Genomic DNA, 115,343 nt, shown 5'->3' on the forward strand with positions numbered 1-115,343 from the left:
CGGCTTGTCCAGATCGGAGGCAATTTTGGCGAGAAATTTATTGAAAGCCACTCCTGCAGAGGCGGTTAGTCCGGTCTGTTCTTTTATCTGTTTTCTAATTCGGTGAGCAATCAGTGTACCTGACGGAATATTCTTATGATTTTCTGTTACGTCAAGATACGCTTCATCCAGGGAGAGGGGTTCAACGAGATCGGTATATTCAAAAAAGATCTGCCGGATCTGTTTGGAAACTTCTTTGTATACATCAAACCTCGGTTTCACAAAGATAGCGTGGGGACAAAGTTTAACAGCCCTGGCTGCCGGCATCGCAGAATGAACTCCGTACTTTCGTACTTCGTAACTGGCTGCAGCCACAACCCCTCTGCCTTGAGGCGAACCACCTACAATCAGAGGTTTATTCCTGTATTCCGGGAAATCCCTCTGTTCCACGGAGGCATAAAATGCATCCATGTCTACATGGATAATTTTCCGAATGTGATCTTCAAAATTTTTCATAAAAAAATTATAGTGATGTACAGGAATAAAAAGATAAAATTTGTACCTTTACACCTGTAATTAAAAGATAATTCAAAAACTTCGATTGATTCATGGAAGAATTGAATGGCGTTGTACTCTACTGGCTAATTTCTATTGGATTGCTTGTAGGATTTATAGTTGATATTGTGATGATCAGAGAAGGAATTGGCATGATTGGTAATGTAATTTGGGGAGCCATCGGGTCTGTGATTATCGGAGCTATAGTCATCTCTTTTGGGCTGTATGCCCCTCTTTTATATGCCGCAATCGGGTCTATAGCCTTTCTTTTTCTTTTCAATGTATTCAGTATCCATACGTCGGATCATGTGGATGCAAAAGCCGGTTAAAGCCGATCTCAGCAAATCTTCCAAATATTGATCACGACTCTTTATGGTTGATTTTTGATGAGAAATCAACCACACACTGTTATTCAATTATCAAACGGATGGCAGAAACCTATCAATCCGTTTCATTTACACCGCATATAACCCTTTCCGGAACTCCCAACTGGGAACGAAACAGGATCGAAAAAGCGATTGAAGAGATCGCTGATGAAACCCAGCCTTTAAAATTGAAAACAACCTCCCTGCGGTGTTCATCAAACCCTTATCAAAAGATGACTCACGGCATTCAAAAGACACCCCGGCTCAGCAGTCTTCATCAAAAAACAGATGCTGCTTTTAAAGGTGATTATACAAAGAAGGCTTATCCGCATATCTCTTACCTTTACAGTCGTTTAGAATGCAGTGCTATATCGCATGAGATCAAGCAGGCAGAAAAAGAGGCCCCTCAGGAAATTTTGGCAAACCGGCTTGCACTGATTCGTTGCAAAGGAACGCCTGAGGCATGGAAAACGCTAACTATATGGGAGCTAAATGATTAAACTTTTAATTTGAAAGTGGATAGCATTATCCCGACAATAAAATGAAAATCTACCAAAAACCATCTAAGGAGAAACATGAGTGATTATAAATTTTTTGATCAGGTTAACAAAGCTTTTGATAAAGCAGCAGCTTACACCCGTTTTGATAAGGGACTACTTGAACAGATGAAGAACTGCAATGATATTCTGCACATCACTTTTCCGCTTGAGAGAGATGACGGTTCGATTGAGGTGATCCACGGATGGCGGGTAGAACACAGCCATCATAAACTGCCGACCAAAGGCGGAATTCGTTATAGTATGACGGTGAATGAAGATGAAACGATGGCGCTTGCCTCTCTCATGACATATAAATGTGCCGTGGTTGATGTTCCCTTTGGAGGTGCAAAAGGAGGAATTAAAATTGATAAGTCGCAGTATTCGGAAGAGGAGCTTGAGCGAATTACCCGTCGATATACATTTCAGCTATTTAAAAAGAATTTTATTGGTCCGGGATCGGATGTACCTGCCCCCGATTATGGTACAAGTGCCCGTGAGATGGGGTGGGTATTGGATACATTTCGCCAAATCGATTCTGATATCAATGCGGAAGCATGCGTTACTGGTAAGCCAATGGGCCAGGGGGGAATTGGTGGACGGACAGAGGCTACCGGTCGTGGTGTATTTTTTGGCGTGCAGGAGGCATGCTCCTATGAAGAGGATATGAAAGAGCTTGGACTGGAACCAGGTATTGAAGGTAAAACATTTGTGGTTCAGGGACTTGGTAATGTAGGTTATCACGCTGCAAAATATCTTGTAGAAGCCGGAGCTGTAATGGTTGGAGTAGCCGAAATGGACGGATCCATATACAGCAAAAAAGGGATTGATCTAACCAAATTGATGGAATACAAAAAGGAAACCGGTGGCGTGAGTGGTTTTGAAGGAACCGAAACGCTTAAGGACAACAGTGCTGTATTGGAATCCGAATGCGATATTCTTGTACCGGCTGCACTCGAAAATCAGTTAAAAGAGAGTAATGCCCCAAATATAAAGGCAAAAATTATTGCTGAGGCGGCTAACGGCCCAACAACTTCCGAGGCTCATGAAATTATTAAAGAGAAGGGAGCACTTATCATACCAGATAATTATTTAAATGCCGGCGGTGTAACTGTTTCCTATTTCGAATGGTTAAAAAATATTCAGCATGTGCGGTTTGGTCGACTTGAAAGACGGTTTGAAGAGGACAGCTATCGTAAAATTCTCTCAGTAATTGAGACAATTTCTGAGCGCAAGTTTACCAGTAAAGAGCTTGAAGTTCTTGCTCACGGCGGAAGCGAAAAAGATCTGGTTGATTCTGGCTTGAAAGATACAATGGTCAACAGTTATAACCAGATCAACGAAATCAGGAAAAAACATGATGTTGATTTAAGAACGGCTGCTTTTATTAGTGCGATTAATAAGGTTGGCGAACTTTATGAGCAGATGGGAATTTTCCCCTGATAAAAAAAGAACCCTGTGTCTTTCACAACACAGGGTTTCATTTACATTTCTTTAACCAAAACATCTTATGTTGATTACTACGCTGATGCAGGAGTTATGTTGCACTTTAATAGGAAAAAAATAAACACTACAAATTTCTAAGATTTCGGTCTTATCCCACTTCTAATCTATTCTATCTGTGCTGATCCCACTGCTTTGGTTTATCGTTGGTCTTATTGCTTTAATAACAGGTGCTGAACTTCTTGTTAGATATATCTCTAAAATTGCTTTGAAATTGGGGATATCAAAGCTGATCATTGCTCTTACCGTTGTTGCATTTGGCACAAGTGCACCAGAACTGGCTGTAAGCGTACAGGCCACTGTAGACGGGCAGACAGACTTAATGCTTGGTAATATCATCGGCAGTAATATAAGTAATACACTGCTTATTCTGGGGTTATCAGCTCTTTTTATTCCGCTTAAAGTTCACAAAAGCCTGATCAAATCCGATGTCCCAATTATGATTGGGATTACGATATTACTCTATTTCCTCTCCTATAATGGTGCACTTGGCCTATGGGAATGCATTCTTCTGGTAACTTTATTGGTGACTTATCTGTTGTTTCTTGCCCGTAAAAAAGGTGACGTTTCAATCGCCGAAATAAAGTCGAAAAAGGAAGAAACGGGAAGTATGTTTCTGAATGTAGTTCTGACGATTTTGGGATTCGTACTGCTGATTACAGGAGCCAGGTGGCTTATTAGCAGTTCTCTTATATTTGCAGAGATGGCTGGAGTTAGTGAGCTTATTATCGGGTTAACAGTAGTGGCCATCGGGACGTCTCTTCCCGAAATTGTAATATCGCTTGTAGCAGCCTTTCGCGGCGAACGGGATATTGCGGTGGGAAATGTGGTCGGCAGCAATATTCTTAATATACTTGCTGTGCTTGGGTTTGCCGGTATTTTTTCCAGTGAGATAATTCCAATTCAACAATCCCTGCTTGAGTTTGATTTTATTGTTTTAATTGCAGCTTCAATCGCATGTCTTCCAATTTTCTACACCGGGCATAAAATCGTCAGATGGGAGGGAGGAATCTTTCTGATGTTCTATTTTGCCTATCTTTTTTACCTGTTCTTGTCGTCAACGGAGCATCAGTTTATAGAGGTGTTTATCAATTTTATGCTCTTTTTTGTACTGCCGTTAACCGTTCTTACAATTCTGTACCATACTATAATCGAATGGAACTGGCGGCGAAAGTATGTAAATTTATTCAAGTCAAAAGATCAGAAATAAGTGTTTTTGTATTGTTATTTAAACGAATTTTAGGGTACTATAAGACCGGTTTTAGCAAAAAATTATAGTTTATTGGCTCAATCAGTGATGTTATTTCTCAATCACTACCCAGCCCTCTTCATCCACCATTTTCTTGGCGTATTTCCATTTCACTTCCTTCACCTGGTTGGTGCTCATGTTCTGGACTTTCACATAATCGTTTCTGCCGGGCTCCTCCTCAACAGTCACAGGCTGTCGTTTTTCCCCGGGAGCTGAGGCTTGTTGGTTGCTTTTGCCTTCTCCGTTACCCTGTTCTACCATTCCTTTCAAGCCCATATTGGTCGAGTCGGCATGCTGTGTCTTGGCTTTGTCCATGTTGTACTTGCCGGCTTCTTTGCGAGCTTGCTTCAGTTTGTCCGGATCGGCCTGCATTTCGGGGATCGCCTTCCAGATGAGAGAAATCGTTTCCCGGTTGATTTCATCAAGCAGTGATTTAAACATCTCAAACGCTTCACGCTTGTACTCCAGTAAAGGATCTTTTTGACCAAATGAGCGAAGGCCAATCCCCTCTTTTACGGAATCGAGTTCGCGCAAGTGTTCCATCCATTTATTGTCAATCGTGGAAAGAATTGCCGTTTTTTCCAGCGAGCGTGCCACTTCTCGTCCTTTATTTTTTTCCGCTTTTTCAACATCTACAATAATTCTCATACGGCGAATACCGTCGGTAAAAATTATCTGGATTTTTGAGGGTTTCTTTTCGGCATCTGATTCCTGGATCTGTTGAATAACTTTATAAATGGGGGCTGCCACCAACTCTTCTTTTTTACGATACGCTTCATAGGCCTTTTCAATAATCAGATCTACCATGCCTTCTTCGCCCTGAATGGCCCATTCATCGAGATCTAATTCTACATCAACGGCAAGAAGTCGCAATACTTCATCGCGTAAAGTTTCAAACTCTCCATTGGGGTAGTATGACTGTACGAGCGTTTCCACGAGATCTTCCAACATGTCGAAAATATCGCTCTGAAGTTGATCCCCTAAGAGGGCGTGCTTCCGTCGCGCATAAATCACATTCCGCTGGTTATTTAATACATCATCATATTCGAGCTGTTTTTTTCGAATACTAAAGTTGTTCTGCTCAACTTTTTTCTGAGCTCTTTCCAGTGATTTTGTCACCCAGGGATGCTGAATAACCTCACCATCTTCAAAGTTCAGTTTCTCCATGATGTTGGCAATCCTGTCCGTACCGCCAAACAGTGTCATCAGATCATCTTCAAGCGAAACAAAAAACTGACTCTCGCCGGGATCACCCTGCCGGCCCGATCGCCCGCGAAGCTGAAGATCAATTCGCCGCGATTCGTGACGTTCCGTACCCAAAATGGCAAGACCGCCCTTCTCCTTCACGCCTTTACCAAGTTTAATGTCTGTACCACGCCCCGCCATGTTTGTAGCTACAGTAACTGCACCAATTTGTCCGGCGTGAGCTACAATTTCACTTTCCCGGGCGTGCTGTTTGGCGTTTAAAACGTTGTGCGGTATTTTTGCCCGTTTCAGCATTCGGCTAATCGTTTCAGATACATCCACGCTTGTAGTACCTACGAGCACCGGCTGTCCCTTTTCATGATATTCCCGAATTCGGTCGATGGTGGCAGCGTATTTTTCGCGACGGGTTCGGAAGATCAGGTCTTCTTTGTCATCTCGAATAATAGGCCGGTTGGTAGGGATTACAGTTACATCAAGAGAATAAATTTCATTGAATTCGCCCTCTTCCGTAGCGGCTGTACCGGTCATACCGGCGAGTTTGTGATACATTCTAAAGAAGTTCTGCAATGTAACAGTTGCATAGGTCTGTGTGGCAGACTCTACTTTTACTTCCTCTTTAGCTTCAATAGCCTGGTGGAGTCCGTCTGAATATCGCCGGCCGGAGAGAACACGACCTGTGTGCTCATCTACAATTTGAACCTTCCCGTCCTGAACAATGTATTCTGATTCCCGCTCAAAAAGGGTATATGCTTTCAGAAGCTGGTTAATGGTATGAATTCGATCTCCACGTTCGGCAAATAATCGGTGCAGCTCGTTAAATCGTTTTTCGCGTTCCTGTTTAACATCTGCCTTAGCTTCTTCAATTTTCTTTTCCTTGTAATTATCACTGAACTCATCATTGGAGCGAATCTCTTCAATTTTTTCCTGTTCAAGGGCTTCCATCTCCTCTTCAATTTCTGAGGTCTCCGTTCCCAAATCAGGAATTACAAAAAACTCATCTCCCTCTTCATCTTTAGTGATAAAATCCCGTCCTTTTTCCGTCATCTCTATGGATTTCTGCTTCATGTCAACAGCATAGAAGAGATACTCATCAACAATAGGGAGTTTTTTCGCATTATCAGCCAGGTAAAAACTTTCGGTTTGTTGAACCAGCCGCTGGTAGTGCGCCTCCTGCATCATTTTTCGGAACTTCTTGTTCTTGGGGAAACCGCGTTCCGCACGATAGAGTGCCAGTCCGGCATCTTCTTCGTTTCCTTCTTCGTACAGTTTTTCAGCCTCGTTTACAAGCGATGCCACCAGTTTCTTCTGGGCTTGTACAAGAGACTCAACCCGTGGTTTCATCTCCTCGTATTTTTGCTGTCCGTTTGATTGAGGAACAGGTCCTGAAATAATCAGCGGAGTTCGGGCCTCATCAATTAAAATGGAGTCCACCTCATCAATAATGGCGTAATGATGACCGCGCTGAACGAGCTGATCCTCTTCAACTACCATGTTATCCCGCAGATAGTCGAATCCAAATTCATTGTTAGTACCATAGGTGATATCCGCTTTATACGCATTTCGCCGTGCTTCAGTATTAGGACTGTATCGGTCAATGCAATCGACGGTCATACCATGAAAATTAAAAAGTGGTTCATTCCACTCAGCATCTCTTTCGGCGAGGTAGGTATTTACGGTTACAATGTGGACACCACGATCTGCAAGGGCATTTAAGTAAGCGGGTAAAATAGCGGCAAGTGTCTTACCTTCCCCCGTCTTCATCTCTGCAATACTGCTGTTGTGCATGGAGATTGCACCTACAAGCTGAACATCGTAGGGAATCATATCCCATTCTGTTTCATTACCACCAACTTTCCAGGATTTTCCTACAAAACGCCGGCAGGTATCTTTCAGAACTGCGTACGCTTCCGGCAGAATTTCTTCGAGTGTGTCTTCCAGGATCTCCAGCCACTCTTCTTCAAGCTCTTCAATGATATCGGAAAATTCCCGTCGTTCGGCAAGCGTGATCGACTCATCGTTCGAGTCCATCTTCTCCTTAATTTCGTTGATCTCATCAGTGACATCCTGCGTTCTGTCTTTGATGAGTTGTTTAAACTCCTCGGTTTTCTGTTTCAGTTCTTCATCCGAAAGAGCCTTTACCTGGTCTTCATAGCTTTTAATTTCATCAACAACGGGCCAGATCTTCTTCAGATCTCTTTCACTCTTTGTTCCGAAAATACTGGTGAGAAATTTTGAAATATATTCTATCATGTATGTAGGAAGTGTTTAAAATTCAGTTAGGCAAGTTACAGCTAATAATTCCAGTGTTCAACAAGCTTCGGGTTTGCAGATATTGTAACAATAATTGTGCCACAGTGCATAGTTTGATCCTTAACGTAAGAATAGCAGAAAGATTGAATCAAATTATTGAACAATTTCATGAAATAAGAGGTTCGGTTTTAATAATTTTCTTCTTATTTTTGGAGTCTATCAAAAAAACAGGACTTTGAATTTAACACCAAATTCTGGTTATGAAACGTACATACCAACCAAGTAAGAAAAAGAGAGCGAATAAACACGGATTCCGCAAACGCAATAAAAGCAAAAGCGGGAAAGATGTGATTAAACGCCGCCGAAAAAAAGGGCGACATAAGCTTACAACAAGTCATGAAAAAGGGCCCAAATAGGTCTGATGGTGACAAACCTGATCAATCTCTGCCAAGATCAAAAATTTTACGCGGCCGGCGTAACTTCCAACGTCTGTTTGAAAAATCAACCGTGCTGACTTCCGACTCAATTCAGTTTAGATACAGATTGTATAACAATCCTTCAGAAGGTTGTTTGGTCGGTTTTATAGCTCCCAAGAAAATCATTCCCGGTGCGGTTCAAAGAAATAAAGCAAAAAGGATCATGAGAGAAGTGTATCGAATCCACCAGGATTTTGTACAGGATCTTTTTTCGAGCAAGCAGTTTGGATTTCATGGTGCTTTTTTAGCCCGATCTGCCGAACTTACATTCAACCAGGTTCAAAAAGAGATGCTTCCCATATTAAAAGAGGTACGGGAGGTGTTGCTTAACTTTGAGCCCCGCCAGTTGAAATCAACAACTTCATCTGCAATGAACACCAACAGCGAAACTAAACAAGCTTAATACTTTGGATAGAAATACCGTAACTGGTCTTCTTTTAATTTTTGTAATTACGATTGCGTGGGCGTGGTTTACAATGCCCAGCGAAGAAGAACTCTCCCGCAGACAAGCTGAACAAGCAACTCAAGACAGTATTGCTGCTGCACAAGCAGAACAACAGAATGATTCATTGGTTGCAGCAAATGAAGATACAGCCAATCAGACACCCGAAACAGAATCTCCGTCAGAGAGCTCAGAACCCTCAGAGAGTCAGGCATCGCCAACAATCGGCGAGACCCAGACAAATCCGAATATGGGGGTATTTAGTGCGGCGAGTTTTGCAGATACAGTTTACACAATGGTTCAAACAGAGAAGTATGCTATTGAGATGACCAATCTTGGAGCTGGACCTTCACGTATAACATTGCAGAATCATGAAACGTGGGATCATCAGCAGGTTCAGATGGTTCGAAATACGGCACACTCTGCCTATTCTCTCGGATTTCTATCCACTCAGAATTTAAATATCGAAACCAACAATCTTGTATTTGAACCCCTTACAGAAGCAGAGAATATTGAAATAAGTGGAGATGAAAGTACGGAGGTTTCCTATCGGCTCAACCTGGAGGGGGACTCAGAAATCATCTTTAACTATACATTTTTTGGAAATCGTTATTCATACAACCTGGATATTCGATTGGTGAATATGCAGGATTATATCAGCGGTACAAATGTGGACTTTGGATGGACATCGGCACTCAATTTAACCGAGCATGACAGAGCACAGGATGCACAGGCTACGGCCGCTTATGTTTTTGCCGGTGGTGAGCTGGAGAAGTTCCAGGTTCCTGATGCGGAGCAAACAGAACAAAGAATTAATGGTACAATTGATTGGGTTTCAAGCCGCTCGCGATTCTTTGGTCAATATATCAAGCCGGTCACCAATTCCAATGCAGCTATTCTTCGAGGAGAAGAATTAGCCCAGGGAGGATTGCCGGAATATTATTATCGATATCAAGTTGCTGTACAGTCAAGTTACGTGCAAAGCCCGGAACTTTCTTATGAACTTTATGCGGGGCCTTTAAGATATGGAGATCTGAAAGCGTATGATGAACATGCATATGATGTTGTTGAGATCGGGTATGCCATTTTCAGGTGGTTTGCAGATCCATTAGTTCGTTATCTGATTATCCCGTTTTTTGCATTCGGTAGTTCAATTATCAACAATTACGGAATTTTGATTATCCTTTTTGGTGTGATTGTAAAGCTGTTGCTCTTTCCACTCACACAGAAAAGCTTTAAGAGTATGGCAGCTATGAAAGAGCTGCAACCCAAAATGAAGGAGATCCAGGAGAAGTATGAGGATGATCCACAGAAGCAGCAGAAAGAGACGATTGCCCTGTACCGAAAAGCGGGTGTGAATCCGTTAGGCGGTTGTTTACCCATGCTGTTGCAGTTTCCTATTTTGATTACGCTGTTCTATTTTTTCCAGAACTCCATGATTATCCGGCAGGAATCCTTCCTGTGGGCAAGCGATCTTTCTGCCCCTGATTATATTTTGAGTCTTCCCTTCAGTTTACCGGTTATTGGCGATCAAATTGCAGGTTTTGTACTTCTGATGTCTGTTGCCATGTTCTTTCAGACTAAGTTGTCAGGCGGGATGAGCGGCGGTGGGGCACCGAGCGGCGGTCCTAACATGAAGGGATTCATGTATATCATGCCGGTTATAATGCTTGTAGTATTTAATAACTTCGCGGCCGGACTTAGTTTGTACTACCTGGTTTACAACATACTTTCCATTGCCCAGCAAGCATACATCAATAAAGTGGTAAAAGGCGGTAGTGATGAATAGAGAACTCTAATGAAGTAACGTTTTTTACTTGATCCGAAGGAGCCCTTCGTACTTGTTTAGCGTTTAAAAAAGTGATCGTCCACAATAAGTCAGAGCGACTTTTAGCTTAAGTCAGATTAACAGGTTTTTAATATTTGTTTCTATATCTATTACCGTCCGCTTTAGCTGACGGGCAAGCGAACGGTCAGAAATCGAGTGGCTTTAGCCACATCTCTTCGTGAAGAATCCGAGTGAAGCCAAATTTGGCTAAAACTACGTAATCCTTGCTCTTATATTTTCCGTCAGCTAAAGCAGACGGTAATAGAGACCTCTTTCTCTTGTCTCTGATTTTCTTGGAACCACCCTTCCCTACATGTGTAGACGGCGGTCTACCGTTCCACAAATCGTTAAACACGTACGAAGACTTGTGCCAGTGTTTGATGCGCCAGCTATAAGATACCCGTCTGACCGCTTTCGTATCTGTTTAGCGAATGATTGTCAATCTAACCGTTGAGAGGACTTACTCCATTTTTTAATACAAAACGAACTGAATTCTTTCTCGGTGCTCTGCTCCGAGATGGTAGTCTGCCTGCTGCCCGTTAAACATATAGGATGGAGCAGGACCACCTGATCTGTTTCACAGCAAGCAGTGAAACAAGAAAAAATGTATTTTTATTTATATAAAGTGTTAAATATATGATTTTTAACAACATATATTCCATATGAAATAATTTTCGGGGTAACTTCTCAACCGTTGAATAGAGAACCTTGTAGAGTATGGAATACCGATATGCGATTGGAGATATTCGATCTCAGATATACGATCTTCTTCTGCGATCGAATATCGCATATCTCCAATCTGAGATCAAAAATTTCTGCTTTCAGCCGCTAAACAGATACTCCCCTTCGGATCACACAACCTGAAGCTCCAGCTCCTGTTTATTTCTAACAGGCAGTGACAATTCGCTCATCTCATAATGCCTGAACTTTTGTAAGTTGCACGCATGAAGAAAAGCGTAGCTTACAATCAATTCCCACAGGTTGTAGCCCAGGATAACCGATTCTGGCTTTTCAACCCCATTTTGAAAAAACGGTATGAAAACCGCCCAGAGGAGAGAGTGCGCCTGAGGTGGGTGGAGTATTTGCTGCTTCAAACCTCCTGGAAAAAAAACCGAATTGGTTTTGAAACTCCCGTCAGGCTACGCCAAAGTAAAAACACTCTTCGGGCCGATCTGGTTTTATATGCCGATAATATGAAACCAAATATACTTATAGAGTGTAAGTCTAATTCTGTGAAACTGAGTCATTCCTCTGCCGAGCAGGCAGCAAGATATAATAGCGAAGTAAATGCAGATTACCTGGTTCTTACCAATGGAGTTGAGGATTATTGGTTTGAAAAAACCGGTGAGAAGATTGGCCAAACCACCAATGTTTTGAATCAGATTACCTCTTTTACTGAAATTGAGAAAGATGTTGATTATTGGTACAGGCGAGGGTTTTGTTCATCTCAACCGAACAGTGAATTAAATAATTGGTTAATTCAGGCATTGAACTTTTTTTGGTCAGATGAAATGGGAGGAAAGCGGAAATATCTCGACTTTCAAACAACGGTATTGCCGGTACCGATGAATCAATTTTATAAACTGTTTGAGATAGATTCGGACCAGCGCCTTGCAATAACATTCATCGGTACCGATTCTTCGGATACACTTATAATTGGAGTTTTAAATGAGACAGGAATCAATAAAGGCATCTGCTGTGTGAATCTTGATCAGTTGCAAAGTAAACAACAAAATGCGGTAACAGTTATTAGCGGAGATGAGAAAAGATCCTTTTCAGCCGGGAGAAATCATGGATTGAATATTTCTGATTTTCAGCCTGACCAAATCAAAAATCTGCCAAAAACGATCATGAAATTTTTTGATTGAACTCAGCTTCTGCTAACTTTCTTTCAGATAGCCGTCTGACCGCTTGGAGCGGCCTGACGGCTGCATGACTTTTATACCATAAAATTATCCGATGTGTGATTTAAGCAGATATTTTGATCTTACCTTGAACACTCATCGGATGAATCACTAAATTAAAAAAACCTATGTCAAATCAAGTCCACCGAAGTAAGCTATTGTCACTTTTTGAAGACAGTGAAGAAGGAATTATTTACATCAAGGGGGCAGATCTGATGTATCGCTATTCCACAGATTATGAATTTCCATTTCGGCAAGAGAGTAATTTTTGGTACTTAACAGGGGTGAATGAACCCGGCTATCACGCGGTGTTGGATATCAAATCAGGCGATTATCATCTGTTTACACCGAAAAGAGACTCCCAATTTGCGGTGTGGCACGGGCGCATCAAACCGATGGAGGAGATACGGGATTTGTATGAGCCGGATCACCTGCATTATGATAATCAGCTTCTTTCAATTTTGAAGGATTTAGATCCATCTGTCATCTACTGTTTGGACGATGAGCAAGCCGAGTACCTGGAAGATCTTAACAGAGAGTTCAAGCTGGATGCCGATACGCTCGCCGATGCCATTACGTATTGTCGTTGCATCAAAACCGAAAGCGAACTCGACTTGATGCGAAAAGCGGCGGAGGTAAATAACATTGCGCACCGGGAAGTGATGAAAAATGTAAAACCGGGAATGTTTGAGTATGAAACCAAAGCGATTTTTGATTATCACCAACAGAAACATGGTTTGTTGCAGCCGGCCTATACAGGAATTCATGCAGGTGGGGTTAACAGTGCTATTTTGCACTATGTAGAGAATAATCAACAAATAAACGATGGGGATCTCTACCTGATTGATGCAGGGTTTGAATACAAAGGATACGCCTCTGATTTTACGAGAACCTATCCCATTAATGGAACATTTTCTTCGGATCAGGCTGCCATTTACCAAGTAGTTTTAGATGCTCTGAACAGCTCTATTGAGATGACGGAGCCCGGAGTAAAAATGGAGGAGCTTCACCTGAATGCCTGTCGAATTATTCTTCGTGGATTAAAGGATGCCGGCGTGGTGAAAGGTGATGTAGAGGAGATGATGGAGAACGATATTTTTGCTCTGTTTTTTCCGCACGGCCTTGGACATTTTCTCGGTTTGGATACCCACGATGTAGGCGGCTACCCAAAGGGAGTGGAGCGCATTGAACGGCCGGGAATTAAATATTTGCGGGTAAGGCGAGAGCTCATTCCGGGAATGGTGATTACGGTTGAGCCGGGAATCTATTTCATACCGGCTTTGCTTGAACCGGCGCTTGAGAATGAAGAAAAAGCGCAATTTTTGAATAAGGAGAAGGTTCAATCTCTGTTTGATTTTGGAGGAATTCGGATTGAAGATAACCTGATTATTACCGAAGACGGATATGAGAATTTGACGGATGTACCGAAGGAGATTTCGGAGATTGAGGAAATGATGAAGTAGCTTACAGAATACTTTAATGTGTCATCCTGAACTTGATTCAGGATCTCCGTTATTTGATCAGTTCGGAGATTCAGGATCTTCGGATTCAATGAGTTCGGAATCGAGTTCGGAATGACTTCAAACAAAATTTAATATGAAACAATACTTTCACATCAATATCGAACATAAAACCAGGGAGCGGAGAATTCTAAACGCTTTGTTGGCGCTCGTGACTGGAATTTTAACACTTACCTATCCAAACTTTCTTTACCTGATTGCAGGCGGATATCTCATCGCTCTTGCACTGGTATTTATGTATGCCAGAACACCTGCAATTATTGCTGCTATCCCTTTGATAACAGGGGTTCTGATTTTTGTTTTTCCGGAAGTCATTCCCATCACCTTTGCCGTTTTTCTTGGCTTTTTTGGGGTAATCCTTCTAATGGTATTCCAGTTTTCCATTATGGGATTTCTGACTCTTATCATCGCCATTTTAATCGTGATGAATCCCGATTCGGTGGCCTATTTTATTGCGGCATTTCTATTACTCTACGGTGCCACAAACCTGATAAAATACTTTCAGAATCCAAGAGATCGGTCCGGGTTGGTTCAATGATTTTTGATCCTCCATCCCGTCAGACCGCTGCCTTTGCGGTCAGACGGGTAAAGTTGTTGGATGGCTTATAACCTGTTGCACGATTTAATACGCTGCCAGGATACCCATCGGACGGTAAAAACAGCCATCTGATGGGGAAGTTGAATGTATTAGAAACCCGAGTTTGATTGTTAAATTCGGATCTTTGAGTTCCCCACCTTCTCAAGGGAGGGGATTTGACTACCAGGGGTGTGTGTCAGGAGAGTTCAGTTGTACATTTTACAGAAGCTCGTTCTGGGCAAGAAAACCCTGATTCAATCGCTGCACCGAGCCCCTCCTTCATCGAGAGGGGATTGTTACCAAATTCGGCTATTTTTTGGTAAGAGATCAGATGCTGTAAGACGCTAAACACATACCTCCAGGAAAGGAGGGGACTTTCACTCACTACATTCAATAACTTTTGAATTGAAATCAGCTTTGAAAGAGGGCTTTGCAAAACCGTGGTTATTGGTCAATCTGAACTCGATTCAGATTCTCCATTCGTCTTTATAGCCAGTATCTGGAGATCCTGAATCAAGTTCAGGATGACGGGCAGAGTTTTGCAAAGCCTTCTGAAAGTATATGGACTGTTAAGATTCATTCATTTTATTACATTGGGTACAGTAAGAAAACCAAGACATTCAACAGATGACGATTTCGGAGTACATCAACAACATCAATAAACGCTACAAAACGGGAATTTCAAGAGAGCATGCCTATCGCGGGGATTTGCAGAACCTGCTGGAAGGGATGCTGAAAAATGTTCTGGTGACCAATGAACCGGCCAGGATCGAGTGCGGGGCACCTGATTTTATTCTCACGCAGAAAGATATTCCCGTCGGGTACATCGAAGCGAAGGATATTGGGGAACCGCTGACCGGCAGCAAGCACAAAGAACAGTTCAACCGCTACAAAGAGTCGCTGCCCAATATTATTTTTACCGATTATCTCGATTTTCATTTCTACAGGGATGATGAGTTTGTGGTGTCGGTTCGGATCGCGGAAGTGGCCGGAGATTCAATCCGTGCGGTGCCGGAAAACGAAGACAAATTCCGGCAGATGATCAACGATTTTGCCACCCATTCTCTGCAAACGATCAAATCATCCTCCAAACTCTCCAAGATGATGGCAGCCAAAGCACGGCTTCTCTCAGAAATTATTGAAAACGCACTGAATGCGGACAAAGAGAGTACAGATCGTGTGCATGAACCCTCTAACACCACACTGCGGGAACAGCTTGCCGCTTTTCAAAATGTGCTGATTCACGATATTGACGAGAAAGAGTTTGCCGATATTTATGCCCAGACTATCGCCTACGGAATGTTTGCCGCGCGCCTGCACGACACCACGCTGGAAACCTTCTCCCGGTTTGAGGCCGCCCGGCTGATTCCCAAATCGAACCCGTTTCTGCGAAAGCTGTTCCAGTACATTGCCGGGTATGATCTGGACGAGCGGATCGACTGGATTGTAGATGCCCTGGCCGACATCTTCCGTGCCACCGATGTGGACGGCCTTCTGAGCAATTTCGGCAAATCGACCCAACAAACAGACCCGGTCATACACTTCTATGAAACCTTCCTGGCCGAGTTCGATCCCAAATTGCGTAAAAAACGTGGGGTTTGGTACACCCCCGATCCGGTGGTGAATTTTATTGTAAGAGCAGTGGATGATATTCTGAAGAATGAGTTTGGCTTGAAAGACGGCCTGGCCGATACCTCCAAAACCACCGTGAAGGTGAAAGTACCCACGCACGACAAGCGCCATAAAGATAATATGGTATTCGAAGAACGGGAAGTACATAAAGTACAATTGCTTGATCCTGTTGCCGGAACCGGGACGTTCCTGGCAGAAGTGATTAAACAGATCTACAAAAAATTTGAAGGGCAGCAGGGCATCTGGCCCGACTATGTGGAGAACCACCTGATTCCCCGACTGAACGGGTTTGAAATTTTGATGGCCAGCTACGCCATGGCCCACCTGAAGCTGGACCTGCTGCTGAAAGAGACCGGCTACGACCGCGAAAGCAGTCAGCGGTTCCGGGTTTATCTGACCAACTCCCTCGAAGAGCACCACCCCGATACCGGCACTCTCTTTGCCGGATGGCTGAGCGACGAAGCCAATGAAGCCAATCACATCAAACGCGATACGCCGGTGATGGTGGTTTTGGGGAATCCGCCGTATTCAGTCAGTAGCTCAGTAATAAATCAGAGTTGGATTGAAAAATTATAAGTATGATGTATAAAAAAGATTTGATAGAGAAGAATATTCAACCACTTTCAGATGATTATATGAAAGTTTATTAGATATGGGCAATATTTTATTAACAAAAATGGTGAAGGTGTTTTAGCTTACATTAAGTAATCAACAGCTTTATTCGATGGATTCATACATCGAGAAGATAAGAGAGAAGTTTACTTGAGGAGTTTGATGAGATTTATATACTTGATCTTGCATGGGAAGCTACAAGAAGAAAGAAATAACCAGATGATGGAAATACAGATGAAAATGTGTTTGATATCCAACAAGGTGTTTCAATTAATCTTTTCATTAAAGAATGTAGCAATGACAAGAAAATTAGCTGAAGTCTATCAAGGATTTATTTGGTAATAAGAGAATCATAAATATCAAAATTATTTGAACTAATAATCGATTTAGACACATAGAATGGAAAGATTAATTAAACGAGACCTGATTATATATTTTTCCTCAAAGATGTCAATATGAATACGAAACAATATAATGCAGGATTTGAATTAGATGAGCTATTCTATCAAAAATATGGAGCAGGTAACTGCAAACGACAAGAGATGATCTTATTTAGTAGAATTCGAAAAGAATGCTAAAATCAATGAAATATTTAGAAAATTGCTGAATGATTCTTTTAGCGAAAAAGTATGACATAAAAATTATAAGATAAGAAATTCTATCTTCATATAAGTGCTTGAGAAAATGCAGGAGTGAAAATTATTCACAGAAATTCAGCTATAAAGAATTACAATTATCGTCTATTTCGATAATAGATAATATTTATTACGATCGATAATTTATTGTGGCCATAGCTTCTTTACAACATTATGAGCATTTGCTTAAAATTGAAAATAGGGTTTGATCATGGTAAACAGCAATGCCACAGTATGATTGTTCAATCATAATTTGCTTTGATCACAAAGACAATTACTGATCATAATTCCATTTGTCTTCAACCACGGGGAAGCTGCTTATTTTTCCTGCTTTATTTATACCCTGAAGAATCCACCTCAGCAAACCCTCGATGGCACACCCGAACGCAAACCCAATCTCGATCCAAAAATCGTCAAGAAGATAGCGGAAGGCTTAGGACTGAAGTTTGTTCCAGAAAAAGAGATCTCCCCTGGAGGGGAGTACTCCGCGAATGCGGAGGGAGGGGTGTCAGGTAAGGACGATACACCCACCGACTCCGACTCATCGTCGGAGCCACCTCCCTCAAGGGAGGATCTATCTGCCACAAACAGGAAAACCGGCAAAGTGCAGATCAACGATGAGCAGTACTTCGGCAACGTCCCCTTAAAAGCCTGGGAGTTCTACATCGGCGGCTACCAGCCCGCCGAAAAATGGCTCAAAGACCGCCGCGACCGCACGCTGAGCATGGAAGAGATTCAGCACTACCAGAAGATTATTGTGGCCTTAATGGAGACGGAGAGGTTGATGAGGGAGATTGATGGGGTATTTGAATTACAAAACAATGAGGAATAATATGAATGATCCAAGAGGTTCAGTTTGGCAGAAGTGGGATTTGCATGTACATACACCAATATCTTATGAACAGAAATTCGGAAATGATTGGGACGAATATGTAAAGCAACTGAAATCAAAGGCTATTGAGCATGGAATAAATGTAATGGGAGTTACAGATTATTTTTCGATTGATGGTTACTGAGAAACTATGCAATGAGTTTGAACCAAAAGGACAGCCACTACTTGAATTAAAGAATGAAAAATTTCTTCATTTAATCCCAAATGTGGAGCTTAGATTGGAGAATTTTTGGAGATGAGGACGTATCAATTAATTTACATGTAATATTCAGCGAAAAGTTAACTCCTACTGCGATTCGTGATTCTTTTCTTGAAGAACTGGATGTTTCTTTTCAAGGTCATAGCATTTCATGTAAAAAAAATAATTTAATAAAGATAGGATATGCAGAGGTAAATAAAGGGGCTTATAATGCCAATATTAATATTGATGACTTAACTGAGGGTGCAGAACAAAAATATCTAAAAACTGCGTTAAGATTAATAACTCTCAACTTCCGAAATATTAAAGATGAGTTATATAATTTTAAAAAAAAGTTGCCAGGTTGGGGCATGAATAAAGATTCTTATGCTTTTTTAATAGCAGCAAAAGGGCACGGTAGCTTAGATAGTTTACAATGGGTTGATGAACTTACAAAAGATGAACAAGAATTAGGTAGAGCAGGAAATATTAGACAATCATTATTACATCATGCTGATGCTTGTTTTACTAATCATGATGGTGATCGTGAATTTTGTTTAGGGTTAAACAATGCTTGTCCCAGTGAAGAGTATCTTAATCGTTTTAATAGTTTTAAAGCTTGTGTATGGGGATCAGATGCTCACGAATATAAAAATTTATTTCATCCTTCAAATGGTACGACTAAAGATTATACATGGATTAAAGCAGATCCAACTTTTGAAGGGTTTAAACAAATTTTGTTCGAACCAAAATACAGAGCACATATTGGAGAAAATGCCCCACCACCACCACCAAAATCGATTGATAAATTAACTTTTAGTATTGATCGTAAGCTTTCCGTGAAAAAAGAAAGAAGAAGAAAACGAAGATTTTCGTCTAAGGAGAAATTTTGATCTAAAATTTAGTCCAAATCTTAATTGTTTAATTGGTGGAAGAGGAACAGGTAAGAGTACAATTCTAAATCTGATAAAATTAAAAACTTCAGAAGAGATAAAGGAACTTTACGATGAATCAGAAATAATTGATGAAAATGGAAGTCCTGTTCAATTAAAGGATGCTGTTACAATTGAAGGAACCTCAAGTCATGAAATTGAATTTCTAAGTCAAAATGAAATAGAACAATTTGCTTTGAATACACTTGCATTCACAAAAGTTGTATATGAGAGGTTAAAGCAGATTGGGGACAGATATGCGCTCAAAGATAAAGGTTCTGAACTGTATGATTTTTTGGATGAATTAAATAGTGCAATTAACAGGCAAGTAAGAAAAATAAGTTTATTGCAAGAGAAGAAGAGGCTGGAGAATCTTCGTGGTGACAAAAATAAGGAAATAAGCATTCTTAAAGATGAGGACTATTTGGAGCTACAACAAGCAATCAATGGTTGCAGTAAGGAATTAACTAAGCTTAAAAACTCAAGGAAAAAGCTTGAAAATATGCTTAAAGATATTCAAGAGCTTATCCAAAAGTATAAATTAGAAGATGAAGTGGAAACGGATGAATTTTCCGAGGTAATCATTGATATTATTAGTACTCTTCAGAAATATTATGACGATCATTGTGAAAGGATAAAAGGACAGAGTGAAAGAGAAAAGGAATTAGAAAGAGACTTAAAATCTGCAAAAGATGATTTGAAAGACTATCTAACAGATTTAGGGTATGAAGAACAAAACATTAGTAATATTTCGAGTGCACAAGCTGAATCAAATGAATTGAGTGCAGAAATAGAAAAGATTGATCAAGAGATTAATATTATTGACGAAAGGAATTCATTAGTTTCAATTGATGATAATTTAAGAGAAGAATTCGAAGGATTATTGATTCCTCGAATTGAGGAATTGAATGAAATGCTTAAAGCCATAAGTGAAACAACTCAGGAAGTAGAAGAAATTGCTTTGTCATATGAGTTTGATATAGATCGAGCGTTTGAGGATTTCTGCAAAAAATTCAACAAAGAACAACTTCCAACATTTGAATCTGGAACCTCACTATCAGACAAAGATGTAATAGCACTTTTCAGAAATATAATTTCAGAAGATTTTACTATAAAATCAGATGATGAAATTCTTAAATGAGCTAAATGACAAGCGTGATAATATCAAAACAAATAAAGTGATTTTCGATTATTTCAATCTAAATCAGGATGAGCATTTGAAGTTACTTAAGATCGTATCATCATCTACATAGAACAAATGTAGAAAAATATTTGAAGATCAAGGTAAGCTACTGATGGTAGAGATATTAAAAGTAGTTCATTCGGACAAAGGTGTACTGCTGCAATGGTTATTCTTTTATCAATGGGAAATAATCCAATAATAATAGATGAACCAGAAGCACACCTCGATAGTGGTTTAATAGCTAAAATATTTGGTTACCCTTATAAAAGAAAGAAAACAGCATAGGCAGATAATTTTTGCTACTCACAATGCAAATTTTGTGATTAATGGGGATTCTGAACTTATTCATATTTTAACAATGAATGATGATAATTTGACTGAAATTACTCCCACCACTATTGAAAATATTTCTCATCGTTCAAATTTATACAATCTCGAAGGTGGTGAAGAAGCATTTAAGCAACGTGAGAAGAAATATAATTTCCAATAGATCTATTTGTTTGTGACCCTGAAATCCACCCGAACCTCTTCATCGGCAACGAAACCGATTACGATTTCAAGGTCAAAAACCAAGAAGGCTGGAGTGTGGTACACGCCTGTAAAGAACCCTGCCATCGTCAGGCGCTTGGGTATTCAGGAAGAGGGGCACCGAAAGATCACCCTGAATATCTGATGGCTAAAAGGGGTAACAGGCTCATTCTCAATCTGGTGGATGCGAAAGACCCGGCTTTCATTTCAAAAGAGATAATTGACGAAGCACTGTCTTTTATCGATGAACAGTTGAGCAACGGACAGAAAGTGCTTGTGCACTGTAACCAGGGGCAGAGTCGTTCGCCCGGTATTGGGTTGCTTTATTTGGCGAAAGAAGGCATCATCAAAAACAGATCCTTTAAGGAGGCTTTGACAGAGTTTGAAGAGATCTATCCGGGAATGAATATGGCTGGCGGGATGCGCGGGTTTTTGGTGGGGTATTGGGATGAGTATATGGTGTGATTAAAAAATGACTGAGTATTTAGCATATATCGATGAATCAGGTGTTCCACAATTTCAATGAAAGTGCCTCTGAAATTTTCTCCTAATTGAAGTTTGACACCGGAGAATTATCAACAAAGTTTGGCGGAAAATAAAAGTTACATATCTGTAAATTCGGTTTTAAAAGTATTAGATACCGGGGAAGATCCAATCAAAGTATTGGCAGAGGATGAAAATGCTTATCTGATCAAGCATAATATCCGGGAAAACAGTTTCCCAAATCTTGCCCGCGAGTGGATATGCTACCGGCTTTTCAGGCATTTCAAGGTATCTACACCCAAAGCCGAACTGCTATTCTTTGATCCGATGTTGTTTCAGGAAGAACTTATGTCATTGACCGGTCGATTTGCAAAACAGATTGTATTTGGATCCAGATGGCTGCAAGCGCGGGATGATCTTAAAGATGAGATCTATTCCGGCAAATCCGACACGAAAGAAAAGCTGTTGAATCCGTTAGAACTGGCAAAGATTTTAGTGATGGATATATGGTTAAAGAACAGTGACCGTCAATCAGGAAATTTGAATATAATTGTATCCAAACAGAAGCTCTATGCGATTGATCACTCCGCTACTTTTGACCAGGAGCCATTCATTCGTTTGGCAGAAGCCGACAGAAAAGAGTATTTTGTGGAGCCGGGCGAAATCGGGGATTTGATCATTAACTCCAATTATTTTAACTACTATTTTAAGCGGTATCCAAAAGAGTTTGAAAACGCCGGAATAAATCTCTGTGAGAAAATAGAAGTAACTGATGAAGCGTTGTTGAATAAGATTCTGGATAGCTTGCCTGAAAGCTGGCAAATAAGTAATGAGGAGAAAAAAGCTATTATTGAGTATTTGATGTTTCGGAAATCAAAACTCAAAGAGTTATTTATCGGGCATCTAAACTTTAACAGACAAAAACCATGAACTCCCTGATCCGATATCGTATTTTTTATTGGGTTCCCAATACTCTGTCCGGCGAACGGATAGCGGCAGGACTGTGCCTGTACGACAGGGAAGCGGACCGGCTCGACACGCACTGGATCGGCCAAAGGGAATTGTCGCGGCTGCAAAAGATATTTTCTTTCAGCAGCAAAGCCGATTCCCAAGATGTATTGAATCTGTTGAGTGAAACGGATGGGAACTGGAAATCCAAGGCTTACGATCCTTCATTTTGGAACTACATTGAAAGTTACTGGAATGGAATTGTACAGGTTTCTGAAGAACGTAAACTCTACTATGAAGGCAATGCGTCTGATTTTTCGCGCAAAAGCGAAATGTTAAAGAACCAATTTTTGCCGCTTTCTGGCCTTAAATCAAAAAGGAAATCCGGTGGTTCGAAAAAAATCACCCGAAATTTTGAGCGCTGGGTGAAAGAGATAAAGATTGAGGAAAAAGTTACGTTAGGGAAAGAGATCCCGGAGCATGGGAAATACCACCTTCTTAAATCGATCTATCTGGATCTGGGGGCAGACAATGGCCAGATGATTGGCTCGGCAGGTATTGACTTTTCATTAACTCACAAAACACTCACCGAAAAAGCACACGCCTACTTTGCCGGTTTCCAAAGTATCAGAAATGTAGAACGGGGAGGGGATTTCAGTCTTGTTGTCCACAGGAAAGGCAAAGCATACCAATCTATTGAGAAAAAAGATTCTCAATTGTATGATGATTTTCGTTACCGGTGCAGGGATTTGAATATCAGAGTTCTTAAACTCGATGAACTGAAAGATTACATAGAAGATCTTTCCGAAAAACCGGATTTAAGGCCGCTTGAACTGGAAGAGGTTGAAGAATAAGTCATTCTTTTTAAAGAGTTCCTAAAATCTTTATGCTCCATGAATGCAAAAAGTTCTAATAATGTCGAAGAAATTCGAAGCGAGTTCCAAAAACTGTTCGAACAATCTGCTGAAGAGCAGGCTGATCACCGGGCACAGATGCTCTCCTATGTTTTCCTGAGCGAGGCTCAAAAAAGCGATGAATCGTAAAAGCTGAACTCGCAAAAGGCTGGCCAAAGAGATCGGCACATCCGCCAGCTATCTCACACAGCTCTTTCGAGGCGACCGTCTGTTGAATTTCAAGACCGTGGCGAAAATTGAAGCGGCGCTGGACATCGAATTTAGAGTATCTGTATCACACGATACTGCCACATATCAAAATAGCGAAGAGTTGAACCTGAACCATTCCCAGGTAAATGAACCTTGATTGTGGATGTAATTGCATATTCGGCGAGGCAGAAGTATGAGCCAAAAGAGTACATGAAGAAGAAAGGCGGTCACAATTTTTTCCTTAACCATTAGAAGTTGCCCATCGGCGGCTACCATCCCGCCGAAAAATGGCTCAAAGACCGCCGCGACCGCACGCTCAGCATGGAGGAGATTCAGCACTATCAGAAGATTATCGTGGCGTTGATGGAGACGGATAGGATTATGGGGGAAATCGGCTTATAATGAATTGCTCTCCGAAAAATTCTGACAATGTCATAATTTTCATAAGATAGATACGAATTAAGAGAAATTATTACTACTTTAAAGTATGATTTGATTGACATGTCAGATAATAAATAAATACAATCTTCAGCTTTCTTAAGAAATAGTTGATGGAGACAGAGTAAAATTGACGTGTTCACAGACGAATTTAAACTTTGAACACGAAACCGTAACCGCCTGAGGAACCTTAGCAATGAAAAATATACTGGAAGAATTGGACCCTGTTGTATTGGGTGAGGAATTAAAGCATGCCAGAAATAAGGCGGGCATGACTCAGGAGGAGGTCTCCAAACTTTTGGATGTAGCCAGAACTACGGTTACGGCTATTGAAAAAGGAGAGCGCCGAATTCGCCCGGATGAATTGATCAAGCTATCCGAAGCCTTTAACAAAAGTGTTCACGAGTTTTTGAGGGTAAAAAAACCCATTGAATCATTCCAGGTGCAGTTCAGGGCAGCATACAAACGTTCTGAAAAAGAGAATGACGAAATGAATTCCATCATTGATGAATTTGAAGAACTCTGCCGCGACTATTTGGAGCTGGAGGAACTTGTTTATGGTATGCCGTGGCAAAATTATCCTGTGGAATACAAAATTACCGGCTCAAATATTGAACAAAGTGCGGAGAGCATAGCTATCAGAGAGAGAAACCGGTTGGGGTTAGGGGATGGGCCGATCCCCATGCTGCGGGATATCCTGGAGCAGGATATAGGCCTTCGGATTTTCTATTTAAAAATGCCTGCGAACTTTTCTGAAATGTATAACTATCATGATTACCTGGGAGGCTGTATGGCGGTGAATGCAAATCATCCCGAAGTAAGAAGACGTTGGTCTATGAGTCATGGATATGCCCATTTTCTTGTTCACAGGAAAGGGCCGGTTGTTGATTCAGAGGAAAAACATGTCCGGCTTGAAAAAAATGAACAATTTGCAGATGCTTTTTCAAAACATTTTTTAATGCCTGCAAATAGCATACTTAAAAAATACGATGATATTAAAAAGTCCAAGAATAAATTTACCATTGCGGATCTGTTTATTACTGCCCACTATTATGGGGTTTCACTTGAAGCAATGACTCGCAGGCTGGAAGAGATGAAACTGATTGATTTGGGAACCTGGGAGAAATTAAAGAGCCACAATATTCGAATAAAGGAAGAACAGAAAAAACTCAATATTGAAGAGTTACCCCAGCGGGATGATATGCTTCCCGTTCGATATCAGTATTTGGCACTGTATGCATTTGAAAAAGGGATGATTACGGAGGGGCAGTTTGCAAAATTCCTAAGAAAAAACCGTGTTGAAGCCAGAGACTTTGTTATGGAAAATCAATTTGAAATTGATGATGATCTTGAACTTGAACAGCCATTATCCGTTTTATAAAAGATTAACAAATGACTATTCATTTTGAACAGAAGGGTATCATACTTGATGCGTGTTGTATTATCAATTTGTATGCAAGTTCTGTTATGCAAGAGGTTTTAGAATCGTTTCAGTTACCTTTTTATGTAGACCGATATGTAAAAGAGAGAGAAGCATTAAAAATAAAAGGAGAAAAGGAAAATGAGTTTATTGATATAGATTTGCTCCCTTTTATCCAGGATAAAATATTGCACGAAGTTTCTCTGTCGGGTGAGGATGAGGTGAATACATTTGTTAATTTGGCGGTTTCACTGGATGATGGCGAGGCCAGATGTGGGGCTATTGCTGCTCACCGAAATTTAGTTGTTGCTACGGATGAAAAAGTTGGAATTCGAATATTTTCAGGCTTAGGGCCACCGATTTCCACAATCAGTACTCTGGAAATTCTGCATGATTGGTCGGTGAATAAAAATATAACGACCGATAAAATAAGCATGGTTTTGAAGAAGATTGAAAAAAGAGCAAGCTACCGGCCGGGATCAAAACATGCGTATTTTGAATGGTGGAAAAAACATTATCAAATAGGATAAAGGCAATTAATTTTTCCTTATTCATAATGAATACTTACTGTCTGGACCTATTATGACCGAAATCCAACCAAACTTATTCATTGGCAACGAAAACGACTATGAGTTCAACGTTAAAGACCAGGAAGGCTGGAGTGTGGTACACGCCTGTAAAGAACCCTACCATCGTCAGGCGCTTGGGTATTCAGGAAGAGGGGCGCCGAAAGATCATCCCGAATATTTAATGGCAAAAAGGGAAAACCGGCTCATTCTCAAGCTGGTGATTGAAAAAGAACGAGTGCTCACTGAAAATTGGAACAAGCCTCATGGCAGGGGCAACATCGACCCGGAGAATTTTTCCCCTTATCCCAAAAATCCCATGATAGCCCGCTTCTTTAAAGAAATCGGCCGGGTTGACGAGTTGGGTTCCGGCGTGCGAAATACCTACAAATATTGCGGCCTCTATACCCCCGGTACTAAACCGGAATTTATTGAAGGCGATGTGTTTAAGGCGATTATACCCATTCAAACCGAACAAGTTAGTGGGGAAGCTACTGGGGAAGTTAGTGGGGAAGTTCAAAAAGTAGTAAGCGCTTTAGAAGCTGCAATGAAACGTTCAGAAATACAAAATAAACTGGAATTAAAACACGATGATTATTTCAGGCTAAACTACATTGAGCCGGCCATAAAAGAAGGTTTCATAGAAATGACATACCCGAACAGCCCCAACCATCCGAATCAGAAATACCGATTGACGGCGAAAGGTAAAAAGCTGAAGACGCGAATGGAGAAGAAATGAAAATTAGCAAGGTACACAATAACGGGAAAAATAGAGTGCAGGTGAATAAAAACGGCTCTTCTGATCCACATTTCGAAACCGATGATGAGCGCACCTATTTCCTGGCGGTTTTGCCGGTTCATCCGGAGGTAAAAATGAGGGGCGAAGCTGAGGGTCAAGCTCAAGAAAACGACTTAAATGACACTGAAAGAACCATTTTGGATATTTTAAAGCAGGGGCCAAGCTCTACAGATGAAATTGTCAAAGAGTTGGGATTAAGCAAGCGGACAGGAGCTTTACAGAGAACATTAAAGAGCTTGTTGGAAAAAGAATTCATTGAATATTTGTATCCGGATACACCGCGGCATCCCGGCCAAAAATATATATTAAGGAAACAGTACCCTAAAACAGATCATAGAGATGATTAGAATTTACCACACCGCCGACCTCCACATCGGCCTCCGATTCAAAAACCACCCGGAAGCCAGTGAAACTTTAGTTCAGGCCCGCTACGAAACACTTGAAAAATTGGTTGGCATGGCTAATGAGCAGAATGCGGATATTTTTGCCATTGCCGGAGACCTGTTCGACCGAACAAGTATGAAGGTGTCTGACATTCAAAGGGTTATTCAGACGATCAATAAATTTGAGGGGAAGTGTGGCCTTGGTACTTGCCCGGTAATCACGACTATATCACCGAAGACAGCCAGCTCTGGGACCGGTTCAAAAAAGAGGCAGGAGGAAACGTGCTGGTTTTGGATAAAAAAGAACCTGTAGATCTGAGTGAGTATGACCTGAACGCAGTGGTCTGGCCGGCTCCCTGCCACGCCAAACACTCAGCAGAAAACGCGGTGGGTTGGGTGAAAGATGAAGAGAAAGACCCGGATAAGGTTCATATCGGTATCGCCCACGGAAGTATCGAAGGTGTATCGCCCGATTTTAATCAGCAGTATTTTCCGATGACTGTTCGGGAGCTGAACAGTTCCGGCGTAGATATCTGGCTGATGGGCCATACCCACATTACTTTTCCAGAAAAACCGGGAAAAAGGATATCGTATTCAATCCGGGCACCCCGGAGCCGGACGGTTTCGATTGCAATCACGAAGGCCGGGCGTTTTTGCATACTGTTGATGAAAACAAATCCATCTCAACGGAGATTCTGAGCACCGGAACGTATCGGTTCCGCAAAATGGAAAGAAGTTTAAACAGTGCCTCTGATGTAGATAAGCTTTTGGACGAGTTCGAAGATGACGAATATAACCGAATCATGCTTAAGCTTGCCGTCTCCGGCCGACTGGAGCCTGAACTGTTTGAGAAATGGCGGGAAAAGAGGCACAGCATCCGGGAGGCGGTTCTTGAACTGAAGCTGGACGATTCAGAACTCCGGCGAAAAGTAACCGAAGAGCAGATCCGAAAGGAGTTTACTGAAGGGTCTTTCCCCGAACAGCTGCTCTCCTCTATTCCGGAAGAAAATGAGGACGAACTGCAGATGGCCTATGAACTGATCCGTGAGGTGAAGCAATGAAGCTGAAATCGATTAAACTGCACCCGTTTGCCGGTATCCGTGATAAAAGTATTGAGTTTGACGACGGATTAAATGTTCTGCTTGGACCGAATGAAGCGGGTAAATCTACCATCTACAATGCTATTCTGAACGGACTGCTGACAACCACCTCATTAACAACGACAAAAGTGGAAAGTGAAATGGGACGGTTTTTTCCTGCATCGGGAGGGGATGTCATTCGTGTGGATCTGGAATTGCTGGATGAGGATCAAAACACCATTCGCATTCGGAAAGCCTGGAAAAAAGGAAATCGAAAGGGGAGTGCTTCTCTTCACCTTGCTGACGGTACAGAGATCACAGACGAGGAGATAGTTCAGCAGAAAATCGAAGAACTGCTCCCGGTATCTGCGGCGACCCTTCGAACGATCTTGCTTGCGGATCAGTCCGGCCTGCATCGCACCATTCGTGAAATGGAACAGGAAGATGGGGTCCGCAAGGAGCTGGGAGATATCCTGCGTCAAAATTTGATGGAAACGGGCGGCGTGTCGGTTGACCGGTTCCGTGAACTGCTGGACAATCGGTACGAAGAGTATTTCAAACGGTGGGACCGGGATCAGGACTATCCGGAGAAAAACAGGGGTATCAGCAATCCATATAAAACAGGAACAGGGAAAGTTCTGGACGCCTATTATCAAAAAGAACAGCTCCGGCTGGACCTTGAAGAGGCCAGGAGGTTTGAAGATGAGCTGGATCAGCTGAATGAACAGCTTTCGGTGTTGATCAACCGCCAAAAAGAGAAGAAGGAAGAGTTCGACAAACTCCAGCCGCTGAAAAAAGGGATCAGCCAGCGGCAATTGCTGGAACAGAAACTGGAAACGGCTCAAGAGAAGCGGAAAACCCTGCTTGAGATTAGTCAGCAGTGGCCGGTCATGGAAGATCGTATCAAACAGCTGGAGCCGAAGAAAAAAGTTCAGCAGGAAAAGATTGAGAAACTTCAGGAGGAACAGAAAAAAGCTCAAGAGAAGCAGCAGGCAAATCAGCTTGAATCCCGCATCAAAAAACTGGAACAACTTGTTGAAGATGTAGAGGCTGCCAGGAAGGAAGTAAATGAAGCGAAGAAAGTTGAGGAGGCTGAAGTGAAAAAGCTCCGTGAGCTTCAATCTGAAGTGAGGAGATTGAATACACAGATTGAGGCTGCTCGACTTACGATAAAAATCCATTCGAAATCGGATGGCTCTATAGAATACTCAGAAGCTGGAAAAGATGAAGAGACATTAAAGGCCAAATCGGGTGAAGTAATCGAGAAAACAGTCTCCGGTGGATTTACCTTGAAAACCGGGGAACTGAATATACAGGTTATTTCGGGTGAGGGAGATTTGGAGCAGGTCATAGAAAATTATCAGCACAAAAAGGAAGAGCTAAACACAGTACTTCAAAAGTTTGAGGTGGAATCCGTTCAGGATGCAGAATCGTTTGCGTCTTTGTATCAACAGAAGCAGCAAAAACTTCAGCAAGCGGAGAAATTATACAAATCTGAATTAGGCGAAGATAACATCAGTGATTTAAAAGAATCATTGAAAGAGTTTGGCGATTTGAAACAAATTCGCTCATCTGAAGATATTACGGATGATCTTGTTGATGCTCGAACAGAACTTCAGAGTCTAACCAAAGAAGCGGATGAAGCCGGGGAGAAATTAGAGAAGTGGAAAGAGACGTATGAATCGGTAGAGGATGTAATATTAGAACTGGCGGATCTATCGAAGTCTATTAAAGATATAAAAAGGGAAATAGAGCAACTGCCGGAGCTTCCCGAAGGGTTTGAGTCGGCCAACGAGTTTATTGAATACGTTGAGGCAATGGATCAGGATATTCGTGACCTTGAAGCGAAGATTAGTAACTATAAAATTGAGAAAGCGAATCTTGAAAAGGATGCCCCCGATACATCCTCTGAGGAGCTTGAAAAGATGCTGGAAGAAGCGGAGGCTGATTTTGAACGGATTTACCACGAAGCGGAAACGCTGGCTAAGGTCCGGGAACGAACGTTAGATCTGCTTGAATCAATGGATGCCAATACCTACAGCGGGCTGGAACAGAGCTTTCTGAATTGGGTGCAGCAGATGGTGGGTAATCGCTTTGATACCATACAAATGAACGGAGATTTACCACAAACCTTTCAAACCGATGACGGCCGACCGCTCACCTATGAAATTCTGTCTCATGGTACCAAAGATATCGTGGCTCTTGCCTGGCGATTTGCGTTAACAGAGTATTTTCTGAAGGATCAAGCCGGCTTCATTGTTCTGGACGACCCAATGGTGGATATGGACCCGGAACGGAGAAAGATGGCTTCAGAGGCAATTGAAGTGTTTGCTAAAAAGCAGCAGGTGTTAGTGATGACATGCCATCCGGAGCATGCAAAACAAATAGGTAAGAAAAACAAGAGTGCAATTGAATTTCCATAAGAGTACTTCATCTTATTCAAACTGACATGACCGAAATCCACACAAGACCTCTTCATCGGCAACGAAAACGACTACGAGTTCAAGGTCAAAAACCAGGAAGGCTGGAGTGTGGTACACGCCTGCAAAGAACCTTATCATCGGCAGGCGCTTGGGTTTTCGGGCAGTGTGATAAATTCAAAATAGTTGCCTGCCGTGATCGTTTTATAGTATATTGCTTTTAAATAATCCTATTGTAATGAGTGATAAACGAAAAAACGCAGCCATTTTAGAAAAAAAGGAATTAAAAAAATCAAAACACCTGGTTAAAGATCAGGATACGGGATTGGTTTTTCTAACTGGCCCCTCCATTACTAAAAAAAAGGTCCAAAAAGATTTTCCGATCGACTCCGATAGAGACACAATTATAATTCGCCGCTCAGTAGGTTTATGAATGTACTGTTTGATAGCAGCGCTTTAGTAGCATTATTAGTGAAAGATCACGATGACCATCAGCGTGTTTACCAACTCTATAAAGAGTATGCAGATAGGGAAACAGATTTATTTATTTCTACACATTCCATTGCCGAAGTCTTTAGAACATTAACCTGGGGAGTGGAATATTTAAACTATTCAGCCAATGAAGCCCACCAAGCTATTCACTACTCCATACTATCTGTATTTGAAACTGTAGATAGCACCAAGACGGACTATCGACTTGTTTTGGAATTTCTCAGACAAAATAATCTCAAAGGGCCAATCATCTATGATGCATTGATAGCCTTCGCATCTGAAAAGGTCAGAGCAAAAGAACTCGTAACATTAAATACAAAAGACTTTAGACGTGTTTGGGGACTCACTTCTGCCAATTTGGTAGAACCATAAGTTTAATTATAAACTATCCATTTTACCTGTTTCATAGCGGCATTTCTATTACTCTACGGTGCCACAAATCTGATAAAATACTTTCAGAATCCAAGAGATCGGTCCGGGTTGGTTCAATGATTTTTGATCAGAGATAATCATTCGGTTCAACCAATTTCATCTGCAGATCTGATTCAACAAAATACCTGAGCAGCGGAGCATGGCCTGATCCGAAGATTACGATAATTCGATCACCAGGTTTGGTAATCTGACTCAAACTTGAAAATATTTTGATATTTCGTTCATGCCATTCGCTGACTAAATCTGCTCCAACAAAAGTTGTGTCGTTTCCTACGGACGCTGTTAAAGCATAAAAATGCCGCTGCACAGCCAGGTATTCAGGACTGTTTTTCTTTCGAAGAATTTCAGGAATAGTATTGCTGCTGACTAACTCCTGATTTCTGTTTTCTACATATTCGCTAAGCTTTTGGAACTGATCTACAAATTCCGGCTGATGTTCCTTTGCAAAATCAAGAACAGTCTGGAAGGGAAAATCACCATCATGATCGATTGAATAGACTTGGTCGTGATTGAACTCACCGGCCAGTCGAAACCCCAGTTGTTGCCGTTCATTTCTCGAAAGCGAATGGTTACCGGCAAGGTAAGCGCTGTACATGCTGTCAATCTCGGGTTTGTAATCCGGCCTGGCTTCGAGGGCAATTTTGGTAGGCTGAAACTCAGACAGGCTATCTATCACTTGATCTATTTGAGCTTGGTATTTAGGCTCCAAAACATCCGGAAATTTGATATTAATCACATCCTGCCCCGGATTTCCAAAATGAGAAGTTCCCAGGATCATCACCTCAATCTCTTCCTGATGATCGACTGGTGCCTGTCCTGAAACCGGTTCTGTGGAAAAGGAGAGAAAAACGAAAAGAAGTGTTGCAGGCAAGAAAAGTCGCTTCAAATAAGTTTTAAAACTATGCAGATCCATTTGATTCATGCATTTACTTAATGTTTTAGTGCATGAATGAATACGAAAATCGAGAAGCGATGTTTAACAGGTACTGCTATTGATACGTTGCAAGAAAGTTATCGAAAGATATACTCTGATAAGCCCCCGATGAAACATACATCAAAACCGGTTCCAGGCGTTTAGGTTCAAGAAATCCGGAGGTATGAAACAGATAGCCGCCATCCGGTGCCAGGAAAACAAGAGCCGGCACCCCCTCTGCATTTAGCGTTTGAGCCAACCGAAGCGGGGTGAGAGTTTGATTTCTGTATTGAAGGGGAGTTTCGTTATCATCGCGGTTCAGACGTGTCCATACAAATTGTTCAGAAAAATCATCAGCCAGTTCGGGATACACCTCTTTCTGCATCTTTTTGCACCAGCCGCACCACGGTGCCCAGATATCCGCCAAAATGGGAAGTTGATTCTCTTCTGCAAGTTGTATGGCCTCTTCGAACGGTTCCCACTGAATCGAATGTTCCTGGGCAATGGCAGATGACTCAAAAAGAGTTCCTGTCAGCATTAATGCAGTAATAATGATGGTGATAATTTGAGATTCTTTTTTATTCATGGTTCCGTAATGTTGGTTTGGAGGTTGTCACCCTCCTGTTCGCTCTGTTCACTTCTCCTTTCAAAGGGAGATTTTACTCGTTCCGAAGGTCCTCCTTCGGAATGCCAAACCGAAGCTCCGCTTCCATTCATTCCATCAGCTTCCCAAACAGAAATCAAACTCATGTCAATTTATCTGAGATTTATTCGTGCACCTAACGAGAATGTTCGCCCAACAATCGGCCCCCATGTATAAATGGTGTCAAAATCAGGACCAAACGGATTTCTGGCATCCACAAGCGGACTTCCCTGGGTGTAATCAAATATATTTTCTATGGAGATATAGGCTTCAAAACCAACTCCTATGCTGCTGTTCACATTGGTAAACTCTTTCGTGATTTTCAGATCATGAGTTGAAAAAGCAGGCGACCATTCATCCCTCCCAAAATCTTCTACATAATTGTTCGGCATTCGTTTCGGCCCAACGAGGTTGCCATTGTATCCCAATGACAAATCAAGCGAACGAATGTCATAAGTGGCCCCGAACGTACCTGTATACTCCGGTGCGTAAGTCAACGCTTGCTTCTGGCCATTCTCATCCGTGTACACATCCATGATGGTGAGACTCGCATTATAACTGAAGGGAAGGGCTGTGAAATTCTGATCAAGATCTACAGAAAATCCTTGTGTGACTGAAAATCCATCCAGGTTTTCGTAGACGATTAGGTTTGGATCCTGGTCATAATCCGGGATGATCTTGTTTGAAAAATGGGTGTAAAATCCATCGAGACTGATGGTCATTGGATTTGTTCCAAAGGGTATGATCTGCTCCAAACTCGCCGTAATACTTTTGGATCGTTCGGGATCGAGATCTTCATTGAATACAACATCTCGAGATCCGGTCAGTGCTGCGTGATCTTCTGTAAATACATTTACCACCCGAAACCCCGTACCGGCGCTTGCCCTGAATGTTGTTGATTCCGTTGGGCTGAATTTTGCGGATAATCGAGGAGCGGTTACATAGCCGTGTTCGGAGTGGTGATCAATCCGGAGTCCGCCGAGAAATGTAAAATCACTGACAGTTAATTCTCCCTGCGAGAAGATTCCCGGAATCCATCGGCGGTCCACGCCTTCGGAAGTAGCGGGCGTATTATCGTTGTAGGTTTCATATCGGAGAGTTGCTCCCGACAGTAGTTTAAAATGATCTCCGACGGACTGATCCCACGTGGCCTGGCCAAATATAATTCCCTGCTGCGCATCATACCATTCAGTCCCATAGTAGCTGTCCTGATCATGATACGTGACAGCTCCGCTAAATCGAAGTTGTTCATTGAGACCTGCGGGCCGATAGTCACTCATCATTTCAAACCGGTTGGTGTAGATCGATTCCCCGTAAATTTGATCCGAGCCGCGAAGATCATCCGTAAAAGCCTGTACACCCCCGGTTCGGTTCTCCGTGTAAACTTTGGTGGCTACATTTAAGCGCTGCTCCATGTTTTTCCCGAGAAGTGTACCCTTTCCAAATAGAGAAAGTCGAGATTGATTGACCAGATCGTTAAATGTGTCGCCGTTTTTGTCAAAATAATTCTCCAGGCGAACGATGTTTCCACTGACGAATCCTTCAAAGCGTCCGACCTTCGGAGAATAGGCCAGGTTTATATTTCCCTCTTCAGTACTTTTTGCATAGATATCTGCAGAAAAAGTTGGGGTGGTAGCCGGATTTTTGGTGATAATATTCACCACGCCACCCAACGCCTGTGTTCCGTAGAGAGTAGATTGCGGACCTTTTATCACTTCCACCTGGTCGATAATGGACGGGCTGATTCCGTTCAACCCATAAACGGAGGCCAGTGCTCCCATAATCGGCATGCCGTCAATCAGTACGGCTGTGTTTGGGCCTTCCACTCCGTTGATTCGAATAGCATTGGTTCCGCAAACTCCGCAGTTTAACTGAGTTGAGAGTCCGTTTACACTACTGATCAGATCCATGATATTCGCACTGATTTTTCCCTGCTGAAGCTGTTCAGATTTTACAACGCTGACTTTCACCGGAGAGTCTTTGACGTGGGTTTTTCGCATCGTTCCGGTTACGACCACCTGATCGAGCTCAAGTGTGGATTCTTCCAGTTCGATATTCAGTTCCAAAACTTCTCCAGCTTGAATCTCGACAGTGGTTGAATATTTTTTAAATCCAACTGAGGAAACTTCCAGGGTGTACGTACCGGCTGGAATATTTTTGATTTGATACAATCCCTTGGCATCAGTAGCAGTTCCTTTTTGAAGCTCGGCAATACCAGCGTTGGCGCCGATGACCGGCTCTCCTTTGGATGTAACCGTTCCTTCAATTTCTCCTACCGATTTTTGAGCAGCTCCTGTACAGGGAAGCAGGAGAATGAGTGTCAATAGAAACAAGTATGATTTTCTCATAGATAAACTATTTATTTAGTCTTAACTAAAAATTAGTTTATCTAAGAAAATATGTCAAGTGAAATATGTTGACCCAACCCCCGGCCCCTGACATTACTCATATAATTTTATCATTTTTGATATAAACTGATGCCAGCCAATAGATAAAGCCGTTAGGTTTTTTTGTCTTGATTCATCTGTACAAACAGGGATCTGTAGATTTGCAGCCATAATGAAAAGCTCTGAAAGAGCGCAAGAACATAGCCCCGGGCAGAGTGAGCTTACGAACGACGCCCGGGGATAAACAAGCATGAGAATAGGCCCCGAGGCGGTGGACCGCGGACGGGCAACACTTATTATCGAGGGGTTCCGGAAATACCGTGGAAAAGACGATCCCCTTCGAATCCCGGATACGCCGGTCAATTCAACCCTCGAACTTGCAGGAAGCTTTTCAACATCCGGCGGCTCGGGTTTGTATGGTTGGCTGCCTTCTATCCCCAGGCGTCGTTCGGAGTATCTCCTCACTCTGCCTGGGGCTGTGTTCTTCAGACTCTTTCAGAGTCGGATTTCTGCCATTCATGACTTCACAGGATTTTTTAAATCTTATGACCAAAAAATTAGATGAACTCTATATCTGGCCCATCCATATCAGAAGTCCTTCCAAGGCGTGCTTTACGACCATATGGAGCCTGACCGACTGCCGGCGGTAGGGATTTAGGGTGGGTCTGAAACGTGAAGTATCTTTGCGTTCTCGGTACCCTTGGCGGTTTCAAAAAAAGGAAGTAATTCATCGGAAAGGGGCAAAAGACTTCCGAAGTCTTTTCAGTGATCTTCTGATGTTTGAATGTTAAAAGAGGAGTCAGTAATAATTCAATCCTAAGAGACTTCGGAAGTCTCCTTCAGGGCTCAATCAAAATCCATTCTCTGAATTCGAATTGCGTTTAACACAGCTAAGCAAAGCCACACCCACATCCGCAAAAACAGCTTCCCAAAGAGTGGCGATTCCGATGGCGCCAAGAACAAGCACCAAACCTTTTACGCCCAAAGCCAGGCCGATATTTTGCCAGACGATATTTCGTGTTTTCTTGGCGATGGTGATAGCCGTGGCAATTTTGGAAGGTTGATCTGTTTGAATCACTACATCCGCCGTTTCGATGGCGGCGTCACTTCCCATCGCTCCCATGGCAATTCCGATATCACTTAATGCCAACACGGGCGCATCGTTGATTCCGTCACCCACAAAAGAAGTGGTTCCCTCATACTGATTCATAATCGCTTCCAGTTTCTCCGCTTTTTCTTCAGGAAGTAGTTCTCCAAAAACCTGATCAATTTTGAGTTGAGTACCGATTCTGTCCGCTTCGGATTGAATATCCCCGCTGAGCATAAACAAACGCTCAACTCCAAGATCTCTTATTTTCTGAATGGCCTGAGCCGAATCATCTTTTACTTCATCGGAAATTGTTAATAGTCCGGCATGTTTTCCATCAACTGCGATGTGAATAATAGTTTCATCGGAATCATTAGAATAGCCGTTCAGGTTTATATCTTTCCGATTCATTAGCTTTTTATTCCCGATCAGAATAGTTGAATTATCGACTGTGGCCTGGATTCCATGACCCGGAATTTCGGATTGCTCGGTTACTGCCAATGAAGATCCATTTCTATTTCCAGTAAACTCAGTGATCGCTTTCGCAATGGGGTGCGTTGAGTTCCTTTCCGCGGCATGCAGGTAGGAGAAGAGTTGACCTTCGTCATGATCGAAACTTTGGAAATCCTGAACCGCAAACACACCTTTTGTCAGCGTTCCGGTTTTATCAAAGACAACTGTTTTAACGGATTTTAGGGCATCCAGATAATTCGATCCCTTCACCAAAATTCCATTCCTCGAAGCCGCCCCGATTCCCCCAAAGTATCCCAGCGGAATAGAGATCACAAGTGCACACGGACAGGAGATGACGAGAAAAACGAGTCCACGATAAAACCACTCTTCAAACACGTAATTGCTCACAAAAAACCAGGGAGTCAGAACCAGCAGTGTTGCCAGAAGAACCACTATAGGGGTATAAACTCTGGCAAAAGAACGTATAAATTGTTCGGTTTTTGATTTTCGGGAGGCCGCATCCTGAACCATCTTTAAGATCCGGGTGATGGAATTGTTCTCAAAAGAACTGGTCACTTCGATCTCAATAACCATGTCTTGGTTAATGAATCCAGAGAGAACTTTTTCATCTTTTTCAAAATGTCTGGGCTTGCTCTCGCCGGTAATGGCGGAGGTATCAAAAGCGGCTCGTTCGTTTAAAAGATTTCCATCCAAAGGAATACGTTCACCCGGCTTCACCCGGATGATATCTCCGATATTTACATCTTTTGGATGGACGATTTCAAAAGAGTCTCCCCGCTTTAGATCTGCCGTGTTCGGACGAATATCGAGCAGTGCTTTGATATTTCCCCGTGCTTTCTGAACGGCTGCTTGTTGAAATGCCTCACCTACAGAGTAGAACAACATTACCGCCACTCCCTCGGGATATTCTCCGATCAAAAATGCTCCAACGGTTGCAATACCCATCAGAAAAAATTCGGTAAAGAGATCTCCCTGTTTCAGACTTTTCCATCCCATCTCCAAAACCGGCAGGCCAACCGGCAAATAGGCAATACCATACCATCCAATTCGAACCAGTTCAGAAAACCAGGCAGGCTGAATGAATGTATCGAGAATCAGGCCTGTACCGAGCATCAAAAAACTGACAATCGGCTGCCAATGGTCTTTCATAAATGATCTATCCTTATCACCCTGAGTGTTCTCTTGAAACGGATCTTGCCCGGCATCACACGAGCAAGAAGCCTGGGAGGTTTTTTGAGGCTGCGGCGAACAGCAATCATCTTGGGCGTTTGTATCTTTTTTCATTTGATAAATCTTTACTTCTGTCAATGCATCAACCAAAAATTAGGGAGTAAAAAGATGCAACAATATTGCAAAGATGGGTAAAGCTGTCTGTAGATGTTTGGCGAATAGGCAGGAGCTGAAGGGAAGCTTCAGGGAGGTGTTGCGAAGGAGGACCATCGCAACAAGTTTAACACTCGCGCAAGTTTGAAACTTGTGCGAAAATAAAGGAATGGCACTTGGTACAAGTTACAAACTTGCACCAGTTAGGAGAAGCGGAGCTTCAGAATGTTCGTTGAGGCTGTCCAAAAAGGATGTCATTCTGAACTCGATTCAGAATCTCCACGCTTTAACTATGCTTGGAGATACCGGATCGGGGTCCGGTATGACAAAAATACGAATATTGATTTCTCTCACATCCTTTTTGGATAACCTCAACGAGTTTAAAAACTCGCAAGGATCTGTCAATTCCTACACGCCGGACAAACCCCGTTAATCACAAAATCCCCGGAAACAGGTTGATAGTCATCCGGTAGATTAATCGCTGGAACAGATCGATCGGGAAAGCAAAATGTCTTTTTGCAGGAGTTGCAGTAGAAATGAACATGGATATCTTCGGGGTAGGTACAACTACAATCATCTGCACAAAGCGCATATTTTGCACTGCCGCTCAGATCGTGAATTTCGTGAACAAGCCCTTTATCTTCAAATGTTTTCAGCGTTCGGTAAAGTGTCGTTCGATCTGATTTTGAGAAATGCTGTTCCACATCTGACAGGTTCACTGCCTCATTTTTTTCCACCAGATATTCCAAAACCCGCAACCGCATTGCCGTTGGTTTGATGTTGCGGCTTTCCAGCTTCTCAACAAGAGGGTTATTTGTAGTAGTTGGTTCCATATCTGTGTAAAGATATAACACTTTTGAGATAAAAAAATTTCACCTGTCACAGAGGATTGTGGAGTGAGGGATGCATAGTGTGGATTAGATAATATTTTTTAATAATGAGGTTTTTGATTCTATATCCACCCAATATTTTTCCGGCGTTTATTCAATACGTTTCTGTAAGCCTCTTTCATCTCATCAGTTAAAAAACTGATTTCTATGAGTCGATCCCATTTTGGAAAAGCAGATTGGATTTCATCTTTGATATTGGTTAGTACTTTATCATTCAGACTCAGCCTCTCTTTCCCGAAATAATCAAAAAAGTTCTCCTCATTAAAATTCGACTTCTTTCCCTGTAAGGGCAATGCCATCTCTTCCGTTGCATTTGCAAGCACAATCGTTGTATTTAGCAGATCGTAGGCAGGAGAGAGTTCTATTTTATGATCCCGGTGAATCAAAGAAAAGTTTTTGAGGTGCATATCTTCATTTCCACACAACCAGGCAAACAGTACCCTGCGAAACAATTTCATTTTTTCGACCAGGGGGAACGTACAGTATTCCTCAATTAATGTTGCCACTTTTTCCATAGAGTAATCATACTTTGTGTTGCGGCTCTTACCGGCTACCTGAGCAAAATCCTCCACATGGATTTTCCCGGTTCGCCCCACACGGTCAAACCGGCGGATGAAATAGAGCATAGACTCATCTTTGGCATAAACAAGTCCGTGAAAAGGAACCTCAATACCACAAGCGGCAGCCATGCGCATTGTCACATCTTCATTTTCCGGCACTTCTTCATAATCCAATAATGGAGGTTTTAAAATATAGCTTCCGTGTTTATCAACCACTTTAAAAACTCCCTCTTTTACGCTCAACTGTGCACTCAGTTTGGGCTGCACGCCGGCGATCGACATTTTGGTCATCCGTTTTTGAGCTTCCCGGATCTGCTCCCGTTGGGATAAAGGAAAAGGAGCCATCTCTTTTAAAGACGGATTTAACCTGTTCAACCCCGTTTTGCTGTAGGTTCCTGACGATATCTCTTGGTAGGTAATCGGGCAGCGCTTCATTCGCTTACCTCCTGTACTGTTACCGCGCCAACGGTATCCTCCCCAACGGCCATTAACTGGGTAAAAGCATCATTCCGGTCAATTTTTTTACTTCGGAGCAGCATCTCCAGGTTTGCTCCCTCTGGCAGCAGCCCCTCAAAAAAAGGTGGAAACTGATTGTATTCAAACACCTGTTTTTTGACCGGCATTGTAACCGAGATCGGCGGACCACTGTATTCATTACAATAGCGAAATCGATACAGTTTATTTTTTTCCAGTTCAGTTAATACACCTGCTTTTTCCCCGTGCATAAAAATGTCAACCTTTTTCATCTATCTCCTCCTCACATTGTTTCATAACAGGACTTTCAAACAGGATCGAAATATTCAGAACTTTACATATTTTTTGCAGCGAATTGAATTGGACGGTTTCTTTGCCGTGTTCAATGTCAAAAACCACTGTTTTCCCTGCCCCGGCCAGATCAGCTAACTGTTTTTGAGTGAGACCACTCTTTTGCCGATGGCAACGGATGAGACTTCCTATTTTATTCATAAGTCAAAAATTTACTGTTAAAGCATGATTATAGGTTATAATAATGATTAATACTTACATAATCATTCTATAATAGAATTAACTACCGCTATGACAGTAATAGGCTACCTAAATAGGATCATCAAACAGATTAAATATTAAAAAAAGACAAATAATACCGCTAATGCAGTAAATAATAGGCAAATGATGAAACAGGATTGGATCGATCTATTTCTGATATTTCATGGAGCAGCGATGACGACCTCTATTTTTTGTATGATGATGAAGGTGTCACAAAGATCGGGTTTACGGATCTGAACGGAGATATGGAGTGTTGCCTAAAATATAAGCTGAAAAACCATTAATAACCGTTGATCGCATACGGAAAGGCTATCCCAACTGAGAATGGATAAACAACGGTCCACTGTCCCCGCTCAGCGTTCTAATGCAAATTCACAACTTTTTTAACTGATAAACAGGTTTTCATGGTAATTTTAAATCATTCATTTTTCTTCAGTTCATCCAGTAATTCTCTTGCTTCGTTGATGTGACGCTTATTGTCTTTTATGGTAGGTTCAAGGGTTAACAATTTTTCAAGAACCGGGATGGCTCTTTTTTCCTGCCCCGACCGAATATAGTGTTTGGCCAAATCATAATAAAAAAGGATACTTTTCGGATTGAGTTTAAGCGCTCTTTTCAGGTATTCTTCAGCTTTCTGGTTAGATGCCTCCGGCAAGCCATCTGAGATAAAGCGGGAGGCAAATCGTGAAACACGACTCAAATTGGCCACTTCCGATTGCAACACTCCGTAAAGATGCCAGGAGGGAGCATGATTTGGGTTACGGTCGAGAGCTTTTTGGACATTATCTTCAATTTCATGCGATAGTTTGATCCGGGTTCTGGTTCCGACGATATCAGATATTCTTCCTTTGGCTACAGCTAAAACATAATAGGGATGGACCCTGTCCGGATAGTGTTCAACAGCTTTTTCGGCAAGCTCCGTAGCTTTTTCAAAGTAGTTCTGCTGGTCATTTTTATTGTCAAGCCGGTGGCCAATTACTGAATGGAGCAGGCTTGCATTCCACAGAGCTTTGTAGTGGTCGGAATCTCTTTCGAGAATTTCCATATACGTTTTAAGAGCACCTGTTTCATTCATCTCGTCAGCCTGCCGGGAAGCTTTCCGCAGAAGTTCGTCAACAGAGTCAGGTGCAGATTGAGAAACAAGTTTAGCGGGAAACAGAATCAGAATAAAAATCAAAACATATCTGTACGTAAGTGCCATAATTGTTAACGTATGAGTTGTACGATCATTATTAGTGTAGTTTTAAAGAAGGCTTTACAGAGCCTTCTCTTAGAAAAAGCGAACAGATTTAGGTAATTCAGAGACTCTTCGGAGTTTTTAGTTTTCATCTTCAGTGTACGTTTTGAATCACTGTGTTACCGAGGTTCAAGCAGAGAGATCTATTCCACTTTCTTTGGTACAGCTCTCGAATTATTGTAGTTTCGCAAACCATTAACTCATAGTCATTTTTAATTTTAGCAATGAAAAAGATATTATTCGCTATTTTCTGCATCACATTCATCGCATGTGGAAACTCTTCTCAGAATTCAAACGCCGCTAACGGTGAAGCTTCAGAAAAGGTTCAAGAATCGTCTGCCACTGAGTCAATCAATAATCAAGAAGCACTTTCTGGCGAGGTTGTACTTCACCTTGGTGATGAGGAATTTGAAATCAACCAATTCAGAAAGAATAAAACAGAGATAAGTTTAACAGAATCTCAAATTTCGATACGGCTGACGGGATCAAATGACGAAAGGTCGGTAATGATAAATCTTCAGGGCCCGTCGCTTTATGCCGATAAGCCTGTAATTTTTGAGCCGATTTCTGCCGGAGAAAATGAGAATAAAGCCAATATCACGGCTATTGGTTTTAAAGAAAGCGGAGAATCAAGAGATCAAATCATCTTAAAAGAAGGAGAAATACATGTTACTGCTCTTGTTCTTGATGATGAAACTCCTGAGCTTGAACTCTCTTTCAGCGGGACCGGCGGACCACAAATGGATTTTGACAATGAACAGTCTCAGCCGATGAGCGGATCCATTTCAATTGAGTTCGACAATAAAATTGATATGAGATAAGCGAAATAATAATGAACTACCTCGGGGCAGAGCCCACAAGGTATCCACTTTAAACCTATAATTTTTTTTAATAAAGTATGCGGATATTGGTGAGTGTCCCCCTTCGTGGGGGCAATGGGGGATGATCAATCTCCCCTCGAGGGGAGTACGGCTTTAGCCGGGAGGGGTGTAATACTTCAAAACCAAGAATTGGACATTCCTGAACTTCGAAAGTCATCCCCCAGCTCTCTCCGTTCGCTTCCCCCTTCAAAGGGGGAATTAAACCACTTTAGATTAAACAATTTGTTGAATCCTTTTTTCTATCAAACTGTTTTCGAATAGGTAGTTTTTTGTTGAGCCCCTTTCAAATACTCATCAAACACCATCGCGATATTTCTCAGAAAGAGGCGGCCGGTTTCTGTGATATAAAAACCATTTGAAGTTTGAATGAGAAGTCCGTCAGCTTCAAAAACAGAAAGTTGATCAAGTTCGGCTGAATATTTTTCTGGAATGTGAACACCGGTTTCGGCCTGGAATTCAGAGTAGTTGATCTCTCCTCTGCACATAATCTGCATGATAATCTTCTTCCGGATGTTGTCCTCATCAGTCAGAGAATAGGCTTTTTTGATTGGACGTTGATTCTGATCAAGCAGGCGGTAATATTCATCCAGATCTTTCGAATTTTGATAAAAAAGCCGACTGCTCTGGGAGATGCCTGACATTCCAAGTGCCAACATATCCAGTTCGGCATGAGTGCTGTATCCCTGGAAATTCCGGTGCAGAGTTCCTTCGTGAAGTGCTTTGCTCAGCTCGTCATTCTCCTTTGCAAAATGATCCATCCCGATAAAATCATAACCGTTTTCCTGCAGATACCCGATGCCTGTTAAAAGCATATTTAGTTTTTCAGGAGTTGAGGGAAAATCCTCCTCATTCAGCAATTTTTGAGCGGGCATCACCGATGGGATATGCGCATAACTGTAAATGGCAAAACGGTCCGGGTCCAGGCTCAACGCATCATCGAGTGTTTGCCTGAAAGATTCCGGTGTTTGTTTTGGCAGGCCGTAGATCAGGTCGAGGTTAATTTGGCTGATGCCGTGTTTCCTGAGAAATTCAGATACATTTTGGGTCTGTTCAAAGGGCTGAATTCGATGAATTGCCTTTTGAACATCCGGGTTGGTATCCTGCACACCCAGGGAAGCGCGATTACAGCCAATTTCTGACAGGGCTTTCACATGTTCTTCTGTAACTCTTCTCGGATCAATTTCAACACTGTATTCCGGTTCAGGATGAATACTGAAATAGGTTTGAATCAGTTCGCCAAGACGAATGAGCTGATCCGGGTTGAGAAACGTAGGAGTTCCGCCGCCAAAGTGAATCTGTTTCAGTTTTGATTCCGGGTGAACGTGATCTGAGATGAGCTTCATCTCTTTTTCGAGGAAATCAAGATATACCGAACCACGGTCCTGATCTTTTGTGATCACCTTTGTACATCCACAATACCAGCATAGCGAAAAACAGAACGGTATGTGAATATAGAGCGAATAAGATCGCGGCTGATTCTGCCGGTGCCGAAATTCATTGTCAAGAACCGACTGATTAAAATCCGTTTCGAACTGAACGGCAGTAGGGTACGATGTATATCGCGGCCCGGCTACGTTGTATTTTTCAACAAGTTTGTAAAGTTCTTGGTTTGATTGTGCCACTTAAATAAAACCTAATTGTCCTCTAACTCATCATTAAAAAGTTGGTTGAAATCACCATCGGTTGTAAGGCGAAGATTCTCTTCTTTACCCTTTTTTACCAGTTCGGTCAATGTTGTTTCCTCCAGCATTTCACGGATGGAATCCCTGGTTTCGGCCCACTTATCGTGGAGCGGACAGGGATTTTTGGTTCCGCAGCCGGGCAGGCCCAAAGCACACTCCGTTAATAGTTGCGGTCCGTCGATTGCTAAAACGATATCCATCAGAGGAATTTCTGTCCCATCTTTACTCAGGCGAACTCCCCCATTCGGCCCTTTGAACGATTCCATCAATCCTTCAGCCGTTAGCTGCTGAAGAATTTTTGTTAGAAAGTGAAAGGAGATTTCAAGTTTACCGCTCATTTTACGAATGGGAATATATTCCCCGTTTTCTCTTGACGCGAGGTAGAGCGAAGCCCTTAGACCGTAAACACATGATTTTGATAATAGCATATAGTTGTTTTATGTTATTGAGACTCTTTTATCTTAAATTAATTATTTTAACGGTTAGAAACCACTTTAATCTTAAATAAACGAACCTTTAATCTGTTTCTTCGCATCAACAATGTTATAGAGTTTTAAAGCTTTTCAGATAGATCCAACCGGCAGGAATGAGAGGAAGGGCGGCAATGTACATCACCCAAATGTATGGTTGACCTGGAGTAAGCCGGGATGGAAAATAACTGCTGATGAACAAAAGGGAGATCAAAACCAAAAGAACTGAACCGGCAAATAGTTGTACCGGAACCTGGCTGTATTTTATTTGAAATACCTGCATGATCGAAATTGACACGATGCCTAAAAGGAGCAGATGCAGGTAGAGTATTCTCAACCCGTGTTCACCCGGCCAAAGATCGAATGGAAGCACAGCAATGGCCTGAAATAATATTTTTACTCCAATCAACCCAAGAATGGATTTCCATACAAAACCGCTGAATTTATTTGATTTTAAAAATAGGTAAAAGTGTATAATCAAAGAGATAAGAATCAATACGAGTCCTGTTTTTGCAGAAAAAAGCATAAGTGGTGTAACAAGAGACTCGGTCAGGCTGAACGGAAATATCAGCATCGAACCGATTAGAAGCGGCTGCCACAACCAGCCGGAACTCAAAGTATTTGTGGAAAGATTTTTTTGATTCCAAATAATACCGAGGATTCCCAGCACAGTCCATCCCTCTGTAAAGACGGCCAGGAAGAAATGAGTGAGTGCAGATGAAAATAGCGGGTTGTGAACATTGCTGAATTGAAAGACGGATACTCCCCAGGCTCCGAGAGAACTGATCAACAGTGCTGTCAAGGCACCATCGAAGAGATTTAGAGAGATATCTGAATAAATGTTAGAGCGATTTTGATAATAGAGCCAGGCAAACCAGTACCATGTAATCATGATGATTCCGGAAATGATGGCAGCAATCGGCAGATCGGCCGACCCAAGTGAAACGGATCGGTATCCATAGAAAAGGAAAAAGGGATAGGATAGAAAGCCTAATCCAATCATGGAGTAAAGGCATCTTTTAAAGGAGTTGTGATTAATATCTGGTTTGTACTTAGTTAATGCGGAAATCATCCAAACCATAATGGCCGGTGAGATCCAGTTAAATAACATCAAGTGGGAGTGAGCATGACGAATATTAATCAAGTCTAACGAGCTGGGTAATGGATAGAGCATCCCCACACGGTAGAGGAAACCAGTAAGCGCGGCAAGCAGGAAGCTGAGTAAAGACAACTTCCAGATAGTTCGGTAGTTGTTATCAATTAATTTCATGAATGACCACAGGATCAGTTTGATTCACGTAATTAAGGAAAGCTACAATCACACCAAAAAGTACCAATGCCATAGCCTGGTGAAGTACGCCGAGCCAAACAGGTACGTATAGAATCAGGGTAAACACTCCAAGTAAGTATTGAATCAATGCAACTGTAAGAAGAATAAAAGCCCACTTTTTGGTAGGATACTTGGTTTCGAGCATGAAAGAGCGTATCAAGATAGCGAAAGTTATTAAACCTAAAAGGGTGCCAATAACCCGGTGAATCCATTGAACGGTGACAATATTTTCAAAAAAGTTCAGTATGAGCGGTTCCATGCCCCAAAGCTCCGGAGGGGCCCAATAAGTATTCATTTTTGGAAAAGTATTGTACACATATCCGGCCTGTAAATTGGCAACAAATGCCCCGTAGATAATCTGGATCAGCAGCAGTACCATGAATCCGTACAGCCACCAGCGTAACTCTCTGCCGGCGTTTTCATACGGATTCGTTGAAGGAGTCAAATCAAGAGCATACCAAATGCAGAATCCAACAATGGTGAAAGCCAGTAAAAGGTGAGCGGCAAGACGATAGTGGCTTACTTCAGGAATATCCACCAGACCGCTCATCACCATAAACCATCCTAATAATCCCTGGCTCAAGCCAAGTATGAACAGGATGATTCCCCGTTTGATGTTCTTGGAATCTATTTTCTTTTTGATGACAAACCAGGCAAACGGAATAATGAAAACCAATCCAAGAATCCGTCCGATGAGCCTGTGCAGATATTCCCAGAAAAAGATGGTCTTAAATTCCGGGAGGCTCATGCTATAGTTGATATGCTGATACTCCGGGAACTGTTTGTACTGCTCGAATGTATCTTCCCATTGTGCATCGGAGAGAGGCGGGATGGCTCCCATAATTGGATTCCAGTCTACCATAGATAGGCCGGAACCGGTCAGGCGGGTTATGCCGCCAATCACAACCATTACAAAAATCAGGACAGCCCCGGTCCAATACCAGCGCCGGACATGTTTTTTATCATCGGAAGTCATGCTTCAGAAAATAATGAGTTGAAGGCTTTTTTGTTAAGGCGTCTAAGATAATCGTGTTTAGGGAAGAATACATCGGGTGAATTCTGATATTGAAGAAACCCGTCAGACCGCTTTGGTATCTGTTTAGCGATCTGACAGACGAAAAAAGCCAATCTCTTGGCACAGACCGTTTTTCGCCCTCACCCCTTCGCCCCTCTCCCCGAGGGAGAGGGGTTGGGGGAGAGGGCGAAACGATGAATGGCCTGGAACAAGGAGTCTTTTCGCGCTAAACATGTACCCGCTTTGAGCGGTCTGACGGGTAATTGTATCCCAAGGCATCACGTAATTACAAATCACTCTAAAAATCTTTCTTCTTGAAAAGTCTCAGGCCCAACCACATGGGCAGTACGAGCCACAGAATCAGCATGAAAGAGGCTGTGAATATCCCTTTTGCCGAGCCGAGAAATTGGTTGAAAACGGCCCCTGTGTAGCCCATCAATGCGGAAATATCGAATTCAAGCAGAACAAGTATCCTGGCAAGATCAATGGGATTGAGCATCGTCAACCCAACTACTCCCGTTTCTATGGGGTAGTCTCCAAAGATAAAGATGAGCATCAAGATCAACCCGTCATAGATCACTGCCATAAAGAGCCAGATCATCAGGGAGTATCCAAAACCTTTAATTTTTTCATCATAAAAAATCAGGCCCATTACAAACCCGAGGCCGGTAAATATAAAGGTTAAAAAAGCGCCAAGTCCCAGGACGAGAAGTGTCTGACCAGCTGTTTCTCCCGTAAAATTGCCATGCCAGATCATGGGAAGTGTTGTACCCGCAATAAACGCAACAGTTAGCGGACCCGAAATTCCTGTAAATAATCCCCAGAAAAGTGTACCCCGTTTGACCGGTTGAGTAAGTAAAAGTTCGAGGTAATCCCTGGACTGATAGATAAATAAAATTCCATACAGCATGCTGATGAGCGGGATAAAAAGCAGAATCAGGTTGCTGATACTCAAAAGTACTTCCGATCCGCCCCCGGAAAACCGGAAAAGTGTGTCGGTGAGGATAAGAAATATCAATCCATATCCAATCAGCCAGCGTGCCCGTAAAAGCGACTGGAATTCGTTTCTTACAATTTGATAATAGACAGACATCATACCTCTGTACCCTCCATCATTTGAGCAATAGCTCCCTCAAGATGGTCCTGCTTGTTGTCCTTCAACAGATCGCCGATGGTTCCGAAATACCGAATTTCACCTTCAAGAATAAACACAACATTCTCTACAAGCTGTTCCAGTTCACTCATAATATGAGATGTAATCAGGATGGTTTTACCGGCTTTTTTCTCTTTTCGAATTCGCTCTTTAAAGATGAAACTTGAGCGCGGATCGAGGCCGGCAGTCGGCTCATCAAAGAAAAGGATAGAGGGGTTGAACATCATAGCAAGAACGGCTCCTATTTTTTGCCGGTTTCCCCCGGAGAGCACTCTCAACGGTTTATCAATTTCGGAATGCAGGTTAAACTCTTCAATAATTTCATCTTTAAATTCACCTGTTTCGCCGCGGAGATTTTCCAGGAACTCAAAAAGTTCTGAAGCATACATATTTTCAGGATATCGGGCTTGCTGCGGCATATAACCGATATTTCGGCGGTACTGGTAATCCCCGTTTAGTGTTGTATTGTTGATGGTGATGGTACCCGAGTCTGGTTTTACAAGTCCCAGCAGGGTCTTAATCATAGTGGTTTTGCCGGAACCATTTGGCCCCACAATTCCTATTGATTGGCCGTCTGGTATCTCCAGATTAATGTCCTTGAGGACATGGTGATCTCCGAAAGACTTATGGAGTTGTTGGATCGTAATCATTGGTTAGGTTTCATTGAAGGTTTGGGGTCAACAAGGTTTTTTGGCGTTAAAACCGGGAAAACACGTTCGGCTGTATCTAATACGTCGGCCATCATGCTTCTGAGAAGAATCAGGGAGAGAGGTTTTCTTTCCGCAAGGAGCGAGAAAAGACGGACGGGCCTGTATTCCACATCACCAACTCCGTCTCGGTTGAGGTCGTATCCTTCGTACTGGCTCCAGTAATTGCCTTCGTAATGATTGGGATTTTGACGGCTGTTTGTTGTTACTTCAAATACATTGCCTATGAAATTATTCTCCCGGATCTGATTATCCACACCATTCGCCATCATTCGTAAGGCTGTGCCATTATCGCGAAATTCGTTTTGTTCAATTTCTACACGGTTAGACGCCTCGCTATAAATTCCTACTGAGTTTGCTTCAAACAGGTTGAATTGCACAATGCTGTCGTTAATCTCTTTTAAAAGGAGACCGTACCGGTTTGCCCCCCAGTTCTGAATAAAACGATTGTGGCGCATAATTACATTTTCGGTGTACATAACCGCTACACCCGAAACATTATCTTTGAACCGGTTGCCGATATAACTGCAGGAATCGGAATACATAAAATGGAGACCGTAGCGGATATTGCTGTATACGTTATTTCCGGTCATCATACTATTCTCAACAAATTCCAGGTAGATGCCGTCGCGGTGGCCTGTAATTTCATTTTGATCCACTTCAACATTCTTGCTGTACCAGATATGAATTCCATTTCCGGATGTGGTTTGCCTGTCTGCATCCGAAAAGATGCGATTTCCGGACAGTTCAATTGTTTCGCTTTTTGCAATAAAGATGGCAAAGAAGTTGTTGGTGAGAGTGACGTTTTCAATGTGAATGTTGCTGCTCTGTTCAACAAGAATAGCCGCGTAGTCTTCCATAAAACCGGACCCGGAATTTTTGATCTCAAAATTTTTGAGTGTGATATAATCCCCATGTAAAATCAGTCCGAATCCTTTTTCTTCAATATCAAATATCGCTTTTCCCTGGCCATCAATGGTGAGTGATTTCGAAATCGTATCAGCGTGTACAGGATAGGTTCCCTGCTCGAAAAGGATGGTATCTCCGGAATCTGCCAGTGCAACAGCACTTTTTAGTGTAGAGATCTCCCCGCCAGGTTTTACGGTGATGGTACGATGTTGAGCTACACCTAATTGCACGCTGTTCCCGGCCATAGATATGAGGATCAGAGAAAAAAGAAATCGGGTCCGAAATGTTTGTAAAAAAACCGGTAGAGTCATTGCTGTCCATTCCATTGGTTGAGAACAAAGTCCACCGTTTGATCCCATTCCTGTTGTTCAGCACCCGATAACGGGCCGGGCAATGTCGTGTCAGACGGGATGGCAAACAGGGAAAGCCCCATAGGACTCTGTACGTCTTCCGAATGATAAACAGATGCATTCTCCAGGAGCATCCAGCTTTTATTTTGAGTGTAATCAGACAGGTATAGCTTGGCGTTTTCAGCTATTTCGGGATTTTGATGGGTAAAAGCAGCCATACATTCAATACTGTCGAACTTGTAGGCTTTCCCTTTGTCTGATACAAGTTGTGCTGCAAATTGGGTATCAGAAATCACCATTTTGCAGTAGGTGCACTCGTCTGTATGCAACTGAATTTCCGAAGGTTCCTGGCTCAGACAAGCACTCAGCAATATCAAGCCGGGCAGAATAAGAGCGATAAAATTTTTCATCTGTTTTTCCTCGTTCTGTTATCTTGTTCTTATTCCTTTTCAGGTTTGCTTTTCCAGTAGACAAAGCTTGCCAAAGAGATACTCAAAAGAGAGATATAAAACCCAAGAGCGGGCAGCGACGTTGCTTTAATATTCAGCAACTGTTTGGTTCCGATCAGTGGGGGCTGATAGGTCATACCGGGGATTTTTATGGCCGCATCTGGATTGAGGTTGTGTCCGTAATCGTATCCCCACAGGTAGAAATCAACCACCCCTGCTATGGCAAGCAGAATAAAGAGGATTATCCAGATTAAAAGTGCGGTACGGTTTCCCCAAATTGCAATTCCAAGTCCTGAAACGATCAAAAATCCAAAGATCCATGGCATAATTTTCAATTCGGGAATCGATTCTGGAGTGATCGGTTTCATGCCGATGTAGTGATTCAACCCGTTGATGTTCTGAAGGTCTTGCTTGGACTGTCCCTCAATTTTATCTATAGATATTTTCAGGCCAATTCCCTCAGGATATTGGGGAGCTTCCATATCGATTGTCCAAATGGGGGTGATAAAAACAAATCCAAGCAGGAGGGCGGCAACTGCCATTATAATTTTATGTGTCGTTTTCATAAGGTTCCTCTCTGCTATTTTTACATTCTAAGAATAGAGAGAGGCCGGTCAAAACCTCTCTCAGGTTTATACTTGGTTTATTCGGATTATTCTCCAGTACCGTATGAAATGGGTACATCAGATCCTTCCGGGGAAACCCGTGCGTAACCCTGCATCTCCTGGTGAAGAGCTGAGCAGAAATCTGTACAGTAGAACGGGAATACGCCTGCTTTTTTCGGTTCCCAGGTAAGAGTTCTGGTTTCGCCAGGCATAACCAGCAGTTCAGCATTTTGAGCACCCAGCATGGCAAAACCGTGCGGTACATCCCAGTCTTGTTCGAGATTGGTGACATGGAAGAACACTTTATCTCCTACCTTTATACCTTCAATATTATCCGGTGTAAAGTGAGATCGGATTGTTGTCATATATACGTGAACTTCGTTTCCTTCTCTTACAATTCGTGTATCCGCTTCGCTTTTTACAGCATCGGGATGATTGTTATCCTCAAGGGGATAGAACCGTACCTGGTTTTCTTTTACAATATCAGCCGGAATTGCCTGTGCGTAGTGAGGCTCACCGTCTGTGGGAAAGTCCAGGAGTAACTCCATCTTCTCGCCCGAAATATCGATCAGTTGGGCAGAGTGGAACAGCTCGGGACCTGTTGGAAGATAGCGGTCTTTGGTAATCTTGTTCAGTGCTACAAGATATTTACCCCATGGCTGACGACTGTCTCCTCCGGGGATCATCAGGTGACCAGGAGAGTAGTAGGCATCAATTCGGTCTACAACCTCAAAGGTTTCGAGGCTCCACTTTACAATTTCTGAGGAGATGAACGCCGTTGTGTAGGCATAACCATTTCCGTCGAACTCTGTGTGAAGCGTTCCGATGCCGGCATTTTCCACCTCAGCCTGGATAACTGAATCGTAATTAAGAACAGGTATACCGTCTACTTCACCCTCAAAATCTTCATTTTCAATCGCCTGTATCATATTTTCAAACGAGTGAACCGGAAGTACGGATGATAATTTACCACCACCAACGATATAGCGGCCTGTTGGGTCCACATCCACACCGTGCGGAGATTTTGGAGTTGGCAGGTAATAAATAATTCCGGGGTGTTCTGTTGGATCAAGCACACGAACGGTTTCAATCACTTCGGATTTGGCTCTCTGTTCGTCATGATCTATATAATTCCGGTAGTGTTCGCCCGGAACCACCCGTCCCTCTCCGTTGGCAGCCAGTTCGGAAGCTTTTTTCCAGTTAACGGCGGCAATAAAATCCTTGTCGTTTCTGGATGCATTGACTTCCAGGAGAGTGTTTGCCTCTTCAGTATTGTACGTTGTATAGAATGCCCAGTCTTCAGAAGGTCCTTTACCGGCATGAGAAAGATCGTAATTATAGCCGGGGACCAATATTTGAAAATCGACACTCATTTCCCCATCATCAGCAACTTTAATATAGGAGAGAGTTCCCTTGAAGTTTTCGGCATACGATGAGATCGGAACATCTTGGTTCTCCAGGTTTTCCTGGTCCATCGGAATACTGAAACGGGTAGCTGCGGATACATAATCTGTATTTACAGTCACAAAAGAAGAGGCGTGATTACCGGCCGAATTTGGAATCTCAATAATTTCGGCGGTTTGAAAAGTGCTCAGATCAATTCTTGCAATACGAGGTGTATTGTTTCCATTGATAAATACCCAACGCCCATCTGGTACACCGTTTGTTTGAGATATTTCGGGGTGGTGGGCATCATCCCAGGGTATAAATCCGTGGGAGGTTTGAAGCATCGGTTTTGTCTCTTCGGAGTAACCGTATCCGTTTACAGGTGCCTGAGAAAATACAGGTACGGTATAGAGATGGCGACCTGACGGAATTCCGTATACAGTTAATTGTCCGCTGTATCCGCCTGAGAAGAGCCCGTAAAATTCATCGTGTTCTCCCGGGGCTACATATACTTTTTGTGCGGCGTCGCTCGAACCGGCTAAATTTTGCTGTGAAGGGCATCCGTACAGAAGGATACCGAGCACGGCAATCAGCGGTACGGACCACCAAAAAAGTCGTTTGTTTTTATTTTTTGTTTGCATGGTTTTAGTTGTTTTGTGAGTAGTAATGGTTATGATTGGTTTTCATCTTCAAGTGTTCTGAAATATTCCACGATAGCCCTGGCTTGCTCTATCGTTACATTTTGATAGGGCATGGGAGACATATATTCCTGCATCATCTTGATTCCTTCGGGATGTTTTTTGGTCATCTCATCAGGATTCATAATCATATTCATGATATAAGCAGGAGATCTTCGGTCCAGGATGTCATTTGAAGCGGGTCCGATATATCGTTCCGTAGGTTTATGGCATGCTGTACATTTGGCCTCGTAGACCTCTTTGCCTTGTGCTGCCAGTTCGGGATCGAGTTCTCCCAACTCTACGACCTCGGTAACCGGCCCGATTCCGTGTTCCAGCTCAAATTCAGTCAGTCCCTGTTCATTGGTCTGGTTGGAATCTTCAGTTTGTTGTTCGGATGACTCTCCACCGCAGGCATTGAATACCAGGAGTGTAAGAGCCAGGATGATGATTTGAATAATTCTGTGTTTCATAAGTTTTAGTATTAAGAGTATTTAGTCTTAAATAAGGTTAAATTTTTTGGTCCCACTCTGCAAGTTCACGAATGGTTACGGTTTCAACCATCTGTTCCATTTTTATTTTTAAATTCGTCCACTCCTCGTGAATTGGGCAGGCCTTGTGATTTTGAAAAATCGGAAGCCCAAGAGCACATTCAGGTATAGCATAATCTTTATCCAGGCTTTTAATAATCTCCTGAATGGTAATATCCTCCGCATTTCTGGCGAGTTTAACCCCGCCATTGGGGCCTTTGTAAGACTCCAGAATTTGTGCTTGTGTAAGATGCTGCAACACTTTCGTTAAAAAATGGAAGGATATGTCAAGTTCATCACTCAATTCCCGAATGGTTACAAACCCCTCGCCTTGTCTGCCAGCCAGCAGAACAGAAGCTCGAAGTCCATAAATACAGGAGTATGAAAGTGACATAAAAGTTTAAAGACTATTTTATCTTAATATACTACATTTTTTGATTGGCAAACAAGCTCAGATGAAATTTTTTTCGGACCAACGGGAATTAAAACAGTTGATTATTTAGATACTGAAAGAAACAACACAAATTTATTTAAGAATGAAGTACATGGTTATCGGAAAAAGAACCACTTTATATTTGTTTGAAAATATTTCTGAGGATTAATGATTGAAAAAGTCCCGAAAGGGCGTAATCTGGAACGCATGTTGATAGGCTTCTGCCCCTTTGGGGCTGTCTTGCTGGGTGTTGCCTATTCTCATAGCGCGTTGCGCTATGCTGTTGACCGGCGCCCCATTCGGGGCTTAAAAACCGATACTCTTATTCAACATAATTGTCCAATTGTGTCTATTTTTGAACGGTTCATACACGTTCAACTATCGAAGCAATTTTCACGATTGGGTGCTCAAATTTTATAGTGAAATGCCCTGACGGGGCTTTATCAACAGCATAGTCCCGAAAGGGATTTTCGGGGCTATGTCCTAATGGCAAATTATGAGTAAGCCCTGAAAAGGCGAAAGCCCATAACCGTGTTGCTGTAAGGCTTATGGTTTTTTGGAGCTTTTAATTATTTGATATGTCTTCATGACGGATATGGGATAATTATATTTGATTTTGTCTAACCTAATAAACAACGGCCGGACCGGCTACAGAGAGGGAAATAATTGCCAGGTAAAAGGAAGATCAATCGTTTAAGTTTTTAAGTTGGCTTAAGCCATTTCACATGCTTGATATAGTTCAAGTCTGATAAATAACTTTAATAATAAAATCATAAAACAGCCCGCAAATACACGAAAATTAATTGGTGTTTTTGTGTTTTAGTGGCTTTCCTTTTTCACGTAATCTTTTAAACGATTGTACACTAATGCTTTAAATTTCTGTAACTAACAACCCGGTTCCAGATCAGCCATGCAAAAAGAAAAATACTACTCACAAGAAACCCCCGGCCCATGATCTTGAGATTTACCATCCCGCCATCAACAAAATACCCCGAAATCAACAGGAGTAATCCGGTATTAAATAAAGTTATCATACACCAGGCCAAAACTCCCGGGCCTCTTGCTTTGCCTTTAAGAAAACGGGGAAACATCCAATATGCGGTTCCCATCACAAACTGAATGAGCCAGCCCCAGATTGCAGTTTCAAAGTGAATTGGCAACAGTGCCCAGACTCCCGGATGCAGCGGCTGAACTTTGTGGAACAGAAGTACTCCTCCAATACCCACAGCAACTGCCAGGTAAAACAGTGAGAGTCGAAGCATCATAACGGTCTGGGCAGGCATCAGGTTGACCTCCGCTTACGTTTTTTCTTTGGCTGAACCCGGGGCCAGATCTCAGCTACATAAAACAGAATACCGCCCAACTGAAGAAGAATCGAAACGCTGATTATACCCATCATCCATAGATTTTCTGTAAAAAAGGGGAGAAAGGGTTCACTTAAAAAACGGATGATAAGTCCTGTATTCAGACACCAGAAAGAAGCCAATGCAGAAAATGTCTCTGTTTTTTTGCGGTCTCTTCGTTTTCTTGGAAACATCCAGATGGATACACCCATGATGACCTGTGTGACCCATCCAATCACAATCATATGCCAGTAAACGGGCAAGAGTAAAGTTCCAGAATCGATGAACGGCAATTCAGACAGGAATGCTAACACTATTCCCAGGAAGAGATAGATCATCCCGGATTTGATAAACCAACGTGTGATTCTCGGCATTTTGGTTTCTTATTTGAGTTTGATTTTAAAGTCTGTTAGATGTCTCAGGGCGTTCTTATTGATGAGTATCCTCCTTCAAAAGGGACTTTATCCTAAATTGAGGCTGTCCAAAAAGGATGTGAGAGAAATCAATATTTTCATTTTTGTCATACCGGACCCCGATCCGGTATCTCCAAGCATAGTTAAAGAGTGGAGATTCTGAATCGAGTTCAGAATGACATCCTTTTAGGACAGCCTCGGAATTAAACCAACTTTGATTAAAATGCCACGGGAAACATCAAACCCCAATCCTGAATCCCACGGCATGATTCAACATCATCTCTGCTTAGGCAGCAATTAGTTTTTCAGCTTTTTTAAACAGGATGTTATTCTCCAGGTGAACGTGCTTATGCAGATCTTCTTCAAATCCTGCAAGATTCTGGTAGAGAATTTGGTACGTTTTGCATGCATCCGCGGGCGGAGTAAAATCATTACTCAGCTTTCGAATATTAGCCATAACCTGGCCCGCTCCGTCGTGGTCATCCTCCATCAGGGTAAGCTGACCTTTTAATTTTTCTTTTTCAGCTTCAAGCAGGGATTCTCCGTTTTTTAGCTTTGCTGATATATTTTTAATCAATGGGAATACAGTTGCCTCTTCGGCTTCCAGATGTTCTGTTAACTCGTTTGAAAGAGTAACGAAAGACTTAAAGATCTCAACATTTTCGGGATACTGTTCGCCGTAAACCCGGGCTACTTTAGCGGCATAAGCTGAAATTTCATCCGTCTTTTTCCGAACAAATGAATGATGCGTATTGATGATGTAATCAATCAAAAAATCGGCTTCCCATTCGCTGTAATTGTGGTCTCCGGAAGTATTACTATCTGCAATATCAAGGAGTTTACCGACAACCTCTTCTAAAGCTATGTCTCGCTTCTGGCACACTTCATTCAGCGATTTACCGCCTCCGCAACAGAAGTCGATGCCGAACTCTTTAAAAACTCCGGCTGCGTGATAGTTTTCTGTTACAATGTCTCCGATTCTCTTAGAAGCTAAGTTTTCATTATTCATCATAGTGATAGATATAGATTTGGGGTTAAAGTAAAACACGGTCAAAATTGAAGGTTGTTCAACCGTGTTGGTTTAAAATGTTTGTCATGAAGTTTCGGCTACCCGAAGAATTCCCTTCATTCCGCCAAAATAGTGTCCCGGGAATGTGCATACATATTCATATTCACCGGGATTGTCAGGTACGGTAAATTCAATGGTGGATGTCTCTCCACCGCCAATCATTGACGTTGTTGCAATTACCTGCTCTTCATATTCAGGCGCGATGTATTCGGTATCGGGCGCTGCCATGGAGGCGAGTACAAATTCTTCCACATTTGTGTCAAGATCTACAATCGCAAGATTATGAGACATCGCCTGTGGCGGCATGTTACTTTTTACATCCAGTACAATCCGAATGGTTTCGCCGGGTTCGGCTTCAATCAGTGTTTCGCTGAACTGCATATTGTCCTGCCCGATGACGGTAATGGTTCGAATATCATCCGACTGGGCAAATCCTGAATTCATAAACAGAACTGCCAGGAAAAGTGTAAGTGTGGTTTTAATCAGTGTTTTCATTGTCTTATGGTTTGATTTTAAAAAAATTCGTGTAGTTGTTTAATTAACTTCAGTTCGAGATAAGAAACTTGAATATTGCGCTCCCCTCCTGCCTGCCCTCGATACCTCGGGGTGCAAGGAGGGGACTTTTTCAATGCTTTTGCCTTCATTTTATCTGGAACTGACGTTATTTAATTAGTTGAAGGAGATTAACTTCCTTTTATTTGATTTTTCTGTATTTCATTATTGATCCATTCGGCCGCTTCCTCAACAGGCTGATTTAATCCCTCCAGCCTGTGAGCAATTCTGCCCTTTCATCCAGAACGGTTACGAGGTTTGAATGGCTGAAATGGCCGTCACTTTTTTGAGCATATTGAACGCCCAGAAGCATGGCCAGTTCGCGAATATCAGCCGGTTTTGCGGTTGTAAAATGCCATTGGGGAATATTCAGATCTTGTTTGATAGCATAGTTTCTCAGCACCTCCGGGGTGTCATTCTCAGGATCAAAGGTGACTGCCAAAATGTTAACTTCTGACCGGAGACTCTCATCTACAGCTTCAAATACACGCCGTGCATCACGGATCAAAATCGGACAGACCTGTGTGCAGTTCCCGTAAAACATGACCACTACAACGGGGTTTCCCTGTAGATCCGCAAGCTGAAAACTCTCACCGCGATGATCAGTCCACGAAGCATCCATGTGATAGACAGAGTGCTCGCTTTGAACCGGTTGTGCCTTCATGGCATTGTGATTCATATGCTGTGCAATTGCGCTTTGAGCAACCAGGAGAATCAATAATCCGGTTGATAGTGTTTGAAATAATTTCATAACGATTTCTCGGCTTGTTGTTTCGTTTTACCGGCATCATAAGCGCATCGAAAACCTACCATGCCTGTTGTCATTTTTGGGTTAAAACTCATTCGTGTGATATATCTCACAGAGGCGGCGTAACTGTACGTATTGCCCAGTTTTTGCATGCGCCCAACCGTACCGCAGTCCAGTGATATCTCATTGCTGATGGGCGGTTTGAAATCCTCCACCCACTCCATAATCAATCCGAATTGGTCTTTTATACCGTGCCGGTTTTCGATATCCGTACTTCCCACCGTTTTTGTGTTTTGAACATCCACGGCAGAGTACCACCCCATCAGTTCGTTGGCGAACTCATTCATCTCCTCAGCAGAGTCAAAATCCATGAGCTGGGCCGAGTATTCCCACTCGTTGAGTGTTGGTAATCGTCCGCCGGCCCACCTGCAGTAAGCATTTGCCGCAAACCATGATATCCGGGTAACCGGCTGATACGGTTTTACATTCTCGCCGGGATCCAGATCATCTTTCCAATGTTTCAGATAACCGGAATCGGCATAAATTGCGGGTATATTTGATCGCCGCCACTCTTCGTTTTGTTCAAGGAATTCCAGGAAATCTGCATTGGTTACTGCCAGCTCATCCATATAAAAATCTTCAACCTCAATAGGCTCTCCTTCCACTTCCGGCAGAATGGAGTGAAAGGAGCCACCCGGAATCTGAATCGGATTTTCCTGGGCGAAAGCCTGCTCCGATCCGGCCATGAATGTGGCAAGAATTAGAACGATGAAGGTGATATGTTGTATGAAGTTTGTCATTATTGCTGAGATTATCCGTCTGACCGCTATGAGCGGTCTGACGGATAGGGGTAGCTTACTTTTTTGGGCCTGCTTTCAACGTACCGGTTGCACCTTTTTCTGCATCGGCAAATTCATGATCTATCAGGATGTATTTGCCCTCTTCAGGCACAATCATGTCGATAGTTGCCGAGCCGGATGCACCAACCAAAACGGTTTGCATGCCTCTCATTTCATTAAAGGGGTGCCCTTCCAGCCATACGCGGTCAAAAATTCCGCCGATTACATGGAAGCTTGATGTTCCGCTCGGGCCGTTATTGGAGAAGTGAAGGCGAACACGCTCTCCTGCATTGGCTTTCAGAGGTTGATCATGTAACACAGTTTGATGGCCGTTGAATACAACGTGAGATGGATTTCGGGCCTGGGCTGCTTCAAAATCGTATTGATAGAGTTCACCGGGTCCTTTTGTAAGGTAGTATTCGGATTGCACCACTACATATTCACGGTCAACCTGGTCATCCGTTGGGTACCCGTCTTTCGGGGAAACCACAACAACTCCGTGCTGTCCCATGGCCGTGTGCATCAACACACTTGGTGTTCCGCAGTGGTAGATGTACGTTCCCGGATAGTTTGCCACCCAGTCGAATTTTATGGTTTGTCCCGGTGCGATGGTTCTCCATTTGTCATCTTTTGCCACGGTTCCGGCGTGGAAATCCATGGAGTGTGGCATCGGCATAATACTGCCTTCAGGATTCATAAAAGGATTCTCTGAGATCTGCTTCAAATATGGAGAGGTTTCGGCACCCGGTTCAGAAATGTCAACTATTTCGTCAGAACGGTTTTGCATAGTAAATGTAATACGGTCGCCTTCCTTTACATGAATGACCGGCCCCGGTACAGTTCCGCCAAAAGTCCACGCTCTGTAACGAACGCCATCGGCTACTTCAATTTCCTGGGCAAGGATATCCATCCGTATATCGTGATGTTTATTCCCTTCATAATCAAGGGGAGCAAGGTTCGGCAGCATGGTGATAGTTTCGCCAACAACCGCCGGTCCGTCGTAGTCTTCGGTATAAACTTCAGCTTCGGGCATTCCGAATGTCATGCCGTCAATGGTATACTCTGTTGTTTGAGCATGTGCCAAATAATGGGTAGCTGAAAAGACCAAAAATGTTAAAAGAGTAATTGTTTTTATAAATGTTCTCATTGTGTATTTGATTTATTACTAATAAAAGAGTCCTTTGTCTTTTATTAGGATAAGGATGAAATGTGAATTTAAGATAAAGATGTCTTAATTAGTTTGATCTCTGCCACACCTGCATTTAAAAGCCATTATTGGTGTTATTTCCGCATATACATTCAAAAAAACAGCTCTCTCGAAAGCGGTATGTGAAGAGAATCAAAGTGCGGATGAGGAACGTTGTGTTTAATCGGGAATTCTAAATTTATCCCTCCACTCCAGAATTTTCATTTTAAAATCAGAGTAGATTTCATCTGCCGGAGATTCCGAAGAGTCTTGCAGAAGTTTATTAAAGGTTACTTCAAAGCCATCACAAAACCGACCTTGTAAAAGCATTGCATTTCCCGATTTTGTAGCTCCTTCTCCAAGGTGGCCTTTGTCGGTATCCTGGTTCAGATAATTCTTTGACCTGCTTAAGAATTGCCTTGAATCATTGATATTCCCGGAACGCCACTTTATAAAACCCATCAAAAAAAGTGCTTCTTCATTCGTACTGTTCACAGAAAGAATGTCTGACAGAAGTTCTTCCGCCGGTAGAGGGTCATTATTTAATAGGTGAATCTTAGCCAGCAGCAGGGGGGCACCGGTCTCTTCCAGGTTTAATTTCCACGCTTCCGAGAAATAGAGATAAGCTTTCTCGAGATCGAAGTGCTGATTTTTCGGATCCATGCAAAAATGAAGGGTTCCCAGCCGGAGATTTGTCCTGGGTGCATTCGGCTCCTCCTGTAGCAGTCGATTCCATTTCAGGTTGGCCTTCTCAAATTCCCTGGCCATCAGATGCATGCTCCCTGCATAGTACAGGGCATCTTTGTGATTGCTTTTGAGCTGTAAAGCTTTTGAATATTCTTTCGATGCTTCCCGGTAGAGCTGTTGAGAGCGATATTCCGTAGCTTGATTGTAATGATCCCAAAAACGGGCTTCTATGGTTTCATCAGTGTTCAGAGAACTGCTGGTAGAATTTTGAGGATATTCAACTGAAGACGGAGTCCATTTCCAGATGGCTACACCTGCATACAAAAGGATCATTACAAAAAATGAAAGGACGTGCGCTTTTGATATCATCGGTATGTTCCCTCTCCTTCAATAATCTTGATCTCCCGGTTGGCCGGAATATTCGCAAATTCTTCAATCAGTCCGCTTGGCCATTCAACAATAAGACTATCTGCGGTTTCAGATTCCCGAAGGCCAAAATGTTGTACAAGACTGTTGTGGGAGAGGTAAGACGCCTGCATTCCCACCTGTTTGACCTGGACTCCCCCGGGTGTGATAAGTTGTAGTTTGGTTCCGTATGCAGACCGGTTACTTGTTGTTCCTTCAAGTTCTACCTTTAGCCAATTGTTGGCGGTCTCGGTTTGATTTTTAAGAAGTATTCCCGGCCCGTCGTGGTTTACAATAAACAGGTCAAGCTTGCCGTCGTTATTATAATCGGCATAAGCAGCGCCCCGGCCTACCAGCTCTTCAGAGAAGTACCCTCCGGAAACCTCACCAATTTCATAAAAACCGTCCTCATTATTTCGGTTCCAGTAGAGAAGGTCCCGCATGCCAATCATTTTTTCGGGTTGATCGGTAAGCTGGTTGGTATGTCCGTTGGCAACAAACAGATCGGGGCGTGTATCGTTGTCAATATCAAAAAAGAAAGTACCCCAGCCAACGTAGTCGAGAGAAGATTGACCGAGCCCGTAACGGTCAGCTTCGTCTTTAAAAAACAACATATCATTCCCATCATCAGTCCACATGTTGGAATAGAACGCATTTTCCTGTGCAATCCAATGAGTGATGAAAATGTCCAGGTCTTCATCTCCATTCCAGTCACCCACGGCCAGGCCCATGGACCCACGGTAATCGGCAGCTTTGGCGGGATAACTGATATCAAGAAACTCAAAATTATTCGTGTTCCGATAGAGTGCGTTGTCTGAGACATCATTCGTAACATAGAGCTCGGGGAGGTGATCGTTGGTCAGATCCACCCAGGTTGCTTCCAGTCCCTTACCCTGCGGATTATCCAGGCCCAGTTCTTTAGCAGCTTCCCGGAATGTTCCATCTCCATTGTTGATGAAAAAAAGGTTTCCGGTCGGATCAAAAACAGATGGGTTGATGGAAGGAGGTTCGTGGAGATCTTTAATTTCATTTACATCCGGAATTTCAAAGTAGGAGAGATATCCCGTTACATAGAGATCTATATATCCATCGTTATTGACATCGCCCCATGCTGCTCCGGCCCAAAAATCTTCAAATCCATCGAGGCCGGCTTTTTTTGTGATTTCATTGAAGGTTCCATCACCGTTGTTGCTGAATAAACGAAGCTGGTTATAACCGGTTACCAGGCAGTCAATGGTGCCGTTATTGTCGATATCGGCCCAGGCTGTTCCCATACCGTGCATTCGAAGCTCAAGTCCCGACTCAGCTGTGACATCCGTAAACGTTTCGTTTCCATTGTTCCGATAGAGTTTAGAGGTAGCGGGAGATTGTTGGAACTCCTCATCGGACAGATCCATCGGGCCGGCATTATTCACAACGAACAGATCCTGAAATCCATCGTTATTATAATCGATCCATGCTACTCCGGATCCCATATCTTCCGTAATTCTTGATCCTCGTGTTCCATAGAAGTGCTTAAATTGAATTCCCGTTTCTTGAGTAACATCCTGAAACAGAATGGATGGCAGGTCTTCCGGCAAATCTCTGTCGAGTTTGGATGTAAGACCCTGTGCCTCGGTGACACTCGCTGAACCGGGCGATTGCACCAGCCACCAGACCGATGCAGTGGAGATCAAAAAAACAAGGCTCAATGAGAGCGATGCCCAGGTGATTTTGCGTTGTCTTTTGGACAAATTCATCATTATTGAATCTCCCGTGGTAAAATAGTTACCGTTTTAGAGTGTTCAGAAATTGTTGTAACAGGTGATGTATCGTAATTTTTGATATCGCTGAAGACTTCATTCATCAAAAACTGATTAAACTTTCGGTATTGCAGTTTAGCCGTTATTTCAATTTGGGATGTTCCCGGTGGTAGTGAATCCAAAGTGTAGGAAGCTGGTTGTGAATCTGAGAACGGTTTATGCTTTTGTTCCTGTTGCTCCATCATCATAGAGAAACGCGCATAATCCGATTTGCCCGGAAATAGAGCCCGGCTGTAGCGCACGCCCACCATCTCCCATAAATTGTGCCGATCAATTAAATTTCCATACTGATCTACGGGCTCAGCTTTAAAGACAAAAGCCCCGGGCTCAATAAAATGATTTTCATCGAGTTTGCCGGATGCAAAGAGTACATTTCCATGTTGATCGGTTACGGTCATATCAATCCAGGCCTGTATCATGTCGAGCGGGCCTGTTGGGAATTCATGCCCGGCTTTTCGGTTGTTGATCAAAACGTCCATACGCAGTTTTTCGCCGGCAAAAGTGGTATCCGGCGAAATGATGGTAATTGGAACGACCGGGCCGCCCTCCCATTTATCCTGTATCTCGGGGATTTCGTATTCTCCCCGAAGCCACTCCTCAATCATCTGAACATGTTCGTCAGCATTTGGCAGATCCAGAAGTTTGGGTACAAACTGGTTGCCGCCTAAAAATCGGTGACTTCGGTGTTTCCCATCATCGGGAGTTCTGTTATAATCAGATCGATCTCCGCTGGAGGGATCGAGGGATTCAACGAGCGGCATATGACACTCCCTGCATTCTATGGTTTGAAACGGCTCATTTTCAGAAAACCAGTGACTTTTCCTCCACTGGTCGTACTGGTTTTGAAGCTGAACCCAGCCTACGTTATTGATGTCTTCGTCTACATATTGCTTATGGCATGAACCGCAATATTCAGAGGTTTTAATCAGTGGCCGGTTATAACTCTCGATGTGATAGTCAGGGTAGGCACGGATCAGGAAATCGCTGATTAGTTTGGAAGTTTTACCCTCGCCGAGTTCAAAAAGATATCGTTCAGGCAGGTCAAGTACGTAATCGGCATTTCCCTGAACATCAGCCTCGCTAATTGCATGGCATGAGATACAGGAGACCCCCTCATTAATACCGGTTTGATGTGTGAGTGAGTCGGAATAGAGATTGGCCGATCCTGAAAACAACCCAATAGGATCGTGACAACCCCCACAATAGCGAGCCGCCACGGGTCCTTTTAGCTCTCCCATATTTTCCTGGATTTTCCTGAAGAAAGGATCACTTGCCGAATATCGGTGTGCACTCACTTCCCACTCCTCTTTAATCTCCTTGTGGCAGCCGGCAGATCCGCACGATTCAGAACCACCCATCACCCGGGGAAAAGTCAGGCTGCTGTCTGCAGTAGAGGCAAGACTTGGATAGAAGGGTGAATCAGAATTTTGATGATACTGGTAATTTTGCGGAGGGGATGCAGAGGTCTCTGTTTTTGAATAGGCAAACATAAAGAGGCCGACCAGTAAAAACTGAATCAACAGGAGGTAGATGCTGTTGAAGCCAAACCGTTTTTGCCCTGTTAGACGAGACCGAATGCTTGTACTGAGTGACTGAACTTTTGAATCACGCCAGATAATCAGGAATACGTGTGGTATGACGGAGGCGATTAACACAAAGGTGGAGATGAGATGAACATTCTTCCAAACGGTACCAATGGAACTCGTAAACAGTGCCTGCCAGGTTAAAACAATCCCGGTAATAATGGCTGTCGTTGTTGCCGCCATCCCAACATACCCGGTAACAGAAAATTCATTCAGAGGACGGTCTTTGTACTTCATCCAGTGTTTGAATTGATACCACAGATAGGGAAACATGAAAATGAGTCCGGCTGCGGTATGAAGCAAGACCATCACCTGGTTTGACAGGCTAAATGGAAGGAATGAGATGGATAAGCCGGTCAGAATCTCAAATAGTAACAAACCTGATACAAGGTACAGAAGTTTACTTGACCAGGAGCTGTGCTGAGATTTTGTGTTCATAAGATATAATAAAAGACAAAATACTATTAAATATGGTTAACTAAAATATATAACACCATCGTCAAAAAAAAGAGCAAGTTGAGATATTATTCTATGAGTGTATTTTTCCATGTTTTGGTGAATTATCCGCTGGTAAAGTATCCGGTCTGCTTCATCTCTTGATGAAAACTTCAAAGCAAGTAATAAGAGATGTATGAACGGCAGTAAAACTGTTTCTCTTAAATCCGAATTTGGCTACCTTACTATATACACTGTGATTACAAAAGAGATGAGGGAGGAGAATATGAGTAAGAGATTAGACCGCAGAACTTTTCTGAAGAATAGCTTGGTTGCCGCGGCCGGACTCGGTTTTGCAACCACAACCAAAAACGATCTGTTTGCCAAAACTGCTGCATGGATTTCAGATCCCATAAACAATCCAATGCCCAAACGGCCGCTCGGAAATACCGGTTTCGATGTGGGTATTTACAGCCTCGGCGGACAGGGTGCCTTGGAAATCCCAGGTACTTTTGATAAATCTGTGGCAATCATTAACCGGGCACTTGACCTGGGCGTGAATTATATCGATACGGCTGCTTACTATGGCTCCGGTTCCAGTGAGACCTATATTGGCGAAGTGATGAAGACGCGGCGTGACGAAGTATTCCTGGCAACGAAAAGCCACGATTACACCTATGACGGAACGATGCGCTTGTTTGAAGAGAGCCTTCGCCGGCTGAATACGGATCATGTTGACTTGTACCAACACCATTATATGATGCAGGAGAGGTATGACAGATTGGTGCAAAAGAACAGTGCACGGCAAGCATTTGAGAAACTGAAAGAGGAGGGAGTCGTTCGGTTTATCGGGGTGACGAGTCACTCAAGTCGGATTCTTTCGGAAGCGATTGAAGGCTATCCTTACGATTGTGCACTCATTCCTTTAAATGCATCAGGTTCTATTTTGCAGGATGAACAAAATCTCGACCGTTTCTTCCGGCTTACTTCTGACAGGAATATGGGAGTGATCGGGATGAAAGTATTTGGCGGAGGTGGTTTGGTTGGCCGCGGATTGACACCAAAACAGCTTTTATACTATACAATGAGTCAGCCGGTTTCTACAACCATCGTAGGTATCTCCCGGATGGAACATCTTGAAGAGAATATTCGGAATGCGAAGGAATTCAAGCCGCTCACAGAGGAAGAGATAATGGAACTGCGAGCAGGAATTCAGTGAACAGTTCATCAGGAAACAGTGAGCATTCTACTCGTGGCGAAGGTCTCCTTCGTACGTGTTTAGCGTTTTGCAGTATCTGTTTTCATTTAAAAAGCTTGAGTTCAAGTAATAAGCAAGGCTGTATAATCCCCACTTGAGAGGGGACAGATTGAATCGCGTTCAGCGATTGAATCAGGGGTGTGTTACCCAGGATTCGAAGTTCCTTTTAAACGTGTAGCCAATGGAACACTCCCTCGACACACCCCTGGTTCGTCAAACCCGGCTTCGCCGTTTTGCCTTCACCTGTCCCCTCTCAAGAGTGGATTTCCTTCCCACTCCGAGGCATCAGGTCGATGAACAACTACTCTCCTTCGGTATATATTTATGAAGCTTTTCACTCGTTCAGAAGGTCTCCTTCTGAATGCACAGTTGAAGCTCTGCTTCATGTTTCTATAATGATGCGAGGTTCCGTTCCTAAGCGGAGCGTCGGAACAAGTAAGTTTGTATAAGAAAATTATCCTTCCACCCGTATCACATCAACCGGACAAACCTCGGCAGCTCTCTCGTTTAACTCCCGTTCATGTTCTCCCACGTCGGCGCGGTAGACCTGTCCCTTTTTCTTTCCGCCGATGAGGACACATTTGCCGTCGCGCTTGGACATCTGCCACCGTTCGGGCCACGCCTCCACGCAGTAGTTGCAGCCGATACATTTGTCCCGGTAATAGATGATGCGCATCAGGAGCGATCCTCCCAGAGGTACACATTATCACCGTCCCGGACATCCACGTCAATCTTGATAGTGCATTCTTGTCCCTGGACCGCCTTTTCAGCAGGTTTGTCATCCACCCAAAACGATTCGATCGTTGGTTCCGCTACCCCGGTTCGATCGCCGATAATCAGGATGGAATCATCTGTTGAGATCTCTCTCGCTTTGATTCGGAGATGAGCCACTTTTGCTTTGGGATAGTAATGAAGCACTTTCCCCACAAATGTTTTCTCTTTCCTGGCTGCAGAACCATAAACGGGACTCCATTCTCCCAGTTTTCTTCCCAAATAATAACCATCCCAAAATCCACGATTATACACCTGGTCTAAGTCGTTCTTCCATTGTCTTGCTTTTTCGGGGGTGTAGGTGCCATTTGCAACAGCGAGAGAAGCTGCTTTGTAACAGCGGGTTGTAGTTTTAACATATTCGGGAGAGCGACCCCGTCCTTCAATTTTCAAAACGGCTGCACCTGAATCCAGTACACGGTCCAGGAAATCGATGGTGCAAAGATCCTTGGGCGACATGATGTATTCGTTATCAATCTTCAGTTCGGTACCGTCATCAGACTGTACGTTGTAAGCATGACGGCAGTTTTGCATACAAGCCCCGCGGTTGGCAGATGCATTATACGTATGTAAACTGAGATAACATTTGCCGGATACGGCCATGCATAAGGCACCGTGAGCAAAAACTTCAATCTGTACCAGGTCACCGGATGGACCGGTTATATTTCTTCCTTTAATTCCTTCCACGATCTTTTTCACTTGTCCAAGACTCAATTCCCGTGCCAAAACCATCACATCAGCGAAATGGCTGTAGAATTCTACCATTTCGATGTTTGAAATATTCGCCTGTGTGGAAATGTGGACTTCTACACCCTGTTTGTATGCATAGGAGATGGCGGCCTGGTCGGCTGCTATAATCGCTGTGATATTTTGTTCCTTTACCGTATCTATGATCCGTTTCATCATGGGCAGATCATGATCATACAGTACCGTATTAAGCGTAAGGTACGTTTTGATACCATGCTCTTTTGCAAGTGCCGATATCCTGGGTAGATCATCCATTGTAAAATTATTGGAGGCTCTTGCTCTCATATTCAGTTGTTCAATCCCGAAATAGATTGAATCGGCCCCGCCCTGGATGGCAGCACGGAAAGAGGTCCAGTCACCCGCCGGTGCCATGATCTCTGCATTCATGGGTTTTATTTCTTGTGATGAGTGAAGGCTCTTTTTTTCTGTGTTCAACGGATGTATGGTTTAACTATGAAAGATTTTTTTAATATGAATAAAAGTAAAAGTATTAAGACAATTTTATATGTTATAATTAATAAGCTGTAAACTCAACTACTGAGCATGAATAAGGACAGAAAGTTAGCCATCATTCGAATAACAACTTCATTTGTAGCTGTGCTATTTGGAATGATTACCGTTTTTGTCGGTGGTCAAACACTTTTGGGTATTTCAGATCCGGGTTATACTATTTTTTTACCCTTACTGATTTTTAATTTTGTTATGGGCTTTCTCTATTTGATAACTGGTCTATTGATCTGGAAGAGTCACAAAAAGGCATTGCCTGCTGCCCGAACAGTCTTTCTATTGAATCTTTTTGTATTTCTGATGATCAGCTTACTCTATTTTTCGAGCGATAGGGTTGCTATGGAAAGTGTTATAGCCATGACATTCAGAACGGGAGTATGGCTTGTTATTTTAATGGTGATAAGGTTTAATAGAAAAAAATAAAGCCTGAGATACCGGAACCTTTGAAGACAGGACTGAGAGAAAAGCATATTATCCGTCAGACCGCTCCATGCGATCAGACGGGTTCTACGAACTGGCTGTTGAATAACTTTGGGACTTTTTTTCCCATTTTTGAACTCTGTCAGGTTCTTCAGACTCTTCCAGAGTCGATTAGACTAACCGAACTCTGTCAGGACCTCTCTTAGATCGGATTCTGACAGGTTCTACTAAAAACTAATCAAGCAAATGCTTCCACAGCTATCTGATAGGCATGTAATGGATTTTCGGTATTCTCTTCCGTTTTAGAGTTAAACTCATTCACATCCTCCAGAATATTTTTAACGGTTGCTTCATCCTGGAAAGAGAAAAACAGAGTGGAGTAGATCCCTTTGTCCGGTTGAGAAAACCAGCTCCGGATATCCGGTTGATGGTCTTCTGTTTTGAAACCGTACATTTCTGTTTCGCTGTAGATGGGTACGTTATTTTTGGTCATCATAGCCCGAACCTCGTTTTCAAATTCTGCTACGCTAAGTATAATTAGTAATTTCATAATGAATTAGATTGAGTTTTGAATAAGAAAAATAACCGGCTATACAGGCTAAAAGTGAGTCAAGTCTATGAAGCCTGCATAGCCGATTTTGTGTACTCTATTTAGTGATGATTTCATCTGCCCGCAGATTCTTTTTAGCCATGAAATAGATCAATGGTACGGTAACCAGGGTCAGCGCTGTGGAAGCGATCGCTCCGCCCATCAGCGAGATTGCCAGTCCCTGGAAGATCGGATCAAACAGGATTACAATCGCACCAATAACTACGGTACCGGCTGTTAACAGGATCGGCATGGTACGAACAGCGCCTGCCTCAATAACTGCATCTTGCAGGGAATTCCCCTCCTTCAGGCTGATCTGGATAAAGTCGATCAGCAGTACAGAGTTTCGAACCATAATGCCCGCCAATGCTATTAATCCAATCATGGACGTTGCGGTAAAGAAGGCACTGGCCACCCAGTGTCCGATCAATATACCGATGAGGGATAACGGAATGGCAATCATCATGATAAACGGAACTCCAAAATCCTGGAACCAGCCGACAATCAGGATATAGATAATCAGCAGAACCACTGCAAATGCAATTCCCAAGTCACGAAATACTTCAAGGGTAATTTGCCATTCGCCGTCCCATTTAACGGTGACATCTTCGCTTGTAAACGGCTGCCCGGCGTACTGTTGTTCAAGATTGTAGCCGGTAGGTAAATCAATTGCATCAATCTGATTTTGCGCATCCAGGATGGCATAAACCGGGCTTTCAATTTCACCGGCTACCTCAGCAGTTACATACACCACTCGTCTTTGATTCTTGCGATGGATGCTTTTTGCCAATGTTCTTTTCTCTACCTGGACCAGATCCGTGACAGGTACCATCGCCCCGGTTTGGGATTGTACATGTAGTCCGCCCAGATTTTGAACACCGGCGCGCGAGGACTCATCCAGTTTCATTTGGATGGGTACCAGGCTGGCTTCGTTTTCATCATACAGAGAACTGACCGGATGTTGACCCAAGATCATTCCTAAAGATTCTGTAACCTGTTGCGGCATTACACCAGTTACAGCAGCTTTTTCTCTCTGAACGTCAAAGTGATATTCGGTCTGCTCATCTTCAACCATCCAGTCTGTATCGACAATTCCCGGAGTTTCTGAAAAGATCTGTTTGATTTCATTTCCGATAGATCGCTGCATCTCCAGGTTGGGGCCATACACCTCGGCAACCAGTGTAGAGAGGACGGGTGGACCCGGAGGAACTTCGACCACTTTAACGTTCGCTCCATATTTTTCACCCACTTTTTGAACGAGCGGACGCATTCGCTTGGCGATGTCGTGGCTCTGGTCAGACCTCAGGCTTTTGTCCACAAGGTTTACCTGTATATCAGCCACATTCGACATTTGCCGCATATCATAGCTTCGAACCAACCCGTTGAAGTTGATCGGCGCATTAGTCCCGGAATAGACCTGGTAATCATATACCTCGGGGACATCCAGCAGTGCCAAACCTACTTCCCGTGCAACAGCATCCGTTCGCTCAAGCGTTGTTCCTTCGGGCAGGTCGATGATCAACTGAATCTCATTCTTATTGTCGAAAGGAAGCATTTTCACCTCAACGGATCTCGTGTAGAAGAGAACCAGGGAAGCAAAAAGGATAACGGTGGTACCGAGTAAAAAGGCCCAGCGCTTCCAGCTGCTCTCCATCAGTGGGCGCATTGTTTTATCATACAATTTGTAGATGATCGTATCTTCAAGCTTATATCGTTTTCCTGAACTACCGCCGGAATGAACTCTTACGGCACTCAATAACCGGTATCCCAGCCATGGGGTTGCAATCAATGAAATAATCAGAGAAAGAATCATGGCTACGGTTGCGCCGATTGCGATCGGGCTCATATAGGGCCCCATCAAACCGGAAACAAATGCCATTGGAATCACAGCGGCAATGACCGTAAAGGTGGCCAGGATGGCTGGATTTCCCACTTCATTAATGGCATAAATAGCTGCCTGCTTCAGGGGCAGTTTTCTCATCTTGAAATGGCGGTGCATATTCTCTGCTACAATAATGGAGTTGTCAACCACAATACCGGTCACAAACACAAGTGCAAACAGTGTAATCCGGTTCAGGGTGTAATCATACATGTAGTAAAAGAAGAGAGTGAGGGCAAATGTAATGGGTACTGATATAAATACAACCAGTGCTCCTCTCCAGCCCATCGCAAGAAACACAACAAAAGAGACTGAAAGTACTGCAACCACCAGGTGAATCAGCAATGTATTTACTTTCTCAGTCGCTGTTTCACCATAATTCCGTGTCGTTTCCACACGAATGTTTTCTGTGATCACGGAACCGTTCAGTTTCTCCACCATCCGATCGATTTGAGTGGCAATCTCCATGGCATCGGCCCCCTGTCGCTTGGCTACTGAAATTGTAACTGCAGGGTATGAACTGCCGGCATGCAGGCCGCTCTCCTCAGATGATACGGGACCGGGGGAATAGGATACATAATTTGCCGGTTCACCGGGCCCGTCTTTCACCTCAGCAATATCACGGAGCAGAATGGAGTCGCCGGCGCGAACATCCAGAACAAGGCTTCCAACGTCCTCGGCGTTCTTCAGGAAACTACCGGTTTGCACCAGGTATTCCTCGTCATTTACTGAAAATTTACCAGACTTAAATTCTCTGTTTGCGGCTTTAATTGTTTGTGCCACACGAAGAGGGTCTATGGCGAGTGAGGCCATTTTATTCTTATCAAGAACAACCTGGACAGTGCGGGACCGTCCCCCGTGAATTTTGGTTTCGGCAACATCTGTAATCGATTTTATCTCGTTATCCAGTTCCTGGGCTATCCGGCGAATTTGGTAATCATCGTGCATATCACTCCAGAGGGTGAGCGTCACAATGGGCACATCATTTATGGACCTTGTCTTGATAAGCGGCATGGTAACCGGCTCCGGTTTGGTATCCATAAACTTCATGATCTCGTTGTAGAGCCGTACAAGGCTTTCCTCCACATCTTGTCCCACGTAGAAGCGTGCGGAAACCATTCCCATTTCCGGCATCGAGGTTGAATAGACATATTCAACGCCTGAGATGTTAGAAAGAATTTTTTCCAGCGGAATGGATATCCTGTTTTCTACTTCCTGAGGCGATGCACCCGGGTAGCCGACAAAGATATCAGCCATGGGAACATCGATTTGGGGTTCTTCTTCACTGGGCGTAAGCCAAACTGCATATAGTCCGATGGCCATAAAGGCGATCATCAGGAGCAGGGTAAGCTTTGAATCGATAAACGCCTGAGCAATTTTTCCTGCGAATCCGGTTTTCATTGTTTTCTATTTCCTTTCAAATTTTTATTAAATATTCTTTGTCTTTATCTCTTTACCGAATACTCAGTAATTGCCCTTGCCGGATTGATTGATCTGCGACAGCTACATATTGCTCGCCCGTTTTCAATCCTGAAAGGATCTCAATTTCGTTTCCGGATGCCTGGCCGGTTCGTACCCAGCGCAGCACAGCTTTGTTAGCATCACTGAGAGTATAAACCCCGGTCAGCTGACCTCTTTTCACAATAGCTGTTTTAGGAATGAAGAGAGTTTCAGCTTGATCCAGGTTCATGCTAATCTGTGCAAACATGCCGGTTTTTAATTGTCCGGCGATTTCTGAATCTGTGATACGGGCTTCGATAGCAAACTGCCGGCTCATAGGATCTCCGGCATCACTAACACTGCTTAACGTGGCCGGTACATTTTGAATCCCTGCTGAAGCGACTGTTATATGGATCTCTTGTCCATTTTCAATCTGGCCAATCCATTTTTCAGGAACACTGGCTGTTATTTTTATGGTCGAAGGATCGGCAATGGCAATCAGCGGATGTCCGGGTGCGGCCATATCTCCTTCAGAGACAAATTTTCGAGCCACAATACCGTCAAAAGGTGCACGAATGGTCGTGTAGGCCAGCATTTCGTTTACTTCATTCAGGCGGGCTTCCAATGCTTCCATATTTGCCTTGGCTATCTCATACATTGTAGAGATGTCATCCAGCTCTTTGGAAGTGGCGCTTTCCTCCGCATACAGATTTTTGATGCGGTTGTAGTTCTTCTCCGTATTCTCAAGGTTGGCTTTGGCCTGAACCATGTTGGCTTCGAGCTGTGATTTTTGCGCCAGGATCTGATCGTCTTTGATCCGAACAAGCACATCGTCTTTTTTCACATTTTCACCCACGCTCACCGGAACCCCGGTAACGGTTCCCATAACAATAGTACTCAGGTTGGCCTGGTTATCACTTTCCACACGACCGGGAAATGTTTGTGCCTCAGCCGAAACAGAGGTTGAAGCGGTTTGAACCTGTACACTGAGGGCCTCTTCAGATGCAGATTGCTGATCTTCCTGGTTACAGCCTGAAAAGAGTGCCACCAGGAAAAAGAGGGATAAGATTCCCGAAATTGGTTTGATCCAAGTTTTATTTACGTAATTCATTGTTTGATCTGTTTAATCGTTAATTATTAAAGTCTTCTTCGAGCAGCATTTCCAAAGCGGCAATGCTCATATTGTATTTGTAGAGTGCCATCACATTTTTCAGCCTGGCTTCGGCCAGTTTGGTTTCAGCCTCAAGCAGGTCGGTAGTTTTTTCGAGCCCTTCCTCATACCGGTTTGTTCGTATTTCTACATTTTGAGAGGATTGCGATATTGACTCTTCCGTTAATTCCAGCTCTTTTGTGGCATGATTCAAAGACCGAACAGCCTCCCGCACTCGATTTTCCTGGTCTAACAGGTGCCTCTCCTGCATACTTTTGGCTTTCCTGTAATCTGCTTTCGCTTCCATCACTTTACCGGCCTTGCTGAATCCAGTGAATATATTCCAGCGGAGATTAGCTCCGATCATGTAGGAGGAGGCATCAAAATTGGCAAATTCGTTATCGTTAAATTCATAGCTTCCAAATAGATTCACAGATGGCAAAAAACTGAAGCCGGCCGATTTAACCATTTTTTGAGCAGCCGTTACCTGGTAATCAAAAGCCCTTGTTTGCGCATTGTTTACTTCAAAATCAGAGAGGTCTGCGGGGATTTGAGGTGCAGATACAAATTCTAAATCTTCCGTTGGGTTGATGGTGACTGCCCCATCCAGGCCAAGCATGAGAGCCAGCTCCTCCTGAACTTTTTCAATGTCATTTTTTGTCTGCAATACCCGGCTTTCCATGTCCAGTTCATATACCTTAGCAGCTAAATAATCCTCCCGGCTGAGGAGTCCCTGTTCAAAGTAGTTCTGGGCTTGGCGCCGGTGTTCTCCGGCAGTTTCAAGGGCGGTTTCAAGAACCTCTAATTGTCCCTTGTGTAAAACCAGGTTGTAATATTGCTGGCGAACCTGGTATCGGATGTAATTCCGGGTGCCATCCAACTGTTCGTTTGCCGAGTTCAGTTTGCTCTTAACGGCACCCCGCTGCATAATCATATCGGGATTGAACAGGGGCTGACGCACTTCAAATTTGGCGCTGTAATTTTCATAGAGATCCGGATCGTTTAGTAGTGCAGGGTTAAAATCCTGTTGAGAGACAACCTCCTGCTTTAGTTTGAATCCAAATACATTTAAAGGATCGTCAGTTGAGATGGCATTGTATTCAAACGATAGCTGCGGCAGAAAAACAGCATTGGTTTGCCGATACTGTGCTTTGGTTTTATCTACCTCATACCCGGCCTGCTCAATGGAAAAATTTTGTTCAAGGGCTATTTCAGTTGCTTCCTGGAGTGAAAGTGATAGCTTTTTTTCTTCTTCCAAATTTTGTTGGGCATACAAGTTAAAAGGCAATGTTAAAGCCCCTAACAGCAGATATACTCCTATTGCGTATAACTTTTCTTTATTCATGTTAATTTTCGATTCTTGATTTATCTATCTGATTAATTATTTAAACCTTACAGGGCTTTCCTTCTTTAAAGCCGAGATCGAATTGTCTGATAATTTTCCCTGCAAGGCACCAGCCTGTAAAGGTTGACTGCATCAAATTGAGGCCTACAAATAAGGTGAGCAGAAGCCAGTAAGGAGATACAAAATGCGCCAGTGTTAAACTTAACGTAACCATAAAGCCTGCAAAAAAACGTATTGTACGTGAGTATTTGTCCATAATTTTATATAGGTGATTGATTTAAATTTTTAATCCTAAGTGGTTTAATTCCCCGACCCTCTGGGTCGGAAAAAGACTAAATTCCCCCTTCGAAGGGGGAAAGCGAGCGGAGTGAGCTGGGGGATGACTATCTGCGTTTTGAATTGACAAAGTCTTGGTTCTGAAGCATAAATGATCATCCCCCATTGCCCCCTTCAAAGGGGGACACTTCACAATAAGTGCATAAATTGTTAAAAAAATTTGGATTATAAGTTGATACATCGTGGGCTTTGCCCCGAGGTAGTTCATTCTTTTTCGACAGGAAGATCTCTGGCTTCCCAATCGGGATAGCCGTTTTCAAGCCGAGAGGCCTGGAATCCTTTCTGATTTAGCATCTCCACGGCTTCATCGGCAAGCATGCAAAAAGGGCCTCTGCAATAAGCCACTATCTGTTTATTCTTGTCGAGATCCTTCATGTTTTTATTGAGCATATCTTTAGGAAAACAGATTGCATTGCGGATATGTCCTTTCTCATATTCTTCTTCAGGGCGTACATCAATGATCATGATCTCCTCATCCTCCATTTTCTCCATGAGATCATCAGTGGAGATCGTTTGCATACCTTCCATGTTATTTCTGAAGTCATCGATTAAATGGGCAATCTCTGCATTTTGTGAGATTGAAAGACGGCGAAGAGAACACCAGGTATTAAACACAAGACTATTCGCCAACTGATAGTAGCTGTATTTTCCTTTTCGTTCTGTGGCTACCAATTTGGCATTTTTCAATACCTGGAGATGCTGGGAGGCATTGGCTACAGACAGGTTAGTATGATCTGCAATATACTCAACAGAGCAACTGCCCTGGGCCAGCAGATCCAAAATTTCCAGGCGATTTGGATTTCCCAAAGCCTTGGTCACATCGCTCATCTCTTTGTAAAGTGATTTCTTAAAATTGTTTAGATCCATTGCTTTCATTATTTGGTTCGCATAATTATAAGGAGGTTCTTTCAAACATTCAATTAATCTATTGAATGTTTGAAAGTAAAATTGTTCTGTGCTTTAACTGTATAAAAAACAATCTATAAAGGGATTATTTACATCGGAAAAAAGGGTAATTATTTCTACTTAACAGTGATTTCTGTCGAAGTATTGAGCTTTGTAAAGGGTGAGTTGGAGCACGTATACCAGAAATTCAAAACAATCAGATCATTAAAAGTAGTAAGAGTATTTTATCTTAAATATTGTATATTGTTACTATCAAGTAAGAAATTCAAAGTAAGTTTATAAACATGTTCAAAAATCAGCATCTATTTCACATACCCGTCATGGGAACCGGCCACTCCATCGACACCCCGATTCGTGTCGCCCATCTGGGTATACATTCGGTTATTTCCATCGTAGATGACATGCTATGTGAGAAAATCAGGAAACATTACAGCAACGAGTTCAATCTGCCATATCAGAACATTCCACAAACCGCAGAAGATGGCCGGGCTAAACGAATTACAGCATATCTGAACACAGTAGCGGATATTGTAGAGGAGAAATTCGGGCAGGTAAGGGCGATGGATTTTTTTGAAGGCAGTGAAAAGGACCGCTATTTTATGATGCTGCCTGAGGAAAGTCCGCTACGAAAAACCTATGAATTTGTGTTGTCCCTGAAGGATGAAGAGAAAAGACAGGAGTATTATGAGGAGCTTACAACCCTGATGACACCGGGTTCCATTGATGTAAATATCATGGCGAAAGTAGATGCTCTCAGACTGGGTAAAGATGACAAACCGATGAGCAGCGAATTTAGTGATGCAAGTGCAGCCTTACGAGGATATGCCAACAGCAAGGTATCTTCTTCACTGGTGCTTTCAGCTGGATTTAATCCCAGGTTGTATGGTTATCTTTCGGAATTCAAAGATTTCTACAGGGACAAATCAGGAGAGATCAAAAAGAAAATAATTCTGAAAGTGAGTGATTTTCGCTCAGCCCTGATCCAGGGGAAATACCTGGCGAAAAAGGGATTAGAAGTAGCCGAATTCAGGATTGAGTCCGGATTGAATTGTGGGGGACATGCCTTCGTATCAGACGGATCTTTATTGCCGGTTTTACTGAATGAATTTCGTGAAAAACGAGACCAGCTGAAGGAGACTTTTCAGCCGATGGTCAAAAGTTTTTATGAATCACAAGGATGGCAGTATCCGGAACTGGCAGAAGAAGACATTACACCGAGAATAACTGTGCAGGGAGGAATTGGAAACCATGGTGAAATGCGCCGCTTGATTGAAGATTACGGGATGGACGCTACCGGCTGGGGAAGTCCATTCTTGCTGGTACCAGAAGCCACCTGCGTGGATGATTTTACATCTGATGTATTGGCTGGTGCCGGGGAGAAAGATCTTTATTTAAGCAATGTATCGCCATTAGGGGTCCCATTTAATAATGTACGGGGATCCGGTTCAGAGATCCATACCAGGAAATTAATTGAGAAAGGCAAACCGGGTTCCAAATGTCCGAAAGGATTTTTGGTTACCAATACGGAATTTACAGAAAACCCAATCTGTACAGCTTCATCTGAATACCAGCTTTTAAAAATTAACTCTATCCAAGAGAGTGATCTGCCAGATTCTGAAAAAGAGAATCAAAAAGAGAAGGTGGTGGAAAAAACCTGTCTCTGCACAAATCTTGGAGCCGGTTCTATGATCAGGCTTGGAATTATGAAACCATCTTATGGCCGTCAGTCGATCTGTCCCGGCCCGAATATTGCATGGTTCGACCGGGAGTATTCCCTGGATGAGATGGTGAATCATATTTACGGAAGAGGCAGATCTCTTGTGCCAAAAGAGCGCCCCCACATGTTTGCCAAAGAATTGGTGATGTATGTGGATTATATCAGTGAACTTTCGTTATTGACAGATCCCGAAGATTCGGAGTGGAAGAAACTGGTTCGGATGAGAAAAAACCTGGAAACAGGAATGGATCTCTGCCTGGAGATAGCCAACGGAAATTCCTATAAAGGCGAAAATCTCAACTCGTTAAAATCTACCGTGGAGGAACAGAGAAGAAGACTGGCGGATATTTTTGATGTCGAAATGGTAGAAGCCTGATTCACCGAGACTGGACTCTGTCTTTAAAGACAGTATAAGAATTACTTTGTGTGGGGAATGTATCGGGAAAATATCCTTTAAGGTATTTTCCCTCCTCTCTCCCCATTTTAAACAATTCCCTGTTGTATCATAGCATCAGCTACTTTTATGAAACCGGCCCGGTTAGCACCTTTCTTGTAATTCACATAACCAGATGTTTCCTCTAAGCCATGTTCTACACACTGTTCGTGAATATTCTGCATTATATTTTTTAAACGATTCTCCACTTCTTCCCGGCTCCATCGGGTAAAAGATCCGTTTTGCCCCATTTCCATTCCTGATACGGCCACACCTCCGGCATTTGCTGCCTTTCCGGGACCATACAAAATCATCTCATTGAGTAATCTGTGAATGGCACCGGGTCTGCAGGGTTTATTGGCACCTTCAGCTAAACAGATTAATCCGTTTTCCACTAATTTTTCTACATCTTTCTCATCTACTTCATTTTGAGTAGCACACGGCAGCGCAATTTGACATTCAACTATCCAGCTTTTTTTTCCTTTGTGGTACTCCACACCGTCAAAAGCTTCGGCATATTCTTTTATTCGTCCTCGTTTTTCGTTTTTCAACTTTTTAATAAAATTCAGTTTCTCCCTGTTTAGTCCGTTTGCATCATAAATCATTCCTGACGAATCGGATAAAGTAACTACTTTGGCACCAAACTCTATAGCTTTTTCAGCGGCAAACTGTGCTACATTTCCAGACCCGGATATAGTTACCCGTTTATTTTTGAACGAAGTTCCCCGGGTGTGCAGCATCTCCTGTACAAAATACACCAATCCATACCCGGTAGCTTCAGGTCGTAAATAGCTTCCACCCCAAGCCGGCTGCTTGCCAGTTAAGACTCCCGAAAACTCATTTTTCAATCGTTTGTACTGTCCAAATAAATAACCAATTTCTCGATTTCCCACACCAATATCGCCAGCCGGTACATCCGTTGCCGGGCCAATATGACGATATAACTCTGTCATAAACGATTGGCAAAAACGCATAACTTCTGAATCTGATTTTCCTTTAGGATCAAAATCGGATCCACCTTTAGCTCCGCCCATATTCAGAGTAGTTAAACTATTTTTGAAGATCTGTTCAAATCCTAAAAATTTCAGTGTATCCAGGTTAACCGTAGGATGAAACCGCAAACCACCTTTGTACGGGCCAATAGCCGAATTAAACTCTACACGATATCCCCGGTTTACGTGGACTCGCCCCTCATCATCCGTCCAGGGCACGCGAAAAATCAGAACCCGTTCTGGTTCAGTAATGCGCTCAGGAATGTTCAAGTTTTTATATGCAGGATTCTTTTCTATTAAATCCCATACTGAATCCATCACGTCTTTTACTACTTCATAAAATTCATTTTCAGAAGGATTTCGTCTTTCTAAGAAGCTTAAAAAAGTATCTAATTGTTTAATACTGGTTTTACTATTCCTGGTATTTTTTGGGAGCCCATTGTCGTGGCTATCAACCACTTGTTCAAAAGACTCTTTTTTAGTGTTTTTGGATCTTCTTTCAGGCATGGAATTGGTTTGTCAGATAAAGGAAATAAGAATGAGCTTTTAAATTTCGAATGAAATGTTAAACAAACATTTAAGAGATTGCCCCGGTTTATTTTAGATAGCAATGATAACAAAAAATTTGAATGATATTATGAGCTTTTCTTCCAGGTAAAATACACACTGCCCAAACTATCAATTTAAAACTATTTTAGTTGCGGTAATTGATGCAGATTCAAACTATAACCTATTACCTGTTTGTACCCAGGTTTTACTCAGACCCTTTGCTCTCCCTCTCCAGTTTTATCACTTTTACTTTCCATTCTTGTGGAAGAGTCATTAGATATTCCCATTTGAACGGTTCGCTATATTCTGCTTCCATCTGGTAATAAAGAGGTTTGGGATCGTGATCGTTGATAAACACAAACGCTTCGCCCGGCTTTAGCTCATTGAATGCCTCAAATACCATGTCATGTCTTTTGGCCGGAGGATAGGGACGAACATCAAACTTGTTAACTACGGTGATATCAGTTGAATCAATATCATTTTCGGCTTTTTTAGTGACGTGAATGATGATTTTATTTTTTTCCTTCTTTTTGATTTCCCAGGTGTGATCATCTTTAAATTTTTTTTGAAAGATTTGATGGATTTTATCCGGTTTTTCAGAAGCTCGGATTTCCATTTTGTCTCCCGGAAGCATCATCCCGTAGCGGTGAAAAATAGTATATTTCCAGTCTCCTGGATCGGTTTTACGCAGATCGATCAGTGTAGAGATTTTGCTGTCTTTATCAGCTTCCGAATCAGCTGTTCGTGTCACGCGAACCTTCCACTCTTCGGGATCGCGTTGAAGGTATTCCCAGTCAACAACGTCACCAAAAATGGATCGGAATTCATAAAAAAGTGGCTTCGGATCATGGTCATTAATAAATACGAAACTGTCTCCTGCCGGAAGATTTTTAAAAAGCTTAAGTAGTTTTTTATGGCGTTTTATTGGGATGAAAGAACGTACATCGAGTTCACGTTCTGTTATTTGATTCATTCTGAATTCATTTAAGTTTAAAAGAGTATTGTATCTTGTATTAGGCTAAAATTTAATTTTCGGACTCTTTATTATCCCGCCAATAATTATTTGCTGCTGCCACAGTCTGAAAATGAATGGCAATAACCTGTGAACTTGCAATGAGTGCGTCTGGGTCTTTTGAGTATACATCGCGAAGCATAAACAGGACTTCTTTATTAGGTTGTGTGGTTGTAACTCCTTTTCGGGCAAGCTGAACGGCTACCTGGAATCCCTCTTCAGGTGTTTGGGTTATCAGGCTGAGTTCGGTTTCATCCTTCTGCTCTGATTCCATTTCGGCCTGAGCGTATAAATTAGTAACTGACACCAGTAAAAAAATGGGTAAGAGTAATGATATTGTTTTCATAGTTTTTGATTTTTGTTAGCGGTTGGATGTAAAGTATTTCTACTTTAGAAACTCGTATCAAAAAACGGTTGATCGATCTTGTTTCTTTGTGATTATTTGTTTCTCTTAATTGTTGTTCGCAGCTATACAATACGTACATGAGGAGTCCCCATCAGCAATGTAGGAGGTGCGTTCCACATCTCCCTCAAATAGCCTTCCGTAAAAATCTGCTTCAAGCCGGCAGGGCAGGCGGGTCTCTTTGACGACCTCCTGGAACGGACAGTTGCATTCCCTGATATTGATTGTACTTTGTTCTTCATCAATTGTGTATTCCGGCATAAAACCCTCCTCTTCGAGCATTGTCGACAAAACATCCAATCGGCCTTGCCTGTCTTCGGGGGCATGTTCCTTCATCAGCCGGTCTGCTTTTTCATAGCGCTTGTCCCAAAATTCTTCAAAAAAATCCTCAATGGTAGACTCTTCCCCCTTCTTCTTCAGATAGGAGAGAAAATTCCGCATCAACGCAGATTCTCCAGACGGATACAAACGATGTCCTTGTTTCGTCAACTGGTACTGAAGGCTTGGCCTGCCGGGGCCGGATCGTTCATATTTTCGTTCGATATACCCATCCCGTTCAAGCTGTAAAAAATGTTCTCTTAGGGTTGTTTTTGCCAGTTCTAATTGATCGGTAACTTCATCAATAGAGAGAATCCCTTTTCTCTTCAACAGGTCTAAAATCTCTTTTTTTGATCCGGTAATCATAATTGCCACTCTGTTTTTCACCGATTTAACTGTTCTCAAGTTTAGTTTCAATTTTAGGAAGAAGTTTTTCCTGTTCAATTTTCAAGTGATCGCTTAACGTTCGGTGCAGGGATTGAAGCCGGTTGCAAAGTATTCGAAGCGTGGAACATGCACTCTCATCGAAATGGAAATCCCCGCTCATCTTTTTGATTCGTTGAAGTGATTTTTTCATCTGTTTGTGATCCTCTTTCACCACATCCATGGAGCGTTTCAGATTCTGTACATTGCCGTCTAACATCCGCTCTTTCTGTTTTTGCAACTCACCGGCAAGCGGATAAAATGTCTCCGTTTCAAATTTCTTATAGAATGAAAGGGTATTTATCAATTGAAATACATGCCATTCAGCTTCTTTTAGCCAGGGATATTGTATACCGTGAACCTGGCTTACACGTTTATAATTATTTTGAATTTGCGAGGAGAGATCTGAAACTGTGGAGAGACTTTCAGATGTTAAATATTCAGTTATTTCTGTGATGGATGTAAAATCGGGTAACTTCTTTTTCTGTTTGGATCCATTATTCTGAATTGCAGTATTCGATGATCGATTTTTTTTAATCCAATTCAATAGTTCAGCTTCATTCCATTGTTTTTCAAAACAGACCTGGCGCAGGGTTTTTTCTGTATCTACATTGGGGTTCAGGCCAATCGATTGTAAAAGTTGTGGGGTATCTTCATCGGCTGAGATAATTTGATTCAGTGTAGCTTCAGGTGACAGGTTTTTTAAAGTTGTTTCAGATTTCATAGCACTTAGTTTTTCAAGTAAACTCTTTCATTCACCCTTAAAGTTAATAGGTATCAAACAATAAAACAATAAAAACGGTTAATACCGATTTTAATATTGTTTTCGGTTCATGAGGTTTCTATCTTCAGGAAAGCATTAAAAAAATGATTGAGTGTAAAGGAGGAATCTCCAATGGCATATGTAGTAACCGAACCTTGCATTAAATGCAAATATACCAACTGTGCGGCCGTTTGCCCGGTGGATGCCTTCCGGGAAGGGCCGAATTTTCTGACAATCGATCCCTTCGATTGTATCGATTGTGATGCCTGTGTGCCCGAATGTCCCGTGGAGGCGATCTATCCTGATGATGAAGTACCCGAAGTGTGGGAGGATTATATCGATCTGAATGAAAAACTGGCTGAGGAGTGGGATGACCGTGTTATCAATGAAACGAAAGATCCTCTGCCTGAGGCTGACGAGTGGGCCGAAGTTGAAAACAAACATGAGCTCTTAGTTGAAGAATGGTCATAGAAAAACTCTTAGAATTAGAAGGAAATGTGTTAAGGAAATTGATGATAAATAGTTCCAAAAAAGTGCAAAAAGTACGCGATTAGCAGTCATAAATTTTCGGTAGGTAAAATATTTTTATTCTGAATAATTAAAGAGTTGCTTTAAAATGGATTCGATTGAAATCAACAGACAAGATATTGTACAAAAGCTTCGCGAAGTCATTGATCCGGAGCTGGGAGTGAATATCGTAGATCTTGGTCTTGTTTACGGCATATACCGGGAAGGGGATAAAATTGTGGTGGAATATACGGTTACAACACCGGGCTGCCCCATGCGGCGATACTTACAGCAAAAGGTGGAAAAAACTTTAAACAGGTTAGATGCTGTTGAAGATTTTGAAACACGACTGGTTTGGGAACCTGAGTGGTCTGTGGATATGATTGTTCCCGATGTCGAATTCTTTTCTGTTCCACCACCTCAACTTAATCAACAGTAAGCTTTGAAGAACTTTCAATTATCAAACAGAATCCTGGTTGTATTCCTGGTATTTGCCGGTATGGGTTTATTGACAGGTTTATATTCAGGGTTAGTAAGGTTGGGATTTTTAACGACCGTTGACCTTCAAATTCCCGGCGGGTTGCATGGCCCTTTAATGATAAACGCCTTTCTTGGAACTTTGATAAGCCTTGAACGTGCAGCTGCCCTTGAAAAGTTTTGGGCAATGGCCAGTCCTTTTTTGATGGCTGTTTCCGTAATTTTCATGCTTTTTGTGAATCTGACGTACGGAGCCTGGCTGTTTACAGCAGGTAGTTTTGCAGTTGTTACAGCCCTGTTATACGTTTGTTATCTGCAGCCCAAAATTTATCATTTTATCATGGCGATGGGTGGCCTGTCTCTTCTTATTGGCAACGGATTATTCCTGGCCGGATACCCCGTGTTTACAATCGTGATCTGGTGGATGGGGTTTCCCGTTCTGACCATTTTCGGCGAACGCCTGGAACTAAACCGCATCATGCGTCCTCCTAAAAAGGCGCGGCAGATATTTATTGGTTTTATTGTGATCTGGATTGCTGGTGCGATCCTGCTTCATACAAGCAGGGAATACGGATGGTATCTTCTTATGATTTCAACCCTGGCAACGGCTGTTTGGCTGTTGAAATACGATATTGCGCGCCAAACGATTCGGTCTGTGGAGTGGACAAAGTACAGTGCCTGGTGCTTGTTGAGCGGTTATGCATGGTTAATCGTAACAAGTATCACAGGCCTGGTGAGCGGATTTCCATATGCCGGTCCTATTTACGATGCCCTGCTGCACATGGTGTTTGTAGGGTTTGTATTTAGCATGATATTTGCACATGCATCGGTTATCATTCCCTCCCTTTCGGGAAAAATGGTACCGTGGAGCCGGTATTTTTATCTGCCCTTTTTTCTGCTCCATGGATCATTAATTTTACGGGTTGCGGGGGATTTTGCAGGCAACTTTTCCGTTCGGGCCATCGGTTCATGGATTAATGTAATTGCAATTTTACTTTTTCTCGGTGGTATTGTGTTCCGGCTTATCAGGGGCGAAGCTGAAAAAGAATAGATCTTTAAGTAGTAGGAGAAAAAAATTAAATTTTATGTCAATGAAAGATATTCGAAACGACCAGGATATTAAATTACTGGTCCATACATTTTATGGTAAAGTAGAAGATGACGAACGATTAGGATATATATTTAACGATGTTGCCGAGGTAGACTGGGATGAACATCTTCCAAAAATGGTTGACTTCTGGTCGAATCTGTTATTTCAAACCAGGCGGTATAAGGGGAAACCTTTTCGGCAGCATCTTCCACTTCCAATTGAAAAACAGGATTTTTCCCGATGGTTTGGATTGTTTGAATCAACTGTTGATGAACTGTTTGAAGGTGAGAGAGCGAATCATGCCAAAGAGATGGCCGCGCGTATCGCATCTTCATTTTCTTTGCGAATGGAGATGGACGGGAAGTTTGATTAATTTTTAGAGAAATATTTCTTGAGATGAATGAGAATGAAAAATATCAGCTCGCCGAAAAAGTAAAAGAAGCTTGTATTCAGGCTGCAAGAGAAGGCTTTCAGAATGCATCCATAAGCGGTTTATGTAAGGAAGGATCTGTGGAAGCTGCTATCAGTGCTATCCAAAATTTGAAAGTAGAAAAATTCATAGAAAAATAGAGGAAGGCTTATGAAAAATCGAATGTACGTCGTAGCAATTCTGATGATATCATTTTTATTGTTTACAACGGGTTCATTTTACTTTCATAAACAGGTTAAAACGTTACCGCTGGTTCCCATGATGCAACAATTATTAGCTGATATACAGCAGGTTGATCAGGGTATTTATACAGAGAGTTATTCATTAATTGAGAAAGGGTCAGGTCAGATCTCGGATCATCCTACCATGACGTCTGATGATAAAGAGTTGGTTAAATCAACGTTGGGTGAAGAGATGCAGAAGTTTGTGGAATACGATATGATTGTACATCATCATGCGGATTCTATGCGGATGGCAGCCATAAACAAAAATATGCAGAAGGTTTTGCAACACTATAGAATTGTTCAGTCCGGTTGTGTAGACTGTCATGCCAATTTTCGTGATCGAGTTTCATCCGCTCGTTTAGAGAAAAGTGAATAACAATACATGAAACAGCCAATCATCGGATTTCACAAAGATGAACATGACGACTGGGTAGCCGATCTGAAATGCGGCCATACGCAGCATGTACGTCACGATCCGCCCTGGCAGTTGAGACCGTGGGTTATGATGGAAGAAGAGAGAAAGTCTATGTTAGGTCGGTCATTTATTGGATTGAAAAATATGTGAGACGGAAAAAGATTTATAAGTACTTGTAAAAAATCCTAACACAAAAGATGTTGAACGCAAGGAAATGTTTTTAAGTTTTCTTGCAAACGACTGCATCATAACTATATCCCATGAAATTTGTGTTTAGGACTCCACTTTATTTAACAATTGGTATTTCTATTCTATTTCTGATCGGTTTCTCAACCGGTATACATGCACAATCTACAGGAACATTGACGGGTTATGTTACGGACGCTCTTTCGGGTGAGCCACTGGTTGGGGCCAATGTTGGTCTGCAAGGAACCGCACAGGGTGCCGCTACGGATAGTGACGGGTTTTATGAAATCGATAATATTGAGCCGGGCACTTATATCGTCGTTGCCACTTATGTGGGTTACGAAACCCAGCGCCAAAACAATATTAACGTGCGAAGCGCGGGTAACAGGAATATCAATTTTGAATTGTCTCCAACAGCTGAGCAGCTCGAAGAAGTGGTCGTTTCTGTATCTGAACCGTTTATCGCTCCTCCTGAAAATCCTGTCAGTTTCAGGCGCCTTTCGCCCGAGGCGATCTCAACCTATCCGGCCGGAAACAGCGATATTGCCAAAGTTGTGCAATCGCTGCCCGGAGTGTCCGGCTCCGTCACAGGGTTCAGAAATGACGTGATTATTCGTGGTGGCGCTCCCAATGAAAACGTCTACTATCTGGATGGCATAGAGATTCCAACGATCAACCATTTCTCCACACAAGGGAGTGCCGGCGGACCGGCGGGCCTGCTTAACGTTTCGTTTTTTGAAGGGGTGGAACTTAGTACCAGTGCATTCGGTGCATCGGCAGGGAATGCACTTTCCGGTGTGCTTCGTTTCAACCAACGCAATGGAAACGACCGTGAATTTCGCACCAATTTTCGCGTGGGTGCAAGCGAAGCCGCTTTAACCACTGAAGGGCCGCTTTTTAAGGGTGATGCAACATCTTCCAACACCACCTTTATTGCCTCTGTTCGCCGTTCCTATCTGCAGCTTCTGTTCCAGCTTATCGATCTCCCATTTCTGCCTGACTATTGGGATTATCAATACAAAGTGGATCATAAATTTAACTCCAAAAATCAGATCTCACTGATAGGTGTAGGGTCCATCGACGATTTTCGGATTAACGTCCCGGACGATATTACCCCCGATCAGCAAGCCACCCTCGACCAGGTGCCTGTGATTCAGCAGCAAACCAATACCACAGGACTTTCATACGAGCGCCGCCTGAGCGACGGTTTCGGTGTTAGCCGTACGTCGCTGAGCCGAAGCAGTTTTTACAACGATTTTTCACGGTATCGCGACAACGAAAATCAGGATGGCCTTTTTTCCAGAAATCGCGCTCGTGAGGTTCGTTATACCTTGAGGAACGAAACAACTTTTTTCCGTGAGCAATCAACCCTCTCTGTTGGTGCATCGGCACGGCTAAATAACTTCGAGAATGATTTTTTTGATGATAACACGAGTGTTTCATTTGACACTGATCTCAACTTCATGAGTTACGGAGGGTTCGTTCAGTGGTCATCAGAGGGGCTTACAGAACGGCTGGATTTGACCGCAGGCATTCGGTTTGACGGTAATACATTCACCGATAGTGGTAACGAGATTTATCGTACGCTTTCGCCACGGGCAGCACTCACCGTCAATCTTGATGAAGAAGGGCAGTGGAAAGGAGTGCTTTCTGTCGGTCGCTATTTCAAAAAACCGCCGCTTACCCTGCTGGGTTATAAAGAGAGCGGCGATTTCGTGAATCGAGATGCACAGTACATCAGGTCGGATCACCTTACCGGTGGGATTAACTATTTTCCTCGTTCGAGCACGAAAATCTCGGTTGAAGGATTTCTGAAACTCTATGATAACTACCCTGTTTCCAATCGGGAAGAGGTCAGCCTGGCCAATCTTGGCGGCGGATTTGAGGTTCTCGGAAACGATGATATTGAGTCTGTTGGAAAGGGCAGAACCTACGGTGTTGAATTCCTGACTCAACAAACATTAACCACAAATTATTATGCTATTCTCGCTTACACGCTTTTTTGGAGTGAGTTCACCGGTTTTGATCGGGATCGCTATTTGCCTTCAGCCTGGGACAGCCGTCACCTCCTCACATTTACCGGCGGATATCAACTTGGCAATAGCTGGGAATTCAGCCTCAGAACACGCCTGATTGGCAGAACGCCGTTTGCTCCCATTAATGAAGAACGCAGTATCGAAACCTATCCCGAGTTTGTGTTCGACTATAGCCGGCTCGGCAGTGAACGCCTCAAGCCATTTAACGCTACCGATATTCGAATCGACCGGAAGTGGAATTTCCAAAACTTTTCATTTGACCTCTATCTCGAAATTCAGAATCTCTTTGCACAGGATACTCCATCGGAGCCGAGCTACCTGCTGGAAAATGGTAATAACCCGGAACTTGTACGTGTTGATCAGCTTAGTGAATCATCAATATTGCCGACAATTGGGATTATTCTGGATTTTTGAAAAACAGACTTATTCATGAAACAGCCCATTACCGGATTTCACAAAGACGAACAGGGTGACTGGGTTGCGGATCTTGCATGTGGCCACACACAGCATGTGAGGCATGATCCACCCTGGCAGCTTCGCCCGTGGGTGGTAACAGAAGAAGGTCGGCAATCAAAGCTTGGCGAAAACCTGGAGTGTAAAGAGTGTGATAAGGGGTAGCAGATGCAAAATCTTTTTCTTTTTTTTGGAAAAACCTCAGTTCGATTAACTATATCTTGATTTAGATGTTTAAAGGTCCCCTCCTTTTTCAAGGAGGGGAATTAGGGGTGGTTTAATTGATGAATTCAGGACACTAAAGAGTCAAAATCCTAAGGCTACCTCTCCTAGCTCCGCCTTACATAGGAGGGGAACGCAATAATCAGCATTTTAAAATCGAACCCAGTTTAAAATGTACTTTTTTATGGCTCCTTTTTCATCACCATGCTTACCAGATAATCAGGTATAAATGCTTCCCGGGCGTCAATGAACTCTGAAAAGCCCTCTTCGTCCATATCCAATATAACCTGAATGACGGGACGGCCCAGGAAGGGAAAAACCAGCATGGCCATAATGTTCACAAAAATTTGCTCAGGCGGCAGATCTACGGTATTTCCTTTTTCCCTCTCTTCCTTGATCTGATTCAAAAAAGGCTGCACTCGTTTCCCGATTTCACCGACAACAAATTTCTTCAGCCGGCTTGGATTTTTGTTCATTTCGTGAATCACAAAGAGCGGGATATCGGGATTGACTTTTAGAAGCTCAATATATTTTTTTGCAAATTTCCGAAGCTTTTCATCCAGCGGCAGATCTTCGTTGAGCAGCGAAGCCACCTGTGGCATCAGCTTGATGATGGAGAGCTCATACACTTTTTCGAATAGCTTCTCTTTTGATCGATAGTAGTAGTGCAGCATCGACTTGTTGATGTCGGCCTTATCCGCTATCTCCTGCATTCGCGCGCCTTCCAGCCCTTTACTCTGAAATACCTCACGGGCTGCATCAAAAATTTTCTGTTCCGTTGATGACGAGGACTGTTCTGTAGATTCTTCTTTTTTCATGACAACATTTGTTTCAGATTATTCTAAAATAAAAACCTGAGTTCGATTTTTAATCTTTAATGAAATGCTCCATAAGTGAGACTGTCCAAAAGATGGTTTTGATTTATGGGCGCCTTAATAATTAAAGTTTACTTCGTGAACCTTTGAGTCTTTGTGTCTTCGTGGTAATAAATTCACGGTTTATGCCACGAAGACTCGAGGACGCGAAGCAACACGAAGGATGTGTATAACAACTATTTGAAATTAGACTAAAATATTTAATTCAAGCTACGTCCAAATATATTTTTTTGGACAGCCTTAGCATCTTTTATCATAATTTTAAAGTGGTACTCAGGTTAAAATATAAAAGTTTAGAACAATATTTAACTATATGGTTGAAATATTTGGTTGAAGGGAGGTAAGGTTGATAGAAGATTCTACAGTTTATTATCTGTAATAGATTAATCATCAACTGTTTACAGAGTCGGAGCTGAACGAATTTGTAAATTAACCATATGGTTGAACTATATGATTTATGTCCGTAAACTGTGGTTGAACACAAAAAAAGAGTATGGACATGAATAAAGCCTATCTAAGTACTGCGGTACTTTTACTATTAATGATAACAGCCTCATGCAGCGGTGAATCAGCAGAGAAGCCTGCAGAAAATCAAATTGAGACTGCAGCAGCCGAACTCGATTCTCAGCAGGTTCGCTTTTTCAACGTGAAAACGGAATCTGTAGCAGATCGGGTAACTTTAAGCGGACGTCTTCGTGCGGATAACCGTGTTGAGCTTTTCCCGGAAGTGCAGGGCAGGGTGATGGAGGGAGGCAAGCCGTTTCAGGAAGGGATTTCCTATCAAAAAGGAGAAATTTTAATAAAGCTGGACGACAGCGAAGCCGGGCTGAAGCTTCAGTCATCAAGAAGCAAGTTCAAAACCGTTGTCTCCGGGCTAATGGCCGATATCAAGCTGGACTATCCGGAAACGCTGCCGCAGTATGAGGAGTGGTTTAATACGCTGAGCGCTGAGAAATCTGTTTCGCCCATTCCCGAGTTTGAAGAGAGTGTACGCCGTTTCCTGGAGTCGAAAGGCGTGTATGAACTCTACTACGGCATCAAAAGTGCAGAGGAACAGCTGGAAAAATTTATAATTCGCGCACCGTTTTCAGGAGTTTTATCGGCCGCCAAAGCTGAGCCGGGTCAGGCAGTTGGGCCACAGTTTCATTTGGGTACGCTGGTAGATCCATCGCGGTTTATTTTAAACGCTTCGATTGAACCCGATGATGCAGAATGGATTCTGCCCGGACAAACGCTGGAGGTAAGAAATCAGGATCAAAGCAGAGCGTATGCTGCAACCGTGACGAGAGTGAACCCGTCGGTGGATCCGGCCTCGCAACAGGTGTTTGTGTACCTGGAGGTTTCGGGCAATAACTTACGGGAGGGAATGTACCTGGAGGGTGAGATCGAATCAGAGAGAACAAAGGAGCTGGCCAGAATTCCAAAAACAGCTTTGACGAGAACGCGGGACGTAATTGCCAATAGAGACGGACAGCTGCTTGAAGTGCCCGTTCAAATTGAGGAATTGGAGCGGAGCCACCTCTGGGTAAGCGGGTTGGAAAATGGGGAAGAGATCGTAGAAGATGTCACTGAACCGGTCAGCGGCCGAATCATCAAGTAGGAAATTCCATGAAGAGATTAATTAACTTTTTTGTCCGTAACCCCGTCATGGTTACCCTGGGGCTGATGATCATCGTTCTGATGGGCATCCTCAGCTTTAGCCAGACGCGCTACACGCTGAATCCGCCGGAAGATCCGACTGAAATTTATGTGAATATCACGTATCGCGGCGCATCACCGCTTGAAATTGAAGAGCGGGCGATATCCAGAATTGAAGAGAACCTGAACGGTATAAACGGGATGGACCGTCATACCTCCGTGGCCCGGGAAAACAGCGGCCGCATTACCGTGGAGATTTTTGAGTGGGCCGATATTAATGAAGTGTTGGTTGACGTGGAGAACGCGGTGAACAGGGTAACAGACCTGCCCGAAGAGATGGATCGCCCGATTGTTTATAAGCAGGAGATGCTCAATCCCACGATTTCGCTTGCGCTGACCGGCGACATCTCGCTTCAGCAGAAAAGAGATTATGCCGATCAAATCAGGGATGAATTTCTTGTTGAGAAGGGAATCTCAAACGTAATCCTGCACGGCTTTCCTCCTGAAGAGATCTCCATTGAACTCAACGACGAGCAGATGGACCGGTTTGGAATTTCCGCGCAGGAAGTAGCGGAAGCCGTTAGGAAAAATAATATTGACATCACCGGTGGCGAATTGAAGATGGAGGATGCCAACTGGCAGATCAGGGCTGAAAACAAAGAGGTGACAGCGCTCGAAATTGCTCAGATTCCTGTGCGTTCGGGACTGAACGGTGAACGCGTTCTTCTGAAAGAGATCGCCTCTGTAACAGATCAATTCGACGACCGGCCCATTGAACGCTATCTCGATGGCGAAGAGTCGGTGGTGATTCAGGTCGTGACCACCAACGAAGAGAATCTTGTGGCCATTGCCGAAGAGGTGAAAGAGTACGCCGGACATTTTAATACGCTGCACAGCGGCGTTGAGCTGACTGTAGTGGAAGATTTTTCCGAATTCGTGTATGAGCGTGTTGATTCCCTCAGGAGTAACGCCATTTTCGGTTTAATCCTGGTGTTGCTCATCCTCACGCTATTCCTTGATAAACGGATTGCGATGTGGGTCTCTCTTACGATTCCGCTGGCAATTTTGGGTACCTTTGCTACTGCACTGCTGGGGTATGATTTCACAATCAACGTGGTATCGATATTTGGCATTATCCTGGTTTTGGGGATGCTGGTGGATACCGGTGTGGTGGTTGCTGAAAACATTTACCGCCATTACGATGAATTTGGAGAATCACCTGTTGAGGCTGCCCGTAATGGCGCCGCTGAAGTTGCCTCACCTATGATCATCTCGCTTATGACCACAGCTACGGCGTTCAGCCTCTTCTTTTTTCTTCCCGGAAAACCCGGTGCCTTTTTTACGGAAGTCTCCTTTGTGGTGGTGAGTGCGCTGCTGGCCGCGCTCATTGTAACATTTCTTTTTCTGCCTCAGAAACTCACTGTTTCAAAAGTATTGTCCGATCAGAATAAGCAAACCCGTTTTGAGAAAGCGATGGCGAGCGGGCTTACATCATTCAGGGACAACTATTTTATGCCATTTACTGATTTCATTTCTCACAAATGGCGATGGCTCAATGTTTTCGCCTTTATTCTTCTGCTGTTAGGTTCGGTTGCCCTGATCAGAACCGGCGTTTTACCGGTTACCTTTTTCCCCTATCTGGATGATGACGTTCAGCTGGTGCGGATAGAGATGGAGCCGGGAGTTCCGGTGGATACTACCCGGGCGAAGCTGATGAAAATTGAAGAAGCCGTATACAGAGTCGGGGATCGGCTCACGGAAGACAGAACAGATAATGAGAACGTAATACAGAATGTGGAGAGAATCCTGGGTCCTGAAAGCCACCAGGGAGAACTGCGAATTGTTATGATGGGCGGCGATGAGCGGGGAATTCCGGCCTACGAAATCAACAATATGTTCAGGGATGAAGTGGGAGATGTACCCGGCACAAATTACATCCGGTTTATTTCTGCACTTGCCGAGCACCGGTTTGGCGGACTCCCGGTGGATATTTCGGTTTCGGGAAAGAGTATAGAGAATATTCAGGAAGCTGCCGAAAAACTGAAGAGATCACTTGAAAAACGAGACGATTTGGTGGATGTGGCGGATACCGATCAGCGCGGCAACCCCGAACTGCATATTGAACTGTCAAAAGCAGGTGAACAGCTTGGGCTTACGCTTCAGGATATCATGATGCAGGTCCGAACGGCTTTCTTCGGGATGGAGCTTCAAACGCTTCAGCGCACAGGAAATGATGTGAGGGTGTGGCTGAGATTTCCTGAGGAGAACCGGGAGAGTTATCGTGATCTGATGGATGTTAAAATCAGAACGCCGAAGGGTGCTTATCCATTGTCGCAGGTGGCGCATATTTCGCCGACGGATGCATCTCTCAACGTCAATCATATTAACGGCCGGCGAACCATTCGGGTAGATGCCGACCTGGCTGATCCATCCCTTTCCGCTCCTGCAATCCTGGCCGATATCAGGGAAAGCACGCTGTCGCCCCTGGAGAAGGAGTTTCCCGGCGTGCAGTTTGTGATTGAGGGGCAGAACCGTGAATCGGCAAAAGTGACCGAGGCAATGCAGGCGGTAGCCCCGGTTATACTGCTCGTCATCCTGGCGCTGATGGTCGTTAACTTTCAATCATTCAGCCAGACGTTCCTGGTTCTTCTTACGCTGCCGTTTGCCTTTACGGGCGTGGTGATCGGCCACTGGGTGCACGGTGCAACCATGAACATATTTTCCCTGATCGGGATGATTGCACTCATCGGTATCCTGATCAATAACCTGCTGGTTCTTATCACGGCTTTTAATGATAATCTGAAGGCTGAAATGACGTTCGAAGAGGCGCTGAGAGATGCCGTACGGTCACGTTTTCGGCCCATTTTACTCACAACGCTCAGTACGGTGGCCGGATTGATTCCCATGATTTTTGTTGGCGGACTGGCGTCTGCATTTTTAAAACCGCCGGCCATTGCCATCGCTTACGGGCTCACGTTTGGGCTGCTGATCTCCCTTACGCTTGCACCGGCTTTTCTGGTCATTTTCAACAACGCGAAATTCACAATTCTGAAGATACTGGGCAAAGAACCGGAGACACAGGAGAGTATTGAACCGGCAGTCATTCTTCATGAACATCATAAAAAGAACACACTATGAGATTGGTAATTTTATCTTTTATACTGGCGATTTTGGCTGGCAGCGTTTCTGCTCAGGAAAAGTTCACCCTTGATGAAGCGATCAAAGCAGCGCTGGAGCACAACCACAGCGTGCAGATCAGCGATATTAGTGCGGATATTGCAGAGAACAGCGTATCGCGCGGAAACGCCGGTCAGCTGCCAAACCTTGCGATAACCGGAGGAGCAAGTGCTGCCTATAGCGATCTTGATGTCACACCGGGATCATTTTTCCAGAATCTGCTCAATCCACAGGGATCGAATCAGCAAGGGTCACCGCCAACTATCTCGTATGATGGAGTTACCACCACGCAGTTCAATTCACAGATCGGGACACAAATGGTGATTTACGACGGAATGAAGGGACGATTGCGTTACAAATTGCTGGAAACGGGAAGCGATCTGGCCGATTTGCAGTACCGTACTGAATTGGAAAACACCATTTTAAATATCACCCAAAAGTTTATAAATGTAGCTTCGCTGCAGAAAGCGATAGAGGTCAAGGAAGTTTCGCTTGAGCAAAGCAACGACCGCTATCGCACCATTGAAACGAGGCGGGAATACGGCCAGGTAAATGAACAGCAGCTCTTGCAGGCCCTGGCAGATTTAAAGAGCGACAGTACGGCCTTTAGAAATCTGAAGCTTCAGTATGAAAATGCGTACCGCGATCTTCATACCGATATCGGGTGGGATCAGCGCGAGATGGATCCCGTGGCTGATGAATTTGCTGGGGCAGAACTGCCGGGTTACGAGGATTTTTTATCGATGATGATGGAGAACAACTCTCTGCTGAACATCAGGGAAAAACGGCTGGAGCAGGCTGAGCTGAATGAACGGATGACAAAAGCCGGATTTTTGCCCTCACTAACCGCATCGGCCGGGTATGGCTACAGCTACATGAACGCAACCGAAGGTCAATTTGAGACGCAGGAGCAGCTCGGTTTTACCGGCGGATTATCACTGAAGATCCCGATTTTCAGCGGCGGCAGAAATCGTATCGAGTCTCAAAATGCAAAAGAGAGGAGTCGCCAGGAAGAGCTTCGAAAAGAGGAGTCGGCAATGCAGCTTCAAACCCGTTTTGAAAACAGCTGGCAGCAGTATCTGCACCTGGAAGATCAGCTTGAAACAGAACGTTCAAACCGAGCGGTTTACGAGCGAAATTACGAACGTGCGGAAGAGATGTTCAGCCGTGGTGAGATTACCGGAGTGGAACTGCGTGCAGCTCAGCTATCGCTGGAAAATGCGCGGCTAAGAGTGTCGGAAACCGGTTTTCAGCTGAAACAAACCGAGACGCTCGCTTCCCGGGCGTCAATGAACTCTGAAAAGCCCTCTTCGTCCATATCCAATATAACCTGAATGACGGGACGGCCCAGGAAGGGAAAAACCAGCATGGCCATTATGTTCACAAAAATTTGTTCAGGCGGCAGATCTACGGTATTTCCTTTTTCCCTCTCTTCCTTGATCTGCTTCAGAAACGGCTGCACTCGTTTCCCGATTTCACCGACAACAAATTTCTTCAGCCGGCTTGGGTTTTTGTTCATCTCGTGAATCACAAAGAGCGGGATATCGGGATTGACTTTTAGAAGCTCAATATATTTTTTTGCAAATTTCCGAAGCTTTTCATCCAGCGGCAGATCCTCATTGAGCAGCGAGGCCACCTGCGGCATCAGCTTGATGATGGAGAGCTCATACACTTTTTCGAATAGCTTCTCTTTTGATCGATAGTAGTAGTGCAGCATCGACTTGTTGATGTCCGCCTTATCCGCTATCTCCTGCATTCGCGCGCCTTCCAGCCCTTTACTTTGAAATACCTCACGGGCGGCTTCAAAGATTTTCTGTTCCGTGGATGACGAGGACTGTTCTGCTAGATTCTTCTTTTTTCATGACAACATTTGTTTCAGATTATTCTAAATACGTTTACAAGTTTAATCTAAAAATGTTCGATAATAGCTTCCAATCTTTTGAATGGGGAAATAGCTTCCTGAACCCTGAGCTTGTCTTCGTGGAGGAGATTCACGGGTGATGCCAGATGAGTATGTGATTCACACTAAGATTTTTCAGCTGTTTGACATCAAACAAGTACTTATCAAGCTACCTCCAATACCTCCTTTGGAAGGGGGAGCATCTTTTATCATAATTGTTAAACGTGGTACTCAGATTAAAATATAAAAGTTTAGAACAATATTTAACTATATGGTTGAAATATTTGGTTGAAGGGAGGTAAGGTTGCTAGAAGATTCTACAGTTTATTATCTGTAATAGATTAAGCATCAACTGTTTACAGAGTCAAAGCTAACCGAATTTGTAAATTAACCATATGGTTGAACTATATGATTTATGTCCGTAAACTGTGGTCGAACACAAAAAAAGAGTATGGACATGAATAAAGCCTATCTAAGTACTGCGGTACTTTTACTATTAATGATAACAGCCTCATGCAGCGATGAATCAGCAGAGAAACCGCCCGAAAGCCAAATTGAGACTGCAGCAGCCGAACTCGATTCTCAGCAGGTTCGCTTTTTCAACGTGAAAACGGAATCTGTAGCAGATCGGGTAACTTTAAGCGGACGTCTTCGTGCGGATAACCGTGTTGAGCTTTTCCCGGAAGTGCAAGGCAGGGTGATGGAGGGAGGCAAGCCGTTTCAGGAGGGGATTTCCTATCAAAAAGGAGAAATTTTAATAAAGCTGGACGACAGCGAAGCCGGGCTGAAGCTTCAGTCATCAAGAAGCAAGTTCAAAACCGTTGTCTCCGGGCTAATGGCCGATATCAAGCTGGACTATCCGGAAACACTGCCGCAGTATGAGGAGTGGTTTAATACGCTGAGCGCTGAGAAGTCTGTTTCACCCATTCCCGAGTTTGAAGAGGGTGTACGCCGTTTCCTGGAGTCGAAAGGAGTGTATGAACTCTACTACGGCATCAAAAGTGCAGAGGAACAGCTGGAAAAATTTACGATTCGCGCCCCGTTTTCAGGAGTTTTATCGGCCGCCAAAGCTGAGCCGGGTCAGGCAGTTGGGCCACAGTTTCATTTGGGTACGCTGGTAGATCCATCGCGGTTTATTTTAAACGCTTCGATTGAACCCGATGATGCAGAATGGATTCTGCCCGGACAAACGCTGGAGGTAAGAAATCAGGATCAAAGCAGAGCGTATGCTGCAACCATTACGAGAGTGAACCCGTCGGTGGATCCGGCCTCGCAACAGGTGTTTGTGTACCTGGAGGTTTCGGGCAATAACTTACGGGAGGGAATGTACCTGGAGGGTGAGATAAAATCAGAGAGAACAAAGAAACTGGCCAGGATTCCAAAAACGGCTTTGACGAGAACGGGGGATGTAATTGCCAATAGAGTCGGTCAGCTGCTTGAAGTGCCCGTTCAAATTGAGGAATTGGAGCGGAGCCACCTCTGGGTAAGCGGGTTGGAAAATGGGGAAGAGATCGTAGAAGATGTCACTGAACCGGTCAGCGGACGAATCATCAAGTAGGAAATTCCATGAAGAGATTAATTAACTTTTTTGTCCGTAACCCCGTCATGGTAACCCTGGGGCTGATGATCATCGTTCTGATGGGCATCCTCAGCTTTAGCCAGACACGCTACACGCTGAATCCGCCCGAAGACCCGACTGAAATTTATGTGAATATCACGTATCGCGGCGCATCACCGCTTGAAATTGAAGAGCGGGCGATATCCAGAATTGAAGAGAACCTGAACGGTATAAACGGGATGGACCGTCATACCTCCGTGGCCCGGGAAAACAGCGGCCGCATCACCGTGGAGATTTTTGAGTGGGCCGATATTAATGAAGTGTTGGTTGACGTGGAGAACGCGGTGAACAGGGTAACAGACCTGCCCGAAGAGATGGATCGCCCGATTGTTTATAAGCAGGAGATGCTCAATCCCACGATTTCGCTTGCGCTGACCGGCGACATCTCGCTTCAGCAGAAAAGAGATTATGCCGATCAAATCAGGGATGAATTTCTTGTTGAGAAGGGAATCTCAAACGTAATCCTGCACGGCTTTCCTCCTGAAGAGATCTCCATTGAACTGAACGACGAGCAGATGGACCGGTTTGGAATTTCCGCGCAGGAAGTAGCGGAAGCCGTTAGAAAAAATAATATTGACATCACCGGTGGCGAATTGAAGATGGAGGATGCCAACTGGCAGATCAGGGCTGAAAACAAAGAGGTGACAGCGCTCGAAATTGCTCAGATTCCTGTGCGTTCGGGACTGAACGGTGAACGCGTACTGCTGAAAGAGATCGCCTCTGTAACAGATCAATTCGACGACCGGCCCATTGAACGCTATCTCGATGGCGAAGAGTCGGTGGTGATTCAGGTCGTGACCACCAACGAAGAGAATCTTGTGGCCATTGCCGAAGAGGTGAAAGAGTACGCCGGACATTTTAATACGCTGCACAGTGGCGTTGAGCTGACTGTAGTGGAAGATTTTTCCGAATTCGTGTATGAGCGTGTTGATTCCCTCAGGAGTAACGCTATTTTCGGTTTAATCCTGGTGCTGCTCATCCTCACGCTATTCCTTGATAAACGGATTGCGATGTGGGTCTCTCTTACGATTCCGCTGGCAATTTTGGGTACCTTTGCTACTGCACTGCTGGGGTATGATTTCACAATCAACGTGGTATCGATATTTGGCATTATCCTGGTTTTGGGGATGCTGGTGGATACCGGTGTGGTGGTTGCTGAAAACATTTACCGCCATTACGATGAATTTGGAGAATCACCTGTTGAGGCTGCCCGAAATGGCGCTGCGGAAGTTGCCTCACCTATGATCATCTCGCTTATGACCACAGCTACGGCGTTCAGCCTCTTCTTTTTTCTTCCCGGAAAACCCGGTGCCTTTTTTACGGAAGTCTCGTTTGTGGTGGTGAGTGCGCTGCTGGCCGCGCTCATTGTAACATTTCTTTTTCTGCCTCAGAAACTCACCGTTTCAAAAGTATTGTCCGATCAGAATAAGCAAACCCGTTTTGAGAAAGCGATGGCGAGCGGGCTTACATCATTCAGGGACAACTATTTTATGCCATTTACTGATTTCATTTCTCACAAATGGCGATGGCTCAATGTTTTCGCCTTTATTCTTCTGCTGTTAGGTTCGGTTGCCCTGATCAGAACCGGCGTTTTACCGGTTACCTTTTTCCCCTATCTGGATGATGACGTTCAGCTGGTGCGGATAGAGATGGAGCCGGGAGTTCCGGTGGATACTACCCGGGCTAAGCTGATGAAAATTGAAGAAGCCGTATACAGAGTCGGGGATCGGCTCACGGAAGACAGAACCGATAACGAGAACGTAATACAGAATGTGGAGAGAATCCTGGGTCCTGAAAGCCACCAGGGAGAACTGCGAATTGTTATGATGGGCGGCGATGAGCGGGGAATTCCGGCCTACGAAATCAACAATATGTTCAGGGATGAAGTGGGAGATGTACCCGGCACAAATTACATCCGGTTTATTTCTGCACTTGCCGAGCACCGGTTTGGCGGACTCCCGGTGGATATTTCGGTTTCGGGAAAGAGTATAGAGAATATTCAGGAAGCTGCCGAAAAACTGAAGAGTTCACTTGAAAAACGAGACGACCTGGTGGATGTGGCGGATACCGATCAGCGCGGCAACCCCGAGCTGCATATTGAACTGTCAAAAGCAGGTGAACAGCTTGGGCTTACGCTTCAGGATATCATGATGCAGGTCCGAACGGCTTTCTTCGGGATGGAGCTTCAAACGCTTCAGCGCACAGGAAATGATGTGAGGGTGTGGCTGAGATTTCCTGAGGAGAACCGGGAGAGTTATCGTGATCTGATGGATGTTAAAATCAGAACGCCGAAGGGTGCTTATCCATTGTCGCAGGTGGCGCATATTTCGCCGACGGATGCATCTCTCAACGTCAATCATATCAACGGCCGGCGAACCATTCGGGTAGATGCCGACCTGGCTGATCCGTCCCTTTCCGCTCCTGCAATCCTGGCCGATATCAGGGAAAGCACGCTGTCGCCCCTGGAGAAGGAGTTTCCCGGCGTGCAGTTTGTGATTGAGGGGCAGAACCGTGAATCGGCAAAAGTAACCGAGGCAATGCAGGCGGTAGCCCCGATTATACTGCTCGTCATCCTGGCGCTGATGGTCGTTAACTTTCAATCATTCAGCCAGACGTTCCTGGTTCTTCTTACGCTGCCGTTTGCCTTTACGGGCGTGGTGATCGGCCACTGGGTGCACGGTGCAACCATGAACATATTTTCCCTGATCGGGATGATTGCACTCATCGGTATCCTGATCAATAACCTGCTGGTTCTTATCACGGCTTTTAATGATAATCTGAAGGCTGAAATGACGTTCGAAGAGGCGCTGAGAGATGCCGTACGGTCACGTTTTCGGCCCATTTTACTCACAACGCTCAGTACGGTGGCCGGATTGATTCCCATGATTTTTGTTGGCGGACTGGCGTCTGCATTTTTAAAACCGCCGGCCATTGCCATCGCTTACGGGCTCACGTTTGGGCTGCTGATCTCCCTTACGCTTGCACCGGCTTTTCTGGTCATTTTCAACAACGCCAAATTCACAATTCTGAAGATACTGGGCAAAGAACCGGAGACACAGGAGAGTATTGAACCGGCAGTCATTCTTCATGAACATCATAAAAAGAACACACTATGAGATTGGTAATTTTATCTTTTATACTGGCGATTTTGGCTGGCAGCGTTTCTGCTCAGGAAAAGTTCACCCTTGATGAAGCGATCAAAGCAGCGCTGGAGCACAACCACAGCGTGCAGATCAGCGATATTAGTGCGGATATTGCAGAGAACAGCGTATCGCGCGGAAACGCCGGTCAGCTGCCAAACCTGGCGATAACCGGAGGAGCGAGTGCTGCCTATAGCGATCTTGATGTCACACCGGGATCATTTTTCCAGAATCTGCTCAATCCACAGGGATCGAATCAGCAAGGGTCACCGCCAACTATCTCGTATGATGGAGTTACCACCACGCAGTTCAATTCACAGATCGGGACACAAATGGTGATTTACGACGGAATGAAGGGACGATTGCGTTACAAATTGCTGGAAACGGGAAGCGATCTGGCCGATTTGCAGTACCGTACTGAATTGGAAAACACCATTTTAAATATAACTCAAAAGTTCATAAATGTAGCTTCGCTGCAGAAAGCGATAGAGGTCAAGGAAGTTTCGCTTGAGCAAAGCAACGACCGCTATCGCACCATTGAAACGAGGCGGGAATACGGTCAGGTAAATGAGCAGCAGCTCTTGCAGGCCCTGGCAGATTTAAAGAGCGACAGTACGGCCTTTAGAAATCTGAAGCTTCAGTATGAAAATGCGTACCGCGATCTGCATACCGATATCGGGTGGGATCAGCGCGAGATGGATCCTGTGGCTGATGAATTTGCTGCGGCAGAACTGCCGGGTTACGAGGATTTTTTATCGATGATGATGGAGAACAACTCTCTGCTGAACATCAGGGAAAAACGGCTGGAGCAGGCTGAGCTGAATGAACGGATGACAAAAGCCGGATTTTTGCCCTCACTAACCGCATCGGCCGGGTATGGCTACAGCTACATGAACGCAACCGAAGGTCAGTTTGAGACGCAGGAGCAGCTCGGCTTTACCGGCGGGCTATCGCTGAAGATCCCGATTTTCAGCGGCGGCAGAAATCGTATCGAGTCTCAAAATGCAAAAGAGAGGAGTCGCCAGGAAGAGCTTCGAAAAGAGGAGTCGGCAATGCAGCTTCAAACCCGTTTTGAAAACAGCTGGCAGCAGTATCTGCACCTGGAAGATCAGCTTGAAACAGAACGTTCAAACCGCGCAGTTTACGAGCGAAATTACGAACGTGCGGAAGAGATGTTCAGCCGTGGTGAGATTACCGGAGTGGAACTGCGTGCAGCTCAGCTATCGCTGGAAAATGCGCGGCTAAGAGTGTCGGAAACCGGTTTTCAGCTGAAACAAACCGAGACACTGCTTCTGTATCTGAGTGGTGTTTTAGTAGCAGATTATCCATATTGAAGGATAGTCAGGATGAAGATTTTAAATCATAACACAAAACAAACGAGAACATAATAATGAGTGAATTAAATAGTATAGGACTCGATAACACAAAAACTAAAAAATTGGCTGAAAGGCTGAATGTTTTACTGGCGAATTACTCAGTATTTTATCAGAATACAAGAGGTTATCACTGGAATATAAAAGGAGATACATTTTTTGAACTTCATGTAAAATTCGAAGAGCTCTATGATGACCTGGTTATAAAAATTGATGAGGTTGCAGAGCGAATTTTAACACTGGGATATACGCCCGAGCATCAGTATTCGGAGTATGTGAAAGTTTCAGAAATTACTGAAAGCCCTAAAGTAAGTGACGGAAAAAAAGCGGTAGATAATATTCTAAACGCCTTTAAGGTAACGTTAAAGTTGCAGCGTGAAATTCTTGATCTTTCGGACGAAGCAGACGACGAGGGCACCAACGCACTGATGAGCGACTACATCAGCGAGCAGGAAAAACTCGTCTGGATGTACTCTTCCTATGCAGGAGAATAAAAAGCAGAAAAGATCATGGTTTAGTTGTGATGTCGGTGTGGTTGATTCCGCTCCGGCATCTTTTTGTGTGCCATCTGTACACAGGAATCTGTAAGTTTGAACAGACTGAATAAATTCATGAATTTATAGTATGAATACCATCAGAACTAAACGAGTTTATGAAGAACCCACTGAATCTGACGGCTACCGAATTCTAACCGAACGCCTCTGGCCGCGCGGCGTATCAAAAGAGCGGGCTAATCTTGATAAATGGATGAAGGGAGTAGCTCCAAGTCACGAGCTGCGAAAGTGGTTTGATCACGATCCGGGCAAATGGGAGGAGTTCAAGGAGAAATACCGAAGAGAACTGTTTGGATCTGAGTATGTGGTAGAGCTGATCGATATTATCAAAGAGCATGAAACCGTAACTTTTGTATTTGCCTCAAAAGATATGGAACACAACAGCACAGTACTTTTAAAAGAGTTTATTGAAGATCTGTTGAAATAAAACCTTCAATTATTATTTTAGGCATATGCCTGGAACAACTCATAAAGATAAGCTGAAAGACCATTTAGATCAGATTGAATCTGACCGAAATAATCTTTTTTCGGAATTGGATAACTTATCTCAAGAGCAACTTCAGTTCAGAAAGTCACCTGATAAATGGACTATTTTGCAGATTCTGGATCATTTGAAGACTTCTGAGAAGTTGTCTGTGGTCTACATCAAGAGGAAATCCGGTTCAGGAGATAAATTTAGGAAATCAGGTTTTCGTTCAAAATTTCGTCTTTTTGCTTTAAAGCTTGCCTTTGTTCTTCCTTTCAAATACAAAGCTCCAAAGATTTCCGATGCAACCGGGAAAGATCCAGATTATAAGGAGCTAAAATCGGACTGGGAAAATGTCAGGCGAGATCTGAAAGAGCTGATTCAAAACCTGGATGAGAGTACTCTAAAGAGCGAAATTTACAAACATCCAAGAATCGGCATGTTAAATATGCAGCAAACATTGGGATTTTTTGAAACTCATTTTAAGCATCATCAAAAACAGATTTTTGACTTGATGACTCACCCTTCATTCCCGCAGAAAGCGTAAGAATATGTCTGCTGAATATCTGTTTGTATACGGATCGCTGAGAAGAGATTTTTCATCACCTGCAAGCGATGTTTTAGACAATCATGCCGAATATATTGGTGAGGCTACATTTCAGGGAAAATTGTACAAGATTGACTGGTATCCCGGGGTTGTGTCTTCAGATGATCCGGATGATATTGTAGTTGGAGAGGTTTATAAAATGAACGACAAGGAGAGAGTGCTTTCTAAACTGGACCGGTATGAAGGCTGCTCACCTGTTGATCCCGAACCCCATGCTTTTACCCGTACAAAGACGCAGGTGAAGCTAAAAAACGGGGATAAGATTAAAGCCTGGATCTATCTTTACAATCTATCGACTTCAGAAAAGAAGCGTATTCCTTCTGGTGATTTCGTTACTTTTAAAAACAGAAGATAATGTCTCTAACTTAATTGGAGATATATCTGCTGATAAGCTGAAAATCTCAAATATAAACTAATTTACATGGTTTCCTGTTTTTAAAACAGGACAGATATTTTTGGTCTGATAGCGATTTTCTGATAATGAAGTAATGCTTATCGCCATGTTAGAAAACCTATACAATGATAGTTACTGGCTTGCCCGGTTTATCATTCAGCGTGGAGTAGGACTTTCCTACCTGATTGCGTTTCTCGTAGCACTCAATCAATTCAAACCACTTGTTGGAGAAAACGGATTGTATCCCGTGCGGCGCTTTCTGGATAGAATCCCATTTAAAAAATCACCCAGTATTTTTCACTGGAAATACTCCGATTCCCTCTTCACTGTAATAGCATGGAGCGGAATACTACTTTCGCTTTTGGCTGTTTTTGGTATTTCTGATATGGGCCCGATCTGGGTCTCCGTGCTTATTTGGCTGCTGCTATGGATTCTGTATCAATCTATTGTAAATGTGGGTCAGCTATTTTGGGGATACGGCTGGGAATCGCTGCTTCTGGAAGCTGGTTTTTATGTGATCTTTTTAGGGCCTTTGCATTTCGAAACATCCATTATTGTGATATTTATATTACGCTGGCTGGTGTTCCGGGTTGAATTTGGAGCCGGGCTGATTAAAATGCGGGGCGATTCCTGCTGGCGGGAACTTACCTGTATGAATCATCATCACGAAACACAGCCGATGCCCAATCCGCTAAGCTGGCTTTTTCATAACCTGCCGCAGGCTTATCACAAGTTTGAAACTCTTGGAAATCACTTTGTTCAGCTTGTGGCTGTCTGGTTCCTGTTTTTTCCTCAACCTATTGCATCTGTTGCGGCATTGTTGATAATGGGCACACAATTCTACCTGATCGTCAGCGGAAACTATTCATGGCTGAACTGGATGACTCTCGTACTGGCTACAAGCGGGCTGAGTGATTCATTCTTGCAATCCATTGTTTCAGTTTCCGTACCTGCTGTAACGGCATCACCGCTTTGGTTTTGGATCGCAGGAATGATATTGGCAATTGCGGTTCTTTGGATGAGCAAAGGTCCGGTGATGAATATGATTTCTCCATCTCAGATGATGAATTTCAGCTTTAATCCCGTTCATCTGGTCAACACGTACGGTGCATTTGGATCGGTTACAAGAAGCAGAAACGAAATTGTGATTGAGGGAACAACCGATGAAACGATTACTGATGAGACAGAATGGAAAGCCTACGAATTCAAAGGCAAGCCAACTGACCCATCGAGAATGCCCCCACAGATTGCTCCGTATCATACTCGCCTCGACTGGCAGATGTGGTTTGCGGCGATGAGGGGAATACGAAATGCTCCGTGGCTTGTAAGGCTGATTAAGCGTTTTTTACAGGACGACAAACCGACTTTAAAACTTATCAGGAGCAATCCATTTAAAAATGAGCCGCCAAAATATGTTCGGGTCCGTCTTTTTAGATATGAGTTTACAAGCTTTAAAGAAAAGCGAGAAACCGGGAAATGGTGGAAACGGGAGTTTTTAACATCTTACTTGAATCCGGTTTCGTTAGAGGATTTGAAGGATGTTTGACGTCTTGAATTTTACTCGTTCCGAAGGTCTCCTTCGGAGCGCCAAATGGAAGCTCTGCTTCTATTCAGCTTCTGGCGTGGAGCAGAGCGCTGCCGCAAGATAAAATTTTAGAGAAGCAGAGATTCAAAGCTGGGTGTTTCGAAACAGAGTTTCGGAACAAGTAAAAAATGGGTTTGAAGTAGTTCAATGTGGACACACCCCTTGTTCAAATCAATCGGCTTCGCCGTTGATTCTCACTTTCCCCTCTCAAGAGGGGAGGAAAATCCTACAGCTCAATCCTCGATCGCCCATTCCTTGAACTCTCCATAATGGCATTTACAATCCGGATGTCATTCAGTCCCTGGCTGCCGGGTACTATTGGTGGCCGTCCTTCTTTGATAGCCAGTGCTTCAGCATCCATCTGTCGGGCTTGCTGGTGGCCGGGATCGGCAGGTAGATCAGTTCCGTCGCTGGTCTGTCCCTGTACTCCGCTGTATGATGACATCGGCTTCAGGTAGTACCAGCCATCTTCGGTATTTACATTCAGGTAGTTCATCGATTTGCCGAAACTTGTTTCGCCCGTGCAGATCATGCCGTTTGCAAATTCCAATTTAAAGTCGGTAATCTCATCCACTTCGGGGTAAACTTCCTTTCGAACCGTGCTTTGCCGCCCGTTAACAGCAATGGGTTCCATTTGAGTGGCATATCGAATGGCATTGATCGGATAGACGCCCATATCATACAAAGCACCTCCGCCAAGCTCGGCATTTTTTCTCCAATTGCCATCTTCATGATATCCGTCATACCCGGCGGCTGTTCGAACTTCTGTCACAGCTCCGTAGGTTTGTTCCCTGGCAAACTGCATAATTTTCTGAGTGTTCGGTTCATGATGCAGCCGGTATCCGATGGCCAGGCTCACATTATTCCGATTTACTGCATCAATAATGTTCTGGCACTCTTCCACATTCATAGCCATCGGTTTTTCGCACCATACATGTTTACCCGCTTCAGCAGCTATGATGGAATATTTAGCATGAAGGCCGGTTGGCAAAACAATATATACGATATCAATTTCATCGTTATTGGCTATCTCGTGCATATTCTCGTAGTTGTATACATTGCCATCGGGGATATTATATTTTTCCTGCCAAACCGGGATTTTTTCCGGCGATCCGGTTACAATTCCTCTTAATTCGCAATGTTCGGTTTGCTGCAGTCCGGGTCCCAATCGTCCCGTACTGTAACTTCCCAATCCTACCAAGGCTACACCCAGCTTCTCCCTGCTTTGCGGGATGATAATATTAGGTAATCCAATTGCCGATACAGCCAGCGCTGATCCTGTTTGTTTTAAAAAGGTTCTTCTTGAAATTGTGTTTGCCATAATGATGAATCTTAATAATTGATTAATGCTACTTCATTAAAATATGTAATTCGGTTAAATAACTGAAAATCAGAGCATCAAAAAGCAAGCAAATTATAATCTTTGGTTTTTACATATTTAGAAGGCTTTGCAAAACTATGACCGTCATCCTGAACTTGATTCAGGATCTCCTGATACTGGCTATAAAGACGAATGGAGAATCTGAATCGAGTTCAGATTGACGCATACCCACGGTTTTGCAAAGCCTTCATTTAATGTACAGTCAAAAAATTGGTTTTCTTATGGATAATAAAATATTTCAAAACGATCATGCTAAAGAGAAGCTTGAAGAGTGGTATCAGCTGTTTTTGAATAAGATCGATACTCCTACAGAATCCATCCAGGTAGAAACGTCATTTGGCACCAGTCATGTTTTGAAAGCGGGAGATGATTCCAAACCGGTACTTCTTTGCCTGCACTCCATGTTGACAAGCTCAGCTCATTTGGTTTCTGAGCTAAATCCATTATTGGATCATTATCAAATTTTTGCACCCGATCTGCCGGGCCAATTTGTTAGAGGGCCTGAAGTAAGATTTTCGTACAAAGACAACTCATTTTCAGATTGACTTTTCGAAATTGAGAGTGAATTCAGTTTGGAGAAGATCAACTTGCTTGGAATTAGTTTGGGTGGTTTTGCCGGCTTACAGTTTGCAAAAGTTTATCCAGGCAATGTAAATAATTTGATCCTGATTGTACCGGCGGGAGTTGTTTGCAGATCAATATGGGAAGATGTTAAGAAAATGGCTGTTCCGTCAATTTTGTACCGGTTCAATCAAACTTAGAAGAGGCTCAAGAAATTTGTAGATCCACTTCTTACAACCTGGGATGAAGATTGGGGGCCTTATATCGGTGATGTGTTCACCTTATTTAAACCCGATCTGAGAATTCTGCCTCTCATTTTTGAGGAGGAAATTAAAAAATGGGAAATTTCCACGCTTGTGTTTGCAGCGGAGAATGATATCTCTTTTCCCGGCAGGAAGATGATTCGAAGATTAAAATCGAACAACTCGGATATCCAAACGGAGTTGTTGGAAAATTGTAAACATTCCCCGCCAACGACGCCAAAATTCCGAATATGTTTATCCGGAAAAATTCTGGAATTTCTTGAGGGAGAGGGTGCAGTAAAATCAAAAAATTGAAAAAATGTATAAGTTCATTGTCAATTAAACTATGATATTGCAATAAAAGCGCTTCCCAACCTTTAAATCTTCAAAAGCATGATGATTTTATTAGCAATAATGGCTATCTATACCCCTACCAAATTTTAAAATGAGTTATAATGACCTGGAAAGAAACTATACGACATTACGCCGAATCTGCTAACATCAGTGATCCTTTAACTGCAAACCTTATTACTCTTACAGGATTTTTAGAAGAATACCTGCAGAATCGGGGTCAAAAATCACTCCGAGAATTAGCCGCAGAACTTCCTGAACTATCTGCAAAAGCGTTTAAAGATTCAGGTGAAAAATTTAATGAACAGCTTGTAGATCGGATCGAGCAGATGGATATCGATCAGATTCGTGGTTTACTTCGCCTTACAACTATTTTCTTTCACCTGGTTAACTCCCTTGAGCAGCACGAGATCATACGAATTAACCGGGAGCGGGCTAAAAAAATTGATCTGGATCATCCGCGTCCCGAGAGTATTGCCGATGCTCTGAAATTTTTCAAAAATAAGGGTATTAGTTACAATGATGCGCTGGAACTGTTCAAACAGATGGATATTCAGCCTACAATAACAGCTCACCCAACAGAAGCCCGCCGCCGTAGTGTGCTAAATAAACAAGAAAATATTACCGATATGATCGGTGATCTGGACGATCCGCGGCTAACACCCAACGAAAGAGATGCACAGCTCAAGCAGATTGTCAACGAAATTGCTCTTCTTATTTCGACCGATGAAGTGCGTTCCGAACGGCTTACAGTTGAAGATGAAGTAGAAAACGGTCTGTTTTACTTTACAAACTCTATCTGGAATACGGTGCCGCGATTGTATGATGACATTCGAAATGCTTTTACTCAACAGTACAACAAAACACCCGATCTGCCGATTGTACTAAAGTACCGGTCGTGGATTGGAAGCGATCGTGATGGAAACCCCAATGTAACAAGAGATGTAACCTGGCAAACTTTGATTGAACATCGGAAAAGTGCGCTGAAGTTATATCTGAATGAGTTGGAAAAAATCCGCAGGTATCTTTCCATTTCGAATAACCTGGTACCGGTTTCTGATGAGCTTAAAAAATCATTGAAAAAAGATGAGAAGGAAGTACCGCTCACAACGCAGTATAAAAGGCATTATAAAAATGAGCCTTACCGGAGAAAAATTACACATATCATGCATCGTCTCCGAAATATGCTGAATGATTTGAAAGGCAGTGAGCAGGAGATTTTAGAATCATCCAAATCATACAAAACCAGCGATTTTATTGACGACCTGAACTTGATTTCAGAATCTTTGATAAATGGCGGATTGGAGGATATTGCCAAATTTGGCGACTTTAATGATTTGGTAATCAGGGCCAATACATTCGGATTTCACTTGGCGGCTCTTGATATTCGTCAGCATAGTGGTGTGCATGAGAACGCCGTTAAAGATCTGTTGTCTGTTGCGAATGTTCATGAAAACTATTCCAGTTTAGGTGAAGAGGAAAAAGTGGATATCCTTATGCAGGAACTTCGGAATCCGCGTCCGCTGGCTCCTAAACATGCGAGGTTAAAACCGGCTACCGTCGAAATTCTGGACGTATTTCAGTTAATTAACCAGATTCTTGAGCTGGATAAAAATGCTTTTGGAAGCTATATCATCAGTATGACTCATGGTGTGAGTGATATGCTGGAAGTTGCAATTCTTGCAAAAGAAACGGGCTTATGGTGGCTTGAAAATGGAAGGGTAGGGAGTAAGATCGACATTGTTCCCCTTCTTGAAACCATTGAAGATCTGGATAAAGGAGCTGAGTTAACGGAAACAATCTTGACCAACGATCTCTACAAGCAACAACTGGAAGCCCGAAATAACTTCCAGGAGATCATGTTGGGATACTCAGACAGTAACAAAGACGGTGGCTACTGGATGGCTAACTGGGCGCTTCAAAAAGGACAGATGGAACTTGGCCGGGTGCTTCGAAAGCACGATGTTGATTTCCGGTTGTTCCATGGCCGTGGAGGAACGGTAGGCCGTGGTGGTGGCCGATCTAACCGCGCTATTTTGGCACTGCCGTCCATCAGTAATAATGGACGAATTCGATTTACCGAGCAGGGTGAAATTATCTCCTTCCGGTATTCCCTCCCGGATATAACCCGTCGCCATCTCGAACAGATTGTGAATGCCGTTGCCCGGGTAACTGGTGGCGAAGGCCAAAAAGAGATTAAAGAAGGTGATGAAACGGAAATCATCATGAACAAAATTTCAGAAGGTACGATGAAAGCCTATCGCGACCTGATTGACGATCCTGAATTTTGGGAGTGGTTTAAAAAAATTACACCGGTAGAGCATATTGGTAATCTTCCAATCGCTTCAAGGCCGGTGTCCCGGGGTGGAGACAAAGGGCTTGAATTTGACGATCTGCGGGCCATTCCGTGGGTATTCGGGTGGACACAGGTACGTTACAATGTTCCGGGTTGGTATGGATTGGGGGCTTCACTCGGCCCAATTATTGATGAGGATCCATCAGTGATGGAAACACTTAAAAAATGGTACAAGGAATGGAGTTTCTTCGGAACCATTGTGGATAATGCTCAACGAGAGCTTGCCCGAACACACGTATTAACAACCGAAATGTATACTAAAGATGCAGATCAGCGGCTGCATAAAACGATTTTGAAAGATTTCGATAAAACACGTGATATGATCCTGGAAATTACTGAACAGGAAAATATTCTGGACATGAGGAAAGTGATACAAAATTCAATTGAATTCAGGAATGTGTTTACATATCCGTTAAACCTGTTGCAGGTTGAACTATTAAACCGTTGGGAAGAGGCCGGTAAAAATGCGGATGAAGAGGAGATACTTGAATTAAAGCATGCAATGTTCTTGAGTATCAACGGTGTTGCTGCGGCGATGCAGAGTACAGGATAAAGGTGAGAATGTAGTCTTGAGTCTTGAGATTTGAAAAAACTGAAAATGGCGCACGCGTCTCGCTTGTGCCATTTTTTTGATCAATTTCTATAATTTCCCGTCTCCCGTCTCCCGTCTCACTTTTTCACCAAAACGGTATTCACTTTAATCAAAGATATTAGGTAACGGGTAAGCTGTGGCTGTATGGTGTAATTCGTAAATCTGCGAATGGGTTGATTCTGAATTGGTTTAAGGAAGGCTTTGCAAAACTCTGCCCGTCATCCTGAACTCGATTCAGGATCTCCAGATACTGGCTATAAAGGCGAATGGAGAATCTGAATCGAGTTCAGATTGACCAATAACCACGGTTTTGCAAAGCCCTCTTAAGATTCCAATCGAAACTATTCGTTCTGTGTCGTTTATAATAATTTTCAGTAACGGGCAAGCTGCCCGTTGTACAAATAAAAAAGCCCGATGATTTTAAATCACCGGGCTTTTTGATATTTAGAATTAAAGCTAAATCAGCTTTGCAGTTCGGCTTCGGCTTCGCGAGAAATATCCTCAAGTGTTTTTCCTTTGGTTTCGAGAACATATTTCTTAACGAATACAAAGGCTACAAGTCCGAAGAAGGCGTAGATTCCATATGAAAGCCCGAGCCCTATTCCGGCAAGCATAATCGGGAAGGTCATGGTAATGGTAAAGTTGGATAACCATTGTACCAATCCACAGATGGCAAGAGCGGCTCCACGGAATTGATTCGGGAACATTTCGCCAAGCATTACCCACATAACAGGACCCCATGAGAATGCAAAGAATGCCACATATCCATTGGCTGAAATGAGAGCGTAAATACCCATATTACCTTCAAGTATCAGATCTCCAGCGGCATTTACTCCTGCCGTACCAAATATAATAGCCAGTATACCGAGCATAACTGCCTGGCCAAGAGCACCAATAGCCAGCAGCGGTTTTCGTCCTACTTTATCTACCAGGGCAATGGCTACAAAGGTAAACACAATATTTACCGAACCGGTAATTACATTCTGCAACAATGCATCTGCTTCAGTAAATCCGGCAGCCTGCCACAAGGTTGAACCGTAATAGAAAACAACGTTAATACCTGTAAACTGCTGTAAGGCGGCCAGCCCGATTCCAACCCATACAAGTGGATGAACACCCCCGGTTGCTTCAACAATGATATCCCGCATACTTGGGCGGTGATCTTTTCTCAGGGTAGATTTAATATCGGCCACTTTCGCTTCTGCATCTACTGTATCCGAGAGACTTGTAAGAACATCTTTTGCTTCATCAATCCTTTCAGCCGCCACCAGATATCTTGGGGATTCAGGGATAAAAATGAGTGCAAATAAAAAGATAGATGCAGGAGTAATTTCAACCCAAAACATCCACTGCCAGGTTTGAAATCCCCACCAGTGCAGTTCAGAAGCTCCGCCAGACATTCCGGCGAGCCAGTAGTTACTTAAGAAAGCAACAAATAGCCCGATTACAATCATCAGTTGTTGAAGAGTAGCAAGACTTCCGCGGATTTTAGCCGGCGCAATTTCACTGATGTAAGCCGGTGTAAGAATACTGGCCGCGCCAACGGCAAGCCCGCCAACAATACGTGCCATTACAAATTGAAATGATCCGCCGGCAACGCCTGATCCCCATGCACTTAGAATAAATGCCAGGGCTGTTGCAATCATTACGGGTTTACGCCCAAATTTATCAGCCAGAGTTCCGGCAAAAAATGCACCCACAGCACAGCCAAGTAGCATTGATGCCACGTTGAATCCTGTACCCGCTGCATCAGAATTGAATGCAAGCTGAAGTGCATCTACGGTACCATTAATAACTCCACTGTCAAAGCCAAATAGAAAGCCTCCTATTGCAGCAACGAGGGAAAGGAATAGTACCCGTCCTACATTCCCGGTTCCTTCCACTATTGCATCGTCCTGTGTTTTCATACTCATCCGGTTAATTAGATTATTAATTTATTGAGAACATTATCCCATTTTTTTGGGAAAATTCAAATCTTCATTAAAGACAATTTACAAAGCATCGGTTCGCAATGCATGGTTAAATGCAGATTCCATAAGAAGATTGGCGTTTAGATGTTTTTTTAAGAGAATTCGTTTACCGATTGCCTAAAAAAGTGACCTTCCCCGCGAGGGATCCCCCAACTGGCGCAAGTGTTAAGCGAAGCGTCACTTGTGCCCCTTTCCTTTTGCAAAAAAACATGGACACAAGTAACATCCTTGACGTACGGTTGGTAGAATCATTCTTCCGGTAAGACAAACCCTGCATTATTCCAATGCATTTTTTCAAATACCGGATTTAACACTTGCACCAGTTTGGGTGAACACGTTAAGAGAATAAAAATCTATTTTGCAAAACCCTATTAAGATGAAAATGTGTCCTCCGCGACAGTGCTCTTATTTCCTGTCTGTGTATAATCCGCGGCTTTTTTCGCGACTGAATTTCTTTCGGTTGTACTCTTCTGTTTCTCCTTTTGGGATGGAAAGGCTTTGCCAGTCATCACCGGCAAATATTTTAGCAAGGTACACAATCTGTCCGGTGTGATAGGCTACGTGGGCAAGATGACGTTCAATGGCTTCAATCAACTTATGACCATCATTTCGAATGTAAATAATGGAGTCAAGTTCATTATCTTCAATGGAATCGAGTGCCTCAAACAGAACACCCCAGCCTTTCTCCCAATACTCCATCAGCTCGTTCTTTGATTCAAAATCATCCACAAACTCTGTTTCGCGGTTCCTCCAGGGTTTTTCTCCGTCTTCGGTTCTGAAGTTTGTCCAGCGGGAGATCATATTACCGGACAGGTGCTTCATCAGGATGGCAATGGAGTTT

General features: G+C 43.3%; 109 protein-coding genes (2 of these 109 cut by a window edge). 59 read left to right on the forward strand and 50 right to left on the reverse strand.

What is annotated here, in order from left to right:
• Positions 1-495 carry the beginning of a DNA polymerase IV gene (gene dinB, locus U5K72_19620; GenBank protein MDZ7721039.1) on the reverse strand. The gene continues 606 nt to the left of window position 1, outside the view, so the window shows 495 of its 1,101 coding nt (coding positions 1-495); the start codon lies at positions 493-495; the stop codon falls past the left edge of the window.
• A 92-nt stretch (positions 496-587) separates the two neighbouring features.
• Here dinB and U5K72_19625 point away from each other — a divergent pair, with 92 nt between their 5' ends.
• The 4 genes from U5K72_19625 to U5K72_19640 all read left to right on the forward strand — a co-directional run bounded on the left by U5K72_19625 (position 588) and on the right by U5K72_19640 (position 4,148).
• The gene (locus tag U5K72_19625) at positions 588-863 is read left to right on the forward strand and encodes a hypothetical protein (GenBank protein ID MDZ7721040.1); all 276 of its coding nucleotides are present in this window, start codon (positions 588-590) and stop codon (positions 861-863) included.
• Positions 864-910: 47 nt separating this feature from the next.
• On the forward strand, positions 911-1,399 hold the full coding sequence (locus U5K72_19630; GenBank protein ID MDZ7721041.1) for a hypothetical protein: 489 nt from the start codon (positions 911-913) through the stop codon (positions 1,397-1,399).
• A gap of 75 nt (positions 1,400-1,474) precedes the next feature.
• Positions 1,475-2,878, forward strand: a complete 1,404-nt coding sequence (locus U5K72_19635) for a Glu/Leu/Phe/Val dehydrogenase (protein ID MDZ7721042.1) — start codon at positions 1,475-1,477, stop codon at positions 2,876-2,878.
• 178 nt (positions 2,879-3,056) lie between these two features.
• Complete coding sequence (locus tag U5K72_19640) at positions 3,057-4,148, forward strand: calcium/sodium antiporter (protein MDZ7721043.1); 1,092 nt, start codon at positions 3,057-3,059, stop codon at positions 4,146-4,148.
• A 90-nt stretch (positions 4,149-4,238) separates the two neighbouring features.
• Here U5K72_19640 and secA read toward each other — a convergent pair whose 3' ends face one another.
• The gene (gene secA / locus U5K72_19645) at positions 4,239-7,643 is read right to left on the reverse strand and encodes a preprotein translocase subunit SecA (protein MDZ7721044.1); all 3,405 of its coding nucleotides are present in this window, start codon (positions 7,641-7,643) and stop codon (positions 4,239-4,241) included.
• Between the two features lie 260 nt (positions 7,644-7,903).
• Between secA and rpmH the strand changes: the two genes are divergently transcribed.
• From rpmH to U5K72_19775, 26 genes are all read left to right on the forward strand, one after another.
• Positions 7,904-8,059, forward strand: a complete 156-nt coding sequence (rpmH, locus tag U5K72_19650; protein MDZ7721045.1) for a 50S ribosomal protein L34 — start codon at positions 7,904-7,906, stop codon at positions 8,057-8,059.
• Positions 8,040-8,522, forward strand: coding sequence for a ribonuclease P protein component (locus tag U5K72_19655; protein ID MDZ7721046.1), 483 nt, complete (start codon positions 8,040-8,042; stop codon positions 8,520-8,522). The genes rpmH and U5K72_19655 overlap by 20 nt, the downstream gene beginning before the upstream one ends.
• 4 nt (positions 8,523-8,526) lie before the next feature.
• Positions 8,527-10,350 carry a membrane protein insertase YidC gene (yidC, locus tag U5K72_19660; protein MDZ7721047.1) on the forward strand — a complete coding sequence of 608 codons (1,824 nt, stop codon included), beginning with the start codon at positions 8,527-8,529 and terminating at the stop codon, positions 10,348-10,350.
• Positions 10,351-11,333: 983 nt separating this feature from the next.
• Entirely contained in the window at positions 11,334-12,257 is a 924-nt protein-coding gene (locus tag U5K72_19665; protein ID MDZ7721048.1) for a type I restriction enzyme HsdR N-terminal domain-containing protein, read from the forward strand.
• A 164-nt stretch (positions 12,258-12,421) separates the two neighbouring features.
• Positions 12,422-13,756 (forward strand): aminopeptidase P family protein, encoded by a 1,335-nt coding sequence (locus tag U5K72_19670; protein ID MDZ7721049.1) that lies wholly within the window; start codon positions 12,422-12,424, stop codon positions 13,754-13,756.
• Between the two features lie 133 nt (positions 13,757-13,889).
• Positions 13,890-14,351: a hypothetical protein gene (locus U5K72_19675; protein MDZ7721050.1), complete on the forward strand. Its 462-nt coding sequence runs from the start codon at positions 13,890-13,892 to the stop codon at positions 14,349-14,351.
• 666 nt (positions 14,352-15,017) lie between these two features.
• Complete coding sequence (locus U5K72_19680; protein MDZ7721051.1) at positions 15,018-16,598, forward strand: N-6 DNA methylase; 1,581 nt, start codon at positions 15,018-15,020, stop codon at positions 16,596-16,598.
• Between the two features lie 1,176 nt (positions 16,599-17,774).
• Positions 17,775-18,101, forward strand: coding sequence for a type ISP restriction/modification enzyme (locus tag U5K72_19685; GenBank protein MDZ7721052.1), 327 nt, complete (start codon positions 17,775-17,777; stop codon positions 18,099-18,101).
• Between the two features lies 1 nt (position 18,102).
• On the forward strand, positions 18,103-18,285 hold the full coding sequence (locus tag U5K72_19690; protein MDZ7721053.1) for a hypothetical protein: 183 nt from the start codon (positions 18,103-18,105) through the stop codon (positions 18,283-18,285).
• A gap of 80 nt (positions 18,286-18,365) precedes the next feature.
• Positions 18,366-19,232: a hypothetical protein gene (locus tag U5K72_19695; protein ID MDZ7721054.1), complete on the forward strand. Its 867-nt coding sequence runs from the start codon at positions 18,366-18,368 to the stop codon at positions 19,230-19,232.
• Between the two features lie 31 nt (positions 19,233-19,263).
• Entirely contained in the window at positions 19,264-20,412 is a 1,149-nt protein-coding gene (locus U5K72_19700) for a hypothetical protein (GenBank protein MDZ7721055.1), read from the forward strand.
• A 292-nt stretch (positions 20,413-20,704) separates the two neighbouring features.
• Positions 20,705-20,944 carry a hypothetical protein gene (locus U5K72_19705; GenBank protein MDZ7721056.1) on the forward strand — a complete coding sequence of 80 codons (240 nt, stop codon included), beginning with the start codon at positions 20,705-20,707 and terminating at the stop codon, positions 20,942-20,944.
• A gap of 95 nt (positions 20,945-21,039) precedes the next feature.
• Entirely contained in the window at positions 21,040-21,447 is a 408-nt protein-coding gene (locus U5K72_19710) for a dual specificity protein phosphatase (protein ID MDZ7721057.1), read from the forward strand.
• Between the two features lie 120 nt (positions 21,448-21,567).
• Positions 21,568-22,395 (forward strand): HipA family kinase, encoded by an 828-nt coding sequence (locus tag U5K72_19715; GenBank protein ID MDZ7721058.1) that lies wholly within the window; start codon positions 21,568-21,570, stop codon positions 22,393-22,395.
• Positions 22,392-23,267, forward strand: a complete 876-nt coding sequence (locus U5K72_19720) for a hypothetical protein (protein ID MDZ7721059.1) — start codon at positions 22,392-22,394, stop codon at positions 23,265-23,267. The genes U5K72_19715 and U5K72_19720 overlap by 4 nt, the downstream gene beginning before the upstream one ends.
• Positions 23,268-23,306: 39 nt before the next feature.
• Positions 23,307-23,456, forward strand: a complete 150-nt coding sequence (locus tag U5K72_19725; protein MDZ7721060.1) for a hypothetical protein — start codon at positions 23,307-23,309, stop codon at positions 23,454-23,456.
• 315 nt (positions 23,457-23,771) lie between these two features.
• Positions 23,772-23,918: a hypothetical protein gene (locus U5K72_19730; protein MDZ7721061.1), complete on the forward strand. Its 147-nt coding sequence runs from the start codon at positions 23,772-23,774 to the stop codon at positions 23,916-23,918.
• Positions 23,919-24,150: 232 nt separating this feature from the next.
• Complete coding sequence (locus tag U5K72_19735) at positions 24,151-25,335, forward strand: XRE family transcriptional regulator (GenBank protein ID MDZ7721062.1); 1,185 nt, start codon at positions 24,151-24,153, stop codon at positions 25,333-25,335.
• 11 nt (positions 25,336-25,346) lie between these two features.
• Complete coding sequence (locus U5K72_19740) at positions 25,347-25,904, forward strand: hypothetical protein (GenBank protein MDZ7721063.1); 558 nt, start codon at positions 25,347-25,349, stop codon at positions 25,902-25,904.
• A 52-nt stretch (positions 25,905-25,956) separates the two neighbouring features.
• Positions 25,957-26,679, forward strand: a complete 723-nt coding sequence (locus tag U5K72_19745; protein MDZ7721064.1) for a hypothetical protein — start codon at positions 25,957-25,959, stop codon at positions 26,677-26,679.
• The gene (locus tag U5K72_19750; GenBank protein MDZ7721065.1) at positions 26,676-27,086 is read left to right on the forward strand and encodes a hypothetical protein; all 411 of its coding nucleotides are present in this window, start codon (positions 26,676-26,678) and stop codon (positions 27,084-27,086) included. Before U5K72_19745 ends, U5K72_19750 begins: the two co-directional genes overlap by 4 nt.
• Positions 27,079-27,435 (forward strand): metallophosphoesterase, encoded by a 357-nt coding sequence (locus tag U5K72_19755; protein ID MDZ7721066.1) that lies wholly within the window; start codon positions 27,079-27,081, stop codon positions 27,433-27,435. The genes U5K72_19750 and U5K72_19755 overlap by 8 nt, the downstream gene beginning before the upstream one ends.
• A complete protein-coding gene (locus tag U5K72_19760) occupies positions 27,330-27,821 on the forward strand; it encodes a metallophosphoesterase (GenBank protein ID MDZ7721067.1) in 492 nt (163 codons plus the stop codon). Before U5K72_19755 ends, U5K72_19760 begins: the two co-directional genes overlap by 106 nt.
• Before the next feature lie 26 nt (positions 27,822-27,847).
• Positions 27,848-28,183: a hypothetical protein gene (locus U5K72_19765; GenBank protein ID MDZ7721068.1), complete on the forward strand. Its 336-nt coding sequence runs from the start codon at positions 27,848-27,850 to the stop codon at positions 28,181-28,183.
• Positions 28,180-30,624 carry an AAA family ATPase gene (locus U5K72_19770; protein ID MDZ7721069.1) on the forward strand — a complete coding sequence of 815 codons (2,445 nt, stop codon included), beginning with the start codon at positions 28,180-28,182 and terminating at the stop codon, positions 30,622-30,624. The genes U5K72_19765 and U5K72_19770 overlap by 4 nt, the downstream gene beginning before the upstream one ends.
• 426 nt (positions 30,625-31,050) lie before the next feature.
• Positions 31,051-31,485 (forward strand): PIN domain-containing protein, encoded by a 435-nt coding sequence (locus tag U5K72_19775; protein ID MDZ7721070.1) that lies wholly within the window; start codon positions 31,051-31,053, stop codon positions 31,483-31,485.
• Positions 31,486-31,612: 127 nt separating this feature from the next.
• On the opposite strand, the gene U5K72_19780 is transcribed toward U5K72_19775, so the two are convergent.
• From U5K72_19780 to U5K72_19795, 4 genes are all read right to left on the reverse strand, one after another.
• Positions 31,613-32,467: a DUF5694 domain-containing protein gene (locus tag U5K72_19780; GenBank protein MDZ7721071.1), complete on the reverse strand. Its 855-nt coding sequence runs from the start codon at positions 32,465-32,467 to the stop codon at positions 31,613-31,615.
• A gap of 67 nt (positions 32,468-32,534) precedes the next feature.
• Complete coding sequence (locus tag U5K72_19785) at positions 32,535-33,044, reverse strand: thioredoxin family protein (protein MDZ7721072.1); 510 nt, start codon at positions 33,042-33,044, stop codon at positions 32,535-32,537.
• Positions 33,041-33,208 carry a hypothetical protein gene (locus U5K72_19790; protein MDZ7721073.1) on the reverse strand — a complete coding sequence of 56 codons (168 nt, stop codon included), beginning with the start codon at positions 33,206-33,208 and terminating at the stop codon, positions 33,041-33,043. Before U5K72_19790 ends, U5K72_19785 begins: the two co-directional genes overlap by 4 nt.
• A 6-nt stretch (positions 33,209-33,214) precedes the next feature.
• The gene (locus U5K72_19795; GenBank protein ID MDZ7721074.1) at positions 33,215-35,449 is read right to left on the reverse strand and encodes a TonB-dependent receptor; all 2,235 of its coding nucleotides are present in this window, start codon (positions 35,447-35,449) and stop codon (positions 33,215-33,217) included.
• Between the two features lie 289 nt (positions 35,450-35,738).
• On the opposite strand from U5K72_19795, the gene U5K72_19800 reads away from it, so the two are divergent.
• Positions 35,739-36,053, forward strand: coding sequence for a hypothetical protein (locus U5K72_19800; protein MDZ7721075.1), 315 nt, complete (start codon positions 35,739-35,741; stop codon positions 36,051-36,053).
• Positions 36,054-36,338: 285 nt separating this feature from the next.
• On the opposite strand, the gene U5K72_19805 is transcribed toward U5K72_19800, so the two are convergent.
• From U5K72_19805 to U5K72_19825, 5 genes are all read right to left on the reverse strand, one after another.
• On the reverse strand, positions 36,339-38,333 hold the full coding sequence (locus U5K72_19805) for a heavy metal translocating P-type ATPase (GenBank protein MDZ7721076.1): 1,995 nt from the start codon (positions 38,331-38,333) through the stop codon (positions 36,339-36,341).
• A gap of 440 nt (positions 38,334-38,773) precedes the next feature.
• Positions 38,774-39,205, reverse strand: coding sequence for a transcriptional repressor (locus tag U5K72_19810; protein ID MDZ7721077.1), 432 nt, complete (start codon positions 39,203-39,205; stop codon positions 38,774-38,776).
• A 119-nt stretch (positions 39,206-39,324) separates the two neighbouring features.
• Entirely contained in the window at positions 39,325-40,257 is a 933-nt protein-coding gene (locus U5K72_19815; GenBank protein MDZ7721078.1) for a HipA domain-containing protein, read from the reverse strand.
• Positions 40,254-40,547, reverse strand: coding sequence for a HipA N-terminal domain-containing protein (locus U5K72_19820; GenBank protein MDZ7721079.1), 294 nt, complete (start codon positions 40,545-40,547; stop codon positions 40,254-40,256). Before U5K72_19820 ends, U5K72_19815 begins: the two co-directional genes overlap by 4 nt.
• Positions 40,548-40,554: 7 nt before the next feature.
• Positions 40,555-40,788 (reverse strand): helix-turn-helix domain-containing protein, encoded by a 234-nt coding sequence (locus U5K72_19825; GenBank protein ID MDZ7721080.1) that lies wholly within the window; start codon positions 40,786-40,788, stop codon positions 40,555-40,557.
• 197 nt (positions 40,789-40,985) lie between these two features.
• Here U5K72_19825 and U5K72_19830 point away from each other — a divergent pair, with 197 nt between their 5' ends.
• On the forward strand, positions 40,986-41,132 hold the full coding sequence (locus tag U5K72_19830; GenBank protein ID MDZ7721081.1) for a hypothetical protein: 147 nt from the start codon (positions 40,986-40,988) through the stop codon (positions 41,130-41,132).
• A 134-nt stretch (positions 41,133-41,266) separates the two neighbouring features.
• Here the strand turns inward: U5K72_19830 and U5K72_19835 are convergent, their stop codons facing one another.
• Entirely contained in the window at positions 41,267-42,049 is a 783-nt protein-coding gene (locus U5K72_19835) for a tetratricopeptide repeat protein (protein MDZ7721082.1), read from the reverse strand.
• A 260-nt stretch (positions 42,050-42,309) separates the two neighbouring features.
• On the opposite strand from U5K72_19835, the gene U5K72_19840 reads away from it, so the two are divergent.
• On the forward strand, positions 42,310-42,906 hold the full coding sequence (locus tag U5K72_19840) for a hypothetical protein (protein ID MDZ7721083.1): 597 nt from the start codon (positions 42,310-42,312) through the stop codon (positions 42,904-42,906).
• 302 nt (positions 42,907-43,208) lie between these two features.
• On the opposite strand, the gene hemN is transcribed toward U5K72_19840, so the two are convergent.
• The 22 genes from hemN to U5K72_19950 form a co-directional block, all read right to left on the reverse strand.
• On the reverse strand, positions 43,209-44,588 hold the full coding sequence (hemN, locus tag U5K72_19845; GenBank protein ID MDZ7721084.1) for an oxygen-independent coproporphyrinogen III oxidase: 1,380 nt from the start codon (positions 44,586-44,588) through the stop codon (positions 43,209-43,211).
• Between the two features lie 11 nt (positions 44,589-44,599).
• Positions 44,600-45,076, reverse strand: a complete 477-nt coding sequence (locus U5K72_19850) for an Rrf2 family transcriptional regulator (GenBank protein MDZ7721085.1) — start codon at positions 45,074-45,076, stop codon at positions 44,600-44,602.
• A 115-nt stretch (positions 45,077-45,191) separates the two neighbouring features.
• Complete coding sequence (locus U5K72_19855; GenBank protein MDZ7721086.1) at positions 45,192-46,388, reverse strand: hypothetical protein; 1,197 nt, start codon at positions 46,386-46,388, stop codon at positions 45,192-45,194.
• The gene (locus U5K72_19860; protein MDZ7721087.1) at positions 46,375-47,424 is read right to left on the reverse strand and encodes a COX15/CtaA family protein; all 1,050 of its coding nucleotides are present in this window, start codon (positions 47,422-47,424) and stop codon (positions 46,375-46,377) included. The genes U5K72_19855 and U5K72_19860 overlap by 14 nt, the downstream gene beginning before the upstream one ends.
• A gap of 337 nt (positions 47,425-47,761) precedes the next feature.
• A complete protein-coding gene (locus U5K72_19865) occupies positions 47,762-48,559 on the reverse strand; it encodes an ABC transporter permease subunit (GenBank protein ID MDZ7721088.1) in 798 nt (265 codons plus the stop codon).
• Positions 48,556-49,266 (reverse strand): ABC transporter ATP-binding protein, encoded by a 711-nt coding sequence (locus U5K72_19870; GenBank protein MDZ7721089.1) that lies wholly within the window; start codon positions 49,264-49,266, stop codon positions 48,556-48,558. Before U5K72_19870 ends, U5K72_19865 begins: the two co-directional genes overlap by 4 nt.
• On the reverse strand, positions 49,263-50,477 hold the full coding sequence (nosD, locus tag U5K72_19875; GenBank protein ID MDZ7721090.1) for a nitrous oxide reductase family maturation protein NosD: 1,215 nt from the start codon (positions 50,475-50,477) through the stop codon (positions 49,263-49,265). The genes U5K72_19870 and nosD overlap by 4 nt, the downstream gene beginning before the upstream one ends.
• A 62-nt stretch (positions 50,478-50,539) precedes the next feature.
• Complete coding sequence (locus tag U5K72_19880; protein MDZ7721091.1) at positions 50,540-50,992, reverse strand: nitrous oxide reductase accessory protein NosL; 453 nt, start codon at positions 50,990-50,992, stop codon at positions 50,540-50,542.
• Between the two features lie 29 nt (positions 50,993-51,021).
• Positions 51,022-51,597 carry a hypothetical protein gene (locus tag U5K72_19885; protein ID MDZ7721092.1) on the reverse strand — a complete coding sequence of 192 codons (576 nt, stop codon included), beginning with the start codon at positions 51,595-51,597 and terminating at the stop codon, positions 51,022-51,024.
• An 86-nt stretch (positions 51,598-51,683) separates the two neighbouring features.
• Positions 51,684-53,663, reverse strand: a complete 1,980-nt coding sequence (gene nosZ / locus U5K72_19890; GenBank protein ID MDZ7721093.1) for a Sec-dependent nitrous-oxide reductase — start codon at positions 53,661-53,663, stop codon at positions 51,684-51,686.
• A gap of 29 nt (positions 53,664-53,692) precedes the next feature.
• On the reverse strand, positions 53,693-54,172 hold the full coding sequence (locus U5K72_19895) for a cytochrome c (protein MDZ7721094.1): 480 nt from the start codon (positions 54,170-54,172) through the stop codon (positions 53,693-53,695).
• 37 nt (positions 54,173-54,209) lie between these two features.
• Positions 54,210-54,623, reverse strand: coding sequence for an Rrf2 family transcriptional regulator (locus U5K72_19900; GenBank protein ID MDZ7721095.1), 414 nt, complete (start codon positions 54,621-54,623; stop codon positions 54,210-54,212).
• A gap of 902 nt (positions 54,624-55,525) precedes the next feature.
• Positions 55,526-55,945 (reverse strand): hypothetical protein, encoded by a 420-nt coding sequence (locus U5K72_19905; protein ID MDZ7721096.1) that lies wholly within the window; start codon positions 55,943-55,945, stop codon positions 55,526-55,528.
• The gene (locus U5K72_19910) at positions 55,945-56,379 is read right to left on the reverse strand and encodes a hypothetical protein (GenBank protein ID MDZ7721097.1); all 435 of its coding nucleotides are present in this window, start codon (positions 56,377-56,379) and stop codon (positions 55,945-55,947) included. The genes U5K72_19905 and U5K72_19910 overlap by 1 nt, the downstream gene beginning before the upstream one ends.
• A gap of 325 nt (positions 56,380-56,704) precedes the next feature.
• Positions 56,705-57,430, reverse strand: coding sequence for an iron-sulfur cluster repair di-iron protein (gene ric / locus U5K72_19915; protein MDZ7721098.1), 726 nt, complete (start codon positions 57,428-57,430; stop codon positions 56,705-56,707).
• Positions 57,431-57,511: 81 nt separating this feature from the next.
• Complete coding sequence (locus U5K72_19920) at positions 57,512-57,982, reverse strand: plastocyanin/azurin family copper-binding protein (protein MDZ7721099.1); 471 nt, start codon at positions 57,980-57,982, stop codon at positions 57,512-57,514.
• Positions 57,983-58,241: 259 nt separating this feature from the next.
• The gene (locus U5K72_19925) at positions 58,242-58,790 is read right to left on the reverse strand and encodes an SCO family protein (GenBank protein MDZ7721100.1); all 549 of its coding nucleotides are present in this window, start codon (positions 58,788-58,790) and stop codon (positions 58,242-58,244) included.
• On the reverse strand, positions 58,787-59,587 hold the full coding sequence (locus tag U5K72_19930; protein ID MDZ7721101.1) for a formylglycine-generating enzyme family protein: 801 nt from the start codon (positions 59,585-59,587) through the stop codon (positions 58,787-58,789). Before U5K72_19930 ends, U5K72_19925 begins: the two co-directional genes overlap by 4 nt.
• A 55-nt stretch (positions 59,588-59,642) precedes the next feature.
• Positions 59,643-60,773, reverse strand: coding sequence for a multicopper oxidase domain-containing protein (locus U5K72_19935; GenBank protein ID MDZ7721102.1), 1,131 nt, complete (start codon positions 60,771-60,773; stop codon positions 59,643-59,645).
• A gap of 219 nt (positions 60,774-60,992) precedes the next feature.
• Positions 60,993-61,868, reverse strand: a complete 876-nt coding sequence (locus U5K72_19940) for a hypothetical protein (GenBank protein ID MDZ7721103.1) — start codon at positions 61,866-61,868, stop codon at positions 60,993-60,995.
• Entirely contained in the window at positions 61,865-63,637 is a 1,773-nt protein-coding gene (locus tag U5K72_19945) for a CRTAC1 family protein (protein MDZ7721104.1), read from the reverse strand. The genes U5K72_19940 and U5K72_19945 overlap by 4 nt, the downstream gene beginning before the upstream one ends.
• 8 nt (positions 63,638-63,645) lie before the next feature.
• Positions 63,646-65,727, reverse strand: coding sequence for a multiheme c-type cytochrome (locus U5K72_19950; GenBank protein MDZ7721105.1), 2,082 nt, complete (start codon positions 65,725-65,727; stop codon positions 63,646-63,648).
• Positions 65,728-65,920: 193 nt separating this feature from the next.
• Between U5K72_19950 and U5K72_19955 the strand changes: the two genes are divergently transcribed.
• The gene (locus U5K72_19955; protein MDZ7721106.1) at positions 65,921-66,943 is read left to right on the forward strand and encodes an aldo/keto reductase; all 1,023 of its coding nucleotides are present in this window, start codon (positions 65,921-65,923) and stop codon (positions 66,941-66,943) included.
• 714 nt (positions 66,944-67,657) lie between these two features.
• Here U5K72_19955 and U5K72_19960 read toward each other — a convergent pair.
• Positions 67,658-68,935 carry a peptidase U32 family protein gene (locus U5K72_19960; protein ID MDZ7721107.1) on the reverse strand — a complete coding sequence of 426 codons (1,278 nt, stop codon included), beginning with the start codon at positions 68,933-68,935 and terminating at the stop codon, positions 67,658-67,660.
• 108 nt (positions 68,936-69,043) lie between these two features.
• Between U5K72_19960 and U5K72_19965 the strand changes: the two genes are divergently transcribed.
• Positions 69,044-69,430, forward strand: a complete 387-nt coding sequence (locus tag U5K72_19965; GenBank protein MDZ7721108.1) for a hypothetical protein — start codon at positions 69,044-69,046, stop codon at positions 69,428-69,430.
• 235 nt (positions 69,431-69,665) lie between these two features.
• On the opposite strand, the gene U5K72_19970 is transcribed toward U5K72_19965, so the two are convergent.
• The 5 genes from U5K72_19970 to U5K72_19990 form a co-directional block, all read right to left on the reverse strand.
• Positions 69,666-69,977 carry a hypothetical protein gene (locus U5K72_19970; protein MDZ7721109.1) on the reverse strand — a complete coding sequence of 104 codons (312 nt, stop codon included), beginning with the start codon at positions 69,975-69,977 and terminating at the stop codon, positions 69,666-69,668.
• Positions 69,978-70,074: 97 nt separating this feature from the next.
• On the reverse strand, positions 70,075-73,296 hold the full coding sequence (locus U5K72_19975) for an efflux RND transporter permease subunit (protein ID MDZ7721110.1): 3,222 nt from the start codon (positions 73,294-73,296) through the stop codon (positions 70,075-70,077).
• Positions 73,297-73,348: 52 nt separating this feature from the next.
• Complete coding sequence (locus U5K72_19980; protein ID MDZ7721111.1) at positions 73,349-74,446, reverse strand: efflux RND transporter periplasmic adaptor subunit; 1,098 nt, start codon at positions 74,444-74,446, stop codon at positions 73,349-73,351.
• A gap of 19 nt (positions 74,447-74,465) precedes the next feature.
• A complete protein-coding gene (locus U5K72_19985) occupies positions 74,466-75,830 on the reverse strand; it encodes a TolC family protein (GenBank protein ID MDZ7721112.1) in 1,365 nt (454 codons plus the stop codon).
• A 540-nt stretch (positions 75,831-76,370) separates the two neighbouring features.
• Positions 76,371-77,033: a metalloregulator ArsR/SmtB family transcription factor gene (locus tag U5K72_19990; GenBank protein MDZ7721113.1), complete on the reverse strand. Its 663-nt coding sequence runs from the start codon at positions 77,031-77,033 to the stop codon at positions 76,371-76,373.
• Positions 77,034-77,356: 323 nt separating this feature from the next.
• On the opposite strand from U5K72_19990, the gene U5K72_19995 reads away from it, so the two are divergent.
• Positions 77,357-79,165 carry a hypothetical protein gene (locus U5K72_19995; protein ID MDZ7721114.1) on the forward strand — a complete coding sequence of 603 codons (1,809 nt, stop codon included), beginning with the start codon at positions 77,357-77,359 and terminating at the stop codon, positions 79,163-79,165.
• A 107-nt stretch (positions 79,166-79,272) separates the two neighbouring features.
• Here U5K72_19995 and gdhA read toward each other — a convergent pair whose 3' ends face one another.
• The 5 genes from gdhA to U5K72_20020 form a co-directional block, all read right to left on the reverse strand.
• On the reverse strand, positions 79,273-80,721 hold the full coding sequence (gene gdhA / locus U5K72_20000; GenBank protein ID MDZ7721115.1) for an NADP-specific glutamate dehydrogenase: 1,449 nt from the start codon (positions 80,719-80,721) through the stop codon (positions 79,273-79,275).
• A 247-nt stretch (positions 80,722-80,968) separates the two neighbouring features.
• Entirely contained in the window at positions 80,969-81,736 is a 768-nt protein-coding gene (locus U5K72_20005) for a DUF2249 domain-containing protein (protein ID MDZ7721116.1), read from the reverse strand.
• A gap of 52 nt (positions 81,737-81,788) precedes the next feature.
• Positions 81,789-82,121, reverse strand: coding sequence for a hexameric tyrosine-coordinated heme protein (locus U5K72_20010; protein ID MDZ7721117.1), 333 nt, complete (start codon positions 82,119-82,121; stop codon positions 81,789-81,791).
• A 105-nt stretch (positions 82,122-82,226) separates the two neighbouring features.
• Positions 82,227-82,862 (reverse strand): DeoR family transcriptional regulator, encoded by a 636-nt coding sequence (locus U5K72_20015; GenBank protein ID MDZ7721118.1) that lies wholly within the window; start codon positions 82,860-82,862, stop codon positions 82,227-82,229.
• 25 nt (positions 82,863-82,887) lie between these two features.
• Positions 82,888-83,643, reverse strand: coding sequence for a hypothetical protein (locus tag U5K72_20020; GenBank protein MDZ7721119.1), 756 nt, complete (start codon positions 83,641-83,643; stop codon positions 82,888-82,890).
• 147 nt (positions 83,644-83,790) lie between these two features.
• On the opposite strand from U5K72_20020, the gene U5K72_20025 reads away from it, so the two are divergent.
• The 9 genes from U5K72_20025 (at position 83,791) to U5K72_20065 (ending at position 89,665) form a co-directional block, all read left to right on the forward strand.
• The gene (locus tag U5K72_20025) at positions 83,791-84,153 is read left to right on the forward strand and encodes a DUF3470 domain-containing protein (GenBank protein MDZ7721120.1); all 363 of its coding nucleotides are present in this window, start codon (positions 83,791-83,793) and stop codon (positions 84,151-84,153) included.
• A gap of 145 nt (positions 84,154-84,298) precedes the next feature.
• Positions 84,299-84,628, forward strand: a complete 330-nt coding sequence (locus tag U5K72_20030; GenBank protein MDZ7721121.1) for a metal-sulfur cluster assembly factor — start codon at positions 84,299-84,301, stop codon at positions 84,626-84,628.
• Positions 84,629-84,631: 3 nt separating this feature from the next.
• Complete coding sequence (locus tag U5K72_20035; protein ID MDZ7721122.1) at positions 84,632-85,717, forward strand: hypothetical protein; 1,086 nt, start codon at positions 84,632-84,634, stop codon at positions 85,715-85,717.
• A 34-nt stretch (positions 85,718-85,751) separates the two neighbouring features.
• On the forward strand, positions 85,752-86,129 hold the full coding sequence (locus U5K72_20040) for a group III truncated hemoglobin (GenBank protein MDZ7721123.1): 378 nt from the start codon (positions 85,752-85,754) through the stop codon (positions 86,127-86,129).
• A gap of 23 nt (positions 86,130-86,152) precedes the next feature.
• The gene (locus U5K72_20045; protein MDZ7721124.1) at positions 86,153-86,326 is read left to right on the forward strand and encodes an acetyltransferase; all 174 of its coding nucleotides are present in this window, start codon (positions 86,153-86,155) and stop codon (positions 86,324-86,326) included.
• A gap of 10 nt (positions 86,327-86,336) precedes the next feature.
• On the forward strand, positions 86,337-86,786 hold the full coding sequence (locus U5K72_20050) for a hypothetical protein (protein MDZ7721125.1): 450 nt from the start codon (positions 86,337-86,339) through the stop codon (positions 86,784-86,786).
• Positions 86,787-86,792: 6 nt separating this feature from the next.
• Positions 86,793-86,975, forward strand: a complete 183-nt coding sequence (locus U5K72_20055) for a DUF3565 domain-containing protein (GenBank protein MDZ7721126.1) — start codon at positions 86,793-86,795, stop codon at positions 86,973-86,975.
• A gap of 110 nt (positions 86,976-87,085) precedes the next feature.
• Positions 87,086-89,461, forward strand: a complete 2,376-nt coding sequence (locus U5K72_20060) for a TonB-dependent receptor (protein MDZ7721127.1) — start codon at positions 87,086-87,088, stop codon at positions 89,459-89,461.
• Positions 89,462-89,476: 15 nt separating this feature from the next.
• Entirely contained in the window at positions 89,477-89,665 is a 189-nt protein-coding gene (locus tag U5K72_20065) for a DUF3565 domain-containing protein (GenBank protein ID MDZ7721128.1), read from the forward strand.
• 239 nt (positions 89,666-89,904) lie between these two features.
• On the opposite strand, the gene U5K72_20070 is transcribed toward U5K72_20065, so the two are convergent.
• A complete protein-coding gene (locus tag U5K72_20070; GenBank protein MDZ7721129.1) occupies positions 89,905-90,540 on the reverse strand; it encodes a TetR/AcrR family transcriptional regulator in 636 nt (211 codons plus the stop codon).
• A 556-nt stretch (positions 90,541-91,096) separates the two neighbouring features.
• Here U5K72_20070 and U5K72_20075 point away from each other — a divergent pair.
• Genes U5K72_20075 through U5K72_20085 form a run of 3 tightly spaced genes read left to right on the forward strand, consistent with a single transcriptional unit; the run spans position 91,097 to position 96,746 of the window.
• The gene (locus tag U5K72_20075) at positions 91,097-92,197 is read left to right on the forward strand and encodes an efflux RND transporter periplasmic adaptor subunit (protein ID MDZ7721130.1); all 1,101 of its coding nucleotides are present in this window, start codon (positions 91,097-91,099) and stop codon (positions 92,195-92,197) included.
• Positions 92,198-92,205: 8 nt separating this feature from the next.
• Complete coding sequence (locus tag U5K72_20080; GenBank protein ID MDZ7721131.1) at positions 92,206-95,373, forward strand: efflux RND transporter permease subunit; 3,168 nt, start codon at positions 92,206-92,208, stop codon at positions 95,371-95,373.
• Entirely contained in the window at positions 95,370-96,746 is a 1,377-nt protein-coding gene (locus tag U5K72_20085; protein MDZ7721132.1) for a TolC family protein, read from the forward strand. Before U5K72_20080 ends, U5K72_20085 begins: the two co-directional genes overlap by 4 nt.
• Here the strand turns inward: U5K72_20085 and U5K72_20090 are convergent.
• Entirely contained in the window at positions 96,662-97,222 is a 561-nt protein-coding gene (locus U5K72_20090; GenBank protein ID MDZ7721133.1) for a TetR/AcrR family transcriptional regulator, read from the reverse strand. The genes U5K72_20085 and U5K72_20090 overlap by 85 nt on opposite strands.
• Positions 97,223-97,769: 547 nt before the next feature.
• Between U5K72_20090 and U5K72_20095 the strand changes: the two genes are divergently transcribed.
• From U5K72_20095 to U5K72_20130, 8 genes are all read left to right on the forward strand, one after another.
• Entirely contained in the window at positions 97,770-98,870 is a 1,101-nt protein-coding gene (locus tag U5K72_20095) for an HlyD family efflux transporter periplasmic adaptor subunit (protein MDZ7721134.1), read from the forward strand.
• A gap of 8 nt (positions 98,871-98,878) precedes the next feature.
• Entirely contained in the window at positions 98,879-102,046 is a 3,168-nt protein-coding gene (locus U5K72_20100) for an efflux RND transporter permease subunit (GenBank protein ID MDZ7721135.1), read from the forward strand.
• The gene (locus U5K72_20105; protein MDZ7721136.1) at positions 102,043-103,404 is read left to right on the forward strand and encodes a TolC family protein; all 1,362 of its coding nucleotides are present in this window, start codon (positions 102,043-102,045) and stop codon (positions 103,402-103,404) included. Before U5K72_20100 ends, U5K72_20105 begins: the two co-directional genes overlap by 4 nt.
• A 56-nt stretch (positions 103,405-103,460) precedes the next feature.
• A complete protein-coding gene (locus U5K72_20110) occupies positions 103,461-103,937 on the forward strand; it encodes a Dps family protein (protein MDZ7721137.1) in 477 nt (158 codons plus the stop codon).
• Between the two features lie 130 nt (positions 103,938-104,067).
• Positions 104,068-104,424: a DUF488 family protein gene (locus U5K72_20115; GenBank protein ID MDZ7721138.1), complete on the forward strand. Its 357-nt coding sequence runs from the start codon at positions 104,068-104,070 to the stop codon at positions 104,422-104,424.
• A gap of 25 nt (positions 104,425-104,449) precedes the next feature.
• Complete coding sequence (locus U5K72_20120) at positions 104,450-105,010, forward strand: DinB family protein (protein MDZ7721139.1); 561 nt, start codon at positions 104,450-104,452, stop codon at positions 105,008-105,010.
• A 4-nt stretch (positions 105,011-105,014) separates the two neighbouring features.
• Positions 105,015-105,425: a gamma-glutamylcyclotransferase family protein gene (locus tag U5K72_20125; protein ID MDZ7721140.1), complete on the forward strand. Its 411-nt coding sequence runs from the start codon at positions 105,015-105,017 to the stop codon at positions 105,423-105,425.
• 145 nt (positions 105,426-105,570) lie between these two features.
• A complete protein-coding gene (locus tag U5K72_20130) occupies positions 105,571-107,010 on the forward strand; it encodes a lipase maturation factor family protein (protein ID MDZ7721141.1) in 1,440 nt (479 codons plus the stop codon).
• 265 nt (positions 107,011-107,275) lie between these two features.
• Here U5K72_20130 and U5K72_20135 read toward each other — a convergent pair whose 3' ends face one another.
• Positions 107,276-108,370, reverse strand: coding sequence for a Gfo/Idh/MocA family oxidoreductase (locus U5K72_20135; GenBank protein MDZ7721142.1), 1,095 nt, complete (start codon positions 108,368-108,370; stop codon positions 107,276-107,278).
• Positions 108,371-108,651: 281 nt separating this feature from the next.
• On the opposite strand from U5K72_20135, the gene U5K72_20140 reads away from it, so the two are divergent.
• From U5K72_20140 to ppc, 3 genes are all read left to right on the forward strand, one after another.
• Positions 108,652-108,975: a hypothetical protein gene (locus tag U5K72_20140; GenBank protein MDZ7721143.1), complete on the forward strand. Its 324-nt coding sequence runs from the start codon at positions 108,652-108,654 to the stop codon at positions 108,973-108,975.
• Positions 108,976-109,002: 27 nt separating this feature from the next.
• Entirely contained in the window at positions 109,003-109,191 is a 189-nt protein-coding gene (locus U5K72_20145; GenBank protein ID MDZ7721144.1) for an alpha/beta fold hydrolase, read from the forward strand.
• Positions 109,192-109,688: 497 nt separating this feature from the next.
• On the forward strand, positions 109,689-112,493 hold the full coding sequence (ppc, locus tag U5K72_20150) for a phosphoenolpyruvate carboxylase (protein ID MDZ7721145.1): 2,805 nt from the start codon (positions 109,689-109,691) through the stop codon (positions 112,491-112,493).
• A 500-nt stretch (positions 112,494-112,993) separates the two neighbouring features.
• Here the strand turns inward: ppc and U5K72_20155 are convergent, their stop codons facing one another.
• Together U5K72_20155 and U5K72_20160 are read right to left on the reverse strand one after the other, a co-directional pair.
• Positions 112,994-114,439: a sugar porter family MFS transporter gene (locus tag U5K72_20155; protein ID MDZ7721146.1), complete on the reverse strand. Its 1,446-nt coding sequence runs from the start codon at positions 114,437-114,439 to the stop codon at positions 112,994-112,996.
• 468 nt (positions 114,440-114,907) lie between these two features.
• On the reverse strand, positions 114,908-115,343 hold the 3' portion of the coding sequence (locus U5K72_20160) for a DUF1572 family protein (protein ID MDZ7721147.1). 125 nt of this gene lie beyond the right edge of the window; the window shows 436 of its 561 coding nt (coding positions 126-561); its start codon lies beyond the right edge, outside the window; its stop codon occupies positions 114,908-114,910.

Source organism: Balneolaceae bacterium (genome assembly GCA_034521495.1).
Taxonomy (GTDB): Bacteria; Bacteroidota; Rhodothermia; order Balneolales; family Balneolaceae; genus Rhodohalobacter.

What these genes read in the sequence shown, in the direction of transcription:
- U5K72_19675 (MDZ7721050.1), top strand. Translation starts at nt 13,890, where the DNA reads ATGAAACAATACTTTCACATCAATATCGAACATAAAACCAGGGAGCGG.
- U5K72_19820 (MDZ7721079.1), bottom strand. Translation starts at nt 40,547, where the DNA reads ATGCACGGGGAAAAAGCAGGTGTATTAACTGAACTGGAAAAAAATAAA.
- U5K72_19980 (MDZ7721111.1), bottom strand. Translation starts at nt 74,446, where the DNA reads ATGAATTACGTAAATAAAACTTGGATCAAACCAATTTCGGGAATCTTA.
- U5K72_19745 (MDZ7721064.1), top strand. Translation starts at nt 25,957, where the DNA reads ATGACCGAAATCCAACCAAACTTATTCATTGGCAACGAAAACGACTAT.
- U5K72_19810 (MDZ7721077.1), bottom strand. Translation starts at nt 39,205, where the DNA reads ATGGAACCAACTACTACAAATAACCCTCTTGTTGAGAAGCTGGAAAGC.
- U5K72_20130 (MDZ7721141.1), top strand. Translation starts at nt 105,571, where the DNA reads ATGTTAGAAAACCTATACAATGATAGTTACTGGCTTGCCCGGTTTATC.
- gdhA (MDZ7721115.1), bottom strand. Translation starts at nt 80,721, where the DNA reads ATGCCTGAAAGAAGATCCAAAAACACTAAAAAAGAGTCTTTTGAACAA.
- U5K72_19855 (MDZ7721086.1), bottom strand. Translation starts at nt 46,388, where the DNA reads ATGAAATTAATTGATAACAACTACCGAACTATCTGGAAGTTGTCTTTA.
- U5K72_19635 (MDZ7721042.1), top strand. Translation starts at nt 1,475, where the DNA reads ATGAGTGATTATAAATTTTTTGATCAGGTTAACAAAGCTTTTGATAAA.
- U5K72_20110 (MDZ7721137.1), top strand. Translation starts at nt 103,461, where the DNA reads ATGAGTGAATTAAATAGTATAGGACTCGATAACACAAAAACTAAAAAA.
- U5K72_20120 (MDZ7721139.1), top strand. Translation starts at nt 104,450, where the DNA reads ATGCCTGGAACAACTCATAAAGATAAGCTGAAAGACCATTTAGATCAG.
- U5K72_19770 (MDZ7721069.1), top strand. Translation starts at nt 28,180, where the DNA reads ATGAAGCTGAAATCGATTAAACTGCACCCGTTTGCCGGTATCCGTGAT.
- U5K72_19975 (MDZ7721110.1), bottom strand. Translation starts at nt 73,296, where the DNA reads ATGAAAACCGGATTCGCAGGAAAAATTGCTCAGGCGTTTATCGATTCA.
- U5K72_19680 (MDZ7721051.1), top strand. Translation starts at nt 15,018, where the DNA reads ATGACGATTTCGGAGTACATCAACAACATCAATAAACGCTACAAAACG.
- U5K72_19930 (MDZ7721101.1), bottom strand. Translation starts at nt 59,587, where the DNA reads ATGACAAACTTCATACAACATATCACCTTCATCGTTCTAATTCTTGCC.
- U5K72_19795 (MDZ7721074.1), bottom strand. Translation starts at nt 35,449, where the DNA reads ATGAGAAAATCATACTTGTTTCTATTGACACTCATTCTCCTGCTTCCC.
- U5K72_19780 (MDZ7721071.1), bottom strand. Translation starts at nt 32,467, where the DNA reads ATGAATCAAATGGATCTGCATAGTTTTAAAACTTATTTGAAGCGACTT.
- U5K72_20010 (MDZ7721117.1), bottom strand. Translation starts at nt 82,121, where the DNA reads ATGAAAACAATATCATTACTCTTACCCATTTTTTTACTGGTGTCAGTT.
- ppc (MDZ7721145.1), top strand. Translation starts at nt 109,689, where the DNA reads ATGACCTGGAAAGAAACTATACGACATTACGCCGAATCTGCTAACATC.
- U5K72_19965 (MDZ7721108.1), top strand. Translation starts at nt 69,044, where the DNA reads ATGAATAAGGACAGAAAGTTAGCCATCATTCGAATAACAACTTCATTT.
- U5K72_19950 (MDZ7721105.1), bottom strand. Translation starts at nt 65,727, where the DNA reads ATGAACACAAAATCTCAGCACAGCTCCTGGTCAAGTAAACTTCTGTAC.
- U5K72_20070 (MDZ7721129.1), bottom strand. Translation starts at nt 90,540, where the DNA reads ATGAAAAAAGAAGAATCTACAGAACAGTCCTCGTCATCAACGGAACAG.
- U5K72_19885 (MDZ7721092.1), bottom strand. Translation starts at nt 51,597, where the DNA reads ATGAAAACGACACATAAAATTATAATGGCAGTTGCCGCCCTCCTGCTT.
- U5K72_19695 (MDZ7721054.1), top strand. Translation starts at nt 18,366, where the DNA reads ATGTGGAGCTTAGATTGGAGAATTTTTGGAGATGAGGACGTATCAATT.
- U5K72_20105 (MDZ7721136.1), top strand. Translation starts at nt 102,043, where the DNA reads ATGAGATTGGTAATTTTATCTTTTATACTGGCGATTTTGGCTGGCAGC.
- U5K72_19835 (MDZ7721082.1), bottom strand. Translation starts at nt 42,049, where the DNA reads ATGGCACTTACGTACAGATATGTTTTGATTTTTATTCTGATTCTGTTT.
- U5K72_20135 (MDZ7721142.1), bottom strand. Translation starts at nt 108,370, where the DNA reads ATGGCAAACACAATTTCAAGAAGAACCTTTTTAAAACAAACAGGATCA.
- U5K72_20115 (MDZ7721138.1), top strand. Translation starts at nt 104,068, where the DNA reads ATGAATACCATCAGAACTAAACGAGTTTATGAAGAACCCACTGAATCT.
- U5K72_19690 (MDZ7721053.1), top strand. Translation starts at nt 18,103, where the DNA reads ATGAATGATCCAAGAGGTTCAGTTTGGCAGAAGTGGGATTTGCATGTA.
- U5K72_19920 (MDZ7721099.1), bottom strand. Translation starts at nt 57,982, where the DNA reads ATGAAAACACTGATTAAAACCACACTTACACTTTTCCTGGCAGTTCTG.
- U5K72_20085 (MDZ7721132.1), top strand. Translation starts at nt 95,370, where the DNA reads ATGAGATTGGTAATTTTATCTTTTATACTGGCGATTTTGGCTGGCAGC.
- U5K72_19990 (MDZ7721113.1), bottom strand. Translation starts at nt 77,033, where the DNA reads ATGGATCTAAACAATTTTAAGAAATCACTTTACAAAGAGATGAGCGAT.
- ric (MDZ7721098.1), bottom strand. Translation starts at nt 57,430, where the DNA reads ATGATGAATAATGAAAACTTAGCTTCTAAGAGAATCGGAGACATTGTA.
- U5K72_19805 (MDZ7721076.1), bottom strand. Translation starts at nt 38,333, where the DNA reads ATGAAAAAAGATACAAACGCCCAAGATGATTGCTGTTCGCCGCAGCCT.
- U5K72_19665 (MDZ7721048.1), top strand. Translation starts at nt 11,334, where the DNA reads ATGAAGAAAAGCGTAGCTTACAATCAATTCCCACAGGTTGTAGCCCAG.
- U5K72_20100 (MDZ7721135.1), top strand. Translation starts at nt 98,879, where the DNA reads ATGAAGAGATTAATTAACTTTTTTGTCCGTAACCCCGTCATGGTAACC.
- U5K72_20045 (MDZ7721124.1), top strand. Translation starts at nt 86,153, where the DNA reads ATGAATGAGAATGAAAAATATCAGCTCGCCGAAAAAGTAAAAGAAGCT.
- U5K72_20040 (MDZ7721123.1), top strand. Translation starts at nt 85,752, where the DNA reads ATGTCAATGAAAGATATTCGAAACGACCAGGATATTAAATTACTGGTC.
- U5K72_19785 (MDZ7721072.1), bottom strand. Translation starts at nt 33,044, where the DNA reads ATGAATAAAAAAGAATCTCAAATTATCACCATCATTATTACTGCATTA.
- U5K72_19800 (MDZ7721075.1), top strand. Translation starts at nt 35,739, where the DNA reads ATGAGAATAGGCCCCGAGGCGGTGGACCGCGGACGGGCAACACTTATT.
- U5K72_19910 (MDZ7721097.1), bottom strand. Translation starts at nt 56,379, where the DNA reads ATGCCGAGAATCACACGTTGGTTTATCAAATCCGGGATGATCTATCTC.
- U5K72_19740 (MDZ7721063.1), top strand. Translation starts at nt 25,347, where the DNA reads ATGACTATTCATTTTGAACAGAAGGGTATCATACTTGATGCGTGTTGT.
- U5K72_19775 (MDZ7721070.1), top strand. Translation starts at nt 31,051, where the DNA reads ATGAATGTACTGTTTGATAGCAGCGCTTTAGTAGCATTATTAGTGAAA.
- nosZ (MDZ7721093.1), bottom strand. Translation starts at nt 53,663, where the DNA reads ATGCAAACAAAAAATAAAAACAAACGACTTTTTTGGTGGTCCGTACCG.
- U5K72_20080 (MDZ7721131.1), top strand. Translation starts at nt 92,206, where the DNA reads ATGAAGAGATTAATTAACTTTTTTGTCCGTAACCCCGTCATGGTTACC.
- U5K72_19985 (MDZ7721112.1), bottom strand. Translation starts at nt 75,830, where the DNA reads ATGAATAAAGAAAAGTTATACGCAATAGGAGTATATCTGCTGTTAGGG.
- U5K72_19865 (MDZ7721088.1), bottom strand. Translation starts at nt 48,559, where the DNA reads ATGATGTCTGTCTATTATCAAATTGTAAGAAACGAATTCCAGTCGCTT.
- U5K72_19905 (MDZ7721096.1), bottom strand. Translation starts at nt 55,945, where the DNA reads ATGCCTGCCCAGACCGTTATGATGCTTCGACTCTCACTGTTTTACCTG.
- U5K72_19750 (MDZ7721065.1), top strand. Translation starts at nt 26,676, where the DNA reads ATGAAAATTAGCAAGGTACACAATAACGGGAAAAATAGAGTGCAGGTG.
- U5K72_20155 (MDZ7721146.1), bottom strand. Translation starts at nt 114,439, where the DNA reads ATGAAAACACAGGACGATGCAATAGTGGAAGGAACCGGGAATGTAGGA.
- U5K72_19900 (MDZ7721095.1), bottom strand. Translation starts at nt 54,623, where the DNA reads ATGTCACTTTCATACTCCTGTATTTATGGACTTCGAGCTTCTGTTCTG.
- U5K72_20020 (MDZ7721119.1), bottom strand. Translation starts at nt 83,643, where the DNA reads ATGAAATCTGAAACAACTTTAAAAAACCTGTCACCTGAAGCTACACTG.
- U5K72_20055 (MDZ7721126.1), top strand. Translation starts at nt 86,793, where the DNA reads ATGAAACAGCCAATCATCGGATTTCACAAAGATGAACATGACGACTGG.
- U5K72_20125 (MDZ7721140.1), top strand. Translation starts at nt 105,015, where the DNA reads ATGTCTGCTGAATATCTGTTTGTATACGGATCGCTGAGAAGAGATTTT.
- U5K72_19935 (MDZ7721102.1), bottom strand. Translation starts at nt 60,773, where the DNA reads ATGAGAACATTTATAAAAACAATTACTCTTTTAACATTTTTGGTCTTT.
- U5K72_19970 (MDZ7721109.1), bottom strand. Translation starts at nt 69,977, where the DNA reads ATGAAATTACTAATTATACTTAGCGTAGCAGAATTTGAAAACGAGGTT.
- rpmH (MDZ7721045.1), top strand. Translation starts at nt 7,904, where the DNA reads ATGAAACGTACATACCAACCAAGTAAGAAAAAGAGAGCGAATAAACAC.
- U5K72_19895 (MDZ7721094.1), bottom strand. Translation starts at nt 54,172, where the DNA reads ATGAAACACAGAATTATTCAAATCATCATCCTGGCTCTTACACTCCTG.
- U5K72_20060 (MDZ7721127.1), top strand. Translation starts at nt 87,086, where the DNA reads ATGAAATTTGTGTTTAGGACTCCACTTTATTTAACAATTGGTATTTCT.
- U5K72_20015 (MDZ7721118.1), bottom strand. Translation starts at nt 82,862, where the DNA reads ATGATTACCGGATCAAAAAAAGAGATTTTAGACCTGTTGAAGAGAAAA.
- U5K72_19725 (MDZ7721060.1), top strand. Translation starts at nt 23,307, where the DNA reads ATGAATGCAAAAAGTTCTAATAATGTCGAAGAAATTCGAAGCGAGTTC.
- U5K72_19735 (MDZ7721062.1), top strand. Translation starts at nt 24,151, where the DNA reads ATGAAAAATATACTGGAAGAATTGGACCCTGTTGTATTGGGTGAGGAA.
- U5K72_19870 (MDZ7721089.1), bottom strand. Translation starts at nt 49,266, where the DNA reads ATGATTACGATCCAACAACTCCATAAGTCTTTCGGAGATCACCATGTC.
- U5K72_19925 (MDZ7721100.1), bottom strand. Translation starts at nt 58,790, where the DNA reads ATGAAATTATTTCAAACACTATCAACCGGATTATTGATTCTCCTGGTT.
- U5K72_20095 (MDZ7721134.1), top strand. Translation starts at nt 97,770, where the DNA reads ATGAATAAAGCCTATCTAAGTACTGCGGTACTTTTACTATTAATGATA.
- U5K72_20140 (MDZ7721143.1), top strand. Translation starts at nt 108,652, where the DNA reads ATGGATAATAAAATATTTCAAAACGATCATGCTAAAGAGAAGCTTGAA.
- U5K72_19670 (MDZ7721049.1), top strand. Translation starts at nt 12,422, where the DNA reads ATGTCAAATCAAGTCCACCGAAGTAAGCTATTGTCACTTTTTGAAGAC.
- U5K72_19955 (MDZ7721106.1), top strand. Translation starts at nt 65,921, where the DNA reads ATGAACGGCAGTAAAACTGTTTCTCTTAAATCCGAATTTGGCTACCTT.
- U5K72_20050 (MDZ7721125.1), top strand. Translation starts at nt 86,337, where the DNA reads ATGAAAAATCGAATGTACGTCGTAGCAATTCTGATGATATCATTTTTA.
- U5K72_19995 (MDZ7721114.1), top strand. Translation starts at nt 77,357, where the DNA reads ATGTTCAAAAATCAGCATCTATTTCACATACCCGTCATGGGAACCGGC.
- U5K72_19840 (MDZ7721083.1), top strand. Translation starts at nt 42,310, where the DNA reads ATGAAAAAGATATTATTCGCTATTTTCTGCATCACATTCATCGCATGT.
- U5K72_20030 (MDZ7721121.1), top strand. Translation starts at nt 84,299, where the DNA reads ATGGATTCGATTGAAATCAACAGACAAGATATTGTACAAAAGCTTCGC.
- U5K72_19655 (MDZ7721046.1), top strand. Translation starts at nt 8,040, where the DNA reads ATGAAAAAGGGCCCAAATAGGTCTGATGGTGACAAACCTGATCAATCT.
- U5K72_20075 (MDZ7721130.1), top strand. Translation starts at nt 91,097, where the DNA reads ATGAATAAAGCCTATCTAAGTACTGCGGTACTTTTACTATTAATGATA.
- U5K72_19765 (MDZ7721068.1), top strand. Translation starts at nt 27,848, where the DNA reads ATGGAAAGAAGTTTAAACAGTGCCTCTGATGTAGATAAGCTTTTGGAC.
- nosD (MDZ7721090.1), bottom strand. Translation starts at nt 50,477, where the DNA reads ATGGCCGGGAACAGCGTGCAATTAGGTGTAGCTCAACATCGTACCATC.
- secA (MDZ7721044.1), bottom strand. Translation starts at nt 7,643, where the DNA reads ATGATAGAATATATTTCAAAATTTCTCACCAGTATTTTCGGAACAAAG.
- U5K72_19850 (MDZ7721085.1), bottom strand. Translation starts at nt 45,076, where the DNA reads ATGCTATTATCAAAATCATGTGTTTACGGTCTAAGGGCTTCGCTCTAC.
- U5K72_19625 (MDZ7721040.1), top strand. Translation starts at nt 588, where the DNA reads ATGGAAGAATTGAATGGCGTTGTACTCTACTGGCTAATTTCTATTGGA.
- U5K72_19815 (MDZ7721078.1), bottom strand. Translation starts at nt 40,257, where the DNA reads ATGAAGCGCTGCCCGATTACCTACCAAGAGATATCGTCAGGAACCTAC.
- U5K72_20065 (MDZ7721128.1), top strand. Translation starts at nt 89,477, where the DNA reads ATGAAACAGCCCATTACCGGATTTCACAAAGACGAACAGGGTGACTGG.
- U5K72_19940 (MDZ7721103.1), bottom strand. Translation starts at nt 61,868, where the DNA reads ATGATATCAAAAGCGCACGTCCTTTCATTTTTTGTAATGATCCTTTTG.
- U5K72_19860 (MDZ7721087.1), bottom strand. Translation starts at nt 47,424, where the DNA reads ATGACTTCCGATGATAAAAAACATGTCCGGCGCTGGTATTGGACCGGG.
- U5K72_19825 (MDZ7721080.1), bottom strand. Translation starts at nt 40,788, where the DNA reads ATGAATAAAATAGGAAGTCTCATCCGTTGCCATCGGCAAAAGAGTGGT.
- U5K72_19755 (MDZ7721066.1), top strand. Translation starts at nt 27,079, where the DNA reads ATGATTAGAATTTACCACACCGCCGACCTCCACATCGGCCTCCGATTC.
- U5K72_19720 (MDZ7721059.1), top strand. Translation starts at nt 22,392, where the DNA reads ATGAACTCCCTGATCCGATATCGTATTTTTTATTGGGTTCCCAATACT.
- U5K72_19790 (MDZ7721073.1), bottom strand. Translation starts at nt 33,208, where the DNA reads ATGAGTTTGATTTCTGTTTGGGAAGCTGATGGAATGAATGGAAGCGGA.
- U5K72_19880 (MDZ7721091.1), bottom strand. Translation starts at nt 50,992, where the DNA reads ATGAAAAATTTTATCGCTCTTATTCTGCCCGGCTTGATATTGCTGAGT.
- U5K72_20005 (MDZ7721116.1), bottom strand. Translation starts at nt 81,736, where the DNA reads ATGAATCAAATAACAGAACGTGAACTCGATGTACGTTCTTTCATCCCA.